Here is a 90,931-nt window from a genome sequence, read left to right as displayed (position 1 = left end):
CGCCTTTTTTATTGAGATAAATGGCAACGCGTTTAGGTCTGTTTTGTGTCAAACCGTTTAGTACGTTAAAAGCCACCGTTTACCTCTAGCCAGTCAACGTTGCCATGACTGAGTTATCTAATTGAACTACTAATCCCTAATAGTTCAACTTAAGATTAGTTAAGCCGTTTCTAGTTCAGCTTGTGGAACCACGTTTAGTCGGTCACCGTAGATTGGACGTAGTGCTTGCATCACTTCAATGCGAGTCAACACACCTACCATTACGCCGTTTTCTAACACTGGAAGCATATGTGGTTGGCTTACTTTCATCGCTTTTGCACGCTCTTCTAGAGAAAGAGATGTCAGGCGAGTAGCGAAGCCCATGCTTGTCGTCGGGTACAGTTGCTCTTTGTCGATGCATAGGAACTCAGCAACGTCCACTAGCTTGTCGTTTGCGTCGATTGCCACAACGTCACGGCTCATTAGGTCTACAACTTTTTGGCCTTTAGTTGGGATGTAATCTTGGCACCAAAGGTCAACCATTACGTCATGAACAGAGAAGATACCCACTAGACGACCTTCAACATCGCAAACAGGAGCGCTAACAAGTTGCGCGTCTAAAAGTGTATCAATCGCGACTGATGTTGGCATTTCTACGCTCAGTGTAATTGGTTGAGTGTTCATGATTTGCTTGATAGTAGTTGCTGTGTTCATAGTAATTTCCTTAACTGACGTAATTTCTGTTGTTTGTGTAATAGCGGTAATTTTTGCTGCTTTAAGTTGTGGGCGACGGTAGATGCTCCAGTTCGCTAAGCCGACCAATACTGAACCACCTACGATGTTGCCGATTGTCACTGGTATTAAGTTTGCGGTGACAAATTGCATGACGTTTAGGTCTGCATACTGGGCTGGTGTTGCGCCGATTTGCATCCAGAAGCTTTCTGGTGCGAATGCTTGAATCGTGATGCCTAGCGGAACCATGAACATATTCGCCACACAGTGTTCAAAGCCTGAGCTTACGAACATTGCAACGGGTAACACGGTCATCATTGCTTTGGTCATTGCGTTAGCAGAGCTGAACGTTAACCAAATCGCTAAACACACCAACAAGTTACAAAGCACACCCAAAGCAAACGCTTGAACTGGGGTGTGGTGTAGCTTGTGTTGAGCAATGTTTAAAGCGTTTAAGCCCCATTGCCCGCCATCCAGTTGATACAAGCCTGCTGCGCTTACCAAAGCCAATAGGAACATGGCACCGATAAAGTTGCCGACATACACCTTGCCCCAGATAGACAGCATCTTCGTGAAGGTGATTTGCTTGTTAGCCCATGAGATGCTTGATAACACTGAGCTGGTAAATAGCTCACCACCGCAAATCACAATCAAGATCAAACCCATACTGAAGGCAAGACCGCCGGCTAAGCGACTCAGTCCCCATCCAGCATCAGCGCTGCCCGTGGTTACCGTGATGTAGAATAAAAAAGCAAGCCCGATGAATGCGCCAGCCATGATTGCCAAACTCAATGTCATGCTGCTGGTTTTATTTGCTTTACTTAATGCAAACTTCTCTGCTTCCGCCATCATTTCTGTTGGTGAGAACAGTTGATGATTTTCAGAAGTGCTGGTTGCCATATCCCCCCCTTGAACAATCCGTCATGTGTAATTCCTAGTGTTAATGACCTGGTTAATCCGTAATGGTTAATCAGTAATGTTTTGCAGGGCTCGTTGTGTCCTGCCATTCCAGATTAGGGCGTTGAGGGGTAGAGGTAAAATTGATAATTTTTAGAAACCACATCAAATTTATTGATATAGATTTGGTTACGCGTAGAATGAAATTGATTGCTCATTGGCTTTATAAAAAACGAGCATCAGGACACAAATAATTAAAAGCATTAAGGATGAATTTTGCGTTATTCATTAAAGCAACTCGCGGTATTTGATGCAGTAGCAGACTCCGGGAGCGTTAGTCAGGCAGCAGACAAATTGGCGTTGACTCAGTCAGCAACAAGTATGTCTCTTGCACAGTTGGAAAAAATGCTCGGCAGGCCTTTGTTTGAAAGGCAGGGCAAGCAAATGGCCCTGACTCATTGGGGCATGTGGTTAAGACCAAAAGCGAAGCGTTTACTGCAAGATGCGCAGCAAATTGAGATGGGTTTTTACGAGCAGCATTTGTTGAGTGGCGAACTCAAATTAGGTGCTAGCCAAACTCCAGCGGAACACCTCGTTCCTGATCTCATCAGTATTATTGATAACGACTTTCCTGAGATGCGAATCTCGCTCGGCGTGCAAAGTACCGATGCTGTCATTGATGGTGTATTAGATTATCAATATGACTTGGGCGTTATCGAAGGTCGTTGTGATGACAACCGAGTTCACCAAGAAGTGTGGTGTACCGACCATTTAACGGTGGTTGCATCGGCTCATCACCCGTTTGCGAAGCGTGAACGAGTCAGCTTGGCACAATTAGAACAAGCAAAGTGGGTATTACGCGAACATGGTTCGGGTACTCGCAAAGTTTTTGATAGCTCTATTCACCATTTAATTGGCGATCTCGATGTATGGCGAGAGTATGAACACGTTCCTGTTTTAAGAAGTTTGGTTGCAAACGGCCCATATTTAACGTGTTTACCTTATCTAGATGTCGAACAGTTTGTTGAGTCAGGGCAACTGGTGACGTTGAATGTTCCTGAGCTTGAAATGGAAAGAACCTTGTCCTTTATTTGGCGTGCTGACATGGCAGAGAACCCACTTGCTGAATGTATCAAGCGTGAAGGTAAGCGCATGATGAAAGGCAAACGGTCGATTCTTTAGTCGCTACTCAACATCAATTCTAATAACTAAATATGTTGAATAAGCGATTCCGGTCTCCATCTAGTGATAAATGCACAAGTGCATACATTATTAATGTGATCGTGATCGGCCAAATAAGGGCTATCTTCCCATAGTATGCTTACTTGATTTTAAGTGAGGCTAAATCCGGTTGCGTTCAATTACGTGATTAGGCTTTAGAAATAGTATGAGTACATTAGTCGCGATTTCATTAACAACAGGTATTTTGTCAGGTCTATGGGGATGGATTGCTATCTCTTTCGGCTTATTGTCATGGGCAGGTTTCTTAGGTTGCACCAGTTACTTTGCTTCGCCAACAGGCGGCGTTAAAGGACTAGCAGGTAGCTTATTGACCAACATGACTGGCGTATTCTGGGCAATGGTGATTATCGAAAGCTCAACCTTCGCAGGGTTAGAGATTTTAGGCTACATGATTACTGCTATTGTGGCTTTCTTTATGTGTATTCAAGCGAAACAAGCGTGGCTAGGTTATATCCCAGGCACCTTCATTGGTTGCTGTGCGACGTTTGCTGCAGGTGGTGATTGGCAACTTGTAGTGCCATCTTTACTGCTTGGTGGTGTATTTGGATACTTGATGAAAGCAACGGGGCTATGGCTTCACGAGAAATCGACTCAATCTTCAGAAGTTGTTGAACAACACGCTAAACAGGCAAAGGCTTAATTCGTTAACCTAACCTTAGTTAGTCACTGTGAACTCTTGCAAGATAACCCCCAATTAATTTGTATATCGATTTATACAGGCACACCGTTTGGTGTGCCTTTTTTGGTTGAGGCGACTAGCTAAATATTTCATCAGTAGAGCAACTGATAGCATCTATAAAACAAATTATGTTTAGGTATTTCCATTCGCCATGGTGATCACGCGTTTTAATGTCCACCTTAATAAAAGCGGAATGCATTCTTGTCCTTGATTCTCGCAATGAGAAACAATGGCGAGTGCAAGGTCGGGTTTTGCATGTTTCTTCAATACCTTGGCAACCACTTTCTTTGGAGGGATAGGGTGATCGTATGGAATCTTAACCATGTCACGGAAAAAGCTCTCAAACCCATTCATATATAGGTAATGCTCGATATCTTTATCTGGCAGTTCCGTGAGTCGATGTCTTTCCTGATCATTACCAAGCTTCGATAGCACCGTTGCTGCGTATTTTTTACCCGCCGCATCGCCGTCAGTTACCACATGCCAATCGATGCCAAACTCTTGCGCGACCTTAATCAGTGCCTTAAGTCCTGATTGGGCGAACTCAATAATCTGCACACCTTCTGCTGCTAGGTTATAGCCACATTGGTTGGCAAGTTCATTGAACAACCAAACCTCGGTTTCACCTTCTACTAATAGCCAACAGCGAGCAAATAGTGCCCCAGAGCGGTGGAAACGGATATGAAAACCAATTCGTCGAAGTTCATCCTTACTGAAATGGTTCATGTTGAGTTGATTGGCGATGGTTTTGTCTGACTGACGAACCAAGCGACGAATCGATTGAAGTGGGACCGCCGCAAGTAGGTCGCCACTGTTGGTGGTCAGGATTTTCTGCATGGGCAATTTCTGCATCAAGCTCCAAGCCCTTGCCAAGTGTGTTGGGTGCAATCGACCTTCTGGATCTTCAAGGATCAACAGAGGGCGCGCACATCGCCTTAAGTCGTTTGGCCCTTTAGCTTGTAGATAAGCGTTAAGTAACCCCATGAATAATAAGCGAGTTTGTTTGTTCTTGGTCTCTTCGACAAGTTGATGAATACTCTGATCATTGGCACCCGCAGAATAAAGCAATCCGTCTCGCTGTTTTCTAGGGTTACGACGAGAAGTACTTTTGAAAGAAAAATAGTGCTCAATCAGACTTTGCATCGACTCTAGGCTACTGCGCATTTCACCTTTATTAACATGTCCGGGTATCGCCATAAGACGGCGGCAGGTGTTGTCTATTCGTTTTTCTATTCTTGCTTGTCGACCATTACCGTTATTGGCGCCGTTTCCATTTGTTGTGCCATTGCTCGTGTGATGGTTCCCGTTCCCGTTTGAATTTGCATTAGTTGCGTGAACATTAGTCGGCAGGTGAGCATTGTGGTTAAGGGACTTGCCGTTGAAAGGACGATCAAAGTGCCTTGCATCACGCAAACGGATAACGGGATGTAAGGTCATTAATTCTTGAGCAAGCTTTTCTGAATGATGAAGCTTGAGCGGATTACCGTCCAAACCAAGAAATGCATAGTGTGTTGTTGTCTCATACTGTTCTAACGTCGCGCTGATGCGATAGTAGATGCGAAATACGCCAAATTCATCTTGAACCCAAATAGGTTTGAGTTTGCGATAACGACCTGCGTTAAGTTCGCTCTTATCGTTAGCTTTTAAAGCGAGAACAATTTGAAGATGTTGAGACTGCGGGTGTGAAACAGAGTAATCGACATGAAAATCGGTCATTTCAAAGTGATATGGCACACCGTCTGAGGGCAGAATGACGGAAAGGGCATCCAATAATGAAGACTTACCCCAAGTATTTTCACCAATAAGCGTGGTTAGCTCGTCAAACGCGAGTGACATGCGCTTGATACCTCGAAAGCCAGAAATCTCGATTCTTTCTAGTTGCATAGGCTTACTCCTAACGGAAGGCTCTGCTAATTATTTGAAAGCTAACAGATATCTTTAATCATAATCGAAAAATCCAAATCCGGTATGCTCACCTGTCACAAAACCCGTTGTTTATTAATACGGTGCAAAATGAGATTTTTGATCTATCTCGAGTATTTTTTTGCAGTGCAGTTTCATAAAATTCACGATTCTGTCATGATTCTCGACCTAGTATGAAGGGACAAAGAGAGAAGAAAATATGACTAAAAAGAATAAGCCGACAAAAATAGTGTTGGCACACATCAACGACACCCACTCATACTTTGAACCAACCTCGTTACAGCTATCACTTAAAATGAACAACCACATCATTGAACCTTATGTCAGTGCTGGTGGCTTTGCTCGAATTTCAACACGCTTCAAACAAATAGAACAAGATGCCCAGCGTCAGAAGGTTGGAACCTTGTTCTTGCACGCTGGTGACTGCTTCCAGGGCACGTTGTACTTTTCCTTATTCAAGGGAAAAGCCAATGCCGATTTGTTGAATGCCCTTAATATAGATGCCATGACGCTCGGTAATCACGAGTTAGACATGGGTAATGAGCCCGTTGCGATTTTCGCGAAAAGAATCAAATTCCCGCTGTTGGCCGGTAACTGGAATCTATCGAATGAGGATATCAATAAAACTCATACGCTAGCGGACAACGACATTGTTAAGCCTTATCTACCTGAAACACGAAGTGCTTCTTTTATAACGAAAGAGTTTGATGGCGAGAAGGTCGCAATATTCGGCTTAAGCATCGACAAGATGGCAGGCATCGCTAACCCAGATACCGATACACCGTTTGAAAATGCTTTGGAAACAGCAAAAGGGACCATTGAGCAAATCCATCAAGCAGGTATCAACAAGATTGTGTTACTTAGCCATCTTGGTTACGAAGCTGATTTAGAGTTAGCAGCCAACGTAACAGGTATTGGTGTCATCGTTGGTGGTCATAGTCATCGCTTACAAGGTGATTTCGCTGATATCGGCTTAGTTAAAGATGATGAATACGGTGTGAAAATTGGCGATACCTATGTTGTGCAAGCGGGTTTCCACGCCATGAGCTTAGGACACTGCGAAATCGAGTTCGATTCTCAAGGCAAAGTGACGCACTTCAATGGTAAAAACGAACTGTTATTAGGCCGTCGACTCTTTATAGACGCGAAACTGAGTGAAGTAGGGCAAGACGATGCCCACGATATGGCGTGTGAGTTTTTAAACAATCACCCTAATATTGCAGTGTGTAAGAAAGATCCTGAGCTGCAGAGCATTCTGACGGATAAATACCAGCCGCGAGTTCGAAGGCTTCAGCAACAAGTGATTGCTCATGCAGACACTAAACTTCGCCATGTACGTATTCCAGATGCTAAAGGCCCGAGTCAACTAGCCCCCTTGGTTGCTCAATCATTTCACCATCTAATGAACAAGAAAGGGCATCAGGTTGACTTTGCCATTCACAACGCCGGTGGTGTAAGAAATTCACTGAACAGCGGCGATGTCTCTGTTGCCGATATTGCCGGAAAACTACTACCGTTTGCCGTACCTATTGGTGTGTATGAAGTAAAAGGTGAAACGATCGCTGGCATGCTTGAAGGTGCAATCAATAACGCGATTGATAATGGTGTCGTGGGCACAGGTTCAGGTAGCTTTCCTTATACACATAATTTGAGGTTTTGTTACCACAAAGAAGCGCCTATAGGACACAGGATTCACCATCTAGAAATTCACTCTGATGATTCAGGTTGGCAAGCTGTTTCTCGCAACCGTATTTACCGGGGCGCGTCGTCAGCCTATACAATGAAAGGCAAAGAGGGCTATAACGCTGTGTTGGATATGATCGGTGATGGCACGGTCACCACTGACTCTATGGCAGACTGCTTCATCGAGTTTCTGCAAGACCACCCAGAGTCGCTTCAACTCAATGAACCGTTGAATTGCATGGAGTGTTTTAGATAACTAAAGCTGATACTGATATTTAACACTATTACTTTGGGTTATTTATAAAATTGGCATTGTTTATGCTTTATCTCTGCAGGTCGCCTTCTTGTGGAGATATGCATGGATAAGAAAGATTGGTTAGATGCGGTAGCGGTTGTCGGTTGGGTATCAGTTTGGTCAGCGTTAGTGTATTTAATACCTGCCGCAGGGCTGTAAATTGCTCTTTTTGCAACTTCATTACGCAGTGCAATAGTGTGTTTGACTTGCGAATTTATTCTTAGAATCAATTCGCGTGTCTATTTGACAAAGTGGCATCAATCAGAAAGGAGCGTTTGCTCCTTTTTTGCTTTTTCCGTGCAAATTTATATAGACGAAACACAACCAGAGGATTATTATCCACGCGTTTGGGGAGTAGTTAGCGCAAGTTTACATATCGTCATCTCGTTAGGCCAAGAGTCTATCCGGTATGTAAAAGTGAAATCCCATATTTCACTTCAACGAGACCAACGCAATCACAGTCAAGATCCGTAATGGAGCTTGATATGCTTTGTTTGCGGAAGGTCTTTGTACAGTTCTTCCGCCCGGAGGAATAATGAACTCAACTCAATCTCTATTATCTACAAATAGTGAATCCTTTTTTTCATCGCCAATCATGACGACTTATGCGGGCTTTTTCCTGCTAACGGTTATTCTCGTCTCTATTGATATCTATCAGACTCGTGGCGGTAACGTTACTATCAAGAAAGCGGCAATCTGGAGTGTTTTCTGGTTTGTACTTGCGTTTTTGTTTGCTGGCTCGATTTACCTATTTTGGGACATTTATGCGCCGAACAGTGACTACACAGCGCAAAAAGCAACCGTGTCATTCATTACGGGTTACTTGTTAGAAAAATCCCTTAGCGTAGACAACTTGTTTGTTTTTGCGATGATCTTTGCTCAATACCAAGTTCCTGAGCATCTAAGACCTCGTGCGCTTCTTTGGGGCGTAATTGGTGCATTGGTGCTTCGTGCAATTATGATCGCACTAGGCGCACAGCTATTGGCGGAATATCACTGGGTGCTTTACGTGTTCGCTGCGTTCTTGATTGGTACAGGTATTAAGCTGGCATTAGACAAGGGCGAAGAGGAGAGTGTGAATACTCTGCCTGAAAAGCTACTTCGTAAAGTGATGCCGGTAACAGAGGACTTCCATGGCCCTGCATTAATGGTTAAACAGGGTGCTAAATGGGCATTCACTCCAATGATGTTGGTCATCGGTGCGATCGCAGTCATGGACGTGATGTTTGCATTAGACTCTATCCCTGCGATCTTTGCGGTAACACAAGAACCGTTCTTGGTACTTGCGGCTAACGTGTTTGCGTTACTTGGTCTTCGCTCGTTGTATTTTGTACTGCAAGGTATGATGGACAAGTTCATCTATTTGAAACCCGCGCTTTCATTCATCATGGTGTTCATTGGTGTGAAAATGCTTCTGGTTGATAGCGAGTGGGCTATCCCAACTTACTGGTCATTGGCGGTATTGGTTTCTACGATGACGATTGCGGTTATAGCGTCGGTTTATGCGAAGAAGCCAGGCATTGAACAAGTAAATTAAAAACAAATATAACTTATCGAAAAGTCGATAATGAACACGTGGCTGATGAAGTGGAAAATTTATTTATGTAAATTTTCTGTGACATTGGCCACTGTTGTTTGCGGGGTATTTGTACTAAATGCATGATCTAAACACTATATTGAATTTGTACTCACATAATCTGCATATCTATTTTGTGGCATTGTTAATGGTTTGTTTTATTAGAAAAACTAATCCCAAAATCTAATTTTAGTCATTTTTTAACCTGCAAAAGATCACCTATTATTCTTGTCATCAGAACGAAACACATTAATAAATTTATAGAGAGGCAATCATGGCTCAAGCAGTACAAATGAATACTATCGCTGTTCCTAACTCTATGGATAAGAAAACCTACTCGGTTAACTTCAAAGGATTGATTGCACACATTTTCGATATTCTTTTCGTAGACAACTCTCCACGTAGTTACTACGCAAGCGACCTATCTGGTCACATGCAACGCGATATCGGTATTAACCGTTAATCTCAGCGTTAACATGTAAATATAGAATTTTAAGAAAACGCCAGCCTCTAAAGCTGGCGTTTTTGTATCTGAAATAAACTCAATCTCTTCGTAAACTAAGCACCTGAAAGAAAAACCTAGGCATAACGGTCTGTATTTGAGCGCCATTCAATTCGCTTTGTACAAGGATCTCGGTATGTCACACGCCAAACGCAATTCATCATTGATTAAACTTTGTTTATTTGCCTTACCGATCGGCTTCTATTCCTCAGTGTCGCTTGCACAAACCTGGAGTAATGAAGGCCAGCCCGCACAGGTTATCGAGCTCTTCACCTCTGAAGGTTGTTCAAGTTGTCCTCCCGCTGATGCGTATCTAAGTACATTTGAAGATGACCCACAACTGTGGACACAAGTCATTCCTCTCGCTTATCACGTCGACTATTGGGACTACCTCGGTTGGGGGGATAAGTTCGCGAGCAAGGCGTTCAGTCAGAAGCAACGACTGTATAAAGCTTACGGCTTAACAAGTGGGGTTTACACGCCGGGCTTTGTTGTCGATGGAAAAGAGTGGCGCGGTTACTTTAACTGGTTAGACAGAACGTTACCTTCTCTTAAACAACAAAATAACCCCAAGCTAACGGTCAACCATAAAGGCGATACGTTCAGCGTAAGTTACGAAGGCAAAGGTGATTATGTGGCACATATCGCTCTATTGGCGATGAACGAAGTCACAAGTGTAAAAGCTGGTGAAAACAGAGGTAAGAAGTTAGAGCATGATTTTGTCGTAGTGTACGATGGCTACCAACGTGGTGAATCTGAGTGGCAATTCAATGTGGACTTTGATCCGCTAGTCGCTTCGCCCGATGCCGTAGCTGTCTGGTTAACCGCACCTAATTCGTACGCACCTGAACAGACGGTAGCAGGGTGGTTGAATTAAACTCACGGTGCTCAACGCCAATTGTCCTTCAATTATCAAGTTAGCAATTGGGGCGACACCAAACCGGTACTGTGTCGCCTTCGTCCCGTTTTAGTTGGTCTAAATTGAAGCTACAGGCTGGAAAGGGGCGATTTAGTTACGTAATACAGCGGAAATACGTTAGTATAGCGCGCTATTATTTTAGCTTTGAGTTCCTGCAATTAATGACTAACACCACAGCACCAACCAACTTCTCTGATCTTGGCTTAATCTCTCCTTTGATGGCTCGTTTATCTGAGCTTGAATACCAACAGCCAACGCCTATCCAAGCGCAAGTTATTCCAAGTGTGTTAGCAGGACGCGATTTAATTGCAGGCGCAAATACCGGTTCAGGTAAAACCGCAGCATTTGCACTTCCACTGTTACAAAAGATTCATGAAGATGCCCCTCTGGACCGTCGTTCAGGCAAAGGTAACTTTGTTTCTGGCCTTATCTTGGTTCCTACTCGTGAACTTGCTAAGCAAGTGGCTGACAGCGTTAAATCTTACGCTGTGCATTTCAATGGCGCGATTAAAACGGTTTGTGTGTTTGGTGGTGTATCGGTAAACACTCAAATGCAGGCGCTACGTGGCGGCACTGATATATTGGTGGCAACACCGGGTCGTCTGCTTGACCTTATTTCGAGCAACGCTATCAAACTAGATAAAGTGAAAACGTTAGTGCTTGATGAAGCTGACCGAATGCTAAGCCTAGGTTTTACCGAAGAACTTGATGCAATCTTGAAGCTCTTGCCGAGCAAAAAACAAACCTTGTTGTTCTCTGCAACTTTCCCAGAGCAAGTTAAAACGCTGACTCACGAACTTCTAAGCGATCCAATTGAAGTTCAACTTCAAAGTGCCAATGCGAGCACACTGGTTCAACGTGTATTCGAAGTAGAAAAAGGTCGCAAGACAGCGTTACTCGCACACCTAATTCAACAACATGAATGGCGCCAAGCTCTGATCTTCGTTAATGCGAAGAACAGCTGTGAGCACCTAGCAGACAAGCTTTACAAGCGCGGTATCATCGCAGAAGTATTCCACGGCGATAAAGGGCAAGGTTCACGTACTCGTATCCTAGAAGATTTCAAATCTGGCGAGATTGACGTTCTGATCGCGACAGACATCGCGGCACGTGGTCTGGATATTGAGAAGCTTCCAGTGGTAATCAACTTTGACTTACCGCGTAGCCCGTCAGACTACATGCACCGTATCGGCCGAAGTGGTCGTGCAGGTGAAGTTGGTCTTGCGTTATCTCTGATCGATCACGAAGATTACCACCACTTCAAAATCATCGAGAAGAAGAACAAGATTCGTCTTGAGCGTGAGCAAATTGAAGGCTTTGAAGTGGATGAAGAAGCGACAGCTGAACTGATCGCAGCACTAAAACCTGTTGCGCCACCGGCCGGTACTGGCAAGAAGAAAAAGAAGAAGAAAGCTCCAAAAAACCAAGATGTGTGGCTGAACAACAACTGATCTTGAGTCAGCAAGCCATATAAATCAGCAAGCCATATAAATCAATAAGTAATAGACATTCAAAAGGTGCTTAATTGCGCCTTTTTTGTGTCTGTAGGGCTGGGATTTGAGTCGTTAATAAACGACTGTTGCGGTGTTAAACAACCCGATAATCCGTTCGAAGGATAGCGTCCTCCATAAGAGATTTAGCGATTTAACGCTTTGCTCATAACCTGTTCGGGTTTTGAGCAATTGGGTAACCGCGTGAAGACCTCGATTAAACAATTAGTGCTGGCCACTTCATTTTTCCTGTTTACCCAACACTCTTCTAGTGCTGCTGAATTTGAGGTTAAAGGGGTTAATAAAACTCTCACCGAAAATGTAGAATTATATTTAGAACCTTTAGCCGATGTTCCTGCATCACAGCTATCGAAAACGAAGCTATCTAAACGTATTCAAGATGCACTCAACCCTTATGGTTATTATCACCCACAGCTCGATATCGACCTCAATGATTCTGATAACGTGATCATTAACATCGATTCTGGTCCTGTCATGCGCATCGCAGAATCGATAGTAAAAATAACAGGTGAAGCTAGCCTAGATGCGGAGTTCATCAATATACTCAATCAAAGCAAGTTAGGCTCAGGTTTAACTTTGTCTCACCAAGAATACGACCAAACTAAGCGTGCGATTTTCTCTTTAGCAAAGCGGAAAGGTTATTTTGACGGCAGGTTTATCGAGTCAAAGATTGAAGTTATTCCTAGCGAGAACATCGCGAATATACACTTGTATTTTGCAAGTGGTCCACGCTACAAGTTCGGTTCTATAAGTATTCCTGATGATGGGGTTGACCCTACTCGTATCGAGAAAATACCCACCTTTAAAAAAGGTGATGACTTTGACACCATCAAGTTAGGTGAACTGCAATCTGATTTGTCAGACACTCAATGGTTTCGAAGTGTCATCGTACATGGTGACTTTGACAAACTTGATGACAACCTAGAAGTTCCAATTGAAATCATTGCCGAGCCAAGTTCTCGAAATATCGTGCAGGTCGGTGGCGGCTATTCTACTGATCTCGGTTTACGCGCCTCTCTCAGTTGGTCAAAGCCTTGGTATAACCGGAGAGGCCACAGCTTTGAAACACAGACATATTTGTCTGAACAGGAGCAATCACTTCAGTTGGGGTACAAAATCCCCACAGAGAAAGTCACAACGGATTACTTTGGTATTCAGTTTGAATCGAAACGAATTGATCATCGAGACACCAATAGCTTTACAAACGATCTTAAGTTCGAACGTTACTGGCAGTTAGACAGTGATTGGCAAAGCACCATTTATGTCAAATACTTGCACGAACAGTACCGTCAGGCGTCTGAGGAAGACCAATCGCAATTGCTGTTACCTGGCATCAGTTTTTCTCAGGTTGATCGTAAAAATGATCAGTTGGAGCTCAATCATCGACACATCTATTCTGTTGAGTATTCTGACCCTAGTCTGTTCTCTGATTCAAGGCTGTTGCGGTTGGAAGGAAACAGTGTCCTTTCGTGGGATATTAGTGACAGGCAGAAGCTCCATTTCCGCTCAAACGTAGGCATCAACATTGCCAAATCATTATCTGATGTGCCGTCGTCACTACGTTATTTTGCGGGTGGCGATGGAAACCTGCGAGGTTATGGTTACGAATCTATCTCCCCTAGAGACGAGAATGGTGAATTAACGGGGGCACGTTACATGTTAACTGCTGGGCTCGAATATCAACATCAAGTTTATCGTTCAATTTGGTTGGGCGCCTTTCTTGATGTGGGTGATGCATTTGATCAACAAGCGGATTGGAAGCGTGGGACGGGCGTGAGTTTGATTTGGAACTCACAGTTAATGCCAGTTAAGCTCGATTTTGCTTACGGCTTAGATGCGCCTGAAGGCGATGAATTTCGTATTCATTTTTCCTTGGGTACTCAATTCTGATGCTCGTACTTTGTTTGAGCTCTCGCTAATGGGTATTCAAGCCAATTAAAGAGTCGAATCCAGAGATGAAAGTCGGTATTTATCACCGGCAGGGGGATGTGGGCATACTTACGATACGGACCTACTAAACTACGTTAGAATAGTCAATAACGTGGACAATAGATCCATTACACCAAGGATGTAAGATTCGTTTTTCTTCATGACAAAGAAACCGCGTATGTGACGCGGTTTCTTTGTTTTATGGATCAGATCAAGTTTACGTAGTTTTGCTCTAGCTAAGACAAGCATTCAGCCATTGGGTTAAAGTTCAAACTCGCCATTCATTTTTCGAAACAACCAATCCGGTAGCTTGTTCCATGAACTGTAGTTAGGGTTCTTAGCATGTTTCTTTTCTCCTGAAGCCCACGTCGTTTCTCCTGATTGCTCTCGTGATACAGTCCAGAATAACTCCTCTTTCTGACGCGTTAAATAGTGAATCACTTGCTGGGCAAACGCTTCGCTGTCGATCAGTACCCCCAACTCGACATTCAAAAAGTCCGATCTTGGATCGAAGTTCGATGATCCTATATACGTGACACGTTGATCGAGAATCACCGTTTTGTTGTGATAGTAGGTATCAACATGGAAGTAGTGATCATCATTAATGGCTTGGCTCTTGTATTCCAATAGGTTGACGTTTTTATCGAGTAACGTTTGACGATGTTTCTCATAGTAAGCCGGGATAAAACCTGAGTCATTCGACGCCGAAGAATTGGTGATCAACGTCACTTGAGCTTGTTGCTCGGTCAATGCATCAATAAACTCAAACTGTTGGTCACTTGGTACCACGTATGGGGTTGAAATCACCGCTTGTGATGGTGACGGCACCTTCTTTTTAATCAAGTGTTCGATACGTTGGCGAAAGTAGGGCTTGTTGTCATTGAGTTTCTCCAGTGAGTCAAATACCGGCGTGACAGAGGCCGCAATGAAACTCGGTTGGTTTAAGTTCTCTATCTGCCTTTCGATTTCAGACGTGATCAACGCGGTATTCTTCTCGCCTTTGTTCAACGCTTTAGTGAACGCTTGAAATTGATCTGTTTCTTTGATTTTAATGCGCTCTTGAATGGGCACTACATGCTCACTGTTCCACAACGCTTGGTAATTTTGGTCGAATGCAGCAATCACCTCGCCTTTAAACAGCACATCCATATCAAAGAAGTTGGCACTTTCACTGTAACCAAAGTAGTCATCACCGATGTTGCGCCCACCGAGGATCATCGATTGGTGATCAACGTTAAAGTATTTCTCATGCAGTCGGTTATCTAACTGTTTTTGGTGGGTCGAGAAATTAAACGCACGTCCTATCCAGCCAGCTTTGCGTGACTCAAAAGGGTTGAACAAACGGATTTCAATGTTTGGGTGCGAGTCTAGCTCGGCCAACCATTTGTCATTGAATACCAGTAAGTCGTCCAGTGTTAGGCGAACAGCCACATCGCGATCTGCGGCGTGTTTTAGCTCGTTTAACAGCATCAGACCTAGAGTGTCGTTTTCCCAAGAGAAGTAAGTCATATCAATCGAGTGTTTTGCTTGGCGAACCAGATCAATGCGGCGCGCAAAGGCTTCAGGCGCACTCGGGATCAAATAGACTTCGGCTTGATGTTCTGTGCTTTGCCAGTTAGCTTCGAAGTCGGGTTCAACATTGGGGTAAGGTTGGGCACATCCTGTGATCAAAGCAATCAACATTATTGTGCATGCTGTTTTTAGTTTGCTAAGTGTCATAACTAACCTGCGTTTAAACATAAAATTTAGATATAAAAACGGCCAGCGAACTGGCCGTGAAAGTAGGAGGGGTGCTGAATATGATTAGTTTAGGTACCAGTCCCAAGGCATAAGACCTTGCTCTGCTAGACCCGTTAAGCGACCTTCACGAAGCTTTGGATCAACACCTGGGTTTGTGACATAGTCCCAGTCGAAGGTTGTACTATTGTCGCTGAATCCTGCACCATCAATTACAAGCACATTGTCGGCAGCATCGCTGTACTGGTAGCTCTGGAATAATTCATCGCTAAACCAAAGACGCGAAATTTCATTCATTAATGCTTTTTCTTTGCTTGATGGATTTACTTCGCTTCCATCAAAACGTACAGCTTTGTTGAACATAAATGGCAGTTCTGAACCGTTACATGCACCGCTGATGCAACCAATCGTTTTGAATAGATCAATGATTGACAGTTGGTCGTATTCACCCGTTTCTTCATTTAGACCTGTTTTAAAGTTCCACATGTTAAAGCTTGGTTTGTGCTCAAAGTGGTATAGCGTTGCTTCTACTTCGCTGTTTGCTGCCATATAACGAGCTGGGCCATTGAACAAGGTATCATTTAGCAGGGTTTTAAATTGCTTCATGTTGTCAAGAGCACCACCTATGCTAGCTTCTGAGTTAGGGTAGAAATCCGTTAGAGCCAGAATATCTTGGGTTTGCTGGTGGCTAGTGATCTCGACAATGTCGACCAAGCAACCTACGGTACCCGTAATGTCGTTTGTATTAATGCATCCAGTCATTTCAAGTAGATCACCTTCTAGCTTTGCACCATAAAATAAACCCGTTACTGCGCTGTAAGCACTGCTTGGCAATACAAGATCTACTGAAACTTCATCACTTGCTTGCTCAGATAGTTTTTGCTGTAGAAGAACGATGTTGTTTTCATCTTCTAACCAGTTAACCATAGCTAGAGCTAGCTTTGCTGGATCTTCATTAGTAAGCAGTTCAGGTTCATCATCTATTAATAACTCGATGACCGTCGGAATTAAGAACGTAGTAGTAAAGAGCATGCCAAAGCTGTTTGATTCATGTGCATTTTCACCTAGGACAGTTGGTACTGATAAGCCTGCTTGCATTGGTGATTCTGTTGGTTCGCTACAGCCACCACCAATCAATTTAGTTTTTTCACACAATATGTATGGTGCAAAAGGCATCAGGTTTGACATTGGAGTCTCATCTGCTGCTGGGCTCAGAATTGGGATTTGCAAAGAACCTAACAACCAATTTTTTAGCTGTTCAATACCATTCAAAGCTGTCTCTTGCGATGCCATGATCTCGTCGACCGAAGTGTCTACATCAAAGTTATTGTTGCGGCTCTTAGCAACGTCATAGCTAGGATACTCAAAACCATACGGGTTGCTCTGCATGATTGCACGTTGGAAATATTGACCTGCGATATCATCATCTTGCTGTAAGAAACCAATAGACATAGCACCAGAGCCTTGACCCATAACGGTTACATTTTGAGCGTTACCACCGAAGTCGGTAATATTATTGTGTACCCACTCCAAGGCACGCTTCTGGTCACCTAGGCCATAGTTGCCATCTTTGTTCGCGCCTTTAACCCATTGAGTACCTAACTGACCAAGACGGTAGTTAAAGCTTACATAGATGAAAGGCTTACCATCGTCGCTTCCTTGAGCAACCACGGTATCACCGTGCACAAGTGCTTCAGAACCTGAGCCATATTCGAAGTCACCACCGTGGATAAATACATAAACCGGTAGATCGGCGTCAGAATCTACGCCTGCTGGACGCCAAATATTCAGGTTCAAACAGTCTTCGCTTTGAGCTTGCTCAGTATCGTGGATTTGCATACATGTATCACCAAATGAAGTGGCGTCGACTATACCTTCAGAGTTCATCAAAGCAGTTAAATCGATAGAGTTACTGTGCTCAAAACGCTCGGCTTCCGCAAAACGAATTCCTTTAAAGATTTCAACAGAAGACAGTTTGTCGTCTTCAGAATTAGACGTAATCACCAGCTCTTCTTTAGACGCTGTGATCATCGAATCGCCGATTTGAGTAGTAAAGGTTTCCGCAGGCGCCGGCACGAGAGGTGTTGGTTCTTCTGGCATTGGAACCGTTGGTTTACTGTCTGTGTCACAGCCTGCAAGAGCGGCCGCAATAGCGAGTGCGATAAGAGAACGATATGCAATAGTCATAAAAAAGTTTCCACAATAGAATTTGGTAAAGTAACGAACAGCGCATCGATACCGTCAAACCTGTCGTTCCATCAGGTAATTCGCTCCATCATTGGTGCGTTTGACGTGGTTGTTTTTTACTTGCTCTCTTTTTGAAAGCAAGGGTTGGCGCAATGTCGTTGATATGACGTCAGCGTAAGCAAACGTGAGGTTTACACCGACATCAGAATAAAACGAGCTAATAGTTCAAGAGTTAAGAGCTTATTCGGTCTAGAAGCTCAAACGTTCTAGAAGCGATAGCCAAGGTTCAACGTGACCGCCGAGCGAGTTTCGCCCTTGTTGTAAAGAACAGTCATGTTGTAGTGCTTGCCAATCTGTTTATTGACTCCAGTTAAGAATGCCCATTGGTCGATGTCGACACCAACGTCGTAATCAAACTCAATATCGCCAGTTTTTACCCTACCTTGCATACGTGAATCTAAACCTTGGTATTCAGCACCAACGAAGAATTGAGCGCGATAATCCACCAACTGGTAGCCCAACATTGGCTGAACCGTGACAATACCGTCGCCCCAATCATTCATCCCTTTCATACGCGTTTGTGAATACGTGCCGGTCACTGATGCAAAGAACTCTTTATAACCAACAGATAATGTTGTACCCGCACCGCGTAAGTCATATTCGAGATGCAGTGGTACATTTAAACGGCCACTGTTACACAGTGCTGATACGCCCTCGCACAGTTTGTCACCTAGACCAGGTAATTTGTTATTGAGTTTATCTTGTAGATATTCTCCCGCAGCGCCGGTGTAAGAGGCATCAATGTTCGCGTCAACGTTTACCTTTCCTACATATCCGAATACATTCCAGAATGGCAGGATATTAATATCACCACGTATAGAAAGGCTTTCCGCGTTGACTGTCGCGACACTGTCTTCAGGGTCGAAGAGGTCATTTAAGCGCACACCGCCAATCACGTAATCGGTCATAGGAAGGTTCATGTCTTGATTGCGATAAGCAACTGAAACACCGAATGGTAATGGCAAATCGATACCTTGACGACGCACCATGTCACCCATTAAAGGGAATACTCGATCTAACTTAACAGTCGCTTCTTGCATACGAGGATCTGAAACTTCTTCTAGACGCTCTTCATGCAGGACATTAACGCCTTTGTCGTCTTCATAAATTGCGACTGGTTCAGTTACAGTGCTCATGGTCATCGGTTTCTTTTTAGACGTACCCTCAATGTCAATTGTCTTACGTTCAATAACGACTTTACCAGAGTCTAACGATTGTAAATCAATCACTTGGTAATAGGTATCGACTTTGGACTTACCAAGATTAAATGGCTTGTCGTTGGTGATTACCATGCGTTTTGGTGTGCCGCCTACAAGTTCAATATCAACATTCAAGAAACGGAAATAGGCGATGTCTTGTGGTAAGCCGTATTTCGAATAGTTGAAGCTAATGGTCACGTCGCCGTTGTCTTTTTCATGGATTTTCACTGACGATGGATCGAAGCTTTCTGCATAATTTCTTAGGCGATACTCAGTGCGCGTAAACTCTTCAATTTCATCGATCAGTTTTTCGTTTTCATCCAGCTCTTGCGGATTGTATTTGATGCGCAGATCAATGTTGCCTTTGTTGTCCGTATTTTTGATCAGATAAACCGATGACTCGCGAATGTCGTCGCCTACCTTAATCGTACGCTGCGCGTGCTCAACCAAATGTTCGCCTTGAACAAGAGAGCTGATTGCAAGCTTTGGTAAATCATGACTAATCCCATATTTGTCAAATAGGGCACGGCCTTGTTCCATAGATTCACTGTAAGTAGTGGCTTCGTCTGTAGCTGAAGCGTAAAAAGGGGTTGTAACTAATAGAGCGCTCGCTAAGACAGAAAGTGAATAGTTCTTACAGGCGCTTTTGCTCATTTCAAAAATACTCATGACGGTTTCCACGCTGAGTAGCCTCAAACCTTCGAGACTCAAACAGACAATGTTGTACTGAACTTCGTGTGCAGTATGTAATGTACCTATCCGAGAGAATTAAATTGGTGAATACTTCTCTTGGGTATGCATCGCTTCAATCAATGAGAGTATTCTAAAATGAGAGGGGAAAAGTCGTTAATCGCGTTTGATGGATGCTATCCTCACTTAGTTAAATTTATAGTTAAATGCATGATTTAATTGTCTTTAAATGGATAAAAAACGGTCTGCGAAGTAAAAATACTTGGCAGGCCGTTTTGTTTTGAATTGTTGGGTGTATTTAGTTCTAAGCAGTTACCTTCACTCTAAATAGATCAGTAAACAACTTAGCTATCATCAGAATAATCATTATGTTTACGAGCATCAAAAGTGGCGTTTCAATTCTATAAACCGGTGTGAGGTTGAGTGCACCAGACGTGAGAACAACTAGCAAGTTAATACCCAATATTCGATGCACCATGAGTTTTGGTGTGTTGAATACTTTCCAAATCACGACAATATTGACGAAATAAAATAGGGCGAGCTCCCACAGTTCTGTCATCAAAGGCATAACAAAAATGTACTGCAATAAAATGACAGTGCCTGTACCTAAAACACCAAAAAAAGCATCTTTGATTATGCTCGGTGGCATCGTTGGCACCATACAAGAAAATACGCCCGCAATCATAGGGAAAATAAACCCACCAGGTACGGGTAGATAAATCCAAATCAGTAAAGAGGTGACGAACATCAACACCCCCTGAAGTACCTTGCGCGCATCTTCATTCAAGTGTTGAACAAATGTACGGTGTTCATGGTGCCAAGACACCTCTTTGTTCAATTCCATGCCTAAAAGATCGTCCCCGATTAAAGAGTCGCTTGGTGTAGATACGCTAAAGCTCTCGATGCTTACAAGGACTGTAGACCAATTTGTTGTATCTTGATTTTCGCCTGAGACATGCTGTAACAGCTTGTCTTGTAGGTGAGCCATCTCATTGATGCGAAGTCGCCAATGTTGGATGTTTTCTTTTAGGTGATAGCTGCCCGTCAAAGGAAGTTCAGCCAACTGAAAAAGTTTGTCTATGTTGGCAGTATTACTTTCTAAGTCTTCTACATTAATGGTACCTGTTTCTTTCATAGCACGGATGAGTACCGCTCTACTATTATCGAAGCGGTCTAAGAACTGTTGTTCAGTGTTAACCGGCCAAATTAAACGATAGACGGCAGAAAAGGTCGCGATGCCAAGTACGGTTTCTTGTATGCGTAGTACGGCAAAATGGAAGGTCACTTGGCTATCAAACCCACCCATACAAGAAATAATCGAACAGACCGAGAAACCAATTGTAAACACATAACCATACTTCTCATCACTAGACATGAAAATACAAGTGCCTAAGAACACGGTAAAAAATGTTAGAAACAAAAATCGATCTTGTGAAAACATCGCAATGAGGAAAAAGGCATAACCGGTCCCTAACAAGGTTCCCATTAATCGGTTATGACCTTTGTTTATCGCATGAGCAAAACTCTCATTCAATGCCATCACTGCAACCGCAATCGCTGCCCAATATGGCTTCTCCCATCCGAACCATAAGGCCAGACATATAGAAATAACGATAGAAAGCGCCGCTTTGATCGCTTCTTTAGTCGATGCAGTGAGCATAAATATCACCTAACTATTTGATTATTTTTATCGAGGCAGTCATGCCAACGCGCAGTTGTAAATCTTCTGGTCTTTCGTCTAACGTCACTTTGATAGGAATGCGTTGAGCTAGGCGTATCCATTGGAAGTTTGGATTCACATTTGGCAATAAGTCATTACCTGTGCTCCCATCTTGCTTGGCGATACCAAAACCAATACTTTTGATATGTCCTCTTAGTTGAACATTGTTATGCATCATCAGTGTCACATAGGCAGTGTCTTGAACGTCGACTCCGACTAAGTCTGTCTCTTTGAAATAACCTTCAATCCAAAAACTATCCTCATCAATTAACGCGACAACGGGCGTGTTTGCGACTACTTGTGAGCCTTCACGTAGGCTTAGATTAGTAATATAACCATTAGTTGGCGCATACACCTTTGTATACTCAAGGTTAAGTTGTGCTTCTTCGACGTTTGCTTTAGCCAGTTGAACGTTCGCAGACGAAGTCTCAACCGCATTACTGAGGTTGTTTAGCGTTAAAACTGGAATAGCACCTGGCGTTCTTTTTTCTAAGTTCAGTGCGCGTTGCTCTTCATTCTTTGCTTTTGCAAGTAATGCTAATGCTTGTTTTTGAGAAGCTAAGGCCTTGTGATAGGCAGCTTCGTAAAGGCTTGGGTCGATTTCGAACAGAATATCGCCTTTGGCCACTTGAGAGTTATCATTAACATGGACTTTCGTTACTTGGCCTGTGACACGTGGTGTTATAGACACAATATAAGCACTCACCTGACCGTCTCTAGTCCAAGGGTTGCTTGAATAAGATTGGTAATATCCATAAATGACAGAGCCAGCGGCTGAGAATAATAGGAGTGTAATGAGATAACGTTTTATCACAGGAATTGCCTCAAAAAATGGTAATGAATTGGCCAATGATGCCAGTAAAAATGACGATTAGGCTTAACTCAGCTAATGCAGGAAGTGCTACATATTTATGAAGTCCTAATCTGGTTGTGATTGAGCCGGTCAATATCGTCAACACATAAGCCAATGCGACAACCAGTAACAGTGGTGGAAAGTAAACCTCCCCCCATACGAGCTCATACGGCATGGTATTCATGGTCTTGTTCTCTATTTGTTTAATGAATGTAACGATAGCGGGGTTACATTTATTGTGATAATCGCTTATAGAGGGTCGGATCCATCAAAATCCAACTTTATTCGGTGATTATGCCAACTGCATCTTTGTTTAGTGCTGTAACCCAGTAGAAAAAGGAAAGATAGGTTAAGGTTTTTGGTGGAAAAACATTTAATCGAAATTTATTTCAAAAATAACCCCGTTTATTGTCTTAAAATAAATGGCTTAAAAACAATAATTTAAATTAAGATTACACTCCAATGCCTCCCCAAGCTGTCAAAGTGATGATCTGATCCATCAAATGGGATTACATAATAAAACCTTTTGTTCTTAATATTCGGTTCGAAGCAACGAGATGCTTTATTTATTTTGAATAATCCAACAAATATCATTATTAAGTTATTCGTTAGATTATTTAATCCTTATATTTAGTAACAAGAGTAAATTTGTCATGGATATTATTTCTAATCTGTTTGACATGGCACCATTTGTCGCATTATTTATTACACTCTCATTGGGTTATATGGTTGGTAAAATTACTATCGGCCGATTTGTTTTAGGCGGTGTGGCCGGAACATTATTAATGGGCGTAATTATTGGGCAATTTGGTGTTCAGATTGATCCCGGCGTAAAAAGTATTTTCTTTGCGCTCTTTATTTATGCTGTGGGTTATCAAGGCGGCGCACAATTCTTTAAAGCGCTTAACTTTAGAACCATCAACATTCTGTTGTCTGCGGTTGTTATGACGGTTTCAGGCTTATTGTGTGTACTTGCCGCTGCGTGGTTGTTTGACTTAGATAGAGGCACTGCTGCGGGCCTAGCTGCCGGTGGTTTAACTCAGTCTGCGATCATTGGTACTGCAGGCGATGCGATCGCCCGTTTGGGTGGTGTGTCTGAAGAAGCCAAACATCTGATGCAAACTAACGTTGCTGTAGGTTACGCTGTAACATACATCTTTGGTTCATTAGGTCCAATCTTGATGGTGACTTGGGTATTCCCAACGTTGATGAAGTGGGACATTCGCTCTGAAGCAATCAAAATGGCAGAAGCGAACTCAGATGGTAATGCAGAGCTTGGTGCTGGTGAATTCAATGCGATGACAAAACTTGAGACTCGCGCTTTTGAAATCAAAGCAGAGAGCAAAGTGAATGGTTTGACACTAGCCCAAATCAATCAAGATTCAATAGACGCATGCATCGAAGTTATCGAGCGTGATGGCAAAGCGATTGAAGCAGACAAATTTACTAAGCTTCAACAAGGCGATGTTCTGGTTATCACAGGTACTCGTAAAGCCATTGGTCAGTTGAAAGGTGACTCTGTTGGCTCTGAAGTTGTGCTTCCAGAAGAGTACGAAGTCATTGAAGAGAACCGTCAGCTTATCGCAGACAACAAACAACTGATTGGCCGTACACTAGGTCAAATCAAATCAGAAGCGAACAAAGGCACTTACCGTGGTGTTTATGTGACTGACTACCTTCGCGAAGGTGTATCAATCCCAGTTCACGCTGACCTTGTTGTTAAGAAAAATGATGTTATTCAATTAACTGGCTCACCAAGCGATATTAATCGTGTTCAAGGTACAATCGGTAAGCCAATGAACTCAGCAACAATGACTGACTTCATTGTACTAGGCATGGGTATGGTATTGGGTCTTTTGATTGGCCTAATCAACTTCAAAATTGCAGGTATTCCGGTCACTATCGGCTCTGGTGCAGGCTGTCTAGTGTCAGGTCTGATTGTTGGTTGGTTACGCAGCCGTAACCCACATGTGGCGCAATTCCCAGGATCAGCAGCAAGCTTTATTCGCGACTTCGGTCTAGCAGCATTCGTGGGTATCGTTGGTCTTGAGGCTGGCCCTCAAGCGGTAGACACCATCAAAGAACACGGTATGAGCCTACTATTCTTGGGTGTTGCGGTAACCATCATTCCACAGATTATTTCATTCTTCTTCTCGTACTTTGTATTGAAGATAAAGAACCCAGTAGAAGCGTTAGGTTGTGTAACCGGTGGTCGAAGTGCAAACCCAGCGTTTGCGGCATTGATGGAAAAAACAGGCAATGCAACTCCAGTATTCTCATTCACAGTGACTTACGCAGTAGCCAACGTGCTATTGACCCTTTGGGGACCAATCATCGTCGGCATTATCTCCGTCAACGCTGGTATGTAATTCAGACTATAACGTCAGTCTAAGACGTCAATCCAATTAAAACACTAAGCGATTCCCTGGCCAAACATAGGGAAGGGGGATCGACTTGCTAAAATTTATGAAAGTAAGGTATCTATTATGACTACTCAAACTCCAACTATCGATTTTTCAAAATTCGCTGACCTAAGCCCATTCGAGCTAAAAGACAAACTGATTGAAGTGGCGCAAGCTGTGCCAGATCGTGCACTTCTTGATGCAGGTCGTGGTAACCCTAACTTCCTAGCAACGCTACCTCGTAAAGCCTTCATCCGTCTTGGTGAGTTTGCGGTAGCAGAAGCAGAGCGTAACTACGCTTACCTAGGTGGTGATTTCGGTGGTATCCCTGATGGTGTTGGCATCGTTGAGCGTTTCGACACGTTCGCAAGCCAATATGCAGCAGACAAAGGCGTTGACTTCCTACGTCGTGCACTAAGCTACGCAAAAGACCGTCTAGGTATCGAAAAACAAGCGTTCCTAAACGAGCTAGTACTGGCTTACCTTGCGTGTAACTACCCAGTACCACCACGTATGCTAGTGAACATCGAGAAAGTGGTTAAACAATACATCGCAGAAGAGATGTACGGCCCAATGCCAATGACGACTAACTTTGACTTGTTCGCAACAGAAGGCGGCACAGCGTCAATGACGTACACGTTCGCAACCATGTTCAACAATGGTCTATTGAAAAAAGGTGACAAAGTTGCGCTAATCACGCCAATCTTTACACCTTACCTAGAAATCCCAGAGCTAGCAGAGTATGAGCTGGAAATCGTTGAGCTACGCCTTGATGAGACGACTTGGCAGCTACCAATGTCTGAAATTGAAAAACTTGCAGATACAGACATCAAACTGCTTTGCGTTGTTAACCCTGCAAACCCAGCATCAGTTAAATTCTCTGATGAAACTATGGATAACCTAGCAAACTTCGTCAACGAGCAGCGTAAAGACCTATTCATCATCACTGATGACGTTTACGGCACATTCGCAGATGAGTTTGTTTCTCTGTTCGCAAAACTACCGTACAACACACTATGTGTTTACTCATTCTCTAAATACTTCGGTGCAACAGGCTGGCGTCTAGGCACTATCGGTATTCACGATGAGAACGTGTTCGACGATACACTTCGCTCATTCAGCGAAGAGACACAGTGCCAATTGGATGACCGTTACAAAACACTGACTCCAGAGCCACGTGACATTAAGTTCATCGACCGCATCGTTGCGGATAGCCGTAGCGTAGCCTTGAATCACACTGCCGGTCTATCTCTACCGCAACAAGTGCAAATGGCGATGTTTGCTCTAACTTGTCTAATGGACTCAGAAGGTCGCTACAAAGCCGCTTGTAAACGCATCATCCGTGAGCGCTACACAACGCTTTACAAAAACATGGGTGTAGCAATCGAAGAGAACAAAGACCGTGTGGATTACTACACACTACTAGAGCTAGACACGCTAGGTGGCAAACTTTACGGTCAAGAGTTTGTCGACTGGTTCAAAGCTAACGAGAAAGGTAAAGACTTCCTATTCCGTCTTGCTCACGAAACTGGCGTCATCTTACTACCTGGTAAAGGTTTCGACACAGTACACGCCTCAGTACGCGTATCACTAGCGAACCTTACTCACCACGAGTACGAGCTAATTGGCCGTGCAACACGCACTGTGTTGGATGAGTACTTCCAAGAGTTCTCTGCGTAATTCGTAGTTGCTAGAAAATATAAGCCCCGTCAAGTCGGGGCTTTTTTATTCGGTTGTTTAGGTCGTGATAATGAATGTAATTTCTGTAAATGCCGTTGAATCTGCCATTTTGGCACTCTTGATGTTGTTGTTTGGTGAGGTAACCAAAAAACACACACCAATATTAAGTAAATATCATATCCCAGGGCCGGTGATTGGTGGGTGCATCGCAGCCTTAATTACTACTTGCTTATATCGCATGGGAATGGAGTTCGAATTTGAACTTCCTTATAAAGAGACGTTGATGCTGATGTTTTTCGCAGGCATTGGTTTAAGCGCAAATATCAAGCAGCTATTCCAAGGTGGACGCTTGTTCGTTGTCTTTCTCGGAATCGCCGTTGTTTATATTATTTTTCAGGACGCTATTGGTGTCGCTGCAGCCTCGTTCTTAGGGCTGGATCCTAAGCTAGGACTGATGACGGGCTCTATCACCCTATCAGGTGGGCATGGTACAGGTGCTGCATGGGCGTCGATGTTTCATGACCATTTTGGTGTCGATAATGCACTCGAAATCGCGATGGCCTGTGCCACTTTTGGTCTTGTGATTGGCGGTATTATCGGAGCGCCTTTAGGTACGTATTTGGTTGAAAAAAATCAACTTTCAACACCGAACGTACATGCAGCAGATGTGGAACACAAAAAGGCCCATCACATGCCGACTAAGGGCAATGTACTACATGGCATCGGAAGCGTTGTTCTTTTAGCATGCTGTGTTGAGCTCAGCCAAATGCTACATAGTTTAGTGCTTGTGCTCGATGTGCATTGGCTGAACATGGTGCCAAATTTCGTCTATGCGTTATTTGTTGGTGCACTATTCTCAACACTATTTAGCGAGAGCAAACCTGCCAAGATTGCGATGGTCGAAGTGGCACGTTTAAGCTCAATTGCCCTAAGTGTCTTCTTATCTATGGCATTGCTTGAAATCAAACTTTGGCAGCTGTTTGATATGGCGTTGTCGCTGGTGGTTATCCTAACGATTCAAACATTGTTTACTATTGTGTTTGTTACGTCCGTTACCTATAAGCTACTCGGTAAAAATTATGATGCCGCGGTGATGGCAAGTGGTCATGCGGGCTTTGGTTTGGGTGCGACACCGACAGCCATGCTCAATATGAATGGTATCACGGGTTACTACGGCCCATCGCCACAAGCGTATTTTATCGTGCCGTTAATTGGTGCGTTCTTTATCGATCTCTCAAACCTAATCGTTATAGAGACATTCTTACATTTCATGTCTTGATGGATCTTCCCCATCAAAGGGGATTACCAAAGTTCAGTACTTTGACTTTAAAATTTACTCAAGACATCAAAAACTATATTCAGAAGAGGAGTGACGGTTTGAAAGGTGTAATTTCAATTCAGTCTCATGTGGTCTTTGGCCATGCTGGCAATAGCTCTGCCGTTTTTCCTATGCAACGTATGGGACTCGATGTGTGGCCAATCCACACTGTTCAGTTCTCTAATCACACTCAATATCAACAAGGTTGGACCGGGCAAACATTCGGCTCAGATGATATTCGAAACTTGATTCGAGGCTTAGACAACATCAACGTACTGAAAGACTGTGGTGCGATCCTATCGGGTTATCAGGGAAGCGCAGACCAATGTAAAGCGGTTGCCGAGTCGGTTAATTTAGTTAAAGAAAAGAACCACAGTGCACTCTATGTTTGTGACCCTGTAATGGGTGACCCAGATAAAGGTTGTATCGTTGAGGATGGCGTTAGAACCGCCATTACTAAACACTTGCTTCCTATTGCCGATGTTATAGTGCCAAACCAATTTGAACTAAGTGAATTGACCGGCATTAAAATCCTCTCCCTTTATGACGCGGTTACAGCATGTAAGAAAGCATTGGAGCTTGGTCCAAAGATGGTGCTCGTGAAGCATCTTCACTCATTACCCGATGACGCGTTCAGTATGATTTTAGCAACGAAAAAGGCATGTTATTTAGCCCAACGACCGAACATTGAATTTGCTCAACAACCGGTTGGTGTCGGTGACCTTATCTCTGGCCTGTTTACCGCAGGGTTAATAAAGAGAATGTCTCCCGTAGCTGCATTCCGACATGCAAATAACGCGGTCTATGGTGTGTTGGAGCTAACTAAAAGCTATGGCACTTGGGAGCTACAAACAATCAATGCACAATATGAATTTGTAGAGCCTACCCACGATTTCAACGTGGTCAAAATCGGGTAGAGCGTTTAACTCCGATAGTGGTGGAGGGTGTACCTATTCGATGGGTCGCATCCTACAAACGAGATTACGAGCTAAGACTAAACCTAGCTATATTACTCCCAGAAAGAGACGGACTTCACTTTATCCCTATTTATTAACTTCTCTGTTTATAGCTGTTCTTTTGATTAAACAGAGTTTCTGAATCATTTTAGAGAACATTAAATGAGCCTAATTATGAACCGTCTAATTTCCTCGGGTTTTACCGTTGCTTTGTCATTACTTGTAGTGGCATGTAGCTCACCCCACACGTTGGATGTACGCGTACACAAAGACAATTACAAAGAAGTGGTTGTAGAAGAAGCGATATCAGTAAAAGAGCCATTGCGTATGTGGGCGAGTGAGAACCCAGACTTCTTATACTCTCCAATCGATCAAACAACGCCAATTAAAGTGTCAGGTGAGCAACTAAATATCTTAGCTTTGTCAGGAGGCGGCGCGAACGGAGCCTTTGGAGCCGGTATTTTGATAGGGCTGGAAGAATCTGGCCAATTGAAAGACTACTCAATAGTTACTGGCATCAGTGCAGGAGCGCTAATAGCACCATTTGTATTCATCGGCGGAGATGCATTTCCGAAGATGAAGGAGGTGATGTTAAACATCAATGACAAATCAGTGCTCGGCAAAAAGAACTTTTTAAACACCGTGTTTAAAGATGCTTTTACTGACGGTAAAAACTTGAATCAATTTATCGCTCAGGCGTTCCCTGAACCGATGATCGAGCAAATTGCTGCGCGACACCGCAACGGTAAGCGTTTGTTTATTGGTAGCACACACTTTGATTCTGGAGAGCTTGTCATTTGGAATGTGGGCGCAATTGCAAATAGTGATATGCCAGATAAGTCTGAACTTATATATAAGGTTTTAGCAGCAAGTGCTTCTATTCCTGGAGTCTTCCCACCGCAGTTTATCAATGTGAAGTACGAAGGTAAAAGTTATGAAGAACTTCACGTCGATGGTGGTTTAGCCGCTCAAGTATTTTTCAATCCATCTAACTTCGACTATCAGCAGATCTCAGATGCTCTTGGGTTAGAAAAACCACCACAGCTCGATGTTATTCGAAATGGAGCACTGAAAGCGCCGTACCACTCGCTGAGAGATAAGGGTCTAGATTTAGTAGCAAAGAGCGTATCAAGCCTGACTCTTGCTCAAACACGTGGTGATTTATACCGAATGAAATACATCTGTGAAATCAACAACATTGATATGCAATTTACTTACATCGAGCACGACTTTGGTTACGCCAAACGAACCAAAGACATGTTTGATGAACACTATTTATTAACCATATACGAATATGGTTATCACAAAGCAACTCAGGGCAAACCTTGGGTAACAGAATTACCTTAATTTAGGGATATCGTAAAATGAATAAAACAGCTTTAGCGCTACTTATCATGGCAACGTCTAGCGCTGCCATGGCACAAAATGTGACCTCAATGGAACAGCAAAAAGTCGATAACGACATGCTACAACTAGCCGACGTTCAACAAGAAGCTGCGTTGTTCATGGTTGAAGAAAATTCAGACTACGTGGCGATTGACTACATTGGTCAATGGGTTGACGTGAACAATTACGTCACACACAAGGAAGCCAAAGAACGCCAGCTTCAAAAGACCACCAAGAAATACATTTACTCGCAAACAGGTGAAACTCTAGAATCCATCGAGCAGCGAATTGCTGAGCATATTCAAGTGGAGCAACCTAGATATTTCAGTGTCGATATTTACCGCAATTACCACGGTGATTCTGGGGACTTTAACTATCTAGCCCGAGTTATCGAATACATTTAAGTTACTCGTTTAACATCAATGACAAAACCTACTGGCTTAAGTAGGTTTTTTTGTTTCAAATCGACGAATTTTTTTCACTAATATTATTCTGACAAAGTAGATATTTCGTCAACCTGTGGTAAATTAAATACATAACGATTAAAAGTAAGCACAATAAAATGAATTTCAGCATTGAACAACTTCTCGCGTTCGTTACCGTTTATGACCAACTCTCTTTCAGCAAAGCCGCCGTTAAACTCAATAAACACAGAACGACAATCGGGCAGGTTATTACTAACCTTGAAGACCAACTCGCGGTAAGCCTATTTGAAAGGGTTGGGCGCTCTGTAACGCCGACAGAAGATGGTCATCATCTTTACCACTACGCTAAGCAAACCATTGAGCAGGCGCGCACTTTTGACAAAGTGGCACTGAGCCTTTCCTATGGTGGGTTAGAAAGCATCACTTTCGCGTACTCGAATGTTGTTCCTCACGACTTGCTGCTTGAGATTCGCAAGAAGTTGAGTGGTGACTTCCCAATGATGCGAGTGAACTTTTTAGTTCGAAATAAATCAGATATCAAACACGGACTCCAAAATGGCGATTATCATTTCGGGTTAGTGAATGTGCATGAAAGTCGTGGAATACACAGCCTAGATTCCAGCTTCCTGGGACACATTGAATTTCTTCCTTTCGTCAAAAAGAATGGCAAGCTTGCATCGCTTGATCCCGACGAGCTGTTTACCGCCTTAAAAAGTTCAAAGCAGTTTATCTTGCGATCGCTGATTGAAGAGGGTATGTCTGATAAAGTCACATTCAGCTCAGACAATGAACAGGTCGATCAGTTAGGCTTGGTGATTAAGATGGTGGAAGCCGAATTAGGTTGGGCTTTACTGCCGACAACTTTTTCTGACAACGAATTTGCATATCACGACATTGAGCCTGTTAGGGCATCAGAGATGCTGTCGGGCTTGAAGTTTGGCTTCGCGCTTTGGTGTCCGCATTCGAAGCAAATGGAAGAAGTCAAACGGTCGATGTTATCAGTCATCAAGGGTTATACAGCAAAGTTGTCCAATTAGCCTAGCGTCATAAAATACACAGTTGTGGTTCAGCCCCCCCCCCATTTTTGTAGGGCGGCATCCTCTATATAAGAGTAGGGAAATGACGCTCGAATCGCTATTATTATTGTGCTGGCAGGGTCTTACCCTTCAGAGCAAATTCTTAATTTCAACTGTTTATTGCATGGATGCACACTTTTCAGCCGAGGCTAACGCCTCGGTTTTTTTTGAGGCAATTTATATGAACCGCTGTAGTGTGCTTGCGCTATTCTTTAGTTCTTTACTTACCCCTTTTACTTCAATGGCATCTTTTTACGACCCTATTGATGGTCAATTTGATATGGGTCATCATATCGCAGAAAATGCGACTGGATTCTTACCTATACCAATCTTAATTACAGAGCCTGCAGTTGGTTATGGTGGTGGTGTTGCTGGGTTATTCCTACATGAGAGTGAAGAAGAAAAACGAGTTCGTAAAGAAGCTGCATTAAAGGCTATTGATGGTGGCGCGCAACTCGTTCCGTCTGCGATGAGTGTTGTCGGTGCTTTGGGAACTGAAAATGAAACCTGGTTTGTTTTTGGCGGCCACAGACGTTCATGGATGAATGATTCAATTCGTTACACAGGAGGCGGCGGCTTTGGTGTTGCGAATTTGGATTTGTACACATCAATCAACTGGGGCCCCATAGATCATGACCTTAGAATAGGCACGTCAACTTCGGTAGCCGTACTTTCACAAAAGGTGCAGTTCCGGATTGGGCATACGCCTTGGATGTTGGGAATAAAGCAGTTATTAGCTAAGTCTGAGATTGAATTTGATAACATGGTTTTAGACCGAATTTTGGGTAACGAATCGGTTACTTCTGGTTTAGGGTTGGAGGCTGAATATGACACAAGAGATAATTTATTTTATCCAACCAAAGGTTACAAATTGTCTGCAGATTACATGGTGTACGACGATGCGATTGGCAGTGATTACAATTACCGAAATTTGAACATAGATGGCGAAGCCTATATCCCAATTACCAATAAATGGACGTTAGGCTTGGCTGCAAATTATCAAAGCTTCGAACAGCAAGACCTGTTTGTATCACCCACAGCGAAACCGTACGTGTCGTTACGCGGGGTGTCATCTTATCGGTACCAAGGAGATGAGATTGAAACAATCCAAGGCCAATTGACGTATAGCATCACTCATCGTTGGAAGGTGTCTGGGTTTTACGGTTCAGGGGTTGCAAAGCAAGATAACGGCATAAGCCACGACAGTACCGTCAATGCCGGAGGTGTCGGCTTTCGATACCAAATCGCGAGACGTTACGGTTTGCACCTTGGGATGGATTATGCGCAAAGCCATGAAGAACGCGCTATCTACTTTAACGTAGGCAGTGGTTTCTAGAACAACGGAATAGGTTAAATTTTTCCAAGAAAAAAGGCGCTAATTAGCGCCTTTTCGTTTTCTATCACTTTCTTACAGTAAGATTACTTCTTACGGCAGAACTCAGCGATTACGTACATTGATTGACCGCCGTTTGTTTTACCAGAAACAAGCTTAGGATCGTCACCAACGCTGATACCACGAATAACAGTACCTTGCTTAATCACTTGGTTAGTACCTTTGATTGGCAGGTCTTTGATTACTGTTACGTCGTCACCTTTCTTAAGTTCAACGCCATTCACATCAAGAGGCTTGTCATCAGCAGACATGCCGATTTGTGCCCAAACTGATGTTTCTTCTTCAAGGTACATCATGTCTAGCGCGTCCTGAGCCCAGCTTTCTGTGTTCAGACGAGTAAGTTGACGCCATGCCGTTACTTGAACTGGCGCTTCCTGGCTCCACATGCTGTCAGTCAGACAACGCCAGTGGTTGATATCTTTTGGATCGTCAATCTCACCAAGGCATTTGTCACATACCATGATGCCGTGATCCACTGTTACGTGGCTGTGTGGCGGTACTGCATATGCAGTAAGAGAAGAATCAGAACCACATAGTTCACATTTAGATTGGCAGCGTTCTAGCATAGTAGCTTCAGAAGACATAATGGACTCACATTTATTAGGTATTAAATTACGGGGCTATTATCCACTTTATTTGCAATAAAGAAAGAGGTCGTACGGTATTCTGTCTTGATTAATTTTAGCTGAGATCAACCAATTGTGTTTTAAGGTTCTATGCAAACGGTTAACTAGGTACGATGGGATGTCGATAGATACAAAAATGCCAGCGGTTAGGCTGGCATTTGTTTACTTGCAACTATTACTTATTCTAAGAAGGAACCAGTAATGGATCCTGAAGTTAACGCGTTGTCGATCAAGAAGTCTACAGCTTGTGTCTGCATGCTTGCATGATGACCTGCGTCCAAAGGTGTTGGTGTAGTGGTATCTTGCGGTAATACAAATGTACTATGCGCAGCAACATCACTGAACTTAACAAAGTCCTTCGCACCGTCAGGGGTCGTGTTACTCGAATCAACGGCTGTTAGGCCAAGCTTCGTTGCCAACGGTGTGGTTCCCGCGAACGGAGCGTTTGCCACAGTGTTTGGTACTGTATCATCACCTTGTACTTGCCCCATATAAATAGGCAGAACAGGTGAGCCAGAAGCAACTAGATAAGCAGCATTGGTAAATGGGTCAACAGTATCTAACACAGTTTGTGCAGCGTAAGCGAACTGTTGAAAAGCGGCTGTCATGGTTGCTTTCTGTGCTGCAGTCGCGTTTGCTTCAAACGTTTGGTAGCACTGCTTATTAGAAAGACTTCCACAGTTTGCGGTTGCGAAACCTGCGTATTCAGTTGAAGCGCTCAATGCAACGCTGTGCTTAACTTGAGGACCAAACTCTGTAGAACCCAGTAGAAGGTTAGATATCTGACCGCCTGAGTTTTCTATAGCTGCTGCACTGAATGAATAAAGCGAATTAGCTGCGACACTACCGAGCGTACGGTTAGAGGCTGCAACTGCAGTCGTTCCAACAATACCGCCTAGTGAGTGACCTAGAAACTTAACTTGCGAGCCTTTGGTTAAATCAAAACCTTTAAGTGGCGACGCGCCTAACAATGTTGCTTGTGATGATACGGCTAAAGCCGCGCGTAAGCCCATTACATCAAGCGCACTTTGGCGTACGTTATCGCGAGCGACGGGTAAGTTCGCTAAGTTTAGATAAGCCAGAACGTCAGCGTTTGCCGAACGAGTATCATCCAAACTACGTGTACCGTGGAGCGGTAAGTCAATCGCTAAAACAGCTGTTCCGGCTCGTGCTAAGTTGTAGGCAAATGCGTAAGCGTTTTCTTTCGCTGAGGTGATACCGTGTTGGTAGATCACTACATTAGCAGGATCAGAACCATTCGGTGTAAACAACAAGAATTCAACAGCTTCCAATGATTTAACTTGTGGGACAGGAGAGTACTTGGTGAGCACTCTTTCAATATCAAGCGGTGAGCCGTCAACCAGCGTTAAATTTAAACCGATTAACTTCAGCTGTTCAGTTTGACTCGTCGCTAATATGCTTGTGTCGATGCCTGCAGCAACTAACTGGGCTGCCATATTGGCTTGCTCGGCACTATTACTTAAAGTATTTGAGACCTTAGCCAGGCTAGGCATACCCGATTCGAATGGCTGTGCATTCCATTCAGTAGCACTTGTTTCTAGATAATAAGGTAATTGAACGAAACCTTGGCTAACATCAACATTGTCAGTGGCACCGTACATAAGTTCGATGGCTCCTTTGGCTTTCGCGATTGTTGCTGCATCTCCGCCGCCAATGTATTTGTCAAAATCAACATCGTTAGTTAATGCGGTTTTGAACGTTTCAGTAGAAACAAACTGCATTGCGTAAGCTGTTGTAAGGTCGACAGAATTAGGGTTTGCACTGCCTTTCCAGACACCATTAAGGTTTGCAGATGCTAATCCTGTTGCGGTTGCAGCCTTTGTTGCTAAAAGAGAGCTGCCAACCGATTCGGTTGTAAACCACGTCGAATAGATGATGTCTTTGCTATCAAGGCTAACCTTGCCGGCTGCATTGGCCCCTGCAAAGATTGTCTCTACACCCTGAGTTACCTTCTGCGCTTGAGCAAGGCTACCTTCTGTGTAAGTTACTGCACTCGATTTCAGCGCAGCATAACTTGCCGACATGCCAACTGGGTCGCCGTTAACATCCGTTAGTTCATTTGACAGCGCCAACACGTATTCACTTGAAGCATCTAAGGAATCATTGAACACAATTGTGAAGGTGTCAGTTGAGGCACTAGATAGAACGTTGAAATCAACGCCTAAAGTCAATATTCCAGCGACACTAGGTGCAGTTTCAGATGTGAGTGAGCCGCTAAGTTTTAATAGGTAAACCCCACCAGTAGCTACACCGTCAGCTAAGCCAGTACCTTCAAAGTCCATGATAATTGGCATTGAAGTTGACCAGCCATCCATTGTATTCATTGCTGCGATAGGGTTGGTTAATGAGTCATCACCGCCAGTCGGCAAGCCAAGTGTACCGTCGCTAGCATCCATCAACGCGAAACTAGGAAGAGGAACTGCAATATCAGCACCCGTTAATTGAAACTTGATGCTCGTCGCTTGTCCGAGTGAATCTTGAATGTATTGCTCATATTGAATCGCTGTTGACGCACCTGAACTCGAAGAGTCATCACCACAACCAGCAAGAAACATTGCTGAAGCGAGCAGCGAAACATTAAATAACTTTTTCATGTTTTAATTCCGTTTAGTTGAAGGTGTAGTTCATTTGAATTGCAGATAGGTAAGCGACTGCATCACCAGAGAATTCAAGTTCTTGCCCTAGTTCATTGGTTTCTTTGAAGTCACCATCTTTACTTTGTACAAGGGCAAAACCAGCATCGAAGGAAAGGTTAGGGCTGTACTGGTAAGTTAAACCTGCGCTGTACCAGAAACGGTCGCTATCAGGAATACTCAACGTCGCTTCACCAGCTTGCTCGTCATAAGCTAAACCAGCTCTTAAGGTCCATTCTTGGTTTAACTGATAAGTTGCACCCAGTGAGTAACGGTTATTGTCGTCGTAGTCTTCGGTCTTTTTAAAACACTCGCCACTTACACAATCTGAACTTGTCGCTTTAAGCTCTTTGAAGCTACTCCACCCAGTTTGTTGCCACCCGTAGTGAATTGCCCATTGGTAGGTCAATTGGTGGAAAGCTGAAATTTCAATAATCGAAGGCAACGTGATTTTTAGACGTCCTGTTGTTGTCGTAGCACTGCCTTCCACGATGCTGCCCGTGTAATCAGTAAAGTCACCGTCATCAAAGTCGAGGTCTACCTCTGAACGATAAGCGATAGAGAATCGGTTGTTTTCATTCAGTTCATATAACGCGCCCACGTTCCAACCAAATGCAAATGTTTCACCTGTCATACTGATCAGTTTTGTTGAGGCAGGATCTCCAGTGATGTTCGAAATAGAGCCTTGATGACGATTTAGTTCAGCCTCGGCGTAAACAAGGTTCGCACCCACACCAACACTAAACTGGTCGTTAACTCGATACGCCACATTGGGGTTTAAGTTCACTGACACTAGTGAAGTATCACCTGCAAGATCACCCGCATAAATATCGTCTGGGTAATCGGTAGCAACGCCGTAGTTAGAAAACATACCAATGCCCCAAGCCCATTTATCGTTAATAGGGCTGATGTAGTATGCGGCAGGGACGACTTGCAATGGCGCTACGTCTTTAGATACTTGGCTTTGTCCGCCAGAACCTGGAACATTGTTTTGAGTAATATCCACTTCTGGATCAACGATAGAAACCGCGCCTGAAAATTGGGCTGTATCAAATAGGGTCATTGCGGCGGGGTTTCTCGCTAGTACACTCGCGTTATCAGCTACTGCACCTTCACCTGAAAAGGCACGACCAAGACCTGAGGCAGAATGCTCAGCAACTTGGAAACCAGCCGCAAGTGAGTTACATGCAAATAGTACTGAAAGTGAAACGAGAGAGCGTTGTATTGTTTTCATCCTTGACCCTCCTAGGGCATCGAATTTCGTTATTATGGTTTGAAAACACACTGAGCATTTTTGGTGTTGAAGCTCTAATGTAAATGGCATGTTAAATTCATGTTTTATATAAAGTCAAAGAAAGAGTTGTTATTTTGTGAGGTTATGTTTTAAAGGGGCGGCACTTTAACATCAATAATATAAGTATAATCAATAATTTATTCGTGGTTGGAGGTGTGACCAGAGTGTTTATGCATCGTTGCGGTATAAATAGTGTTCAATAGCTCAATATGTAACAACTTTGTTTCTGTTTACCACCATTCGCTAAATCGGCATAATATCGACACTCGTTAGAAGTCATTAAATTGGAATTTTAAGTTTGGAATTACTCGCGATAGAGTTTCTTGGAAAACCGCTTCGTTTAGAAGGATCAATGGCAGGGTGGCAACAGTTGTATTGGGATAACACTTTGGTATCTCAATTAGATGCGACCACAGACCAAGAAGACGCCCGAAAACACGAATTTACACTACGCGCTGGCGAAGAAACGTTGCAGTGTCACGTTGAATCGACCGTTCAGTGGCAACCGTTTGAGATGACGTATAAAGCGTCGGTGAATGGGCAAACCATTACCGAAGGCAATCGAAACACCAAAGATATTGAACAACAAACTCCTGTTGTCGCTCCTAAACCAGAGAAGCGTTTTAGCTTAATTGGGTTGGTGTCGCTTGGTATGAAAGCGCTTAAAAGCGCCAAGCTAATCAAGGTCGTACTTGCTTCTGCGAGTTTAGCGGCCTATTCATGGTTGTTTTCAATTCAGTTCGCTTTGGCCTTAATCGCCTGTTTAATGTTCCATGAGTACGGTCATATTAGAGCGATGAAATACTTCGGCATGAAAACCAAAGGGATCTATTTGATACCATTTCTTGGTGGCTTGGCGTTATCCGATGAAAAGATTAATACGCGTTGGCAAGATGTGGTTATCTCAATCATGGGGCCATTGTTCGGCCTGATATTGTCGTTAGTATTTATGGTGCTGTATTGGGCGACTGGCGAAATGTTCTTTGCCGGCCTTGCAGTATTTAATGCTCTATTAAACCTGTTCAATCTATTGCCGATTTTGCCTCTCGATGGCGGACATGTTCTTAAAAGTATCAGTTTCTCGATGAACAGTGTGCTTGGCATTGTACTTTGTGTCGCGGCTGCCGTTGCTGGTGTGGTATTGAGTTATCAGTTGAATTTAACCCTGTTTGGTTTCTTATTGATCATGGGCAGTGTTGAAATACTGTTTGAATGGAAAGGACGTCATCACAGTCACTTGTTACCGTTAGACAAATACGGGCAAGTCGTGTCGTTCGTTTGGTATGTAGGTTTAGTGAGCAGTTTGATTGGTGTTATCTGGTATTTTGCATCTACTGGTGATCAGCTATTAAGCCTACCATTACAAATTCTTGGTACTTAACGAGTGAGTTTCTGTTGTTGGAATTATCCAGCTGCTTAGTGCACTTGAACTGTTAGCAAGCAAGAAACTGAAAATGCCCTAACCAATATGGATAGGGCATTTTGTATTTACACCAGCTAGGCGATTCTTACTTAGATTACGCTTTGCAATTTGGTCTTGGTGAACCTGATTGAGGAAGCGTTTTTATCGTTGCTTGTAGATCTTTAATACGCGTACTGTGGGAAGGGTGCGTAGAAAGCAACTCTGGCGGTTGATTACCCCCTGATGCTTTCGCCATGTTTTGCCACAAGTTGACACTTTGGTTTGGATCGAAACCTGCTTGAGCCATATACTCTAAACCAACAACATCGGCTTCAGACTCTTGAGTTCGCCCATACGGTAGAATAACGCCATATTGAACGCCTAATCCTAACGCGGCCATCGTCATACCTTGATATTGTTTGTACTCTGATGCACCTAACGCGACATTAGTAATAGACAAGCCAGTATTAGCGATTTGAGACTGAGACAGGCGCTCATTACTGTGGTCTGCAAGAACGTGTGCCACTTCGTGACCGATAACCGTCGCGAGTTGGTCTTGGTTTACTGCAACATTGAGTAAACCCGTGTAGACGCCAATTTTTCCGCCTGGCAGAGCGAACGCGTTCACTTGGTCGCTATCAAAAACCACCACTTCCCATTCACTAAAGCCTTGCTTAGGAATGTGTTGAGTAATACTGTTCGCTACGCACTGTACATAAGCGTTAGTTTTGGCATCTTTACTGATGGGTTGTTCTTTCTTCATTTGTTCAAAAGATTGTGCTCCAAGCTGAGACATGTCTTTATCTGAAAAAAGCAGCAATTGGTTTCTGCCTGTCGGAGAAGCGCTACACGCGGTTAGGCCTGCAAGTGTGAGAAGCGAGGCAAACTTCATCCATGACGTCATACAATATCCTCTGTGTATTCGGTTTTTATGCATGTTAACATCAACTTGCGTAATAGCTAAGGGCTGTAAGATAACTAACAGCGGTAATATAGAAAAAAGCTATGCACGCGATAACAAGATCAATAATTAAGGAACCTATATGAGTATTTGGAAAAAGCCCGTTGACCTAGATACCTTCAACGCGACCTCAAAAAATACCTTAATTGAACACCTCAACATTGTTTACACCGAAGTAAATGACAATTCTTTGGTAGCAACCATGCCGGTTTGTCACTTTACGCACCAACCACTGGGTATGCTTCATGGCGGAGCATCGGTTGTGCTAGCAGAAACGCTTGGCTCATTGGCTGCAAACTTCTGCGTACCAGAAGGCTATTATTGCGTTGGGCTCGATATCAATGCGAACCACGTAAGGTCAATGCGTGAAGGGCATGTCATTGGTACTGCTGAGCCTATTCACTTGGGCGTCTCTACTCAAGTATGGCAGATCAATATCACTGATGATCGTCAACGCTTAGTTTGTACCAGCCGTTTAACCATTGCCGTTAAGAAACATAAGCGATAACAGACTAGGCAGTCGTACGCTGGTTTTGTCTTTAGAAGAAGTAATCAGTACTTAGAACAAGCAATCAGTATTTAAAGAAGTAACCCGAGAAGCCCATGGTCATAACGTTTAAAAGTGGAAAAGTCATCGCAACCGCACATGAATTGGTTGTTCGTTTAGATGGGGAGCATAGAGTCACGCTGCAAGCCCAAGTTGATGCAATTCAATTGATCGGAAAAGGGGCAAATGTTATTTCAGCTAACGGTTCTGAGTGTAAATGGTCGATAAAATTAGACGATGAACAGCAGCTCCGTGAAATCGCTAATGAAATTGGCTGCGATGTAATGTAATCCTTTACGGTAAAGGCACTTAACCCTTAAGATTGAATAACATCTTAGGATGTCGTACTCATAATTCACAATAAAATTGTGTCAGTAATATTGATTTTACGCCATAAAATAGGGAAACTGAATTCAATGTCCTTTGAATAAGTTTTCCTCTTTATGAGCAGCCCAAGACTTCGCGTTCAATTTGAAACCCTGTTTGAATACTTCGATGGTAAAGATTCTGATGTTCAACTCGACGACATCACGGATGTGCTTTGTTGTACCCGTCGTAATGCCCGAATGGTACTCAACAAGCTTGAAGAAGAAGGGTGGGTAGAATGGTTACCTGCAGCAGGTCGAGGAAAGTTATCTCAACTTATCTTTAAACAGAATCGTTGTGATGTCAGCGAGAACTTAGCAAGACGCTACTTGCAGGAAGGAAAAATTGGACAGGCGCTGTCAGTGCTTGATCACAATGCTGCCAAACTCACGCAAGTTATTCAAAACTACTTGGGCGTACAGTATCAAGAAGGCGAACAAGTTATTCGTTTGCCTTATTACCGGCCGCTTTCAATGCTTAACCCAACCAAATCGATGCGTCGTTCAGAGCAACATATCGCTTGTCAGGTATTCAGTGGGTTGACTCGTCTAGATGAGAATGACCAACTTCAACCCGATCTTGCTCATTCATGGCAAAAAATCAGCGATTACCAATGGCGATTCTTCTTGAGACCCGGTGTTCGTTTCCATAACGGGGAACCTCTGTTAACCAATCATGTTGTGGATACACTGCTTGCACTCGAACCTCTCAACATGTTTTCGCATATCAAAGATGTCTCTTCACCTGCAAATTGTGTAGTAGATGTTTTTCTCACACGTCCAGACAAGTATTTTCCCCTCGCACTAACGGAATCGGTCGCTAAAGTCACATTACCGATCACTTTACGTGGTGAAGACTACGATATTCGACCGATTGGAACGGGACCTTATCGCATTGAAAAGAACGACGAAAAACAACTCGTGTTAACCGCTTTTAATGGGTACTTTGGTTTTAGACCGTTAATTGATCGCGTTGAAGTTTGGGTGGTGGATGAGGCTTATTCTTCAATGGTTTACCCAAGCCTATCTAAGCCTGTTATGGCCGACCGTGGCGATAGCGATGAAGTAGAACTCGATCCTGGTTGCACGTATTTACTGCTCAATAGAAAGAAGGGTATTGCACAAGATCCCGCATGGGCACAGTTTTTATCTAACGCGTTGAATGCGGCGGATCTGTTTGTTCATATTCCAAAAGAGACTGTTATCGATTTGGGCGTGTTACACGCTTATGGGATAAAACCCGGTTGGTATGACATAAAGTTAAAAGTGCCCGTTTGTCCACCAGCAGATTCGAAGCCTACCATAAGATTAGCGTATCAATGCCAACACCCAATGTTCCCAACGCTTGCAAAGGCGATTGTCACGGTGCTGAAGCAATACAACGTCGATGTTGATCTTTACGGTTACGAAACCGATCCTCCGCACGCCGATGATGTTGATGTTTGGATTAACCCTATGGGCATCGCCAATAACAGAGACGACGCCTTGGCTGGCTGGTTAATGGACTACAGTTTTCTTGATGAATCTAGCCCGGCAGAGGACTTCGACCAATGGTGTCACATGATTGACCGTTGGCGTTCTGGTGAATTCGAGCAATTCCCAGCACGACAGTTAGGTAAACAACTGGTCCAAAGCAATCAATTGATCCCGATGTTCCATTGCTGGTTAGGCGTTAATAAAGATCAATGTGGTACGTTGCAAAACGCGAAATGTAATGCATTAGGTTGGTTCGACTTTAGCCAAGTTTGGGTGAAGCCTGACGTTGATTGAAATCCAAGAAAACTCAGTTAGGACCAAATAACTCATTTAGGAAAAAACGATGCAAACTCTGATGGTTACATTTATTACGCTGGTGGCATTTGCTGCTAATTCAGTTTTGTGTCGCTGGGCCTTAATGGATCAAACGATTGATCCTTTGAGCTTTTCGATCGTTCGCATCTTATCTGGTGCGCTTACGCTTCTGATTTTATTAACGTTATCTTCCCAATCTAAGTCTAAACGTGAGTTAACAAACAACACATCGGCATATGCAAAACTCAAATCACAGTTTCAATTAACATCAATACTGTCACTGCTCGTGTATATGTTTGGTTTCTCGTTTGCTTACTTAGAGCTTGGCGCAGGTCTTGGTGCGCTGGTGTTGTTTGTCGCAGTGCAATTTACGATGATTGCCGCGCACTTGCTTTCTGGCAACAGAATGTCACTCATTGAGTGGGGCGGGTGTTTGTTATCTGTGGCAGGGCTTGTTTACTTGTTAATGCCAACGGAATCGACTCAAGTACCCGACTTAGTTTCTATTATCTTGATGTCTCTGGCCGGAGTTGGGTGGGGCATTTACACATTGGCAGGAAAGACATCGTCAAACGCACTGCAATCGACCACCGCTAACTTTGGATTCAGTTCGCTAGTTATCCTTTTGGCATTAAGCTTGTTAGTTTTGATTCCTAATGCGTTAACGCAAGTGTCTATCACTGAACAAGGTTTGATTTACGCGGTTATATCGGGCTCTGTGGCTTCTGGTGTGGGTTATAGTTTGTGGTATTACGTGGTGAAAAAGCTGAATACCGTGGTGGCGTCTATTGCACAGCTTTCTGTTCCAGTTATCGCGACACTTGGTGGTGTATTACTTTTATCTGAACCTGTCACCATGCAATTTATAGTCTCATCAACCGTTATACTTCTAGGGATAAGCTTGGTTCTTGTCGCCCCTAAACTTAAGAAATAAAGAGTTCAATCATTAACTTCTATGGCTAAACCAAACAAGAAACAACCGACCAAGACGGTTCAGATTTTCTGTGCCAAATGTAAAACGCAGCTTTTTAAGTATCGGAAAGGTGGCAAAGGTGCACTCGTGAAATGTTTTAAGGAGCGTATCGTTGAAGATTTCACGAAAAAACCATGTGTGTGCCCTGAATGCGGGATTGAATTTGCGCGAGACACTTTGGTTCGAGGTACGCCAGCCTACAAGTTTGTTGGTGGCAAGGTAACGATGAAATAACCTGTCACATTAAAACGAGCAAACAATGCTGAAACTAAAAATGCCACAGCGCAGTTTGTGTGTGGCATTTCAACATTGCTTTTGATACTCAGAGTAAAGAATTGAGCTCAGTAAGCTCTGACACGCCATTGAAGCTTAAGAAGTAATAGCGAGACAATTGCGCCCGTGGTGTCACACAGCATATCTTTCTGTGCATCCCAAATATCGCCTTGTGAACCAAGGAATGCGATACCTTCATCACCACCTGCGATCTCCGCGTACCACCACTCGATAATTTCATAACCTGCAGCAACACTCATAATCGCAAATAGCGCAAAGAAACATGCCAGCACCGGTTGAGCCAGTTTTTTACGAATCAAGTACTCAGCGAGTGGGTAAGCATAAAGGCCAATTGAGAAATGCGCGACACGATCAAAGTTATTACGCTCAGAACCTATCATGTTGTTGAACCAATCAAATGGCACTTCTGCGAAGGTATATTTCGCGCCTATCGTATGCAAAATTAGCCAGATAAACATTAAAACGTAAGCTGTCTTAGTGAAGGTGAGCTTTGTTGATAACCACCAAATACCCACCAATATCGCGAGCGCTGGGACAATTTCGGCAATCCACACCGCTCTTGAAGAGGGAGCGAACGCTGAAAATAGAAACACAGTCAGATACAGCGTCGTCAATGACAGCAATGGTCGATTTTGAGCAAGTGGCGTGATTGTCATATCAAGATCTCTCGTCGAAGTTTTTAATAGTGTTACACAATAATGAACAGTGTTCAATTGGGTCTTAATCACCAGATTTGTTGAAAAGTGGTGTTATCGCCCAGTATCTAGACAAACGGTTGCGAGAGTTTCACAAAAGTTTGATTTACAACAAAGCGATCCTTAAAATCGCTCTATTACTACATAACAAGAAAGAAAGTCATGAAACTGGAAACTGTCGATTACCTTGCTGACGACGCAGCAGAACAATTTGTTCGCTCTCTACGTGAAACTGGTTTTGGTGTTCTTAAGAACCACCCAATCCCGAAAGAGCTTGTTGAGTCAATTTACGAAAACTGGTACCAATTCTTCATCTCTGAAGAAAAAGAGAACTTCCACTTTAATGTTGAAACACAAGATGGATATTTTCCACCTTCAGTGTCTGAAGTTGCTAAGGGCCACACTGTAAAAGACATCAAAGAGTACTTTCACGTATACCCATGGGGTCAAATCCCTGAGCAGCTGAAAGAACAGATTCTAGATTACTACCAACGTGCGAATGCTTTTGCTCAAGAGCTGCTAGGTTGGGTTGAAGCTCATGCTCCTAAAGAAGTACAAGAGAAATTCTCTATTGCGTTATCAGAAATGATCAACGGCAGTGAACAGACTCTGCTTCGTGTTCTTCACTACCCACCAATGCAAGGTGATGAAGAGCCAGGTGCAATCCGCGCTGCGGCACACGAAGACATCAACTTACTGACGGTTCTTCCTGCTGCAAGCGAGCCGGGCCTTCAAGTTAAAGCTCAAAATGACGAGTGGCTAGATGTTCCATGTGACTTCGGTAACATGATCATCAACATCGGTGACATGCTTCAAGAAGCATCTGGTGGTTACTTCCCATCGACAACTCACCGTGTAATCAACCCATCAGGTGAACGCCAAGAGAAGTCTCGTATCTCTTTGCCTCTATTCCTTCACCCGAAACCAGAAGTAGTGCTATCTGAAAAGTACACAGCAAACGAATACCTAATGGAACGTCTAAGAGAGCTTGGCGTTATCTAGTCAGTTCAATGCTTCGTCCCTAAAATTGGGATATATGTGAAAGGTCAGCTAAGTCGCTGACCTTTTTTGTATCCGTACCAAAGAATTGCGGCTTTATTACTAACGGTTGTATTCAACGAAATGGTACTCAGTTTTGACGATAAAAGGTGCCTTTAAGCCAAACGTTAGAAAGTTGTTTGTCCTTAAGCTCGACAAATCTTAGAAAATCGCTTTCAATTAAAGAAGATACGCAACGGATGCGAAACAGGTTACTTATAGTATCCACAGTTCTAGAAATCCATTAATTCAGAGAAGCTAACTGAGTCAACTATGTCGAATTATCAAGATGTGAGAGCAAACTTTCATTGCCATATGGAAAACCCATTGCTTTGGCCGATAATGGAAGTGCTTAAGCAAAAGCCAAGCGGATGGAAAGTACACACATTGGCAGCTCATCTGAACGATCTTGGGTTTGTGCCAGTGTTGGATGCTGTGCCTGAGAAAGAGTTGTTTAAAAAGAACTTCCTTATCATGAATGCGCTTTATCAGCTTCAAGAAACCTTACACCCAGATGGTTGGCTCCAAGTCCAAGCGATGGACATCGAATTGATGAATGGTCGTTATCACGGAAGCAGTCACAGCATCGATCATCAAGACCCACTTCGAGAATACTACATTAATTGGGTTAACTATGAAGCGGATGAAGGTGAAGTCAAAAGGCTGTTGAACGAATTTTGGACTCGGTATAGAAAGTATGTGGGTGGTGATGAACTCGATATGGATCGAAGTCGAGCATTGAACCTGTTTGAGTTACCTTTAGACGCGACACACCATGAAATTAGAAAACGTTGGCGACAACTGGCATTGAGATGGCATCCGGACAGAGACGAAGGCAACACCGCAAAATTTCAGACGCTCTGTGAAGCATGGCATGTATTAAGAAGCTCATAATCGACAGGCATTTTTAGCTGTCTAATTGCTTAGAACCCTAAAACAGAAAGCCCCACATTGTGAGTGACACAAGTGGGGCTTTGTCGTTATTACGTTATGTTTTGGGTAACTACGTTATGTGCTGTAGCGACTTAAGTTATTGGTGTTAGGAGTGATCTTTGCTCTCACCACTTTTATGTTCAAAGGCATAGTCGAGTACTTTACGGATATAAGGCGCACCAACTTTTGAGCCACCGTTACCGTGTTCAATAACCACAGTTGCGACATATTCAGGGTGTTCATACGGTGCGAAAGCCGTGTAAAGCGCATGGTCAAGCAAGTGTCTAGCGAGTTTCTTCGAGTTGTAGACCTGGTCTTTCGCAAGATCAAAGACTTGTGCAGTTCCTGATTTACCGCCGCTCGTGTATTCAGTTCCCTTAAATGCACGTCTGCCGCTGCCTCGATTACCGTGGTTTACGAGTCGCATCGCATTGATTGGCACATCCCAAATTCTATCCGGTACTTCGGTGATTGAGGGCATTGGCTCCGGTTCGACAAGTTGTTGTGTACTGAAATCTTCACCATGATCTAAGGTGGCTCTTAAGATATGAGGTGGCATCACCTTACCATGATTAACCAATACTGACGTTGCTTTAGCAAGTTGCATAGGTGTCGATGTCCAATAACCTTGGCCAATACCAATCGGAACTGTGTCACCCTGATACCAAGGGGTGCGATAACGCATCATCTTCCATTCTCGAGTCGGCATGTTGGCGGTACTTTCTTCATAGATATCAATGCCTGTCGGTTCACCAAATCCAAATCGGTTCATCCAACTTGAAATTCGGTCAATACCCAAATCGAAAGCGGTTTGATAGAAGAATGAATCTACCGACTCTTCAATGGCTTGAGTGACATCGACAGGTCCGTGACCCCAACGTTTCCAGTCACGCCACGATTTAGAGTTTCGTTTAGAGCCAGGAATTCTCCAAACGCCATGGTCGTTACGGATGGTATCTTCAGAGATGACATGTTCTTGCAGTCCTGCCACAGCCATAAATGGTTTAACGGTTGAGGCAGGAGGATAAACGCCTAGAGTGGTGCGGTTAACCAACGGGTGAGCCGGATCATTCAATAAACGTTGGTAGTTCTTACTCGAAATGCCGTCGACAAATAGGTTAGGGTCGTAACTCGGGCTTGATGCCATCGCCAACACGCTGTTGTCTTTCGGATCGAGAATAACCGCGCTTCCAGTTCGGTGATCAAGTTGCTCAAAGACGTATTTTTGCAGCTCAAGGTCAATATTTAACACGATATCTTTACCAGCTACTGGCGGCACGTACTCAATGGTTCGGACTATTCGCCCACGGCTGTTTACTTCGACTTCTTGATAACCTTTGGTGCCGTGCAGAATATCTTCGTAATAACGTTCAACACCCAGTTTTCCTATGATTGTTGTAGCTTGATAATTCGCTTCTATCCCTTGTTCTTCAAGCTTTCTGAGATCGCTATCATTGATGTGCGCCACGTAACCAAGAACATGGGTAAGCACCTCACCATTCGGGTAAAAACGCTTTAAGCTGGTATCGATAGATAAGCCGGGGAACTGGTACTGGTGCACGGAGAACTTGGCGATCTCTTCCTCCGTTAAGTTCTCTAGAATAGTCACAGATTTAAAACGGCGGGTGTTGTGATAGCGTTTTTTGAAACGAGCGATCTGCTCTGCATCACGGGGGACATATTTGTCTAGCTTGGTGAGCATTGCATCGACATCATCGGTTTGCTCAGGAATCATGGTTAGATCAAAGACAAGCTTGTTCTCTGCAAGCAACACGCCGTTACGGTCGTAAATAAGTCCACGAGTAGGGGCGATAGGTAATACTTTGATTCTGTTGCCATCGGCACGAGTTTGATAGCTTTTAAAATTTTCAACTTGAAGTCGGTATAGATTGCCGACTAAGACAAGAGTGAACATCAAGATCCCACAAAACGCGACGATTACGCGGTTTTTGAATAGGTTCACTTCGATTTTATGGTCACGCATCTTAACGCGTTTATGATTCATTGAAGCCTCAAGGGTCTGTTACATTTGGTTACACTTGTCGAATCGGGACTTTATCTGAATATCACTAGAGTTTTGTAAAAGCTGTGTCATGTTTTGAGGGATCGACAGCATTAGATGGCGGTAAACAGTGCCTTTAATTTTCTCATTACAAAAGATGATAAGTAATTGATGTAAAGATTGGTTTTATGAATTTATAAAGTTCAAGAGTTTTGACGACACTAGAGGTTAGGTCAAAAGAGGTTAGATAAATTTACGGCCCTCAGAATGAGAGCCGTAGAAGGTTAATTTGCTTATTTAGTGGCTTAGAAGCTTTAGTAAATTAGAAGATTAAAACTTCAAAAACCTAGAAGCACAATAAATCCGATATTTAACGAAATCAGTTCGAAGGCTTGAACTGAGATTTACGCATACGGTTCAGAGCAGCCATCACATCTAACGTTCTTGGTTTCGCTAGGTCACCGTAGTTAGGCATGTTAGCGTGCCATTCGTTTTCTAAAATAGCGTTAAACTCTTTAGCAGGGTTGTTTGACCAACCTGGAGTTTGTGCGAATTGGAACCAAGCCCAACCGATCGCATTCACTTCAGACGGTGATTCTAATTGCTCAAGCGCAGAAAGGTCTGCAAACTCTTTACCAAAACGCAGTGACTCTTTGCCTTTAGCATTAACACGGAATTTACCGTCAGTCAGAATGTTCATCAGTGAAGCACGGTTCAATGAACGCGGTACAAACGTTTCTAAAGCAGTTTCACATTCGTTAGTACGCTGAGTAGGGTGCTGAGCAATCACGTCTTTTGCTTTTTCAGTCACATCTACCGCTTGGTAGTCGTGCATTTGAATCACAGTGTTCGCGACATCTAGGTAATCACCAGAGCCACCCATTACAACAATGGTAGAGATATCCATCTCTTCACGAAGCTGACCAATGCGGTCGACAAGTGGTGTGATTGGCTCATCGCCTTTTGACACTAGCGCTTGCATACGCTCGTCACGAATCATAAAGTTAGTCGCTGATGTATCTTCATCGATAAGTAGAGTTTGAACGCCGGCTTCAATCGATTCTTGTAACCAAGCCGCTTGAGACGTAGAACCTGACGCATCTTGTGTGCTGAAGTCAGATGTGTCTTTCTGCATTGGTAAATGGTTGATGTAGTTTGACAGGTTCAAGCTGTGCACACATCGACCATCTTCAGCGCGGATCTTCATCGTATCAATCGCAGTTACAATGCCTTCGCGACCGTCACCAGGAATATGGTTGTAGATAGAACGTTCAACGGCGTTCAACAGTGTCGATTTACCATGGAAACCACCACCAACGATCAGCGTAATGCCTTTTGGAATGCCTAGGCCGGTCACGTCACCTTGGTTTGGAGTATTTAACGTAACACTCAATGATTCTGGAGCCGCGAAAGGTACCGCGTCTTTCATTGGAAGGTCGCAGTTACCCGCGATACGAGGTAACACACTGCCGTTTGCAACGAAAGCGGCTAGGTTGTTTTCATCCAATTGAGCACGCAGCGCTTCTTGGTCTTCAACGGCTTCACAATGTTTGATCATTGCATCGATGTTTAACTCACGCTCAAGCGTCGCGCGACGAATAAACTTCGGTAAGTAGAAAGTGATGATGTTGTTCGCTTTCTTAGCAAGAATGCTACGACCATCAGCTGGTAAATTAATACGGAAACGAATTTCGATGCCGTGGTCTGTAAATACAACAGCTGTGTTGTCTAATACGGTTTGACCCGTCAGCGCGATAGAAACGGTCGACTCTTGTTTCGCGAACTCAGAGAAGCTACGTGCGATAAAGTCACGAGCGGCTACTTGGTATTCGTAAGATTTTTCTTTCAGCCAATCTAACCCGGTCAAAGACCACGCGCGCGTTGCACGAAAACGAGAAGCTGACGCGTATGGGTCACCTTGGATGTGGTCGATGTGTAATTCAAAATCAGCAAAGTCGTATTGACCTTTAATTTGTTGATATGCACGGTAGTTTTGTTTTTCGAGCTTTTTAAGCTTTGCAGTCAACTGATCCATAACGAGGAATGCCTATATAAGGGGAAAGATAAAAACAGAAAGGCGGCGATTATAAAAATCACCACCTTTAGAGTAAAGAGAAAGTAGGCCTAAATCCAAAACTAACTGCTCTTTTTCGCTTTAAGCGTAACGAGTTGTCCCCAAATAGTTTTGATTGATTAAGCTGTGTTCGAATTCTTGGCTCGGCATTGGTCTTCCGTAAAGGTAACCTTGGCCCACATCGCAGCCTTCATTAATAATAAATTGCTCCTGAACCTCCGTTTCTATGCCTTCAATCGTCACTTTTAAGTCGAGCTTTTTGGCAATTTGGACAATAGAACGAACAATTTCCGAGTCTTCGTGTGAGTTGAGCATTTGGTCGATAAAGCTCTTATCAATCTTAATGGTGTCGAATGGGAACTTCTTCAGATAACTGAAGGAGGCGTAGCCCGTACCGAAGTCATCTAGTGACAATGTAACGCCAATATCGTGCAAAGATCCCAAGGTATTCTTGGCAACCACTTCATCTGCTATCAGTCCACTCTCCGTAACTTCAAGTTCTAAGAAACGAGGCTCTAAATGATAGGTTTCGAGTAGGTGAACCACTTGTTCCGCAAAGTGTACGTTCTTGAGTTGAATTGCAGACACATTCACAGCCATCTTGAAATCTTCAACGTATTCGGACCACTCTTTGGCTTTTTCAATCGCATTGCGTAAAACAAAGCTGCCCACTTCGAAAATCAAACCGTTTTGTTCAGCCATGTGGATCAGGGTTTCGTTAGAGATATCACCCAAAACAGGATGTCGCCAACGAAGCAAAGCTTCAGCACCGACCCAGCGATGCGTCAACGGGCTAACTTTGGGTTGAAAGTAGAGCATAAGGTCATCATTACGAACGGCTTGAAGCAAATAGCCTTCGATCTTATTAATGTGAGTTTGTTCTTCGGTATGGGATTGAGAGTAGTAAGCGAACTTTTGTCCTGAATCTTTGCAGGCTAACATCGCTTCAGAAGATTTCTGCAGAATGCTTTCCGCGTCATCTTCGTCGTACGTAATTGCAATCCCAATAAACGCGTGCAAATGCACTTTGTCACTTTCGATGTCGAATTCTGAATGACCAACTTTAACGAGCGTCTGGCAAAGTTCTTCAAGGCGATGGTGTAAATCTTTAACGCTAAACGCCAATACGAGGTCAACCGAAGTAGGGCGTGCAGTTAATACATCGATATCAGAAATACAGTCGATGCGTTTTCGGTATTCAACAAGCACTTGGTCTAACGCGTTATAGCCGTAGCGTGCTTGTATGCGTCTACCGTTGGTAAAACCAATATGAACGACTGCAAATGAGCTGTCTGTCAGCCTTCTCTGTGACAGTAGCTTGTGGTTTAAGCGAGATTCAAATGCGTTTCGGTTTAAAAAGCCGGTGCCGAGGTCGTGATTCTTTTGGAAGTTAATCTTCTGTTCAGCCGCTTTTCGTTTATCAATTTCTTGATTCAACGAGTAATTAAGGCTCGCGAGATCTTTAGTGCGATTGTAAACGCGGTTTTTTAGGTCGCGATTCATTTGGGTAAGCTTGGCGTGTTGGAATAGGGTTTTAAGCTGAGATTCAATCGAGGTGCGAAAGCTCTCTAACAGTTTGATATAAGTAGGGGTGTAGTGATTCTCTTTCGAGTCCAAGATACAAATGGTGCCAAACAGTTCACCGTTAGGCCAAAGTAATGGAATACCACAATAGGAGACTAAGCCGAGTTTGATGTCTGGGTTGTTGTCCCACTTAGGATCGGCAAGCGCGTTAGGCACAAGAAGCTGTCGTTGAGTTTCCATCACTGTTTCGCAGTACAGCCCATTCCCCAGCGTTTCAGAATCACCTTTGTTGTATGGGTTGTTCTCGCTACGACTGGTTGAAAAAACTTCAATGTAATTGGCGTGAACACGCATGATTAGTGCTGCGGGCACTTGAGTAATTTGAGCTAAGAGGTCGACAATATTCTGCCAACCGTACTCCATATCGTCTGGGATATCTAAATCGAGAGTTTTTATTTTCTTCATATGACTCCGAGTCAATTATGCTAAATGCATCAACACATCCTGTGTTAATTATGATGAACCAAAGAAAACTGTGAATCTTACGTTAACTAAGTATAAGAAATGTTGCACGAAAAAACCTCCGCAATTATGCAGAGGTTTTCAAATGTGAATCCGGGTCTCAGTAATGAGATAATTTTAGATTAAGGCTTTAACTTTATAAAATCTTCTGTATTAAGTTTCTGGCTATAATCTACCGATGGTTGAGCAAACCCATTTAATTGTAGAAATTCTTCTTTAAACCCTTGGTAATCCCCTGAGGTTTGGAAGTTATTTTCGTCCATCTTTTCTAGCAGTTCAGTTACGTGCGCTTGGGTTTCTGGGTCTAATTCCCAATCATCCATACGGATCAATCGCTCACCATCAAGTGGTACTTTGGATTGACCATAAAGTTTACTGCCAAACAGACGCTGCATTTGTTGGATACAACCTTCGTGGGTCTCTTTCTCTTTCATCACCTTATACAAAGCAAGTAAGTAAGGGCTTAATCCAGGGATGAAAACGCTCGCTTTAGTGACTAGGGCTTTACATACCGCCGCGTAAGCGTTGCCATCAAAGTTAGCTAACTCTAGATTAAGAGCGTGGCTGGTTTGGTGAAGGTCGATCTTAGCGCGTCCCAATGTACCGTCTAAATAGATAGGATGTGTGACTTCTGGACCCACATAAGAAAACGCGATTGTCTTACAACCCGGAGCAATAGATTCTGCGTTGATGAGCTCATCTATCCATTGTTCCCAATCTTCGCCTCCCATCACTTTGAGTGTGCTTTCGGCTTCTTCTTCCGTCGCGGCTTCAAGCGTGTTGGTGACCCAGTTGTCGTGTTCCAGAGAAATGGTTGCGCCAGTTACGCTTTCACCAATAGGTTTGATGGCAGAGCGCCAAAACTCATCGGAATCTGGTTTAGGACGAACGCCTGCAGCTAAGCTATAGATAATCAGATCCACTTCACCTTCGAAGTAGGTTTCAATGGCTTCGACAACTTGTGAGCGTGTTTCTTGCGAAAATGCGTCGCCAACGATGTTAATAGCAGTGCGTTGCTCTCGTTCGGCTTCTTTTTTGAAGTAGATGTTGTTGTACCAACCAGCACTACCTAGGGATTTTTCGTTTGGACCGCGCTCGAATGAGACGCCGATAGTGTCAGCTTTTGCGCCGCCAAAGGTAAGGGCAATACGAGCGGCAAGGCCGAATCCAGAGGAAGCGCCGATGATCAGTACTCGTTTAGGGCCATCTTTGATTTGCGGCGCACTCTTAACAAACTTGATTTGTTGCTTTACGGCTTCTTGACAGCCAAGAGGGTGAGCGCTTTTGGCTACCACACCCTTGATAACAGGTTCGATCAGCATAAATAACCTTACAGTTAACGGTGATATGCACTCAGGCTAACGTAAAGCTGTGTAAAATTTATTGAGCTAGACCATTAAAACTTAAAGATACTGATATAATTCTTCGGCGACGAATTCAGCAATCCAAGGTTGAGCTTCTGGTTTTGGATGCAGTCCATCGTTCATCATCCACTCAGGTTTGAGGATGATATGCTCTAGGAAAAACGGCAAAAGTGGCACGTTTTGTTGATCAGCAAGCACTGCAAAAACGTATTCAAACTGCTGGTTGTAACGCTTTCCGTAATTTGGTGGGATTTTAATCTGCATCATTATAGGTTTGGCGCCCGCAGCTTTGATCTGCTCAATGATCTGCTCAAGATTTGCAGACATCAGCTTAGGTGGGAAACCACGAAGTCCATCATTCGCACCAAGTTCGATAAGAACGGTGTCTGGAGCATGTTCTTCAAGCAATTGTGGTAGGCGGGCTAAACCATTGCCCGTTGTATCACCAGAAATACTCCCGTTAACCACGGTTACCGTTTTGTCATGCTTTGCTAACGCGTCTGGTAACAGGCTTGGCCAACTCTGTTTGATGTCCATGTTGTAACCAGCACTCAGGCTATCACCAAGGACCAGTAACTTAGAATCTAAGCGGGTATCTTGAGCCAAAGAAGCGGTTGAAAATAAAATAAAGAATAAAAAGGAAATTAGTCGAGTCATGCATACATCCATCATTAAAGCAGAAGCTGTTTCGAAGACAGTGTCTACTAATCAAGAACATTTAACAATCCTAGAGCACGTCGATATCGATATTCGTGAAGGCGAAACTGTCGCGATTGTCGGCACGTCTGGCGCGGGTAAATCGACCTTAATGACGCTGCTTGCTGGTCTTGATGTACCAACGAAAGGCGAAATCAGTTTATTAGGACAGCCACTTTCACAGCTTGATGACGAGGCAAGAGCGAAGATCCGCAGTGAATCGGTAGGGTTTGTATTTCAAAGCTTCTTGTTAATTCCAAGTCTTTCAGCGCTACAAAATGTCACGTTACCTTGTTTGTTAAAGGGAGAAGACGAAGACATCGAACGCGCGACTGCTCTGCTTGAATCAGTAGGCTTGAAAGACAGGCTTGATCACTTACCGTCGCAGCTATCTGGTGGTGAACAACAAAGGGTCGCGTTGGCGCGCGCATTTATGATTAAGCCAAAAATTCTTTTTGCCGATGAACCCACAGGCAACCTAGACCAACAAACGGCAGCCAAAATTGTTGAGTTGTTGTTTGAATTGAACTCATCCCACGGCACAACTTTAGTGTTGGTGACACACGATCCTAAGCTTGCACAACGTTGCCAAAGAACACTCAAGATGCATGTCGGTCAGATAGAGGAAGTCTAAATTGAATTCATCAAACGGACTGAATAAACGCCTGTTTTCATGGAGTATCGAAGAGATTCGACACGGCCAGTTGTGGCCAGTTTCAATCGCTTTAACGCTTATTATTGCTTGTGTATTTGCATTGTCGGCGTTGGCCGAACGTATGGAGCAGGTAATTGTTAAACAGGGCAAAGATGCGCTTACTGCTGATAGCGTGTTTATCTCAGCAAACCCAATTCCGCAATCCTTGTTAGACCTCACTCAAGTTGAACAATTAGAAAGATCTCAGTTGACTCGTTTTTCAACCATGGCATTCAGTGATAACTCAATGCAGTTAGTGACGGTAAAAGCAGTTGAAAGTAATTACCCATTACGCGGTGAAATGATCTTAGAGGGCGCTGATAAAGCATCAAGTAACCATGTTGAGCCGGGTGAACTTTGGCTAGACGAGCGTATATTTGCACAGTTAGAGGTTGAAATTGGTGACAATGTCACTATTGGTGATGCCGATTTAGCGATAACTGGACGAATCACTCAAGAACCAGGCTTAAGCTTTAACCCATTCCAACAAATGCCAGCTGTGCTGATTCATACAAGTGATATCGATGCCACGGGAGCGATTCAACCGGGCAGTCGCGTTAGCTTTAGATTGTTTTTAAATGGTGATGAATCGAAACTCAAAGCCGCACAAGACAGTATCGAACTGACACCAAGTGACCGCTGGCGTACACAAGACTCAGCCAGTCGTACCAACGACATGTTCGAAAGCACCACTCAATACTTATCACTAACGGTAGCTATCGTAGTGATCATGGCTGCGACCACTTTGGTACTCACTTGCCAACATTATGTTGCGAGTCGCCGTAAAACCATCGCGATGCTTAAGAGTTTAGGTGCAAGCAAGCAGTGGATCGTTAAATGGTTGTCTGTACAGGTATCTCTATTAGTGGTTATCGGTGCAGTACTGGGAATAACCATCGGTATCGGCTTGGAGTTTTTGCTTCGTATACCTCTGGGCGACTTATTACCAACGCCACTTCCTAGCTATGGTATTGAACCTGCGATCTTGGCGATTTTATCAAGCATCTTAATTGGTGTTCCTGCTCTTGGTATCCCGTTAATTGGCTTGGTCAATACCTCGGCAATCAGCGTTATTCAATCAAGTCACCAGTCTAATGAAAGCTACAAGAAATATTTGTTGTTACTGGTACCGACTATTCCAATGATGCTGATGTATGGCGACAATCTATTGGTATGGATAGTTCTAGCGGGTATCGCTTGCCTGTTCTTAGTGCTTGCGGTCGTTAGTACGCTTGTTCTGCGTTTGGTTAGTAAGTTGCCGACATCTACGTCTATGCGTTTAGCATTGAGTCGAATTAATCGCACACCTTTAGCAACTGGGATTCAATTTGGCTCTTTAGCGCTTTCACTGATGTTGCTGTCTATCATCTGGTTGGTAAGAAGTGATTTACTGTCAGATTGGCAGCAAACCTTGCCAGAGAACGCACCGAATGCGTTTGCACTTAACATTGCAAGTTATGAAAAAGACAGTTATCTCGAGACGATTGATGCAAACGAAGTAGAGCGTACTCAAGCGTTTCCAATTATCCGAGGACGACTGACGACGATAAACGGTGTTGAAGCGTCGGAATACAGCGATACCTCAGGCGAAACAGACGCACTAAGTCGAGAGATCAACTTCACTTGGGGAGATAGCTTGCCCGAGTACAATGAAGTGTTAGAAGGTAACTGGACGCAAGAGCATGGCGTATCTGTGGAATCGGATGTCGCGGAGCAACTGGGTCTAAAGATTGGCGATGAGCTGTCATTCACAATCAACAGCCAGAATGTTTCTGCCAAGGTGAATAGCATCCGCAAAGTCGAGTGGCGAGAAATGAAGCCGAACTTCTACTTCATTTTTACTCCAGATGTCTTGAGTTCAATCCCTTCTACTTGGCTCGTGAGCTTCAGATTAGAAGAACAACACAATCAGATGCTCAATGAACTCTCTCGAAATCATCCAACCGTGAGTTTGATGGATATTCGCAAGATGGGTAGCAAGATCCAAGAGCTGCTCAAACAGATTGTTTGGTCGATAACGGTACTTGCGGCGTTAGGTGTGGTGGCGGGGCTGTTGCTTATCTTCACTCTATTGCGATTGAGCTTATCTCAAAGACAACAAGAGATACGCTTGTATCGAACATTAGGCGCAAGTAGGAAGCGAATTCTCAATACTATTTGGTGTGAGTACGGGTTAATGGCGTTAGTCGCAGGCTCAATTGCAGCGCTCGGTTCTGAGCTCAGTGTGGCAGGCGTTATGAATTTTGGCTTTGAGTTACAACCTTCACTTCACCCGATGTTGTGGATAGCGCTACCGGTGCTAACGTTCATCACATTAGCCGCGGTAGTGAATAGCTTAATCAAACGTTTGTTGGCACCAGTAAACAAGGATTTTGGCTAGTCGTTAGCGAGATCTAGCCAAGCGCTTAAAACGGTCTAAAAGTGAGATTATTTATACTTAGTCATGCACTATTTATAATACGTCGCTTTAGACCGTTTTTTATTTAACCAACCGGTAGCATAAGTAAAAAATATCGCACCTTAGATTCCACTGTTTTTAGCATTTTTTAAAACTAATTACCCAATAATGCCGATTTAATGAACAGCGGTTAGTCCCTGTAAACAAAGGGTTTGCGCAACTTAGCAAGAACGTTATCAACAGTTATCCACAAAAACGGTGGATAACTTTAGGGATAAGTTAACCGCTATGTTTTAAGAGTACTGAGGCAGCCTTTATGTGGCGTCACTTAGGACAAATTTGACTGTTAGAATAACCTTTAAAACCCTATCTGGAGTTATTGAGTCAAGAGATTATTTATGTTTTTTACATAGATATTAAATCCCGCCTATCTAAGACCTTGATAAAAATGTGTTTTAATTCATCGCAGAACAAAAGTAGAATAGAGGCAGTTAATCTTATTCTACAGAACACGATGAACCACAACAAAACGGATACAAATCAACCTTCTATTGCCATTGTTGGTGGTGGTATTGCCGGAACAACGAGCGCGATTCACTTTAGTGAGTTGGGTTTTAAGGTCACTATCTTAGAAAAAGGGCCGAGTTTGGTTAATGGTCCACCAATTTGCCACCTGCACGCTGGCGGCAATTTGTATCGAGATATTTCTGTAGAGCAGTGTCTTCAATTGCTCACACAGTCAATTGATACCGTTCGCTTATTCCCTCATACGATCAATATTCGTCCGACAATCATCGCCGTTCCGCACAGTGATGGTGGAGAGCCGTTGGATCTGCTTCCTCGTCTCAAGATAATCAAAAGCGCTTATGCCGATCTTGTTAAACAAGATAAAAGCAACCAAGTGCTCGGTGATCCGGAAGAGTATTATAAGCTGTACAGCAAAGAAGATTTATTAGCACTTTCTGCGAAAACACAGCCTCTGAAACCAACATCGCTTGATGATTGGTGTATTCCTTTCGCCAAGCATACGGATTTAGAGACCCTAAAGTATCCTGTTGCGATGGTCCAAGAGTATGGCTGGAGCGTATTCCGACTTTCTGCGACCGCTCAACTCTCTTTGGGGCAACAAGCTAACTGTACTGTGTTAACCAACAGCCGATTACAATCTGTTGAGTCGACAGGTCAAGGTTGGTCTTTGACTTATACCGATGCCGAAAACCAAAGCTGCCAACTAACGACCGATTACTTGATTAATGCGAGTGGGTTTGAAACGGGTATCGTAGATGACTTTGTTGGCTCTAAGCAGCAAAGACTTGTTGAGTTTAAAGCTGCATACGTTACAGAGTGGCCATATTCGCAAGAATGTAAGGAAGAGTGGCCAGAAGTTATCTTCCATGGCCCGAGAGGCACACCGCAAGGCATGGCGCAATTAACGCCGTATGCTGATGGTGTGTTCCAACTTCACGGCATGACAGAAGGGATTACTCTGTTTGAGGGTGGGCTTGTTTCATCGTCAACAGACTCGTCACAGCCACAGTTGCCTTCGAAGCTGCTTAAGAAAATCGTATCGGGTTGGAGTGAAGATCAGCTTGAATTAAGAACTCGCGCGGCAATAACGCATATGTCTCAGTTCATCCCAAGTTTCAGTTCGGCATTGGTCGGTGGTAAACCTTTGTTTGGTGCACAACAGATTCCGGGAACCGATCCAAGCTTAAGAGCTTCAGACGTTTCATTCTGTGGGGATCGCTATGCTCGACTTGAAGTAGTAAAAGCTTCTTCAACATTAGAAGCGGCACAAAAGGTCGCTGAGCAATGGTTTGATGTATCAGAGGCGGCATCTATTGAAGACACACACTCAGTGACAATGTCACTTAATCTAAATGATATTGAAAACAGAGCGATAGATTTGACACAAGAACGTGGATACCCAGAAGCGCTTGCCAAGGTGTCAGGTCAAGATCACGCTTAATAGCCTATAATTAGTCTATCATCATCGACTGCGTTTAATTTCTTCAATTCGGCTTACTGTAATAGGTAAGCCGAATCTTCATTTCAACATCTGCTTAGATACCGAACCTCATCTAAATGACATCTTCCTAGTTGATTATTCTCAGCTACATAGCATTTAGCACATAACACATCGCAAAAACTAATAGCCGAAAAACTGAGCCCATTGGCACCAAACATCTTGTAAGCCCAAGCGATCGCCCTTGCTGAACGATATCGCATGTCCAGGTTTTGCTTGCGCCAAGCGTGGTAAATCGATTCTGGCGACACATCCTATCTTCGGATAACCACCTATGGTCTGTCTATCATTAAGCAGCACGATAGGCTGTCCATCTTGTGGAATTTGAATCGCACCTAGGGCAATGCCTTCTGACAATAGCGAAATGTCAGGCGAGTCTACGGGCTCGCCACTGAGTCGATAACCCATCCGATTAGAGTTTTGGTCAACGTGATACTGTGCGTTATACAAAATCTCTCTTGCTGACTCGGAGAATAGCTCGCTTTGATAGCCTTCAATCACTCGTAGGTTCACGGGTAGATTGTAATCAGGCGTGTATCGGAAGGTAACACTCAACGCTTTAAATGAATGTGATAGTTGGTGCTGGGTAAAAGCTATTTGTTGCCCTTGTTGGCATGGCTCTCCATCTTGCGTTAATCCACCAATCTTTTCACGAGTGACTGTAGAGCAGCTATCAAGAGTTGATGGAACATCGAAACCGCCCTTAATGGCTAAATACGCCCTTAGACCATTTTTAGGCAAACCAAATGAGAGAACTTGCCCCTTAAAAGCTTGAAAAGTGCTCCAGTTAGCCTGTGGTTTACCATCGAGTTTCGCTTGTAAATCACCCCCGCATAGTGCCATCTCGCAATCAAAATCGATTCTCAACGCACATTGCCCAAGCGTGATTTCCAACGCCGCTTGGTTGACTGGGTTGCCCAATAGATGGTTAGCCCAGCTATAAGAGTAGTCATCAACCGGTCCACCTTGCGTTAATCCAAGATGAGCAACACCAAATCGCCCAAAGTCTTGAATCAAACTCAACGGGCCGGGCTTAATCACTGTCAGTGTTGGTTTAGTTTTTGTCTTAGCCATTTACGATGCCTCCACCCAACTCTACAAATTCTTTTTTTGAAATCGCTATGAAACGGACGGTATCACCAACATTAAGCAGAGACAGTGGTCTTTGCGTGATATCGGCGTTCTTCAACTGGCTATGATCGAACAACGGAAGTGGGCAATTGCCAATAATATTCCAACCGCCCGGTGAATCCGAAGGGTACACAGCTGTTTTCGTATCCGCGATGGCGATACTGCCTTTGGGCACAATTAAGCGGGGTGTGGAGTGACGGGGCAAGGCAAGCTCATTAACCACATCCGACATAAAGGCAAAGCCAGGCGTAAACCCAATCGCACTGACGCTGTATGTCTGTGAGGTGTGATGTTGAATTATCTGGTCGAGCGACAGGCCTTTGTTTTGATATCGGTCTAAATCGAGCGCCGTTTCTGGTGAGTAATAGGCAGGAAGCTCAATCGTATCGCGAGTTTTACTAACACTAGAAAAGGACGACAGAGCATGACTCAACAAATTATTGATCTGTTCAATGAGCTGCTGTTCTGATATTCGATAAGGGAGGTAATCGACCAATATTGTTTGGTAAGCCGGTGTCACATTCATCAACACCGATGCTAAGTTTTGGCGAATGGCATCGGAAAAGTGAGCTATGTATTGCGCATATTCGGCGCTAGATTGATTATTTGAAGGCGATAGCGTCAAGGTCACCAAAACGCTGCATTCCGCGACTGGCGCTATATTGAATTCAATCTGATTCGTCGTCATTTCGTTTCCATACGTTTGTTATCTTGCCTTTTTTAGCTTACTTGGCGTGTCTCACTTCCGTGTCCAAGCCAATACAAATCAATTAGATCTCACGAGCGATTAGACCATGCGTCATACCAATCACACGCTTCATACTAATTAAAAGCGTTGAGGTCTTGTCTGATTTTTCTAATTAATGCGATGGATTGAGGGTTATCACCATGAACACAGATAGTATCAGCTTCAATAGGCAGTCTTTCGCCCTCTAAAGTCGTAACCGAGCCATAGTTAATGATTTGCATAACTTGGTTATAGATATCGTCTTGATTGACGTAAACCGAGCCTTTTTGAGTACGTGGCGCTAATTGTCCGTTATTTAAATAAGCACGGTCGGCAAACGCTTCAAACAAGAGAGGCAAGTCATGGTCGTCAGCAATATCCAAATACTGTTGATTGTCTGATGAGGAGAGAATCATCAACGGGATGTTAAACTCAGCGACGGCTTGGGCTACCGCATTGAACACATCAATGTTTGCCATCATATCGTTATAAAGAGCGCCATGAGGTTTCACATAGCCAACAGTGGTATGGTGATAGCGGCAAAGGGCTTGTAATGCACCGACTTGATAACAAACCAGCTCACTGATTTCGTCCATGGTGTGTGGAATAGAACGGCGACCAAAACCAACGAGATCTTGATAACCGGGATGAGCACCAATTTGGGTGTGATAGTGCTGCGCCAGTTTTATCGTCTTGGACATAACGTGCGGATCAGACGCGTGGAAGCCACAAGCGATGTTTGCCATATCGACCCATTCCATGACCGACTCGTCATCGCCCATCTTCCAATTGCCGAAACTTTCTCCCATGTCGCAATTAAGCAAAATCTTCGTTGTCACGTGGTGCTAATCCTTTACGTTGAGGTAAGTAATGACGGTCTTATAAATACCATAAATAAACAGTGACCTAACTCAAACTTTCGACACCGTAGATTTACCAGTATGGCATTTCATATATAGTTGAACTATTGATTAAAGGATTAATATCTATCTGTATATTAGGTGAGCACATGATATCCCGCCAGGTTTGCTTAGGACTAGCATTAACGACACCTGTTTTTGTAGCTGCTCAAGAAAACTCTTTAGACCAACTCATGTCGATGAGCCTTGAAGAGTTGTCTATGTTAGATGTTGAAATGGAAACGGCTTCGAAAGTAACACAAAAACTTACCGACATTCCCTCATCGGTTTATGTACTTTCTAATGAGCGAATTCAACGCAGTGGGGCTAAAACCATTGCTGAAGTGCTGACGCTAGTACCCGGCCTCAAAGTGACCAAGTTTAACGAGACCTCGTGGTTTGTTTCGACGCGCGGCTTTCATGATGGGCTGTATAACAAAATGCTCGTGATGATGGATGGACGAAGCTTATTTAGCCCAGTATATGGCGGCACGTATTGGAGCGATGTTGACTATATACTTGCCGATATCGAACGCATCGATGTATTAAAAGGCCCCGGCGGAACGATTTGGGGAGGCAATGCGGTTAATGGTGTGGTCAATATCATTACTAAGTCTGCCAATGATACTCAAGGGACGTATCTCTCTGGTGTCGCCTCTAATACTGATAATTACGAGTTTAGTGTTCGTCAGGGTTTAAGCCTGAATGATGATGTGAATGCGCGTGCATTCTATAAGTATCGAGAAGAACCCACGTATCGCACAAACGAATCTGAAAAATGGAAAGCGCAAACGGCAGGGATGGTGTTTCAACCAAGTAATGCCGAAGAAAGTTGGTCATTACGTATTGGTGGTGAGAAAAGCTTTTATGAGTCGGAACTCTATACGTTCCAATATGATAACTCAGGCTCATTTGTCGGTTCACAAGCCAATGATTTTGATAACAAGAGCCAATCTGTTTATGTCCAATTCAACGACTCTCGCCATTTTGATGAAAGTTCGACACTCTCATATTCGTTATGGGGTGAATATAATGAGGATAACGCGCCAGACGCCCCTGGAAGTTATTCCACAATCGATTTTGACTCGACCTATATCAACCAACTATCTGCAAAGCATCAGATGACACTCGGTGGTGGCCTGCGATATATGTATCTTGATTTCTCGTCTAGCCAAGTTTCGGACGTGGATTGGTACAATCCCGATTACTACGGTCGAGCTTACAACATCCAATCTGCCAACGATTATATTGCGAACGCTTTTATACAGTCTCAAATTCAAATGACGGAAGCGCTGTCTATTACTCTTGGTGCCAAGGTTGAACACTTTACACAGAATGAATCAACTGAGCTTTCACCTCAATTGCGTGGTTTATATAAGTTCACCCAACGTCACTCCGTATGGGCGGGGCTTAGCCGTGCGGTCGTTGCACCATCTTATATGGATTCCAATTCCACCTATTATTTCAATAGTTACAATGCTGACTCAAACAACAGCTACCTAGATGTATATAAATCAAGCTCGAGTCTTGAAACAGAGAGTGTCGTAACGGCGGAAATGGGTTATCGCTACTCAAACAATTCAAATTTCGAACTCGATGCAACGATTTATCTGAGTGAACATGACAACCTTCGCTTTCACAGCTATGATCCGAATGATATCCCTGCGAATCATGTCTATGTCGGTGCGTTGTCTGATGATTATAAAGCAAAAACCTATGGCTTAGAGTTAGGCGCAAGCTATCAAATTATAGAAGATTTCACCAGTTACCTGAGTTATGCCTATTCAACGTTAGAAGGCGAAAACAAGGGTGATGACCCTAAATCTAGCCCACAAACTGGCGTCTATCACGACATTGATAATGAACATTTAGCCACGGCACAGTTGATGTGGAATATCACCGATAGCTGGCAATTCGATGTTATCGGCCAATACATTAATGTGAATTACCCAGACTATTGGATAGCAGGTGATGGCACTCAATACGAATGGCAATCTTACCCACATGAAATAACCTTTGATGCACGTCTTGCATGGAAAAAATCATCCGCAGCACCTTTAATTGAAGTGGTCGTTGAAAACATTGGTAAGAGTGACGGCTATCAAGCTGAATTCACGCCTGAGAAAAGTGTTAACCAAGAGTCTGTATATGTGAGGGTCTCTCATGAATTCTAAGTGGCTCAAGTACCGTATTAAGCTCGGTTTTACTAAACTCAGCCTTGCCACTTTAGCTATGTTTATTGTGCCTTTGAATACATCGGCGGCTAGCTTCAAGCCTTATGAAGTGAAAGCGGTGTACCTTTTTAGAATTGCCAACTTTATTCGTTGGAACGACGAGAGCACCATGAATACGGTTAACTTCTGTGTGATTGGAGATGAGAAGGTAAGCAAAGCACTGACGTCGATTACACAAGGAAAATCTATTCGTTCTCTCGCTATCCGAGTTCAACAGTCGATTACTTCTAAGTGTGATATTACGTATTTGTCTGACCGTAAAAATGACCAATTTCTTAGTCAAGAGCACTCGCCACATACTGTGACAATCAGTGATATCCCTAACTTTACGGACTTAGGTGGAATCATTGAACTCACGCACATCGATAATAAGCTCAAACCTAAGATCAATCTAGAGAACGCAAGGCGCGGTGACTACGTCATTGGCTCGAACCTGTTACGAATCGCTATAGTGGAGGGCCAATAATGTTGTCTTTCATTAATAACATATCGATTAAAAACAAGCTGATATTACCCATTATCATCTTCATCGCAGTCACTTTTGTAACGATCCAATCGGTAAATTACACTGTCACGTTTGAGAGAGAGAAAGAGAGTCTTATTCAGCGTGTTAAAGTGCTAGCACAAGGTGTTGCTTATAACTTGCAAGCCGCGATTTTATTTGAAGACAAGTCATCGGCTCAGGAAATATTGTCAGCTTTCGTCGCAGATAAAGATATTGTTAGAGTGAAGCTCTATGACATCAACGAACAGCTTTTTGCCAGCTATCAGGTGAGCAACACTCTGGTTCCAAGGCCAAACGCAGAAGAATTAGACGATATCGCCGATCATCAATTTGCCATCTCTGAGCATTTCATCTTCTTGCTCGTTCCAGTGACACTGGATGGCGCAGTGATCGCGAACTTGAGAGTAACAATATCGAAAGAGACGTTTAATTCGATCTTAACGAATATTTTCAAGGTTGCGGTCGTCTACCTGTTGTTTCTGGTGATGTTAGGCGGAGTAGTGGTCAAATTGGTGCAACGCTTGATTATCGAACCGATGTTTGACCTCAATGAGGCGATGCAAGCCTTTGTTGAGCGTCGTTCGAAGCAGCCTAAATTAGTCGTAACGAACCGCGATGAAATCGGCGATCTGGTTCGAGCTTTCAATACCATGTTAGAAAGGCTTCAACATCGCGATAACCAAATCAATTTTACGTTAGACAAGTTACAAGAAGAAAAATCATTCGCAAATGAGGTCATTGAAACCGTTCAGCACTCTTTGTTGGTGGTGGATGAAAAAGGGCTCATTCTTCATGCGAACGCAGCTACTCGGGATATTTTTAAATGCTCGGAAGCCTTTCTTGAGAATTTGTTGATCCAAGAGTTGATCGCGACCAAGCAAACGGGTTACTTACAAGATGTTATTGATGCCAATATTGAACTTAATGACGAATTGCTGGAAACCACCGATCTCTTTCAATCAAAACGCTGGCTTCGTGTGAGCAGTCGTTCTTTGACAAAACATGGTCGTATTCTTTATGCAATCCAAGATGTCACTGACATAGAAACGGCCATGAGTCGCCAACGTATTGCTGCGGGTGTTTTCGAAAACAGTAAAGACGGCTTGATCGTGCTCAATTCGTCCAATGTGATAACCATGGTTAACCCGGCGATCACACAACTTCTCGGTTATCACTCTGATCTGCTGGTGGGCAAAACACCATTTGAAGTATTTTCGTGGCAGCAATTTTCATCATTAATGCCGACAATTCGCAGTTCGTTGGACAACTATGGTCAATGGCAAGGCGAAGTGTGGGAGAAGAGTGCGTCTGGCACGTTAGTTCCAATGTTTGTCAAAGTGAATCGAATTGCCTCAGACAACGAGAAAGACGAGTTTGATATGGTATTAACGCTGTCTGATTTATCCAACGTTAAAGAGATGGAAAGACTCGAACACTTGGCTCATCACGATGCATTAACCGGGTTAGCGAATAGAGCGCAGCTGTATAAGGTTATGGATGATGTTGTCACGTCGAGCCACTATTCAAATCAGCATTTTGCGGTTATTTACTTGGATTTGGATGGCTTCAAAGAAGTGAATGACAACTATGGTCACGATGCGGGTGACGAAATCCTTAAAGAAGTGTCAAACCGGTTATTATCTCAGGTAAGAGCGGGGGATTTGGTTGCACGTTTGTCGGGTGATGAATTTGTTCTTATTATTAAACAGACAAACAAAGTCTTATTAGCGAAGTTAGCCGAGCGATTGTTGGATCTGATCGGGCAAGAAGTGAATTATAAACAGCGTTCACTTCATGTTGGGGCGAGCTTAGGTATCAATTTAGTTGATGGCTCAGAGCGTGATATTGACGTGATTCTAAAGGTTGCTGATGAGGCTATGTACCAAGCGAAACGCAAAGGAAAAGGTCAGTTTGTGTTCGCTCGTGAGGGTAAATAGGCACCGGTGTTTGTGAGCTCACCCTAAGTTGTTGTATCATAAGTGATAGGTTGAATATTTTTAATTAAAAGGTCTGCTAAGCATGAATGTTTTAGTTACAGGTGGCATGGGTTACATTGGTAGCCATACAAGTATCCAGATGATCAACGCAGGTATGACACCTGTACTTTTTGATAGCTTGTACAACAGCAAACCAAGCGTTCTAGAGCGCATCGAAAAAGTCTCGGGCGTTCGTCCCAACTTCATTGAAGGTGACGTTCGTGATAAAGCGCTTTTGACTGAAACTATGAAGCAACACAACATCGAAGCGGTTATCCATTTTGCTGGTCTGAAAGCCGTCGGAGAGTCTGTGGAAAAGCCTCTTGAATACTACGACAACAACGTAAACGGCACTTTAGTTCTTGTTGATGCAATGCGTGATGCGGGTGTAAAAACCTTGGTATTTAGCTCTTCAGCAACGGTATACGGTGATCCTGCAAGTGTGCCAATTACTGAAGACTTCCCAACAAGCGCTACCAACCCATATGGTCGTAGTAAACTAATGGTTGAAGAGTGTTTAACCGATTTCCAAAAAGCCAATCCTGATTGGAGCATTACACTGCTGCGTTACTTTAACCCTGTAGGTTCACATCCAAGTGGTGAGCTAGGTGAAGACCCGCAAGGTATCCCAAATAACCTAATGCCATTTGTCTCTCAAGTAGCAGTGGGCCGCCGTGAATTCCTATCTGTATTTGGTAGCGATTATCCAACAAAAGACGGGACTGGCGTTCGCGATTACATCCACGTAATGGATCTGTCTGATGGCCACATCGCAGCGCTTGAGAAAGTAGGGTGCAAAGACGGTCTTCATATCTACAACCTTGGTACGGGTAACGGTTCAAGTGTGTTAGACATGGTTAAAGCATTCGAACAAGCAAGCGGTAAAGAGATCCCTTACAAGCTAGTTGAACGCCGTCCTGGTGACATCGCAGAGTGTTGGGCAGATCCAGCTAAAGCTCAGAAAGAACTGGGCTGGAATGCAAGCCGCACATTGGCTGAAATGACCGAAGATACATGGCGCTGGCAGTCAACAAACCCGAATGGATTCCCTGGTTAACCTAGTGGTTTCGTGAATGATTCAAAAATTAAAAGATGCTTTCGGGCATCTTTTTTGATCTTAATCGAATAAAAAGTAAATTAGTGGTTAAAAAGTATCATTCTGTATCCGCTGTGTTATTATGCTCGCGAATTATATGTTTAATGTTAATTTTCTTTGGAGTTAATCATGGAACTAGGCCTAATCATCACTTTCATCGTTGCTGCTGCAGTAATGGTTAAAAAAGAGATGGCAGAGAAGTAATTTCACTTATTACCTTTTTTATACAATTTTTTAGTGAAATAATAAAAGCCAGCATTTAGCTGGCTTTTTAGTATCTGCAATTCAGTTTTTTAACGAATTAGAATTCGTATTTAGCTGTAATTGACCAGTTACGACCTGCTTGCGTGTAATCTTTATCTTCTTGTGAGAATCCACGAACGTCATTCCACGAGTAGTACTCTTCATCCGTAACGTTGAAGAGACCTGCTCTAAGCGTAAGATCCTTCATCGGCAAGTAGTATGCTGTTAGGTCAACTACAGTTGCTGAATCAATTGGTAGAATTTCATCATTCAAACCATCGCTGTTGATATCACTAGACTTCTTACCTGCTGTGTAGCTTATGTTAAGTGATGTACCCCATAGTGCTGAAGGAGCATCATAGTTAAAACCAACGACAGCGTTCCAAGGGTTTACACTGTTAAGAGGATTACCTTCGCCATCTTCACCTTCAGTATACGTTGCAGAAACACGAGTACTAACACCTTTCACTGGCATGAAGCTATTCCAAGACTGTGTATTTGACGCTTCGATACCTTTAATTACGGCTTCATCAATGTTTACATTCTGATATATTGTTGGATCGGCCGGAGTGGCTGAGCCACTAACTGCTACGTTATCAATAAAGTTATCATAATCGCTGTAGAAGATAGCGATTTCGCTTGATGAATAATTTGTGTTATGACGCCAACCTAACTCGTATGAAATACTTTCTTCAGCTTCTAAGTCAGGGTTAGGGGCATTCAAATAACCGTGAGCAGGATTACCAAATGAGTAGTAAAGCTCTTGGAAATCAGGAGCTCTAAAGCCTTGGCTGATTTGACCGAAGATCTTATTTTCATCATTAAGCGTGTAAGTTGTACCCAAACGTCCGGTAACAGCTGAGTCTGAATATTTTGCATAAGACTCTTCTGGGTTACCACTTGGGTTTTGACTTGTATCACCTGGATCAGTTTCAAAACCATCAAAACGAACACCCGGAGTAATCATCCAATTTCCGATCGTCATTTCATTTTGAGCAAAGAATCCATATTTTCTTTCAGATGCGGCAGGGATGTAGAAAATAACTTGGTCTGCGCTGATGGAGTTATATTCGTTATTAACGTTTTGAATGTCTTTGTCCGAATATGAAGCGCCATAGATAAAGTAGTTTTCTACATTACCCGTCATGAAGAACTTATCGAATTGCACATCAAATTGATAACCTTCATCCTCGTAGATATAGTCCTTTTTCTGAACATTACCTGCCGGAGGTAGGAACATACCGCCATTAGAAGTACGATTAGTTACGCCATTCTCTTCTTTGCTCAGCCAGTCAGCTTGCCAAGTAATAGTATCTGCAAACGCTAGGTCAGCATCCCAAATATGTTTGATACCGATTTGCTGTTGGCTAGTTGTGTCTTCGCCAGTGTAGTCGGTGTAACTTGCACTATTTAAATCGGTATCACCAGAATTCTCAATGAAGTTACCAGAAAACTCTAAACGGTGTTGTTCGTTTAATTGGTACTGAAGCTTAACCAACAAGTTGTTGTTCTGAGTATCTTGCTCATCAGGTGTACCAAAGTTATCAGTTTGCTCACCGTCTCTGCGAGTATAAGCAACTAACGTTTCTAGGTCGCCAATACGATTTGCTAAAGCAACCGATTCGCTAAAGGTATTATCAGATGAAGAGTAGTTGAACTTCGCGTGGCCACCGAAGTCTTTGTCTTTTAAAAAGTCACTCGGGTCTTTTGTTTCGAACGCAGCAATACCACCAATCGCGTCAGAACCATACAGAGAAGAAGCCGCACCTTTAACAATCTCGACAGACTTCAACATATCCGTATCGACATCAATGCGTGAAGAGTTAATGAAGTTATATGACTGAGTACCACTTGGAGTAAATTGGCTAGTTTGTGATACTCCATCAACGATAACCTTTACTCGGTTACCTTCCATACCACGAATGTTAATACCTTGAATCCCTTGGCGAGAATTCGTAGTCACCGTGACACCTGGTGTGTACTTAAATAAGTCTTCTACATCCGTAACCATGTTTTTTTCGATATCTTTATCGTTAATCACAGTTACCGACGCAGCAACATCTTCAAGTTGTTGATTAGTACGAGTCGAAGATACAACAACCTCATCAAATAGGGCATAATCTTCAGCAAAGGCTGACGTTGATGAAAGCGCTAAAACGATTGAAGCAGAGAGTAGGGATTGCTTATACATCTGATAGTTACCTTAGTTCCATAGTATTATCTTGATTTGCGAAGATGATATTGGATCTAAATGATAATTACTATTATTTGCATTTAATTAATTTTCAACTTTATCAACTAATTCATAATTAATGCTCTTAATCACTTGTATTAAAAAGACTTATTCAGTTCCATTCATTTTGTGAATGCTTCTGTTTTTGTGATGTAAATCTCAATTTATAGTAGGAAAGCTATGCATAGCCCAATAACACTTGAAGCGTTACACATCCTAGACGCCATCGACCGACGTGGAAGTTTCGCCGCCGCGGCCAATGAAATGGACAGAGCGCCTTCATCACTCAGCTATCAAATACAGAAGCTTGAACAAGATCTAGACATCATGATTTTTGACCGCTCAGGCCACCGTGCAAATTTCACGGAAGCGGGTCAGTTGATACTTGAGCAAGGTAGAATCATTCTTGGAGCTACAGAACGTCTTGTTAACGAGGCAAGCATTCTAGCCAATGGTTGGGAGCTCGATTTGACCATCGCCTTTGATGGCATTATCCCGATTGCTAACTTTTTCCCACTGGTAGATGAACTAGGAAAAATCAGTAAAACACGCGTTCGTTTGCAAGAGGAAATCTTAGCGGGTTGTTGGGAATCTCTCACAGATGGTCGTGCTGACTTATTGATATGCCCTAAGCTCGATACAATTCCAAACGATATGAAAAGTGACGTAATTGGTAAAATGGAGATGGTGTGGGTCGCGGCATCAAGCCACTATGTTCACAATCGTTCTGGTGAATTCGATCAGAAGGCGAGAGAAAGTTACAGGGTTATTGCCATTGCAGACACCGCACGCGATCAGCCAGCACTAAGCATCAATATTCTAGAGAAACAGCCACGTTTAACCGTGACAAGCTTTCCTGCGAAAGTAGAGGCTTTGACATCAGGACTAGGGATTGGCACCTTACCGAATAGTGTCGCTAAACCTTTGATTGAATCTGGCGTACTACAGCAGATCTCCGGTACAGAACCACAACCGATCGATATTGTTATGGCTTGGCGACGCAACAAAATGGGCGACGCCAAGTCTTGGTGTATCCAACATCTTAAAAAGACATGGGCGTTAAAGTAACGGTAACACCATATCTGCAGTACCATCTTCAAAACTGATATCTAGCTTAAAACCGAGCTTTTGAGCTAGTGTCAGCATCCCTCTATTGGTTGGCATCGTCATACCCGACATCTGCTTGGTCTGCTTCGCACGGCAGTAATCGATAACCTTGGTCATAAGAATGCGACCTAGACCAACACCTTTAAGGTCAGAACGAATCAATATTGCGAATTCGGCGTCTGTGTTCTCAGGGTTAATCAGCGCACGGGACACGCCGATGATCGCTGGAACGCCTTGTTCCTCGCGAACGACCACAAAGGCGATTTCTCTATCGAAATCAATCTGAGTGAAATTCGCCAACGCCTCATGATTGAATTCACCGACATCACTAAAGAAACGCTTATAGAGATCTTCCTTAGACACACGGTTAATGAAGTCAGCATGAAGCGGTTCATCTTCGGGAAGAATAGGGCGTAACAACACTTCGGTTCCATCTTTTAGCTGGATACGTTCTTCAAGCTCGACCGGATAAGGGCGAATCGCAAGACGTTCCTGTGGATCGCCTTCGTACGCTTTCAAGATGATATCGGCATCTAATATCGTGAACTTGTCACCATTGGCCAGTACTGGATGGATATCCAAATCATGTATTTCAGGGCAATCCACTACCATTTGCGATATACGTACCAATAACTCAGACAAACCTTCTATATCGATGGGGTTAGGGAGTTTTTGTAGACGAATCTTGCCGCTTTTTATCGCTCGAATAATCAAGTAACGCGCCAGTGTCATGTTGAGCGGTGGAAAAGCAGCTGCGGCATCAATCGACTCATCCCACTCCGAACCACCTTGTCCAAGTAATATGATTGGGCCGAAGGTTTCGTCTGTTGTAACCTTAATACGCAACTCTTGGCCGCCCGCGAGCTTAGCCATACCTTGAATTAACAAGCCGTGGATGTTTGCTGTAGGGAAGGATAATTGAGAACGATCGAGAATTGCCTGAGCCGCATTGGCAACTTCACTGCTGTTTCGCAAATTGAGCATCACGCCTTGTACGTCTGACTTATGTGCAATATCCGGCGAACGTAATTTTACTGCGACGGGATAACCGATCGTTTCAGCGATGTGTACCGCTTCACTTGGGTCAGAAGCGATCCAAGTTGGTAACACATCGAGGTTGAAGCTCTTGAAAAACTGACTGTTTTGGTGAGTATCAAGGCTAACTGTATCTTTATCCAGTAGTTTTCTTTCTATCCAACCTTTCGCATCTGCTAGATCTTCAATGTGTACTTTTTCTGCAGTGGTCGGCGTTTCCATTAACTGACGTTGGTTACGTCTGTACTCGACTAAGTGCATGAATGCGACCACAGAGCTTTCAGGGGTCCGATAAGTTGGGAAACCCGCTTCGGTAAACAGCTTTCGTGCGGGCCTTGCTGTTAGCTCACCAGACCAATTCGTCAGGATGTTAAAGCGCTTGTGGCGAGGGTGCTTCTTAATCGCTTCAATAATTCGTTCTGCCGTTTTAGCGGAATGTGCGACCGCTGAAGGGCTGTGCATGATAAGAATCGCGTCTGCTTCATCGCCATCGAGTAAGATGTTTATAGTGTCGATATAACGTTGATCACCAGCGTCGCCGACAATATCGATAGGATTGCTATGAGACCAACTCGATGGCAAAACCTTGTTCAACTTATCAAGTGTCTCTTCTGAAAACTCTGCGAGCTTACCACCGCGGTCAAATAGGGTGTCCACAGCCATAATCGCAGGGCCGCCACCATTAGTAACAATAGCCAAGCGCTCGCCTCGCAATGGTACTGAATGAGTCAGTGTTTCTACCGCAGCAAACAGTTCATGTAAGTTCTTAACTCGTAGCATGCCGCTGCGTCGGATTGCGGAATCATAAATAATATCTAATGTGTCGGCACCGCCAGTGTGAGCCATTGCTGCGGCTCTGCCTTTCGCCGTTCGACCGCCTTTCAACACCAAAATTCGTCGGTTACGCGAAGCCGCACGCGCTGCAGAAATAAAGCGCCTCGCATCAGTAATGCTGTCTACACAAAGCAATATCGCTTCGGTGTGAGAGTCGGTACTGAGATAATCCAATAACTCCGAGAATTCGATATCGCTACCATTGCCTATAGAGATAAACGCCGAAAAACCGATCTCTTTGTCATTAGCCCAATCGAGAATAGTGGTACACACAGCTGCCGACTGAGAAACAAAGGCGATCTTACCGGGTAATGCTGTCACTGGAGAGAATGAGGCGTTCAAATTTAACCAAGGGACAATCACCCCCAAACTATTGGAACCCAACACTCGAATGTTGTGCTTTTTGGCAATCGCTAGGCATCGTTCATCATACGTCTCACCATTATCGCTTTCTTGCTGCATGTCTGAAGAAAGCACAATGACAGAGGCTATACCTTTCTCAGCCAGTTCTTCAAAAATAGCGACATTACGGGTCGCATTGGTACACAAGATTGCGAGGTCAGGAACAATCGGTAACGACAAAATGTTCTTGTAAGAAAGCACACCGGCCACTGAATCATATTTCGGCGTAACCGGCATCACCGCACCTTTAAAATCCCCATGCAACAAATTGTTCATAACAATATATCCTGCGCGTGTTTCTCGTTGAGAAGCACCAACAACAGCGATTGAACGGGGTTTAAGTAGGGGATCAAGATGATTCATAGACATATCCTAGCAATGCACGTAAGTTCATCGTAACTTACTTTGCACTCACAGGTTGATGGCAAATTCACCGAATTCAGATGAATAAGCAAACACTGCATAAAGTTTGTGAAATAGGTCACCCACTAATGGTGTATAATCCCAAAGTTAACTTGATTCTAAACCGACGTATCGGCATGATTTATAGTAATTATTATTAAGGATATAGAGCTTTCCATGAAAAAATTTGCAATTGTGACTTTGCCACTGCTCTTGGCTGCGTGTGTATCTGACGACTACGTTACCAATGTCACTTCAGATAGTTATCAAGAAGAGTACAAAACGGCAAAAGTTGAAGCTCCAGTTGTATCTCAATCTGAGCAAACAAGCGTTGTTGAAGAAAATGTTGTCAACGTTATCAGAACCGAACCTGTTGAACAGAAAGTCGCTCAAACGACTAAAGCGAAGCCAGTTGCAGTAGTGACAGGCCCAACCAAGAAACAACAAGACATGAACCAACGTTTTGGTTACACAGTTCAAGTTGTTGCTGTTGGCAGCCAAAGTAAAGTCGATTCTTTCGTGAAAATGCTACCTACGACTTCTCAACCAGTTTGGGAAAACTACAAAATGGTTAACGGCACTAAGTGGTTCACGGTACTTTATGGTGACTACGCAACACGCTTAGAAGCTAAAAAGGCAATCTCAACACTGCCGAACACTTTCCAAAACTTGAAGCCGTTCGTTAAGAGCATTGATGACATCAAGAACTCTGAATACCCAACGCTTAACAAGTTGAACTAAGTTTTGATTCATAAAGAAGGGGCAAATGCTCCTTCTTTTGTTTTAAGACTCGCTGTTTTGTTTAATAGTTAATCGCTCGATCTTTCGAGCGCAATTTTAACAATCAAAACACTGTACCTATCTCGACTTTTGTTTATCATTGAAGTCAGTACTCCTAGTTTCAAGGACCGAATTTACCCATGAACACCACAAACATCCTTCTACTTTGCGGCGGTGGATCTTCAGAGCATGAAGTATCTTTAGTTTCAGCCAATTACCTTTTTGAACAACTTAATAGCGTTGCAGATTTTAACGTTGTAAGAGTTGAAATTAAGAACGAAGGCTGGTGTCTTGATTCAGGTGAATTGGTTTATCTTGATATTAACGACCAAACCTTACGCGGTGACAATTTAGCATCTAAAGTCGATTTCATTGTGCCTTGCATACACGGTTTCCCAGGTGAAACAGGTGACATTCAATCACTGTTTGAAATGGCTAAAATTCCATACCTAGGTTGTGGTCCAGAAGCAAGCAACAACAGCTTTAACAAAATCACGTCAAAGCTTTGGTACGACGCACTTGGTATTCCAAACACGCCGTACCTGTTCTTATCAGACAACAATGATCAAGCTCACTCACAAGCAACTCAAGCATTTGAAAAGTGGGGTAAAGTGTTTGTGAAAGCGGCTCGTCAAGGTTCTTCTGTAGGTTGTTACCAAGTTAACCAAGTAGAAGATTTAAGCGAGGCTATCAACAAGGCGTTCACTTTCTCGAACCAAGTATTGGTTGAGAAATCAGTGGTGCCTAGAGAGCTAGAAATTGCTGCTTATGAAATCGATGGCGAGCTACACATCAGCAAGCCGGGTGAGGTGATTGCACCGAATGGCGCATTTTACTCTTACGAAGAGAAGTACAGTGCAGACAGCCACTCGATCACTGAAGTTGAAGCAAGTAATTTAACTGACGAACAGCGTGAATTGATTGCAGACAGCGCACGAAAAGTCTTCACCCAGATGAAGCTTCGTCACTTGTCTCGTATCGACTTCTTTTTAACGCAAGACAACGAGATCTACCTGAACGAAGTCAACACCTTCCCAGGTATGACGCCAATCTCCATGTTCCCTAAAATGGTTGAGCATGACGGCCACAAATTCAGCCAGTTCTTAGAAAACTGCGTGAGAACAAGCCTTTCTTAGGTTTCTAACTCGTTTTCGTTCACTTAGAGCTGAACCCAAAAGTGCCTTAAGCTTTCGCCAAGGCACTTTTTGTTTTTAAAGCTAGCCGTTTTTTACGAATCTATCATTTAGCCACAACTTATATCCAAGTAACAATATCCAAGTAATTACGAACCGTTTATTGCCAAGGTATTAGCGCCTTAAACTTCATCTTCTCACTCTCAGCCGTTCCCGTGAAACCCACATATTGGGCTGGCATGGCAGGGCTAAGCCAGCGACCAAAGTCCTGAATCTCTCTAACCTTAAGACCTTGTTTCGACAACTCTTGTGCAGCACCAACACGAATCGAATTTCCAGAGAAATGGTGATTTTCTGGCAGTTGAAGTAAGTCGCTAGCTCTTCTCAATATCCTATAGATGGACGAATCATCTAAAGGCTGCAAACCAATATTCTCATGCTTGTCTATCGCACGAAATACTGGCAAGTCATCTTGTATACCAGTAAACGAAAGCCAACGTTGAAGTGCAACACTGGCTATTTGTGACAACTGATAAGCCGAATCTTTGACTGTTACTTGGTAATGATCTTCAACGTACTCAACATCACTCATCGATAACAACTTAAGCTCTGAGCGCTTTAAAGCACACTCGAACATCACGTTATAAATAGCAATGTCTCTGATCTCTTTCAGGTTTGCTTTCTCATGGGAGAGTAACGTATTCAAATCAGTGAGATGCACAGATGTCATAGCATTGGTTTGTTTAGCGTCACCGGCCATTTGAGATTGTAAGTGGAGTAGGGTAAAGCGAACTTGCCTGTGCTTGATCGGGTTAGCAAAGCTCAACACAGTATGTAACATGCTAAGCGTTGCAGTGTAACGTTTTAGCGATGCGTATTTTCTATCGTTAGACTCCGTTTCAAGAAAACGACGAACAGCGGTTATAGATGCGGGAAGTGTGTTAATACGATGTTTGGTACAGAACGCATGATAGCGATTCCAATCACTGTAAATGCCCAACAGTGAATTGCGAGAGTATTGAAATCCTGTCAACTCATCTATAATTTCTATTGTCACGTTGCTGTTTAATTTTTCAACAAATGAATTAATTATCACAGAGTCAGTTAAAATAGGGACTTTTTTTCTCAAATTACCATACCTCGACAGGTGTTTTTACCATATTATGCTTGATATCATTATTAGTATACTTATGATTAATGCAGTGAAAACAGAAAGATGATTAATAGATATGGCTAATTCAATTTACCGAAGCGTCCATCTTCAATCGATAGATGCTAACAACACAGTTTGGCGTGCTAAGTTAAAAAACAACGTTATTCAGGGCAACCTAGCTGCCGTGAAAAAGAGTATTGATTGGTGGATTGATACCGCATCTATTATTGATCCAAAAGAATTCATGTCATTAAATAAGTCGAGAGGAACTGGTGGCTCGACTGAAAACTTCAACGGCTACCAAATCAAGAATGACACCGGTGAGCCTAATGCGTGGTATTGCATGTTTAACGGTCGCTTAATCAAAGGCGGCAAGGTTGCAATCCAACGCCATATAGAAGCTTACTTACTCGCAAAACAAAAAGCAGAGCAACAAAAGAAGTAAATTATGAGCCTAGTATATTCAACAGAAACAGGTCGCATTAAGCCTGAAGAAGAGAAAGTCCAACGTCCTAAAGGCGATGGTATCGTTCGAATCCAAAAAGAAACCAAAGGCCGTAAAGGCAAAGGCGTTTCTGTCGTAACTGGCTTAGACCTAGATGACGCACCATTAAAACTAATGGCAGCAGAACTCAAGAAAGTTTGCGGCTGCGGTGGCTCAGTAAAAGATGGCAACATCGAAATTCAAGGTGACGCGCGCGACAAGATCAAAGCGCACCTTGAAAAGAAAGGCTACAAAGTTAAATTTGCTGGCGGTTAATCTCTAACTAATACCAGAGTTAAAATCGAAGATTATTATCACTGGTTATTAGGTATTTTATGGTAAATAGCCAGTATGGTTAAATACACAGTATAAATTAGAGAATATCGGCACAATACAAAGGCAGGGCATCACACAAAGATACCTGCCTTATAAACATCAAAATCCATTTAACATAACGTTTCATTCAGGCTTTCAGCAAACCTCTCAACATAATTTAGACCCATAATACGCAGTTAATAATACGTGTAGTTAATTCTAAAGGTAGTATTCTCATCTTTTGTCCTTAAAATCCTTGTTCCAACTGACTCTCACGCTTCTTGCGCCGTTCAGAGTTTTCTTATCGCATTTGAAATCTAATAATTATATGTACGGCCAGCGTCTACACAATTCAATCTTCATTCAGAAAATCTAATTGACGCGAAACTTTGTCCGTCTGGTTTAACTTATATGCCACTTCTCTGTTTGCACTAACGGTTCGCTGCGCTGTGTGCAATTCTTGTAAGCATTGCTGTTGTTTCTATTCCAGATTTCACACACGCGACCAATGTTTCTTATCAACTGCACATGCTTAGCTCTCGTTTAAATCCATCAACTAATAAAGTTCGTGTGTCTTATGTAGACCCGCACACAGATTTTTCAAACCTTCTTAACGATTCTCTCTAGAGTTAGTACTTTGTGTTCAGTTTGCATAGATTCATTACACTTATTGCTGGTACACAACACCGATACTTGGGAGATCCATAATCACGGTTTGCCCTGAAATTACGTTCAATTGGACTTAGGTAGCTTTGGTAATAAACCTAAGAGTTACTTTAAACCCATTGCGCTTAGTTTTTCTTTACTTGTTTTCTCTAACTGATATGCCTGCTTTGAAGTCGCAATGGTGTTACCGCCTGAGATTAGAAAGCTTATAATGATGTAATCAATAAGTAAAGTGACACTGTAGCTAGCTGTACAGGTAAAGCTTGGTCCTATGGAACACAAAATAAAGAACCCAAATAACAGCTGTATATTTACACAGTTAAATTATTATCCCCTTAAAAACGTTACCTTTCGTATAAATACCGAACAAAAACAACGCTATTTAGGCATATATCTGTCGCTGGGCGCGTATTTTTGCCTAGCAATCACGCTAGTGTCGTTGATCTCTTTTAATACGCTCATGGATAAGAACTACATCATCACACCTGACAGATAGCCTACGCGCGTAAATACGGACAGAGACCACGATGGTGGCACAGTAGGCTCATTACATAAGTCAGAAGATGGAATTGAGTTACAGTGTGACTTCGAGCAAACCTATAGCTTACCCTTCTGTGAAATTGAGTTCGTTATATCGACCCAAAATAAAGGGCTCGATCTCTCAACGTTCGATTCGGTCACCATCAATATAGAATATGAAGGTCAAGAGGAGCCAAGGTTTCGATTCTACATACGTAACCACGACGACAACTACAGCGCTCAAAGCGACCCTATTTCTAACAAGTTCTATCGCTTAGACTTATCATTCCCCAATAGAAAACACATCAATTTAGCATTCTCAAATTGATACGCGCCGCATTCCTTAATCGACTTCTACACAACACCTTACGCCTCGTAAGCTTTTTAAATACTTATTCTGTAAAGCACATATGTGGCAACGAAGCTTGCTCTAAGCGGTGGTAAGCCATTCGCGATATCGGTTTTGAACATTACCGCTGTGGATTGTCTCGCCCTGTTCTTCGATGAAATCCTCATTTGTCTGCTTCTGAACATTCATGGATTCTCATCCGTTCAAAATACAAGTCACAACGTCACTAGCCGTAAATAACGCCATATATTTAATGACTTAGGCGTGGTGACACAAATACTGACACCCAAAGTGGTGATTGTTTTACTTTCAGGTCTTGCTGTAATTTAATTACAACCCAAAGCCAAGTAAAGCCTGAGAAGTTAATTACTCTGACGTAACTTGTTGAATAAAAAGTATTTAAGAGTTTTGGACAGGTCGGGATTTAGAGAAACTAAAGAGTAGGTATGTACGAGATAATATACTAGAGGGTAATATATTTAGTTATAGTGCACTATCGTATTAAAAAAGAAGGGCTGATGCCCTACTCTTCTTTATTACTCATTTCTTCACGGATTTGCTCAGCAACGATTTTGATAGCTTGTGCTGTGCTGATGCCTTGGGTCATCATTTCTTGAATTCGTTCAACAGCTTTCTGTTGTTCTTCGTGAGAAAGGGTTGGTAAGTCGTTTAGCATGCTCTGCTCCTTTATTTAGGAGCAGAACTATATAAGGACTGTTAGTAACTAGCAAGGAAATTGATGGATGCACCCATTGCATTTTCATTCGTGTAGTTAGCACTTAGATCTAGCTGAAACAAGTTCAATGGCGAGATACCAACACCAGCTGTCACTGTTCCTTCTGAATCAGAGTAAGCCAGGTTCTTGTAATACCCTCCCCTTAGCTTAAGCTGACGTAACAGGTCGACTTCAGTACCAACACGAATCATCTGTTCGTTGTCTTCGAACGAAGTAAACTTCTCTGCTTCATTCAAATCATAATCAACACTCAACGTAAAGTAATCAGAAACGATCCCCGCACCAACAGTGTAGACAGGCCCCAGGTTATAAGAATGACTCGATGTTACTGTTCTTGTAGCCCCTGTGCTGCTTGTTAGCTGTTGGCTAACGGATTTAGTTTCAATCTCACGGTCTATAATATTCGTTGCAGAAAAACCCACTCTAAATGGGCCGTAAAACCAAAGCGCACCTGCATCAATATTAAATGTAGTTTCCGCGGTGTCGTTTTCTCGAACATCACTTAGATCGTAGTTTTGTGCCGAGGCAATGTAGTTATACGTATAGATTCTTTGGAGTTTTGGAGAAATACCAAACGACAAATGTTGTCCCATGAACGTTTGATATTTTGCTAATGATATACCAGCTTCCATAATGCCAATAGAAACAGCTTTAACAGCAGTTAACTCAGCATTAACCAAGTCACTATTAGTAGCGTCACTAGATGTATCAGGGGTTACAAATGATTCAGTGTATGCTTTTGCAAATACGTTTGCTGCAATATACTGATTTGGTAGAGCGAATGCTACAACACCACCTAAATCAACATTCAGGCTATCACCATTAAGAGCATCTAGATCAGAACCAGTCACAGTACCTGACTCAATGCTGTCAACTAAATTATCGATATCATCAACTAAGTTATTAGGGTCATTATAATTACCGCCAAAACTTGGCGTGATCATTCCCATGTCATCATTACGACGATAAATCGCAACAAGTGCTGGGTTATAGAATGGAGCAGTTAGGAAGTTTGCTGAAACAACACCAACACCACCCATCGCATCACCACGCGCTTCAATGGCGTAGTTTGCTGCTGAAAGAGGAAGACTGGCGAATGCAATTGACGCTGCGAGTAGTTTTGTAGTTTTTTTCATGCCGTTTATCTTTGTTAGATCCCTTACATAGTTAACGGCACAATTTTAAATTACTTTAACTCTTCTTCGCTAGAAATATCATAAGTTTTACTGATAGTTTGTGCTTGTTCTATCGCTATGTCACCTTGCCAGCGTGAATGCACCATTGAAACCGCCAAAACGTAGCGATCATTGGGAAGTTCTTCGCCAGTTAGGTTCATTGGATAATCAGATTCATAGCTCTTGCCCCACACCTGCTCATAGTGTTCATCGATGTAATCGTACAAACCAATTTCGAGCTTAGGAAGCGGACAATAAGGGTTCAGCAGTTCTTTTTTATCGATGCGCCACGTGTCTTTTGATGCCCAACGAACTTGCTGACGAAAAGCAACGTCACCAAGAATAATCCAAGTACTCCATGAATTACCGCCATCGCCTTTCACACTTAAACGATACAGGCCTGACTCAAGTTGAGATGCTAAATTGTAACGCTTGCGGTATAGGCTCACCGATGCGTTGTTTACCACTTCACTGTCTTTGGTTAGCTCACTGTCCGATGAAACAATCTTATCGACCCACTTCTCGAAGGTAATATCTTGAATGTTGTTTTCGGATTCAACATCAATCGATACGCGAAAAGTATCTCGGCCAGGGCTTTGAATGATGTGTCTTTTAACGACGACTGAACTGATCCAATCTGGGAGTGTTTTTCTGGTGAGGGTTTTACCACAATCTTTGTTCAATGCTTGATCGAACAGCTCATTGAGGTGATCTTCTCGTGATTGAGAAGAGTTGATTTGCCAAACTTCCACTAGTGAATCAAACATCTGAGGTAAGTCATTATCCAACAGGTGTTTATGAACTTGAGTTAGAGTATCACTACTCTTAAACCAATCCGCAGCTTGCGCGGTATTCACCACGCAAGACAACATTAATAGTGGAAGTAAGGCTTTTTTCATTACGCTTTCATCTTGTAACCAACGCCACGCAGCGTTTCGATTTCTAGACCCGGCAGTTTCTGTCTTAGTTGCAGAACGTGCGTGTCTACCGTACGTGTTGTTGGGAAATGGTTGTAACCCCATACATGGTCAAGCAGCTCATCACGAGTGAATACACGGCCAAGGTTGCTTGCCAAAAATAGCAGTAGGTCAAACTCAGTACGCGTTAGGGTGACTTCCAGTTCATTGAAAAACACTTCACGTGTCGCTTTATCGATAACTAGATTTTGAGCCATCACTTTTGATGCATCTTGATCTTCAGCATCAGGCAGGCGTAACTGCGCGCGAATTCGAGCAAACAATTCAGCTTCAGCGAAAGGCTTAGTTAGATAGTCGTTTGCACCTGAGTCTAGGCCCGCAACTTTGTCTTTTACTGTGACGAGAGCCGTTAGCAAAATAACTGGGATGTCTTTCTTTTTCTTCCAACCTGGAAGTGAATCTACTGAGTCACCATCAGGAAGTTGACGGTCTAGAATCACTAGGTCCGCTTGTTCCCAGTAGCCTTCAACTTCAGAGATCAGTTCTGCATGCAAACATTCATATCCAGCTTGCTCAAGGCTAACTAATAAACCGTCAGCTAAATTTTTATCATCTTCAACGAGAAGCAATGTCTGTTTCACAAGGTATCTCCAAAATAAATGTTGTTGGGGGGCCGATAAGCGTCATGTGACCGCCCATTTTTCCGACCATAGATTCCACTATCGTCAGACCTAAACCGAGTCCACTCTTACTTACGAATGGCTTTCTTAGTTGCCCCCAATCTTTGCGGGACAAGTCTCCATTATCTATAACTTTGAATGTCAGCTTCTTGTCAGAAGTATTCAGTTCTAGTATCACTGGTGCGACACCGTATTTCACGGCGTTTCTGATCAGGTTGTCGATGCACGTTCCTAACCAATATACGTTTATTTTTGCAGCAATATCTTTGTTTACACGGAGTTCAATACCCGGTGCAAATTCTTCTTCAACTTTGTATTGAAGCCACTCTTCAACGCTTGGTACCCACTCTGTTGCGAGCGGTTGGTTGTCTGATTGCAAATAGTCTTTACTTGCTTCTGCCAACTGTCTTAAACGGCGTGTATCTTCACACAGCCTACGAAACTCATCATATACTGATTCTGGTAAGTGTTCGAACTCGCGTCTGAACCCTTCAACCGTCAATGACAAACTTGCAATCGGCGTTCTTAATTCGTGCGTTAGGATTTGAAGCACCAGCATGCGGCTCTTCATCTCTTGTTTCTTACTGTTCCAACGGTAAACCGCCCAACCTAAGACAAGCATAATGTTGGCAATAACCAAGATAAACATGGCGACTTGCAGAAGCTCTGAATGATCTTCTATTTCCCAACACACATTACCACGCTGGACAAAACAGCTTTTACCTTCTGAAGACAAGCTAAACGATAACCCAGCAAGCGTGGCATTTTCGTTCCAGACTGATTTTTTATACAGGTAATATCTGTAGCCGCGTTTTACCCACATCTCATCAAGCTCAACAAACATACTCGCACCCGCTAACAGCGCGGTGATTGCTTCGCTATCCATTTGTTGCAAGCGAGACAGTAGTTCATCGTGTTCGGTGTTTGGTCGCTCTTGAATATGCATAAAGCGCTTCAGAGAGTCGAATTTTTCTGGGTACTTCTCAACGTATCGTGCCGCATAAGAACCGCCGCCAGGGTGAATCAAACCACTACGGCTAAACCAACGGTCAGAAAGCTTGGTGCCTTTACACATTGCACGAGTAAAAACTAAAGGCTCAGTAATCAAAGGGCTTAACGGCAGTTTACCACTACAGGTTTTTGATAACTGGTACAAGCGCTGAATGTCTTTTAACGGGTACTCTGCTGTTTGTGGCAGCATAGAAGACGGCATGATCAAACGTGTTGGATAATCAGCCTGTAGCACTCGAATATCGTAAGATTCGATTGCCGTTTCATGATCAAAGAGTTTGGTGAAATTATCGATACGCTCAGGTAAAGAGTCGGCAAATGCGTTTGCAGACACAGACAACGTAGCGATAAGAAGAGTAAATGTTCTTTTGATGATCACAAACCAACGCAAATTCATATAGATCAACCAAATATATACCATTCGCTATCAAAGATAAATTTTTAACCGCATGAAAAACATTGAGAATGGCGAGCTACAGAGATAAAGGCCAATATATTACGGCCACATTGTACATACGTACTAGTAGGCTGATTGGCAAGCCAAACCTCAATTGCGACAAGTTTTGCATCAGGCTTCGTCAACTTCGTATCAACTGAGATCACACATAGAGTCGCTTTCGTAAGATAAAAAAAGGAGCTCAAATGAGCTCCTTATCGAGTTGTTACATATTGTTTAGAGGTGATCTCTATAGATGTTCTAAGATACTTAGACAACTCTTTTTAGCATCGCCAAACAGCATCTGCGTGTTCTCTTTGAAGAACAGTGGGTTTTGCACACCGGCGTAACCTGTGTTCATCGAACGCTTGAATACGATAACATTCTGAGCGTTCCAAACTTCAAGTACTGGCATACCAGCAATTGGGCTGTTTGGATCTTCAAGTGCTGCAGGGTTTACGGTGTCATTCGCACCAATTACCAATACAGTATCTGTCTCATCGAAGTCATCGTTGATTTCGTCCATTTCTAGAACGATATCGTAAGGCACTTTCGCTTCAGCAAGCAGTACGTTCATGTGACCCGGTAACCTACCAGCAACTGGGTGGATACCAAATCGAACATTAATGCCCTGCGCTCGTAGCTTGTCAGTGATTTCATGCACTGGGTATTGTGCTTGAGCTACTGCCATGCCGTATCCAGGAGTGATGATTACTGACTTAGAGTTTTTCAGCATATCAGCCACATCTTCAGCTGATGTTTCGCGGTGTTCACCTTGCTCTTCATCGCCATCAGACACAACCACTTCTTGGCCGAATCCACCAGCAATAACGCTGATGAAAGAGCGGTTCATCGCCTTACACATAATGTAAGACAGAATCGCACCCGACGAACCAACCAATGCACCAGTTACGATAAGCAGATCGTTTGCAAGCATGAAACCTGCCGCTGCTGCTGCCCAACCAGAGTACGAGTTCAGCATAGAGACAACTACTGGCATATCTGCACCGCCAATCGATGCCACTAGGTGGTAACCGAATGCGAATGCGATAAGTGTCATCACCATTAGTGCGAACATGCTGCCGTCTGCTTTAACGAACATGATCATCAGCAGTGTAGAAACTACGATAGCCGCTAGATTCCACTTGTGCTTATGAGGGATGTTCAATGCAGACGAAGAGATAACGCCACGAAGCTTACCAAACGCAACAATAGAACCCGTGAACGTCACCGCACCGATAAACACGCCAAGGAACACTTCCACTAGATGGATAACGTGCTCTGCATGAATATCTGCAGGGTTGATAGAAACAGCAGCAGGTGGATCGATGTAGCTGTTGTAACCTACAAGTACTGCAGCCATACCTACGAAGCTGTGCAGAATTGCAACCAGCTCTGGCATTTCAGTCATTTCTACTTTTCTTGCGTAGTGGATACCAATACCACCACCGATCACCATAGCAATGATGATCCACACAATACCAGCAGAGTGAGGGCCAAAGATCGTTGCGATCAACGCGATTGCCATACCCGTGATACCGTAATAGTTACCTGCACGCGCAGATTCCTGTTTCGATAACCCAGCCAAACTCATAATAAAAAATACAGCAGCAACAATATAAGCTGCTTGTACTAATCCTTCAGACATCTGTTACTCCTTAGTCTTTACGGAACATTTCAAGCATACGTTTGGTCACGGTAAAGCCACCAAAGATATTGATACTTGCAATTAATACGGCAATAAATGATAAGAACGTGACGACGCCACTTCCTTGTCCGATCTGTAACAGTGCACCTACTACAATGATGCCTGAAATCGCGTTAGTCACAGACATCAAAGGCGTATGCAGAGAATGGCTTACATTCCAAACTACGTAATAACCCACCACACAAGCGAGAACAAAAACGGTAAAGTGAGATAAGAACGCAGCTGGAGCAACCGAAGCTACCCAAGCGAATGCACCAACAGCTACCGCCATACCCGCCACTTTCTTAATTGGAGAAACAGGTTCTTCAACTTTAGGCTCTGGTTTGGCCGCTTTTGGCTTAGTTTGTTGTGGTTGAGCTGAAACTTGAATTGGTGGAGCTGGCCAAGTGACCTCGCCCTCTTTAACGACAGTAACACCACGCAGAACAACATCTTCAAAGTCGATATTGATGTTGCCATCTTTCTCTTTGCAAAGCAGTTTCAAAAGGTTAACTAGGTTCGTTGCATACAGTTGAGATGATTGAGTCGGCAGTCGACCAACCATATCAGTGTAACCAACCACCTTCACGCCATTAGCCGTTGTAATGACTTGATCCGCAACCGTGTATTCACAGTTACCGCCATTGGCCGCCGCAAGGTCTACAATCACACTACCTGCACTCATGCTGTCTACCATCTCTTTGGTAATCAGCTTCGGAGCCGGGCGACCTGGAATCAGCGCCGTAGTAATGATGATATCAACGTCTTTTGCTTGAGCTGCATAAAGCTCTTCCGCTTTCTTATTGAATGCTTCAGACATCTCTTTTGCGTAGCCGTCACCAGCACTGGTATCTTCCTTGAAATCCACTTCCAAGAATTCAGCACCCATCGACTCAACTTGTTCTTTAACTTCAGGACGAACATCGAATGAACGAACGATCGCACCTAAGCTACCCGCAGCGCCGATTGCCGCTAGTCCAGCAACACCAGCACCTGCAACCAGTACTTTTGCTGGTGGAACTTTACCCGCAGCCGTAATCTGGCCCGTGAAGAATCGACCAAACTCATGCGCCGCTTCAACAACAGCACGATAACCCGCGATGTTTGCCATAGAACTCAATGCATCTAACGCCTGAGCTCTTGAAATTCGTGGTACAGAATCCATCGCCATCACGTTGATGTTACGACTGGACAATTGTTCCATTAACTCTGGATTTTGAGCAGGCCAAATAAAGCTGACCAATGTTGCGCCATCTTTAAGAAGATCGATTTCATTTTTAGACTCGTCAACGATCGGAGCGTTAACTTTAAAGATAATATCGGATTTCCAAGCTTCATCTGCGGTGACAACTTTTGCTCCAGCTTGTTCATAAGCTGCATCTTCAAAACTTGCTAACGCACCTGCTTGTGATTCAACACAAACTTCAAATCCTAATTTTAGAAGCTGTTCTACCGATTTCGGCGAAGCAGCGACTCGCGTTTCACCTGCGAGCGTTTCTCTTGGTACACCAATTTGCATAGCTATTCCTTGACTATTGGCACGAATGACTTATTCGTTTGTATCTAACGACAACTAATACTTCAAGCGTTTTGTTCAAAGAACAGGAAAAGTTATTACTTATAACGATTTGGACGGAATTTAAGCGCTTCATTCGGATAAATGACGACCGTCTCGAACCAAGAGGTCAAACCACTTGCAAATAATCCTTTTAATAACAACTCACTAGCTGTTCTTTATCCATAAAACTAAAAAGAGCTTTCAGCATATACACTGAAAGCTCTCTAAATTATGACCAACATCAATTCTAACCCTAATTGGTTAGCTAAATATATTGTCGCCCATTTGGTCGATGAACATCTGCGATTTTTTGAGCATCAATTCATCGGCATCTTGTTTGTTTGAAACAACATCTGAACGAATAAAACGGTGAGTTTTGATTTCACCATCGAATTCTTTCTCGATTCGCCCAGCAACACGGTATTGACCAGTTTCTGCAATGGCATCTTGATAGATATTGAAACCCTTATATTCGACTGGCTCAATCTCTACTTTTTGTTCGGTTTTTTCTTTGCCACCAAATAATCTAGAAAAGAATCCCACGTTTTTTTACTCCTTAAATGACCGTATTCACCCTAAACTATCATGACTGTTTACGGTTCAACAACGGCTTTTCATACCATTGCAATTCTACGTCATCGTCAAAATTGTGTTGACTAAATATAACAGGCACATTGTCGTCACGTTCACGTCTTCGATCGTCAATAATCATACTTTCTGCATTTTTGACCGCGATCTCACTATTGCGTTTATAGAGCACCAATTTGTCTTCTGGCAATGCTGACAGAAAATCGATATCAAAACGAATATAGATAGGTTTTAGCTGGCCCAAAGCCAAGCACGCGAGATCGGCCAACTGTTCGTTGGTATAACTAGACACATATTCCTCGGTAGCCAATACATGACCGACCAGAGTTTCCATATAGTTATGTACATCAACACTAATTTGCATACCACACCTCCATTTGTAGCGGTTTTTCTAGTCGCAGTCGTTTCTAAAGTCACTTGAAACCATGCAATTCCTAATAGCTTTCTATAACTCAGTTATAGGTTTTACTGTCCATAGTTGAAACTTAGGTATTATTTAATCTTACTCTGACTTCATTACAGATCTTCGTCGCTTAATGAAAAGGTCACTCAATGATAACTGATCATCAAGCCCTTTAAGTGACAGCGCCAACGTAAGAGCAGCAGAGCAGATTTTGTTAAGTATCTATAACGACTAATTAATTTCTCATATATACTGTGTAGTTCGTTCTAAGGTTAATAGCAACTCAAAATACATATAAAAATGATTGCACCAATAGCGACCTATGACTATGTTTTTGCTCTAATTTAGGTAAAAAGCTTGGCAATCGCTTGTTTAACCGTATCCTACGCATAGTATTAAATAATAAGATCATCAATATAGTTAGGCTCACCACATAAATGGCATCATCTTTTGTAACGTCGAGCATGTTTCGATTTTGCTTCCCTTTAGTCCTGTTAACAATTTTGCTCGTTGGTATGGACAACGTCATTCTCGTGACGGACTCAAATTTAGGGTTTGCTAGCAACCTCCCTTACATTTTATTGAGCGTTGCGGTTCTGCTATGCCATACGTTCAGACAAGGTCGAATGGCGATGGTATCGGTGACCATGCTTGTCGCTTATCTGATCATCCAAGTTCGCTTACAAACGCCTCTCAATACTGGCACAACGCTATTAGAGCTCTCGTTACTTGCGGCATTAGTACCTGTCACTTGCTTACTTGTTTATGCCTTCCCTGATAACGGCGTAAACTCAAAGTCGATGCTGCTCTACGCCATCGTTCTTGTTCTGTTTATGGTGTGGGCACAATTGATCGTCTCTCACTTCCATGCCGGCGGTTTTGAATCATGGAGTGATGGTCTTCTATTTATTGTCAGAGACTTCTCCAAACTGCCTTTTGTTTTAGTGCTGTATAGCCTTTGCTTGCTTGGCCTTACTGCCATTCTCGTGTTGGTGTATAACCGCTCTATCGATGTTGTGGTTTATAGCGCTATCCTGCTTTCTTCTTGTACGTTCATCTTCTTCGATATTCAGTACATCTCGAGCACCATGTTCTCGCTGTCAGGCACGTTGATCATAGTCTATGTGATGTCTGCTAGTCATGATATGGCCTTTAATGACCAACTGACTAACATTCCAGGTCGACACGCCTTAGAAGTCGATATGAAGCACTTGGGGCGTAAGTATTCGATGGCGATGGTCGATATCGATCACTTTAAGCAATTCAACGACACCTACGGACATGACATTGGGGACGATGTGTTAAAACTGGTGGCACGCATTCTGAGAGAAACCACAGGCGGCGCTAAAGCTTATCGCTATGGTGGTGAAGAGTTCACGATTATCTTCAAAGGCAAACATTCGGAACAAGTTAAAGAGCACCTTCAAGCTCTGATTTCCGAGGTTCAAAACTACGACATGACGATTCGCAATAGTCACGAGCGCCCTGACGATCATGAAGTGGGGATGAAAAAGCGTGGTAAGAACGGCAAACCATCGGAAGTGGTGAATGTGACGGTGAGTATTGGATTGTCTGACAGTACAACCACCAGACATCCTGAAGAGGTGTTGAAGCTTGCTGACCAAGCGCTGTATAAAGCGAAAGAAACCGGTCGAAACAAACTGTGTATTGACCGTTAACAATAGTTGATAGCGA

The 90,931-nt window shown here is 43.2% G+C and carries 70 protein-coding genes and 1 pseudogene; 38 read left to right on the top strand and 33 right to left on the bottom strand.

All coding sequences use genetic code 11. The features are described from left to right. Positions 1-159 precede the first annotated feature (159 nt). Positions 160-1,611, bottom strand: coding sequence for a formate transporter FocA (gene focA, locus A6D97_RS18390; RefSeq protein WP_050650436.1), 1,452 nt, complete (start codon positions 1,609-1,611; stop codon positions 160-162). A gap of 273 nt (positions 1,612-1,884) precedes the next feature. Between focA and A6D97_RS18385 the strand changes: the two genes are divergently transcribed. After that, positions 1,885-2,790: a LysR substrate-binding domain-containing protein gene (locus A6D97_RS18385; RefSeq protein WP_065584985.1), complete on the top strand. Its 906-nt coding sequence runs from the start codon at positions 1,885-1,887 to the stop codon at positions 2,788-2,790. A gap of 205 nt (positions 2,791-2,995) precedes the next feature. Then, the gene (locus A6D97_RS18380) at positions 2,996-3,490 is read left to right on the top strand and encodes a DUF1097 domain-containing protein (RefSeq protein WP_017059817.1); all 495 of its coding nucleotides are present in this window, start codon (positions 2,996-2,998) and stop codon (positions 3,488-3,490) included. Positions 3,491-3,661: 171 nt separating this feature from the next. On the opposite strand, the gene A6D97_RS18375 is transcribed toward A6D97_RS18380, so the two are convergent. Then, positions 3,662-5,413, bottom strand: a complete 1,752-nt coding sequence (locus tag A6D97_RS18375; protein WP_065584984.1) for an ATP-dependent endonuclease — start codon at positions 5,411-5,413, stop codon at positions 3,662-3,664. A gap of 238 nt (positions 5,414-5,651) precedes the next feature. On the opposite strand from A6D97_RS18375, the gene A6D97_RS18370 reads away from it, so the two are divergent. From A6D97_RS18370 to A6D97_RS18345, 6 genes are all read left to right on the top strand, one after another. Beyond that, positions 5,652-7,391 carry a bifunctional UDP-sugar hydrolase/5'-nucleotidase gene (locus A6D97_RS18370; protein WP_017064627.1) on the top strand — a complete coding sequence of 580 codons (1,740 nt, stop codon included), beginning with the start codon at positions 5,652-5,654 and terminating at the stop codon, positions 7,389-7,391. A gap of 574 nt (positions 7,392-7,965) precedes the next feature. Then, positions 7,966-8,967 carry a TerC/Alx family metal homeostasis membrane protein gene (locus tag A6D97_RS18365; RefSeq protein ID WP_017059813.1) on the top strand — a complete coding sequence of 334 codons (1,002 nt, stop codon included), beginning with the start codon at positions 7,966-7,968 and terminating at the stop codon, positions 8,965-8,967. Between the two features lie 313 nt (positions 8,968-9,280). Then, a complete protein-coding gene (locus A6D97_RS18360) occupies positions 9,281-9,469 on the top strand; it encodes a hypothetical protein (protein ID WP_017059812.1) in 189 nt (62 codons plus the stop codon). A 175-nt stretch (positions 9,470-9,644) separates the two neighbouring features. After that, positions 9,645-10,385 (top strand): DUF1223 domain-containing protein, encoded by a 741-nt coding sequence (locus A6D97_RS18355; RefSeq protein WP_065584983.1) that lies wholly within the window; start codon positions 9,645-9,647, stop codon positions 10,383-10,385. A gap of 203 nt (positions 10,386-10,588) precedes the next feature. Beyond that, entirely contained in the window at positions 10,589-11,878 is a 1,290-nt protein-coding gene (locus A6D97_RS18350) for a DEAD/DEAH box helicase (RefSeq protein ID WP_017069930.1), read from the top strand. A gap of 231 nt (positions 11,879-12,109) precedes the next feature. After that, positions 12,110-13,828, top strand: a complete 1,719-nt coding sequence (locus tag A6D97_RS18345) for an autotransporter assembly complex family protein (RefSeq protein ID WP_065584987.1) — start codon at positions 12,110-12,112, stop codon at positions 13,826-13,828. Positions 13,829-14,128: 300 nt separating this feature from the next. Here A6D97_RS18345 and A6D97_RS18340 read toward each other — a convergent pair whose 3' ends face one another. The 6 genes from A6D97_RS18340 to A6D97_RS18315 form a co-directional block, all read right to left on the bottom strand. Continuing rightward, positions 14,129-15,586 (bottom strand): phospholipase D family protein, encoded by a 1,458-nt coding sequence (locus tag A6D97_RS18340; protein WP_065584982.1) that lies wholly within the window; start codon positions 15,584-15,586, stop codon positions 14,129-14,131. Between the two features lie 84 nt (positions 15,587-15,670). Beyond that, complete coding sequence (locus A6D97_RS18335) at positions 15,671-17,791, bottom strand: carboxylesterase family protein (RefSeq protein WP_065584981.1); 2,121 nt, start codon at positions 17,789-17,791, stop codon at positions 15,671-15,673. A gap of 266 nt (positions 17,792-18,057) precedes the next feature. After that, positions 18,058-19,719: a hypothetical protein gene (locus A6D97_RS18330; protein ID WP_065584980.1), complete on the bottom strand. Its 1,662-nt coding sequence runs from the start codon at positions 19,717-19,719 to the stop codon at positions 18,058-18,060. A 325-nt stretch (positions 19,720-20,044) separates the two neighbouring features. Continuing rightward, positions 20,045-21,400: an FUSC family protein gene (locus A6D97_RS18325; protein ID WP_065584979.1), complete on the bottom strand. Its 1,356-nt coding sequence runs from the start codon at positions 21,398-21,400 to the stop codon at positions 20,045-20,047. Positions 21,401-21,413: 13 nt separating this feature from the next. Continuing rightward, on the bottom strand, positions 21,414-22,274 hold the full coding sequence (locus A6D97_RS18320) for an HlyD family secretion protein (RefSeq protein WP_065584978.1): 861 nt from the start codon (positions 22,272-22,274) through the stop codon (positions 21,414-21,416). Between the two features lie 10 nt (positions 22,275-22,284). Then, on the bottom strand, positions 22,285-22,497 hold the full coding sequence (locus A6D97_RS18315) for a DUF1656 domain-containing protein (RefSeq protein WP_065584977.1): 213 nt from the start codon (positions 22,495-22,497) through the stop codon (positions 22,285-22,287). A 469-nt stretch (positions 22,498-22,966) separates the two neighbouring features. Here A6D97_RS18315 and aspT point away from each other — a divergent pair, with 469 nt between their 5' ends. The 8 genes from aspT to A6D97_RS18275 all read left to right on the top strand — a co-directional run bounded on the left by aspT (position 22,967) and on the right by A6D97_RS18275 (position 32,892). Continuing rightward, complete coding sequence (gene aspT / locus A6D97_RS18310; protein ID WP_065584976.1) at positions 22,967-24,682, top strand: aspartate-alanine antiporter; 1,716 nt, start codon at positions 22,967-22,969, stop codon at positions 24,680-24,682. A gap of 117 nt (positions 24,683-24,799) precedes the next feature. Further along, entirely contained in the window at positions 24,800-26,395 is a 1,596-nt protein-coding gene (locus A6D97_RS18305) for a bifunctional aspartate transaminase/aspartate 4-decarboxylase (RefSeq protein WP_065584975.1), read from the top strand. Positions 26,396-26,465: 70 nt separating this feature from the next. After that, complete coding sequence (gltS, locus tag A6D97_RS18300) at positions 26,466-27,674, top strand: sodium/glutamate symporter (protein ID WP_017061004.1); 1,209 nt, start codon at positions 26,466-26,468, stop codon at positions 27,672-27,674. Between the two features lie 98 nt (positions 27,675-27,772). Further along, entirely contained in the window at positions 27,773-28,630 is an 858-nt protein-coding gene (pdxY, locus tag A6D97_RS18295; protein WP_065584974.1) for a pyridoxal kinase PdxY, read from the top strand. 213 nt (positions 28,631-28,843) lie between these two features. Further along, positions 28,844-30,016 carry a patatin-like phospholipase family protein gene (locus A6D97_RS18290; protein ID WP_017064613.1) on the top strand — a complete coding sequence of 391 codons (1,173 nt, stop codon included), beginning with the start codon at positions 28,844-28,846 and terminating at the stop codon, positions 30,014-30,016. A gap of 17 nt (positions 30,017-30,033) precedes the next feature. Next, entirely contained in the window at positions 30,034-30,459 is a 426-nt protein-coding gene (locus A6D97_RS18285) for a hypothetical protein (protein WP_065584973.1), read from the top strand. Positions 30,460-30,617: 158 nt separating this feature from the next. Beyond that, positions 30,618-31,517 (top strand): LysR family transcriptional regulator, encoded by a 900-nt coding sequence (locus A6D97_RS18280; protein ID WP_065584972.1) that lies wholly within the window; start codon positions 30,618-30,620, stop codon positions 31,515-31,517. A gap of 220 nt (positions 31,518-31,737) precedes the next feature. Then, positions 31,738-32,892, top strand: coding sequence for a BamA/TamA family outer membrane protein (locus A6D97_RS18275; RefSeq protein WP_065584986.1), 1,155 nt, complete (start codon positions 31,738-31,740; stop codon positions 32,890-32,892). An 83-nt stretch (positions 32,893-32,975) separates the two neighbouring features. Here the strand turns inward: A6D97_RS18275 and A6D97_RS18270 are convergent, their stop codons facing one another. The 3 genes from A6D97_RS18270 to A6D97_RS18260 all read right to left on the bottom strand — a co-directional run bounded on the left by A6D97_RS18270 (position 32,976) and on the right by A6D97_RS18260 (position 37,463). Then, complete coding sequence (locus A6D97_RS18270) at positions 32,976-33,533, bottom strand: PhnA domain-containing protein (protein WP_017060062.1); 558 nt, start codon at positions 33,531-33,533, stop codon at positions 32,976-32,978. 221 nt (positions 33,534-33,754) lie between these two features. Next, entirely contained in the window at positions 33,755-36,190 is a 2,436-nt protein-coding gene (locus tag A6D97_RS18265) for a VolA/Pla-1 family phospholipase (RefSeq protein ID WP_065584971.1), read from the bottom strand. A 13-nt stretch (positions 36,191-36,203) separates the two neighbouring features. Beyond that, a complete protein-coding gene (locus A6D97_RS18260) occupies positions 36,204-37,463 on the bottom strand; it encodes an outer membrane protein transport protein (RefSeq protein ID WP_065584970.1) in 1,260 nt (419 codons plus the stop codon). 358 nt (positions 37,464-37,821) lie between these two features. Here A6D97_RS18260 and A6D97_RS18255 point away from each other — a divergent pair, with 358 nt between their 5' ends. Then, positions 37,822-38,904: a site-2 protease family protein gene (locus A6D97_RS18255; protein WP_017060065.1), complete on the top strand. Its 1,083-nt coding sequence runs from the start codon at positions 37,822-37,824 to the stop codon at positions 38,902-38,904. Positions 38,905-39,040: 136 nt separating this feature from the next. Here A6D97_RS18255 and A6D97_RS18250 read toward each other — a convergent pair whose 3' ends face one another. Beyond that, a complete protein-coding gene (locus A6D97_RS18250) occupies positions 39,041-39,829 on the bottom strand; it encodes a M48 family metallopeptidase (RefSeq protein WP_017069658.1) in 789 nt (262 codons plus the stop codon). 139 nt (positions 39,830-39,968) lie between these two features. Here A6D97_RS18250 and A6D97_RS18245 point away from each other — a divergent pair, with 139 nt between their 5' ends. The 5 genes from A6D97_RS18245 to A6D97_RS18225 all read left to right on the top strand — a co-directional run bounded on the left by A6D97_RS18245 (position 39,969) and on the right by A6D97_RS18225 (position 43,796). Next, positions 39,969-40,394 (top strand): hotdog fold thioesterase, encoded by a 426-nt coding sequence (locus A6D97_RS18245; protein WP_017060067.1) that lies wholly within the window; start codon positions 39,969-39,971, stop codon positions 40,392-40,394. A gap of 95 nt (positions 40,395-40,489) precedes the next feature. Further along, a complete protein-coding gene (locus A6D97_RS18240) occupies positions 40,490-40,723 on the top strand; it encodes a DUF3389 domain-containing protein (protein ID WP_017064605.1) in 234 nt (77 codons plus the stop codon). A 153-nt stretch (positions 40,724-40,876) separates the two neighbouring features. After that, complete coding sequence (locus A6D97_RS18235) at positions 40,877-42,568, top strand: SgrR family transcriptional regulator (RefSeq protein WP_017069657.1); 1,692 nt, start codon at positions 40,877-40,879, stop codon at positions 42,566-42,568. A gap of 49 nt (positions 42,569-42,617) precedes the next feature. Next, positions 42,618-43,523, top strand: a complete 906-nt coding sequence (locus A6D97_RS18230; protein WP_065584969.1) for a DMT family transporter — start codon at positions 42,618-42,620, stop codon at positions 43,521-43,523. Positions 43,524-43,544: 21 nt separating this feature from the next. After that, entirely contained in the window at positions 43,545-43,796 is a 252-nt protein-coding gene (locus tag A6D97_RS18225) for a hypothetical protein (protein WP_065584968.1), read from the top strand. A 107-nt stretch (positions 43,797-43,903) separates the two neighbouring features. Here the strand turns inward: A6D97_RS18225 and A6D97_RS18220 are convergent, their stop codons facing one another. Then, positions 43,904-44,512 (bottom strand): DUF2238 domain-containing protein, encoded by a 609-nt coding sequence (locus tag A6D97_RS18220; protein ID WP_065584967.1) that lies wholly within the window; start codon positions 44,510-44,512, stop codon positions 43,904-43,906. A 201-nt stretch (positions 44,513-44,713) separates the two neighbouring features. Here A6D97_RS18220 and A6D97_RS18215 point away from each other — a divergent pair, with 201 nt between their 5' ends. Then, the gene (locus tag A6D97_RS18215) at positions 44,714-45,553 is read left to right on the top strand and encodes a 2OG-Fe(II) oxygenase family protein (RefSeq protein WP_017060073.1); all 840 of its coding nucleotides are present in this window, start codon (positions 44,714-44,716) and stop codon (positions 45,551-45,553) included. Positions 45,554-45,862: 309 nt separating this feature from the next. After that, the gene (locus A6D97_RS18210) at positions 45,863-46,483 is read left to right on the top strand and encodes a DNA-J related domain-containing protein (RefSeq protein WP_029235437.1); all 621 of its coding nucleotides are present in this window, start codon (positions 45,863-45,865) and stop codon (positions 46,481-46,483) included. A 145-nt stretch (positions 46,484-46,628) separates the two neighbouring features. Here the strand turns inward: A6D97_RS18210 and mrdA are convergent, their stop codons facing one another. From mrdA to A6D97_RS18185, 5 genes are all read right to left on the bottom strand, one after another. After that, positions 46,629-48,527, bottom strand: coding sequence for a penicillin-binding protein 2 (gene mrdA / locus A6D97_RS18205; RefSeq protein ID WP_017060075.1), 1,899 nt, complete (start codon positions 48,525-48,527; stop codon positions 46,629-46,631). Positions 48,528-48,903: 376 nt separating this feature from the next. Then, complete coding sequence (locus tag A6D97_RS18200) at positions 48,904-50,559, bottom strand: ABC-ATPase domain-containing protein (RefSeq protein WP_017064599.1); 1,656 nt, start codon at positions 50,557-50,559, stop codon at positions 48,904-48,906. A 120-nt stretch (positions 50,560-50,679) separates the two neighbouring features. Then, positions 50,680-52,587, bottom strand: coding sequence for a GGDEF and EAL domain-containing protein (locus A6D97_RS18195; RefSeq protein WP_065584966.1), 1,908 nt, complete (start codon positions 52,585-52,587; stop codon positions 50,680-50,682). Between the two features lie 179 nt (positions 52,588-52,766). After that, positions 52,767-53,966 carry an enoyl-ACP reductase FabV gene (gene fabV, locus A6D97_RS18190; RefSeq protein ID WP_065584965.1) on the bottom strand — a complete coding sequence of 400 codons (1,200 nt, stop codon included), beginning with the start codon at positions 53,964-53,966 and terminating at the stop codon, positions 52,767-52,769. 81 nt (positions 53,967-54,047) lie between these two features. Then, entirely contained in the window at positions 54,048-54,665 is a 618-nt protein-coding gene (locus tag A6D97_RS18185; RefSeq protein WP_065584964.1) for an arylesterase, read from the bottom strand. Here A6D97_RS18185 and A6D97_RS18180 point away from each other — a divergent pair. The 3 genes from A6D97_RS18180 to A6D97_RS18170 all read left to right on the top strand — a co-directional run bounded on the left by A6D97_RS18180 (position 54,664) and on the right by A6D97_RS18170 (position 59,765). Continuing rightward, positions 54,664-55,338 carry an ABC transporter ATP-binding protein gene (locus A6D97_RS18180; RefSeq protein ID WP_004730959.1) on the top strand — a complete coding sequence of 225 codons (675 nt, stop codon included), beginning with the start codon at positions 54,664-54,666 and terminating at the stop codon, positions 55,336-55,338. The genes A6D97_RS18185 and A6D97_RS18180 overlap by 2 nt on opposite strands. A 1-nt stretch (position 55,339) precedes the next feature. Next, entirely contained in the window at positions 55,340-57,778 is a 2,439-nt protein-coding gene (locus A6D97_RS18175; RefSeq protein ID WP_065584963.1) for an ABC transporter permease, read from the top strand. Positions 57,779-58,310: 532 nt separating this feature from the next. After that, positions 58,311-59,765, top strand: coding sequence for an FAD-dependent oxidoreductase (locus A6D97_RS18170; RefSeq protein WP_017060081.1), 1,455 nt, complete (start codon positions 58,311-58,313; stop codon positions 59,763-59,765). Between the two features lie 180 nt (positions 59,766-59,945). On the opposite strand, the gene A6D97_RS18165 is transcribed toward A6D97_RS18170, so the two are convergent. From A6D97_RS18165 to A6D97_RS18155, 3 genes are all read right to left on the bottom strand, one after another. Next, a complete protein-coding gene (locus A6D97_RS18165) occupies positions 59,946-60,896 on the bottom strand; it encodes a biotin-dependent carboxyltransferase family protein (RefSeq protein WP_065584962.1) in 951 nt (316 codons plus the stop codon). Further along, positions 60,889-61,641: a carboxyltransferase domain-containing protein gene (locus A6D97_RS18160; RefSeq protein ID WP_065584961.1), complete on the bottom strand. Its 753-nt coding sequence runs from the start codon at positions 61,639-61,641 to the stop codon at positions 60,889-60,891. Before A6D97_RS18160 ends, A6D97_RS18165 begins: the two co-directional genes overlap by 8 nt. A gap of 134 nt (positions 61,642-61,775) precedes the next feature. After that, on the bottom strand, positions 61,776-62,519 hold the full coding sequence (locus A6D97_RS18155; RefSeq protein ID WP_017060084.1) for a 5-oxoprolinase subunit PxpA: 744 nt from the start codon (positions 62,517-62,519) through the stop codon (positions 61,776-61,778). Between the two features lie 170 nt (positions 62,520-62,689). Here A6D97_RS18155 and A6D97_RS18150 point away from each other — a divergent pair, with 170 nt between their 5' ends. The 4 genes from A6D97_RS18150 (at position 62,690) to galE (ending at position 68,351) form a co-directional block, all read left to right on the top strand. Next, the gene (locus A6D97_RS18150) at positions 62,690-64,753 is read left to right on the top strand and encodes a TonB-dependent receptor (RefSeq protein WP_065584960.1); all 2,064 of its coding nucleotides are present in this window, start codon (positions 62,690-62,692) and stop codon (positions 64,751-64,753) included. Beyond that, positions 64,743-65,279, top strand: a complete 537-nt coding sequence (locus A6D97_RS18145) for a YfiR family protein (protein WP_017071502.1) — start codon at positions 64,743-64,745, stop codon at positions 65,277-65,279. The genes A6D97_RS18150 and A6D97_RS18145 overlap by 11 nt, the downstream gene beginning before the upstream one ends. Next, on the top strand, positions 65,279-67,255 hold the full coding sequence (locus A6D97_RS18140) for a diguanylate cyclase (RefSeq protein WP_065584959.1): 1,977 nt from the start codon (positions 65,279-65,281) through the stop codon (positions 67,253-67,255). Before A6D97_RS18145 ends, A6D97_RS18140 begins: the two co-directional genes overlap by 1 nt. Positions 67,256-67,337: 82 nt before the next feature. Then, a complete protein-coding gene (gene galE, locus A6D97_RS18135) occupies positions 67,338-68,351 on the top strand; it encodes a UDP-glucose 4-epimerase GalE (protein WP_017060088.1) in 1,014 nt (337 codons plus the stop codon). Positions 68,352-68,691: 340 nt separating this feature from the next. On the opposite strand, the gene A6D97_RS18130 is transcribed toward galE, so the two are convergent. Beyond that, entirely contained in the window at positions 68,692-70,824 is a 2,133-nt protein-coding gene (locus tag A6D97_RS18130; protein WP_065584958.1) for a TonB-dependent hemoglobin/transferrin/lactoferrin family receptor, read from the bottom strand. 222 nt (positions 70,825-71,046) lie between these two features. Between A6D97_RS18130 and A6D97_RS18125 the strand changes: the two genes are divergently transcribed. Next, on the top strand, positions 71,047-71,934 hold the full coding sequence (locus A6D97_RS18125) for a LysR family transcriptional regulator (RefSeq protein WP_065584957.1): 888 nt from the start codon (positions 71,047-71,049) through the stop codon (positions 71,932-71,934). On the opposite strand, the gene A6D97_RS18120 is transcribed toward A6D97_RS18125, so the two are convergent. Continuing rightward, a complete protein-coding gene (locus A6D97_RS18120) occupies positions 71,926-74,607 on the bottom strand; it encodes a bifunctional acetate--CoA ligase family protein/GNAT family N-acetyltransferase (protein WP_065584956.1) in 2,682 nt (893 codons plus the stop codon). The two genes, A6D97_RS18125 and A6D97_RS18120, sit on opposite strands and share 9 nt — an antisense overlap. A 216-nt stretch (positions 74,608-74,823) precedes the next feature. Between A6D97_RS18120 and A6D97_RS18115 the strand changes: the two genes are divergently transcribed. Both A6D97_RS18115 and A6D97_RS18110 read left to right on the top strand, forming a co-directional pair. Further along, complete coding sequence (locus tag A6D97_RS18115; RefSeq protein ID WP_017060092.1) at positions 74,824-75,387, top strand: SPOR domain-containing protein; 564 nt, start codon at positions 74,824-74,826, stop codon at positions 75,385-75,387. A gap of 179 nt (positions 75,388-75,566) precedes the next feature. Next, positions 75,567-76,562 (top strand): D-alanine--D-alanine ligase, encoded by a 996-nt coding sequence (locus A6D97_RS18110; RefSeq protein WP_065584955.1) that lies wholly within the window; start codon positions 75,567-75,569, stop codon positions 76,560-76,562. 157 nt (positions 76,563-76,719) lie between these two features. Here the strand turns inward: A6D97_RS18110 and A6D97_RS18105 are convergent, their stop codons facing one another. After that, positions 76,720-77,688, bottom strand: coding sequence for a tyrosine-type recombinase/integrase (locus A6D97_RS18105; protein ID WP_065584954.1), 969 nt, complete (start codon positions 77,686-77,688; stop codon positions 76,720-76,722). A gap of 100 nt (positions 77,689-77,788) precedes the next feature. Between A6D97_RS18105 and A6D97_RS18100 the strand changes: the two genes are divergently transcribed. The 3 genes and pseudogenes from A6D97_RS18100 to A6D97_RS22245 form a co-directional block, all read left to right on the top strand. Continuing rightward, positions 77,789-78,157 carry a DUF3319 domain-containing protein gene (locus A6D97_RS18100; protein WP_017060095.1) on the top strand — a complete coding sequence of 123 codons (369 nt, stop codon included), beginning with the start codon at positions 77,789-77,791 and terminating at the stop codon, positions 78,155-78,157. A 3-nt stretch (positions 78,158-78,160) separates the two neighbouring features. Then, positions 78,161-78,472, top strand: a complete 312-nt coding sequence (yciH, locus tag A6D97_RS18095) for a stress response translation initiation inhibitor YciH (protein ID WP_008221404.1) — start codon at positions 78,161-78,163, stop codon at positions 78,470-78,472. A 1,060-nt stretch (positions 78,473-79,532) separates the two neighbouring features. Beyond that, positions 79,533-80,021 (top strand): annotated as a pseudogene (locus A6D97_RS22245) (GGDEF domain-containing protein); the annotation flags it as partial. Between the two features lie 547 nt (positions 80,022-80,568). Here the strand turns inward: A6D97_RS22245 and A6D97_RS21685 are convergent. From A6D97_RS21685 to A6D97_RS18055, 9 genes are all read right to left on the bottom strand, one after another. Continuing rightward, the gene (locus A6D97_RS21685; RefSeq protein WP_004731009.1) at positions 80,569-80,721 is read right to left on the bottom strand and encodes a YoaH family protein; all 153 of its coding nucleotides are present in this window, start codon (positions 80,719-80,721) and stop codon (positions 80,569-80,571) included. 41 nt (positions 80,722-80,762) lie between these two features. Next, a complete protein-coding gene (locus tag A6D97_RS18090; RefSeq protein WP_065584953.1) occupies positions 80,763-81,917 on the bottom strand; it encodes a conjugal transfer protein TraF in 1,155 nt (384 codons plus the stop codon). A 50-nt stretch (positions 81,918-81,967) separates the two neighbouring features. After that, a complete protein-coding gene (locus A6D97_RS18085) occupies positions 81,968-82,855 on the bottom strand; it encodes a DUF2861 family protein (protein WP_065584952.1) in 888 nt (295 codons plus the stop codon). Beyond that, complete coding sequence (gene vxrB, locus A6D97_RS18080) at positions 82,855-83,514, bottom strand: response regulator transcription factor VxrB (protein WP_009845363.1); 660 nt, start codon at positions 83,512-83,514, stop codon at positions 82,855-82,857. Before vxrB ends, A6D97_RS18085 begins: the two co-directional genes overlap by 1 nt. Further along, a complete protein-coding gene (gene vxrA / locus A6D97_RS18075) occupies positions 83,489-84,961 on the bottom strand; it encodes a sensor histidine kinase VxrA (RefSeq protein WP_065584951.1) in 1,473 nt (490 codons plus the stop codon). Before vxrA ends, vxrB begins: the two co-directional genes overlap by 26 nt. A 289-nt stretch (positions 84,962-85,250) precedes the next feature. After that, positions 85,251-86,648 carry a Re/Si-specific NAD(P)(+) transhydrogenase subunit beta gene (pntB, locus tag A6D97_RS18070; RefSeq protein ID WP_065584950.1) on the bottom strand — a complete coding sequence of 466 codons (1,398 nt, stop codon included), beginning with the start codon at positions 86,646-86,648 and terminating at the stop codon, positions 85,251-85,253. Between the two features lie 10 nt (positions 86,649-86,658). Beyond that, complete coding sequence (gene pntA, locus A6D97_RS18065) at positions 86,659-88,206, bottom strand: Re/Si-specific NAD(P)(+) transhydrogenase subunit alpha (protein ID WP_017069088.1); 1,548 nt, start codon at positions 88,204-88,206, stop codon at positions 86,659-86,661. 300 nt (positions 88,207-88,506) lie between these two features. Further along, a complete protein-coding gene (locus A6D97_RS18060; RefSeq protein ID WP_065584949.1) occupies positions 88,507-88,788 on the bottom strand; it encodes an HlyU family transcriptional regulator in 282 nt (93 codons plus the stop codon). 40 nt (positions 88,789-88,828) lie between these two features. After that, positions 88,829-89,197 carry a late competence development ComFB family protein gene (locus A6D97_RS18055; protein ID WP_017060104.1) on the bottom strand — a complete coding sequence of 123 codons (369 nt, stop codon included), beginning with the start codon at positions 89,195-89,197 and terminating at the stop codon, positions 88,829-88,831. A 476-nt stretch (positions 89,198-89,673) separates the two neighbouring features. On the opposite strand from A6D97_RS18055, the gene A6D97_RS18050 reads away from it, so the two are divergent. Next, a complete protein-coding gene (locus A6D97_RS18050; protein WP_065584948.1) occupies positions 89,674-90,915 on the top strand; it encodes a GGDEF domain-containing protein in 1,242 nt (413 codons plus the stop codon). The last annotated feature ends 16 nt before the right edge of the window (positions 90,916-90,931 follow it).

The sequence above is a fragment of the Vibrio sp. ZF57 genome (genome assembly GCF_001691235.1).
GTDB classification, from domain to species: Bacteria; Pseudomonadota; Gammaproteobacteria; order Enterobacterales; family Vibrionaceae; genus Vibrio; species Vibrio crassostreae_C.
Note: the sequence above shows the minus strand (reverse complement) of the source record. Positions and strands in the feature narration are given on the sequence as shown.

What these genes read in the sequence shown, in the direction of transcription:
- focA (WP_050650436.1), bottom strand. Translation starts at nt 1,611, where the DNA reads ATGGCAACCAGCACTTCTGAAAATCATCAACTGTTCTCACCAACAGAA.
- A6D97_RS18380 (WP_017059817.1), top strand. Translation starts at nt 2,996, where the DNA reads ATGAGTACATTAGTCGCGATTTCATTAACAACAGGTATTTTGTCAGGT.
- A6D97_RS18375 (WP_065584984.1), bottom strand. Translation starts at nt 5,413, where the DNA reads ATGCAACTAGAAAGAATCGAGATTTCTGGCTTTCGAGGTATCAAGCGC.
- A6D97_RS18370 (WP_017064627.1), top strand. Translation starts at nt 5,652, where the DNA reads ATGACTAAAAAGAATAAGCCGACAAAAATAGTGTTGGCACACATCAAC.
- A6D97_RS18365 (WP_017059813.1), top strand. Translation starts at nt 7,966, where the DNA reads ATGAACTCAACTCAATCTCTATTATCTACAAATAGTGAATCCTTTTTT.
- A6D97_RS18360 (WP_017059812.1), top strand. Translation starts at nt 9,281, where the DNA reads ATGGCTCAAGCAGTACAAATGAATACTATCGCTGTTCCTAACTCTATG.
- A6D97_RS18355 (WP_065584983.1), top strand. Translation starts at nt 9,645, where the DNA reads ATGTCACACGCCAAACGCAATTCATCATTGATTAAACTTTGTTTATTT.
- A6D97_RS18350 (WP_017069930.1), top strand. Translation starts at nt 10,589, where the DNA reads ATGACTAACACCACAGCACCAACCAACTTCTCTGATCTTGGCTTAATC.
- A6D97_RS18340 (WP_065584982.1), bottom strand. Translation starts at nt 15,586, where the DNA reads ATGACACTTAGCAAACTAAAAACAGCATGCACAATAATGTTGATTGCT.
- A6D97_RS18335 (WP_065584981.1), bottom strand. Translation starts at nt 17,791, where the DNA reads ATGACTATTGCATATCGTTCTCTTATCGCACTCGCTATTGCGGCCGCT.
- A6D97_RS18330 (WP_065584980.1), bottom strand. Translation starts at nt 19,719, where the DNA reads ATGAGTATTTTTGAAATGAGCAAAAGCGCCTGTAAGAACTATTCACTT.
- A6D97_RS18325 (WP_065584979.1), bottom strand. Translation starts at nt 21,400, where the DNA reads ATGCTCACTGCATCGACTAAAGAAGCGATCAAAGCGGCGCTTTCTATC.
- A6D97_RS18315 (WP_065584977.1), bottom strand. Translation starts at nt 22,497, where the DNA reads ATGAATACCATGCCGTATGAGCTCGTATGGGGGGAGGTTTACTTTCCA.
- aspT (WP_065584976.1), top strand. Translation starts at nt 22,967, where the DNA reads ATGGATATTATTTCTAATCTGTTTGACATGGCACCATTTGTCGCATTA.
- A6D97_RS18305 (WP_065584975.1), top strand. Translation starts at nt 24,800, where the DNA reads ATGACTACTCAAACTCCAACTATCGATTTTTCAAAATTCGCTGACCTA.
- gltS (WP_017061004.1), top strand. Translation starts at nt 26,466, where the DNA reads ATGAATGTAATTTCTGTAAATGCCGTTGAATCTGCCATTTTGGCACTC.
- A6D97_RS18290 (WP_017064613.1), top strand. Translation starts at nt 28,844, where the DNA reads ATGAACCGTCTAATTTCCTCGGGTTTTACCGTTGCTTTGTCATTACTT.
- A6D97_RS18285 (WP_065584973.1), top strand. Translation starts at nt 30,034, where the DNA reads ATGAATAAAACAGCTTTAGCGCTACTTATCATGGCAACGTCTAGCGCT.
- A6D97_RS18280 (WP_065584972.1), top strand. Translation starts at nt 30,618, where the DNA reads ATGAATTTCAGCATTGAACAACTTCTCGCGTTCGTTACCGTTTATGAC.
- A6D97_RS18275 (WP_065584986.1), top strand. Translation starts at nt 31,738, where the DNA reads ATGAACCGCTGTAGTGTGCTTGCGCTATTCTTTAGTTCTTTACTTACC.
- A6D97_RS18270 (WP_017060062.1), bottom strand. Translation starts at nt 33,533, where the DNA reads ATGTCTTCTGAAGCTACTATGCTAGAACGCTGCCAATCTAAATGTGAA.
- A6D97_RS18265 (WP_065584971.1), bottom strand. Translation starts at nt 36,190, where the DNA reads ATGAAAAAGTTATTTAATGTTTCGCTGCTCGCTTCAGCAATGTTTCTT.
- A6D97_RS18260 (WP_065584970.1), bottom strand. Translation starts at nt 37,463, where the DNA reads ATGAAAACAATACAACGCTCTCTCGTTTCACTTTCAGTACTATTTGCA.
- A6D97_RS18250 (WP_017069658.1), bottom strand. Translation starts at nt 39,829, where the DNA reads ATGACGTCATGGATGAAGTTTGCCTCGCTTCTCACACTTGCAGGCCTA.
- A6D97_RS18245 (WP_017060067.1), top strand. Translation starts at nt 39,969, where the DNA reads ATGAGTATTTGGAAAAAGCCCGTTGACCTAGATACCTTCAACGCGACC.
- A6D97_RS18240 (WP_017064605.1), top strand. Translation starts at nt 40,490, where the DNA reads ATGGTCATAACGTTTAAAAGTGGAAAAGTCATCGCAACCGCACATGAA.
- A6D97_RS18235 (WP_017069657.1), top strand. Translation starts at nt 40,877, where the DNA reads ATGAGCAGCCCAAGACTTCGCGTTCAATTTGAAACCCTGTTTGAATAC.
- A6D97_RS18230 (WP_065584969.1), top strand. Translation starts at nt 42,618, where the DNA reads ATGCAAACTCTGATGGTTACATTTATTACGCTGGTGGCATTTGCTGCT.
- A6D97_RS18225 (WP_065584968.1), top strand. Translation starts at nt 43,545, where the DNA reads ATGGCTAAACCAAACAAGAAACAACCGACCAAGACGGTTCAGATTTTC.
- A6D97_RS18220 (WP_065584967.1), bottom strand. Translation starts at nt 44,512, where the DNA reads ATGACAATCACGCCACTTGCTCAAAATCGACCATTGCTGTCATTGACG.
- A6D97_RS18215 (WP_017060073.1), top strand. Translation starts at nt 44,714, where the DNA reads ATGAAACTGGAAACTGTCGATTACCTTGCTGACGACGCAGCAGAACAA.
- A6D97_RS18210 (WP_029235437.1), top strand. Translation starts at nt 45,863, where the DNA reads ATGTCGAATTATCAAGATGTGAGAGCAAACTTTCATTGCCATATGGAA.
- mrdA (WP_017060075.1), bottom strand. Translation starts at nt 48,527, where the DNA reads ATGAATCATAAACGCGTTAAGATGCGTGACCATAAAATCGAAGTGAAC.
- A6D97_RS18200 (WP_017064599.1), bottom strand. Translation starts at nt 50,559, where the DNA reads ATGGATCAGTTGACTGCAAAGCTTAAAAAGCTCGAAAAACAAAACTAC.
- A6D97_RS18195 (WP_065584966.1), bottom strand. Translation starts at nt 52,587, where the DNA reads ATGAAGAAAATAAAAACTCTCGATTTAGATATCCCAGACGATATGGAG.
- fabV (WP_065584965.1), bottom strand. Translation starts at nt 53,966, where the DNA reads ATGCTGATCGAACCTGTTATCAAGGGTGTGGTAGCCAAAAGCGCTCAC.
- A6D97_RS18180 (WP_004730959.1), top strand. Translation starts at nt 54,664, where the DNA reads ATGCATACATCCATCATTAAAGCAGAAGCTGTTTCGAAGACAGTGTCT.
- A6D97_RS18185 (WP_065584964.1), bottom strand. Translation starts at nt 54,665, where the DNA reads ATGACTCGACTAATTTCCTTTTTATTCTTTATTTTATTTTCAACCGCT.
- A6D97_RS18170 (WP_017060081.1), top strand. Translation starts at nt 58,311, where the DNA reads ATGAACCACAACAAAACGGATACAAATCAACCTTCTATTGCCATTGTT.
- A6D97_RS18165 (WP_065584962.1), bottom strand. Translation starts at nt 60,896, where the DNA reads ATGGCTAAGACAAAAACTAAACCAACACTGACAGTGATTAAGCCCGGC.
- A6D97_RS18160 (WP_065584961.1), bottom strand. Translation starts at nt 61,641, where the DNA reads ATGACGACGAATCAGATTGAATTCAATATAGCGCCAGTCGCGGAATGC.
- A6D97_RS18150 (WP_065584960.1), top strand. Translation starts at nt 62,690, where the DNA reads ATGATATCCCGCCAGGTTTGCTTAGGACTAGCATTAACGACACCTGTT.
- A6D97_RS18145 (WP_017071502.1), top strand. Translation starts at nt 64,743, where the DNA reads ATGAATTCTAAGTGGCTCAAGTACCGTATTAAGCTCGGTTTTACTAAA.
- A6D97_RS18140 (WP_065584959.1), top strand. Translation starts at nt 65,279, where the DNA reads ATGTTGTCTTTCATTAATAACATATCGATTAAAAACAAGCTGATATTA.
- galE (WP_017060088.1), top strand. Translation starts at nt 67,338, where the DNA reads ATGAATGTTTTAGTTACAGGTGGCATGGGTTACATTGGTAGCCATACA.
- A6D97_RS18130 (WP_065584958.1), bottom strand. Translation starts at nt 70,824, where the DNA reads ATGTATAAGCAATCCCTACTCTCTGCTTCAATCGTTTTAGCGCTTTCA.
- A6D97_RS18125 (WP_065584957.1), top strand. Translation starts at nt 71,047, where the DNA reads ATGCATAGCCCAATAACACTTGAAGCGTTACACATCCTAGACGCCATC.
- A6D97_RS18120 (WP_065584956.1), bottom strand. Translation starts at nt 74,607, where the DNA reads ATGAATCATCTTGATCCCCTACTTAAACCCCGTTCAATCGCTGTTGTT.
- A6D97_RS18115 (WP_017060092.1), top strand. Translation starts at nt 74,824, where the DNA reads ATGAAAAAATTTGCAATTGTGACTTTGCCACTGCTCTTGGCTGCGTGT.
- A6D97_RS18110 (WP_065584955.1), top strand. Translation starts at nt 75,567, where the DNA reads ATGAACACCACAAACATCCTTCTACTTTGCGGCGGTGGATCTTCAGAG.
- A6D97_RS18100 (WP_017060095.1), top strand. Translation starts at nt 77,789, where the DNA reads ATGGCTAATTCAATTTACCGAAGCGTCCATCTTCAATCGATAGATGCT.
- yciH (WP_008221404.1), top strand. Translation starts at nt 78,161, where the DNA reads ATGAGCCTAGTATATTCAACAGAAACAGGTCGCATTAAGCCTGAAGAA.
- A6D97_RS21685 (WP_004731009.1), bottom strand. Translation starts at nt 80,721, where the DNA reads ATGCTAAACGACTTACCAACCCTTTCTCACGAAGAACAACAGAAAGCT.
- A6D97_RS18090 (WP_065584953.1), bottom strand. Translation starts at nt 81,917, where the DNA reads ATGAAAAAAACTACAAAACTACTCGCAGCGTCAATTGCATTCGCCAGT.
- A6D97_RS18085 (WP_065584952.1), bottom strand. Translation starts at nt 82,855, where the DNA reads ATGAAAAAAGCCTTACTTCCACTATTAATGTTGTCTTGCGTGGTGAAT.
- vxrA (WP_065584951.1), bottom strand. Translation starts at nt 84,961, where the DNA reads ATGAATTTGCGTTGGTTTGTGATCATCAAAAGAACATTTACTCTTCTT.
- pntB (WP_065584950.1), bottom strand. Translation starts at nt 86,648, where the DNA reads ATGTCTGAAGGATTAGTACAAGCAGCTTATATTGTTGCTGCTGTATTT.
- pntA (WP_017069088.1), bottom strand. Translation starts at nt 88,206, where the DNA reads ATGCAAATTGGTGTACCAAGAGAAACGCTCGCAGGTGAAACGCGAGTC.
- A6D97_RS18055 (WP_017060104.1), bottom strand. Translation starts at nt 89,197, where the DNA reads ATGCAAATTAGTGTTGATGTACATAACTATATGGAAACTCTGGTCGGT.
- A6D97_RS18050 (WP_065584948.1), top strand. Translation starts at nt 89,674, where the DNA reads ATGGCATCATCTTTTGTAACGTCGAGCATGTTTCGATTTTGCTTCCCT.